The sequence below is a fragment of the Aromatoleum petrolei genome, from assembly GCF_017894385.1.
In the GTDB taxonomy this organism is placed as follows: Bacteria; Pseudomonadota; Gammaproteobacteria; order Burkholderiales; family Rhodocyclaceae; genus Aromatoleum; species Aromatoleum petrolei.
The window spans coordinates 684,164-799,506 of sequence record NZ_CP059560.1 but is presented as its reverse complement, the minus strand read 5'-3'; the positions used below and the strand labels follow the sequence as shown (position 1 = coordinate 799,506).

The 115,343-nt window shown below is 64.1% G+C and carries 102 protein-coding genes and 1 pseudogene (2 of these 103 running past the window's edge); 68 read left to right on the top strand and 35 right to left on the bottom strand.

Annotation, left to right across the window (positions count from 1 at the left end; translation table 11 throughout):
- The 8 genes from mobH to ToN1_RS03610 all read left to right on the top strand — a co-directional run.
- Positions 1-646, top strand: partial view of a MobH family relaxase gene (gene mobH, locus ToN1_RS03645; protein ID WP_169204638.1) — the 3' end only. It extends 1,499 nt beyond the left edge of the window; 646 of the gene's 2,145 nt are visible here — the last part of the coding sequence; the start codon falls outside the window, past its left edge; the stop codon is at positions 644-646.
- 250 nt (positions 647-896) lie between these two features.
- Entirely contained in the window at positions 897-1,802 is a 906-nt protein-coding gene (locus ToN1_RS03640; protein WP_169204637.1) for a ParA family protein, read from the top strand.
- Positions 1,777-3,237 carry a hypothetical protein gene (locus ToN1_RS03635; protein WP_244860957.1) on the top strand — a complete coding sequence of 487 codons (1,461 nt, stop codon included), beginning with the start codon at positions 1,777-1,779 and terminating at the stop codon, positions 3,235-3,237. The genes ToN1_RS03640 and ToN1_RS03635 overlap by 26 nt, the downstream gene beginning before the upstream one ends.
- A gap of 10 nt (positions 3,238-3,247) precedes the next feature.
- Positions 3,248-3,841: an STY4526/YPO1902 family pathogenicity island replication protein gene (locus ToN1_RS03630; protein WP_169204636.1), complete on the top strand. Its 594-nt coding sequence runs from the start codon at positions 3,248-3,250 to the stop codon at positions 3,839-3,841.
- Between the two features lie 107 nt (positions 3,842-3,948).
- Positions 3,949-4,347, top strand: coding sequence for a hypothetical protein (locus ToN1_RS03625; RefSeq protein WP_169204635.1), 399 nt, complete (start codon positions 3,949-3,951; stop codon positions 4,345-4,347).
- A complete protein-coding gene (locus ToN1_RS03620; RefSeq protein ID WP_169204634.1) occupies positions 4,325-5,503 on the top strand; it encodes a PFL_4669 family integrating conjugative element protein in 1,179 nt (392 codons plus the stop codon). The genes ToN1_RS03625 and ToN1_RS03620 overlap by 23 nt, the downstream gene beginning before the upstream one ends.
- On the top strand, positions 5,484-5,966 hold the full coding sequence (locus tag ToN1_RS03615) for a hypothetical protein (protein ID WP_210148010.1): 483 nt from the start codon (positions 5,484-5,486) through the stop codon (positions 5,964-5,966). Before ToN1_RS03620 ends, ToN1_RS03615 begins: the two co-directional genes overlap by 20 nt.
- Before the next feature lie 68 nt (positions 5,967-6,034).
- Positions 6,035-6,451 carry a single-stranded DNA-binding protein gene (locus tag ToN1_RS03610; protein ID WP_169120249.1) on the top strand — a complete coding sequence of 139 codons (417 nt, stop codon included), beginning with the start codon at positions 6,035-6,037 and terminating at the stop codon, positions 6,449-6,451.
- Positions 6,452-6,692: 241 nt separating this feature from the next.
- Here the strand turns inward: ToN1_RS03610 and ToN1_RS03605 are convergent, their stop codons facing one another.
- The 4 genes and pseudogenes from ToN1_RS03605 to ToN1_RS03590 form a co-directional block, all read right to left on the bottom strand.
- Entirely contained in the window at positions 6,693-7,229 is a 537-nt protein-coding gene (locus ToN1_RS03605) for an ankyrin repeat domain-containing protein (protein WP_169204632.1), read from the bottom strand.
- Positions 7,230-7,523: 294 nt separating this feature from the next.
- Positions 7,524-8,033 (bottom strand): DUF72 domain-containing protein, encoded by a 510-nt coding sequence (locus tag ToN1_RS03600; RefSeq protein WP_169204631.1) that lies wholly within the window; start codon positions 8,031-8,033, stop codon positions 7,524-7,526.
- 64 nt (positions 8,034-8,097) lie between these two features.
- Positions 8,098-8,220 (bottom strand): annotated as a pseudogene (locus ToN1_RS25025) (DUF72 domain-containing protein); the annotation flags it as partial.
- A 64-nt stretch (positions 8,221-8,284) separates the two neighbouring features.
- Positions 8,285-9,526 carry an SDR family NAD(P)-dependent oxidoreductase gene (locus tag ToN1_RS03590; protein WP_210148009.1) on the bottom strand — a complete coding sequence of 414 codons (1,242 nt, stop codon included), beginning with the start codon at positions 9,524-9,526 and terminating at the stop codon, positions 8,285-8,287.
- Between ToN1_RS03590 and ToN1_RS03585 the strand changes: the two genes are divergently transcribed.
- From ToN1_RS03585 to ToN1_RS03530, 12 genes are all read left to right on the top strand, one after another.
- Positions 9,480-10,613: a spirocyclase AveC family protein gene (locus ToN1_RS03585; RefSeq protein WP_210148008.1), complete on the top strand. Its 1,134-nt coding sequence runs from the start codon at positions 9,480-9,482 to the stop codon at positions 10,611-10,613. The two genes, ToN1_RS03590 and ToN1_RS03585, sit on opposite strands and share 47 nt — an antisense overlap.
- A 153-nt stretch (positions 10,614-10,766) precedes the next feature.
- Complete coding sequence (locus ToN1_RS03580) at positions 10,767-11,222, top strand: MaoC family dehydratase (RefSeq protein ID WP_169204629.1); 456 nt, start codon at positions 10,767-10,769, stop codon at positions 11,220-11,222.
- Positions 11,219-12,118: an HpcH/HpaI aldolase/citrate lyase family protein gene (locus ToN1_RS03575; protein ID WP_169204628.1), complete on the top strand. Its 900-nt coding sequence runs from the start codon at positions 11,219-11,221 to the stop codon at positions 12,116-12,118. The genes ToN1_RS03580 and ToN1_RS03575 overlap by 4 nt, the downstream gene beginning before the upstream one ends.
- 42 nt (positions 12,119-12,160) lie before the next feature.
- The gene (locus tag ToN1_RS03570) at positions 12,161-13,327 is read left to right on the top strand and encodes an acyl-CoA dehydrogenase family protein (RefSeq protein WP_169204627.1); all 1,167 of its coding nucleotides are present in this window, start codon (positions 12,161-12,163) and stop codon (positions 13,325-13,327) included.
- An 86-nt stretch (positions 13,328-13,413) separates the two neighbouring features.
- The gene (locus ToN1_RS03565) at positions 13,414-15,264 is read left to right on the top strand and encodes a DUF1302 domain-containing protein (RefSeq protein WP_169204626.1); all 1,851 of its coding nucleotides are present in this window, start codon (positions 13,414-13,416) and stop codon (positions 15,262-15,264) included.
- A gap of 20 nt (positions 15,265-15,284) precedes the next feature.
- The gene (locus tag ToN1_RS03560) at positions 15,285-16,631 is read left to right on the top strand and encodes a DUF1329 domain-containing protein (RefSeq protein ID WP_169204625.1); all 1,347 of its coding nucleotides are present in this window, start codon (positions 15,285-15,287) and stop codon (positions 16,629-16,631) included.
- A gap of 85 nt (positions 16,632-16,716) precedes the next feature.
- Positions 16,717-17,688, top strand: coding sequence for a WD40/YVTN/BNR-like repeat-containing protein (locus tag ToN1_RS03555; protein ID WP_169204624.1), 972 nt, complete (start codon positions 16,717-16,719; stop codon positions 17,686-17,688).
- Between the two features lie 14 nt (positions 17,689-17,702).
- The gene (locus ToN1_RS03550) at positions 17,703-20,222 is read left to right on the top strand and encodes an efflux RND transporter permease subunit (protein WP_244860956.1); all 2,520 of its coding nucleotides are present in this window, start codon (positions 17,703-17,705) and stop codon (positions 20,220-20,222) included.
- Positions 20,223-20,241: 19 nt separating this feature from the next.
- On the top strand, positions 20,242-22,233 hold the full coding sequence (locus tag ToN1_RS03545; RefSeq protein ID WP_169204623.1) for an acetoacetate--CoA ligase: 1,992 nt from the start codon (positions 20,242-20,244) through the stop codon (positions 22,231-22,233).
- Between the two features lie 83 nt (positions 22,234-22,316).
- Positions 22,317-23,105: an enoyl-CoA hydratase/isomerase family protein gene (locus ToN1_RS03540; protein WP_169204622.1), complete on the top strand. Its 789-nt coding sequence runs from the start codon at positions 22,317-22,319 to the stop codon at positions 23,103-23,105.
- A gap of 39 nt (positions 23,106-23,144) precedes the next feature.
- Complete coding sequence (locus ToN1_RS03535; protein ID WP_169204621.1) at positions 23,145-24,713, top strand: long-chain-fatty-acid--CoA ligase; 1,569 nt, start codon at positions 23,145-23,147, stop codon at positions 24,711-24,713.
- A gap of 21 nt (positions 24,714-24,734) precedes the next feature.
- A complete protein-coding gene (locus tag ToN1_RS03530) occupies positions 24,735-25,445 on the top strand; it encodes a molybdopterin-dependent oxidoreductase (protein WP_169204620.1) in 711 nt (236 codons plus the stop codon).
- A 113-nt stretch (positions 25,446-25,558) separates the two neighbouring features.
- Here the strand turns inward: ToN1_RS03530 and ToN1_RS03525 are convergent, their stop codons facing one another.
- Positions 25,559-26,995, bottom strand: coding sequence for an aldehyde dehydrogenase (locus ToN1_RS03525; RefSeq protein WP_169204619.1), 1,437 nt, complete (start codon positions 26,993-26,995; stop codon positions 25,559-25,561).
- Positions 26,996-27,392: 397 nt separating this feature from the next.
- Between ToN1_RS03525 and ToN1_RS03520 the strand changes: the two genes are divergently transcribed.
- The 9 genes from ToN1_RS03520 (at position 27,393) to ToN1_RS03480 (ending at position 40,780) form a co-directional block, all read left to right on the top strand.
- Positions 27,393-28,082 carry a TetR/AcrR family transcriptional regulator gene (locus tag ToN1_RS03520; protein WP_169204618.1) on the top strand — a complete coding sequence of 230 codons (690 nt, stop codon included), beginning with the start codon at positions 27,393-27,395 and terminating at the stop codon, positions 28,080-28,082.
- Positions 28,083-28,160: 78 nt separating this feature from the next.
- The gene (locus ToN1_RS03515) at positions 28,161-30,917 is read left to right on the top strand and encodes a PEP/pyruvate-binding domain-containing protein (RefSeq protein ID WP_169204617.1); all 2,757 of its coding nucleotides are present in this window, start codon (positions 28,161-28,163) and stop codon (positions 30,915-30,917) included.
- A 226-nt stretch (positions 30,918-31,143) separates the two neighbouring features.
- A complete protein-coding gene (locus ToN1_RS03510) occupies positions 31,144-32,862 on the top strand; it encodes a DUF1302 domain-containing protein (RefSeq protein WP_169204616.1) in 1,719 nt (572 codons plus the stop codon).
- Positions 32,863-32,882: 20 nt separating this feature from the next.
- Positions 32,883-34,292 carry a DUF1329 domain-containing protein gene (locus tag ToN1_RS03505; protein ID WP_169204615.1) on the top strand — a complete coding sequence of 470 codons (1,410 nt, stop codon included), beginning with the start codon at positions 32,883-32,885 and terminating at the stop codon, positions 34,290-34,292.
- A 186-nt stretch (positions 34,293-34,478) separates the two neighbouring features.
- Positions 34,479-35,513, top strand: a complete 1,035-nt coding sequence (locus ToN1_RS03500) for a WD40/YVTN/BNR-like repeat-containing protein (protein WP_210148007.1) — start codon at positions 34,479-34,481, stop codon at positions 35,511-35,513.
- A gap of 36 nt (positions 35,514-35,549) precedes the next feature.
- Complete coding sequence (locus ToN1_RS03495) at positions 35,550-38,099, top strand: efflux RND transporter permease subunit (RefSeq protein ID WP_169204613.1); 2,550 nt, start codon at positions 35,550-35,552, stop codon at positions 38,097-38,099.
- An 8-nt stretch (positions 38,100-38,107) separates the two neighbouring features.
- The gene (locus ToN1_RS03490; RefSeq protein WP_169204612.1) at positions 38,108-38,341 is read left to right on the top strand and encodes a hypothetical protein; all 234 of its coding nucleotides are present in this window, start codon (positions 38,108-38,110) and stop codon (positions 38,339-38,341) included.
- A gap of 201 nt (positions 38,342-38,542) precedes the next feature.
- Positions 38,543-39,622: a 2Fe-2S iron-sulfur cluster-binding protein gene (locus tag ToN1_RS03485; protein WP_169204611.1), complete on the top strand. Its 1,080-nt coding sequence runs from the start codon at positions 38,543-38,545 to the stop codon at positions 39,620-39,622.
- A gap of 30 nt (positions 39,623-39,652) precedes the next feature.
- Positions 39,653-40,780, top strand: coding sequence for an NAD(P)-dependent alcohol dehydrogenase (locus tag ToN1_RS03480; protein WP_169204610.1), 1,128 nt, complete (start codon positions 39,653-39,655; stop codon positions 40,778-40,780).
- A gap of 82 nt (positions 40,781-40,862) precedes the next feature.
- On the opposite strand, the gene ToN1_RS03475 is transcribed toward ToN1_RS03480, so the two are convergent.
- The 11 genes from ToN1_RS03475 to ToN1_RS03425 all read right to left on the bottom strand — a co-directional run bounded on the left by ToN1_RS03475 (position 40,863) and on the right by ToN1_RS03425 (position 51,178).
- The gene (locus ToN1_RS03475; protein ID WP_244860955.1) at positions 40,863-41,066 is read right to left on the bottom strand and encodes a cytochrome C oxidase subunit IV family protein; all 204 of its coding nucleotides are present in this window, start codon (positions 41,064-41,066) and stop codon (positions 40,863-40,865) included.
- Positions 41,067-41,137: 71 nt separating this feature from the next.
- Entirely contained in the window at positions 41,138-41,761 is a 624-nt protein-coding gene (locus ToN1_RS03470) for a cytochrome c oxidase subunit 3 (RefSeq protein WP_169204608.1), read from the bottom strand.
- A gap of 22 nt (positions 41,762-41,783) precedes the next feature.
- The gene (locus ToN1_RS03465) at positions 41,784-42,551 is read right to left on the bottom strand and encodes a hypothetical protein (RefSeq protein ID WP_169204607.1); all 768 of its coding nucleotides are present in this window, start codon (positions 42,549-42,551) and stop codon (positions 41,784-41,786) included.
- A gap of 129 nt (positions 42,552-42,680) precedes the next feature.
- Complete coding sequence (locus tag ToN1_RS03460) at positions 42,681-43,190, bottom strand: MarR family winged helix-turn-helix transcriptional regulator (protein WP_169204606.1); 510 nt, start codon at positions 43,188-43,190, stop codon at positions 42,681-42,683.
- 81 nt (positions 43,191-43,271) lie between these two features.
- A complete protein-coding gene (locus ToN1_RS03455; protein WP_169204605.1) occupies positions 43,272-43,532 on the bottom strand; it encodes a cytochrome C oxidase subunit IV family protein in 261 nt (86 codons plus the stop codon).
- Positions 43,529-44,110 (bottom strand): cytochrome c oxidase subunit 3, encoded by a 582-nt coding sequence (locus tag ToN1_RS03450; protein ID WP_169204604.1) that lies wholly within the window; start codon positions 44,108-44,110, stop codon positions 43,529-43,531. Before ToN1_RS03450 ends, ToN1_RS03455 begins: the two co-directional genes overlap by 4 nt.
- Positions 44,103-44,927: a hypothetical protein gene (locus ToN1_RS03445; RefSeq protein ID WP_169204603.1), complete on the bottom strand. Its 825-nt coding sequence runs from the start codon at positions 44,925-44,927 to the stop codon at positions 44,103-44,105. The genes ToN1_RS03450 and ToN1_RS03445 overlap by 8 nt, the downstream gene beginning before the upstream one ends.
- A 191-nt stretch (positions 44,928-45,118) precedes the next feature.
- Positions 45,119-45,802, bottom strand: a complete 684-nt coding sequence (locus ToN1_RS03440) for a hypothetical protein (protein WP_169204602.1) — start codon at positions 45,800-45,802, stop codon at positions 45,119-45,121.
- 134 nt (positions 45,803-45,936) lie between these two features.
- Positions 45,937-46,464: a MarR family winged helix-turn-helix transcriptional regulator gene (locus ToN1_RS03435; protein ID WP_169204601.1), complete on the bottom strand. Its 528-nt coding sequence runs from the start codon at positions 46,462-46,464 to the stop codon at positions 45,937-45,939.
- Between the two features lie 71 nt (positions 46,465-46,535).
- The gene (locus tag ToN1_RS03430) at positions 46,536-48,425 is read right to left on the bottom strand and encodes a putative bifunctional diguanylate cyclase/phosphodiesterase (RefSeq protein WP_169204600.1); all 1,890 of its coding nucleotides are present in this window, start codon (positions 48,423-48,425) and stop codon (positions 46,536-46,538) included.
- Between the two features lie 47 nt (positions 48,426-48,472).
- On the bottom strand, positions 48,473-51,178 hold the full coding sequence (locus ToN1_RS03425) for a winged helix-turn-helix domain-containing protein (protein ID WP_169204599.1): 2,706 nt from the start codon (positions 51,176-51,178) through the stop codon (positions 48,473-48,475).
- Between the two features lie 275 nt (positions 51,179-51,453).
- Between ToN1_RS03425 and ToN1_RS03420 the strand changes: the two genes are divergently transcribed.
- The 5 genes from ToN1_RS03420 to ToN1_RS03400 are packed head-to-tail and all read left to right on the top strand — an operon-like array spanning position 51,454 to position 57,941.
- Positions 51,454-52,077 carry a DOMON domain-containing protein gene (locus tag ToN1_RS03420; protein WP_169204598.1) on the top strand — a complete coding sequence of 208 codons (624 nt, stop codon included), beginning with the start codon at positions 51,454-51,456 and terminating at the stop codon, positions 52,075-52,077.
- Between the two features lie 11 nt (positions 52,078-52,088).
- On the top strand, positions 52,089-53,201 hold the full coding sequence (locus ToN1_RS03415; protein ID WP_244860954.1) for a 4Fe-4S dicluster domain-containing protein: 1,113 nt from the start codon (positions 52,089-52,091) through the stop codon (positions 53,199-53,201).
- On the top strand, positions 53,198-56,098 hold the full coding sequence (locus ToN1_RS03410) for a molybdopterin-dependent oxidoreductase (RefSeq protein WP_169204597.1): 2,901 nt from the start codon (positions 53,198-53,200) through the stop codon (positions 56,096-56,098). Before ToN1_RS03415 ends, ToN1_RS03410 begins: the two co-directional genes overlap by 4 nt.
- On the top strand, positions 56,095-56,634 hold the full coding sequence (locus tag ToN1_RS03405) for a molecular chaperone TorD family protein (RefSeq protein ID WP_169204596.1): 540 nt from the start codon (positions 56,095-56,097) through the stop codon (positions 56,632-56,634). Before ToN1_RS03410 ends, ToN1_RS03405 begins: the two co-directional genes overlap by 4 nt.
- Complete coding sequence (locus tag ToN1_RS03400) at positions 56,631-57,941, top strand: protoporphyrinogen/coproporphyrinogen oxidase (RefSeq protein WP_169204595.1); 1,311 nt, start codon at positions 56,631-56,633, stop codon at positions 57,939-57,941. The genes ToN1_RS03405 and ToN1_RS03400 overlap by 4 nt, the downstream gene beginning before the upstream one ends.
- Here the strand turns inward: ToN1_RS03400 and ToN1_RS03395 are convergent.
- On the bottom strand, positions 57,895-58,377 hold the full coding sequence (locus ToN1_RS03395) for a DUF3658 domain-containing protein (protein WP_210148005.1): 483 nt from the start codon (positions 58,375-58,377) through the stop codon (positions 57,895-57,897). The two genes, ToN1_RS03400 and ToN1_RS03395, sit on opposite strands and share 47 nt — an antisense overlap.
- Positions 58,378-58,477: 100 nt before the next feature.
- Here ToN1_RS03395 and ToN1_RS03390 point away from each other — a divergent pair, with 100 nt between their 5' ends.
- From ToN1_RS03390 to ToN1_RS03335, 12 genes are all read left to right on the top strand, one after another.
- Positions 58,478-58,909: a DUF29 domain-containing protein gene (locus ToN1_RS03390; RefSeq protein WP_169204593.1), complete on the top strand. Its 432-nt coding sequence runs from the start codon at positions 58,478-58,480 to the stop codon at positions 58,907-58,909.
- Positions 58,910-59,133: 224 nt separating this feature from the next.
- A complete protein-coding gene (locus ToN1_RS03385) occupies positions 59,134-59,949 on the top strand; it encodes a CbbQ/NirQ/NorQ/GpvN family protein (protein ID WP_169204592.1) in 816 nt (271 codons plus the stop codon).
- A 13-nt stretch (positions 59,950-59,962) separates the two neighbouring features.
- Complete coding sequence (locus tag ToN1_RS03380) at positions 59,963-61,690, top strand: nitric oxide reductase activation protein NorD (protein ID WP_169204591.1); 1,728 nt, start codon at positions 59,963-59,965, stop codon at positions 61,688-61,690.
- A gap of 35 nt (positions 61,691-61,725) precedes the next feature.
- Complete coding sequence (locus tag ToN1_RS03375; protein ID WP_169204590.1) at positions 61,726-62,604, top strand: alpha/beta fold hydrolase; 879 nt, start codon at positions 61,726-61,728, stop codon at positions 62,602-62,604.
- Between the two features lie 134 nt (positions 62,605-62,738).
- A complete protein-coding gene (locus ToN1_RS03370; RefSeq protein WP_169204589.1) occupies positions 62,739-63,914 on the top strand; it encodes an acyl-CoA dehydrogenase family protein in 1,176 nt (391 codons plus the stop codon).
- An 84-nt stretch (positions 63,915-63,998) separates the two neighbouring features.
- Positions 63,999-65,114, top strand: coding sequence for an alkane 1-monooxygenase (locus ToN1_RS03365; RefSeq protein ID WP_169204588.1), 1,116 nt, complete (start codon positions 63,999-64,001; stop codon positions 65,112-65,114).
- Between the two features lie 59 nt (positions 65,115-65,173).
- A complete protein-coding gene (locus ToN1_RS03360; RefSeq protein ID WP_169204587.1) occupies positions 65,174-66,064 on the top strand; it encodes an SDR family oxidoreductase in 891 nt (296 codons plus the stop codon).
- 49 nt (positions 66,065-66,113) lie between these two features.
- Positions 66,114-66,881: an SDR family oxidoreductase gene (locus ToN1_RS03355; protein WP_169204586.1), complete on the top strand. Its 768-nt coding sequence runs from the start codon at positions 66,114-66,116 to the stop codon at positions 66,879-66,881.
- A 31-nt stretch (positions 66,882-66,912) separates the two neighbouring features.
- The gene (locus tag ToN1_RS03350; RefSeq protein WP_169204585.1) at positions 66,913-67,707 is read left to right on the top strand and encodes an enoyl-CoA hydratase-related protein; all 795 of its coding nucleotides are present in this window, start codon (positions 66,913-66,915) and stop codon (positions 67,705-67,707) included.
- Positions 67,708-67,726: 19 nt separating this feature from the next.
- Complete coding sequence (locus ToN1_RS03345; RefSeq protein ID WP_169204584.1) at positions 67,727-69,331, top strand: enoyl-CoA hydratase-related protein; 1,605 nt, start codon at positions 67,727-67,729, stop codon at positions 69,329-69,331.
- 11 nt (positions 69,332-69,342) lie between these two features.
- A complete protein-coding gene (locus tag ToN1_RS03340; protein ID WP_169204583.1) occupies positions 69,343-69,768 on the top strand; it encodes an FAS1-like dehydratase domain-containing protein in 426 nt (141 codons plus the stop codon).
- 1 nt (position 69,769) lies between these two features.
- Positions 69,770-70,180 (top strand): MaoC/PaaZ C-terminal domain-containing protein, encoded by a 411-nt coding sequence (locus ToN1_RS03335; protein ID WP_169204582.1) that lies wholly within the window; start codon positions 69,770-69,772, stop codon positions 70,178-70,180.
- A 50-nt stretch (positions 70,181-70,230) separates the two neighbouring features.
- Here ToN1_RS03335 and ToN1_RS03330 read toward each other — a convergent pair whose 3' ends face one another.
- Positions 70,231-71,964 carry a GGDEF domain-containing protein gene (locus ToN1_RS03330; protein ID WP_244860953.1) on the bottom strand — a complete coding sequence of 578 codons (1,734 nt, stop codon included), beginning with the start codon at positions 71,962-71,964 and terminating at the stop codon, positions 70,231-70,233.
- 208 nt (positions 71,965-72,172) lie between these two features.
- Positions 72,173-73,090 (bottom strand): SDR family NAD(P)-dependent oxidoreductase, encoded by a 918-nt coding sequence (locus tag ToN1_RS03325; protein WP_169204581.1) that lies wholly within the window; start codon positions 73,088-73,090, stop codon positions 72,173-72,175.
- A 100-nt stretch (positions 73,091-73,190) separates the two neighbouring features.
- Here ToN1_RS03325 and ToN1_RS03320 point away from each other — a divergent pair, with 100 nt between their 5' ends.
- The 5 genes from ToN1_RS03320 to ToN1_RS03300 all read left to right on the top strand — a co-directional run bounded on the left by ToN1_RS03320 (position 73,191) and on the right by ToN1_RS03300 (position 79,799).
- On the top strand, positions 73,191-74,291 hold the full coding sequence (locus ToN1_RS03320; protein ID WP_169204580.1) for an oxidoreductase: 1,101 nt from the start codon (positions 73,191-73,193) through the stop codon (positions 74,289-74,291).
- A gap of 26 nt (positions 74,292-74,317) precedes the next feature.
- Positions 74,318-75,469: an acyl-CoA dehydrogenase family protein gene (locus tag ToN1_RS03315; protein WP_169204579.1), complete on the top strand. Its 1,152-nt coding sequence runs from the start codon at positions 74,318-74,320 to the stop codon at positions 75,467-75,469.
- 36 nt (positions 75,470-75,505) lie between these two features.
- Positions 75,506-76,375 carry an SDR family oxidoreductase gene (locus ToN1_RS03310; RefSeq protein WP_169204578.1) on the top strand — a complete coding sequence of 290 codons (870 nt, stop codon included), beginning with the start codon at positions 75,506-75,508 and terminating at the stop codon, positions 76,373-76,375.
- 28 nt (positions 76,376-76,403) lie between these two features.
- Positions 76,404-76,874, top strand: a complete 471-nt coding sequence (locus tag ToN1_RS03305; protein WP_244860952.1) for a MaoC family dehydratase — start codon at positions 76,404-76,406, stop codon at positions 76,872-76,874.
- Between the two features lie 183 nt (positions 76,875-77,057).
- Positions 77,058-79,799: a winged helix-turn-helix domain-containing protein gene (locus ToN1_RS03300; protein ID WP_169204576.1), complete on the top strand. Its 2,742-nt coding sequence runs from the start codon at positions 77,058-77,060 to the stop codon at positions 79,797-79,799.
- A 121-nt stretch (positions 79,800-79,920) separates the two neighbouring features.
- Here the strand turns inward: ToN1_RS03300 and ToN1_RS03295 are convergent, their stop codons facing one another.
- From ToN1_RS03295 to ToN1_RS03285, 3 genes are read right to left on the bottom strand one after another with little or no spacing between them, the layout of a single operon-like run.
- Entirely contained in the window at positions 79,921-80,988 is a 1,068-nt protein-coding gene (locus ToN1_RS03295; protein ID WP_169204575.1) for an Rv3169 family protein, read from the bottom strand.
- A gap of 42 nt (positions 80,989-81,030) precedes the next feature.
- Positions 81,031-82,389 (bottom strand): DUF1329 domain-containing protein, encoded by a 1,359-nt coding sequence (locus ToN1_RS03290; protein WP_169204574.1) that lies wholly within the window; start codon positions 82,387-82,389, stop codon positions 81,031-81,033.
- Positions 82,390-82,405: 16 nt separating this feature from the next.
- Positions 82,406-84,268: a DUF1302 domain-containing protein gene (locus ToN1_RS03285; protein WP_169204573.1), complete on the bottom strand. Its 1,863-nt coding sequence runs from the start codon at positions 84,266-84,268 to the stop codon at positions 82,406-82,408.
- A 421-nt stretch (positions 84,269-84,689) separates the two neighbouring features.
- On the opposite strand from ToN1_RS03285, the gene ToN1_RS03280 reads away from it, so the two are divergent.
- The 4 genes from ToN1_RS03280 (at position 84,690) to ToN1_RS03265 (ending at position 88,326) form a co-directional block, all read left to right on the top strand.
- Positions 84,690-85,886 (top strand): phosphotransferase family protein, encoded by a 1,197-nt coding sequence (locus ToN1_RS03280; protein WP_169204572.1) that lies wholly within the window; start codon positions 84,690-84,692, stop codon positions 85,884-85,886.
- A complete protein-coding gene (locus ToN1_RS03275; RefSeq protein ID WP_169204571.1) occupies positions 85,887-86,435 on the top strand; it encodes a hypothetical protein in 549 nt (182 codons plus the stop codon). It begins immediately after the preceding gene.
- Between the two features lie 159 nt (positions 86,436-86,594).
- Positions 86,595-87,794 (top strand): phosphotransferase family protein, encoded by a 1,200-nt coding sequence (locus ToN1_RS03270; protein WP_169204570.1) that lies wholly within the window; start codon positions 86,595-86,597, stop codon positions 87,792-87,794.
- A gap of 1 nt (position 87,795) precedes the next feature.
- Positions 87,796-88,326: a hypothetical protein gene (locus ToN1_RS03265; protein WP_169204569.1), complete on the top strand. Its 531-nt coding sequence runs from the start codon at positions 87,796-87,798 to the stop codon at positions 88,324-88,326.
- Positions 88,327-88,422: 96 nt separating this feature from the next.
- Here the strand turns inward: ToN1_RS03265 and ToN1_RS03260 are convergent, their stop codons facing one another.
- From ToN1_RS03260 to ToN1_RS03240, 5 genes are all read right to left on the bottom strand, one after another.
- Positions 88,423-89,367, bottom strand: coding sequence for an electron transfer flavoprotein subunit alpha/FixB family protein (locus ToN1_RS03260; protein ID WP_169204568.1), 945 nt, complete (start codon positions 89,365-89,367; stop codon positions 88,423-88,425).
- A 1-nt stretch (position 89,368) separates the two neighbouring features.
- Entirely contained in the window at positions 89,369-90,118 is a 750-nt protein-coding gene (locus ToN1_RS03255; protein ID WP_169204567.1) for an electron transfer flavoprotein subunit beta/FixA family protein, read from the bottom strand.
- A gap of 40 nt (positions 90,119-90,158) precedes the next feature.
- Positions 90,159-91,343 (bottom strand): acetyl-CoA C-acyltransferase family protein, encoded by a 1,185-nt coding sequence (locus ToN1_RS03250; RefSeq protein WP_169204566.1) that lies wholly within the window; start codon positions 91,341-91,343, stop codon positions 90,159-90,161.
- 100 nt (positions 91,344-91,443) lie between these two features.
- Positions 91,444-92,187 carry a tyrosine-protein phosphatase gene (locus tag ToN1_RS03245; RefSeq protein WP_169204565.1) on the bottom strand — a complete coding sequence of 248 codons (744 nt, stop codon included), beginning with the start codon at positions 92,185-92,187 and terminating at the stop codon, positions 91,444-91,446.
- Between the two features lie 31 nt (positions 92,188-92,218).
- A complete protein-coding gene (locus ToN1_RS03240) occupies positions 92,219-92,797 on the bottom strand; it encodes a MarR family winged helix-turn-helix transcriptional regulator (RefSeq protein WP_169204564.1) in 579 nt (192 codons plus the stop codon).
- 332 nt (positions 92,798-93,129) lie between these two features.
- On the opposite strand from ToN1_RS03240, the gene ToN1_RS03235 reads away from it, so the two are divergent.
- Genes ToN1_RS03235 through ToN1_RS03220 form a run of 4 tightly spaced genes read left to right on the top strand, consistent with a single transcriptional unit; the run spans position 93,130 to position 98,080 of the window.
- Positions 93,130-94,116, top strand: a complete 987-nt coding sequence (locus ToN1_RS03235) for a DUF7064 domain-containing protein (RefSeq protein WP_169204563.1) — start codon at positions 93,130-93,132, stop codon at positions 94,114-94,116.
- Positions 94,117-94,128: 12 nt separating this feature from the next.
- Positions 94,129-95,607, top strand: a complete 1,479-nt coding sequence (locus tag ToN1_RS03230) for a 3-oxoacyl-[acyl-carrier-protein] synthase III C-terminal domain-containing protein (RefSeq protein WP_169204562.1) — start codon at positions 94,129-94,131, stop codon at positions 95,605-95,607.
- Positions 95,608-95,609: 2 nt separating this feature from the next.
- Positions 95,610-96,812 (top strand): acetyl-CoA acetyltransferase, encoded by a 1,203-nt coding sequence (locus tag ToN1_RS03225; RefSeq protein ID WP_169204561.1) that lies wholly within the window; start codon positions 95,610-95,612, stop codon positions 96,810-96,812.
- 32 nt (positions 96,813-96,844) lie between these two features.
- Positions 96,845-98,080, top strand: a complete 1,236-nt coding sequence (locus ToN1_RS03220; RefSeq protein WP_169204560.1) for an acetyl-CoA hydrolase/transferase family protein — start codon at positions 96,845-96,847, stop codon at positions 98,078-98,080.
- Positions 98,081-98,432: 352 nt separating this feature from the next.
- On the opposite strand, the gene ToN1_RS03215 is transcribed toward ToN1_RS03220, so the two are convergent.
- The 7 genes from ToN1_RS03215 to ToN1_RS03185 form a co-directional block, all read right to left on the bottom strand.
- On the bottom strand, positions 98,433-98,612 hold the full coding sequence (locus ToN1_RS03215) for a hypothetical protein (RefSeq protein ID WP_169204559.1): 180 nt from the start codon (positions 98,610-98,612) through the stop codon (positions 98,433-98,435).
- A gap of 63 nt (positions 98,613-98,675) precedes the next feature.
- On the bottom strand, positions 98,676-99,152 hold the full coding sequence (locus ToN1_RS03210; protein WP_169204558.1) for an H-NS histone family protein: 477 nt from the start codon (positions 99,150-99,152) through the stop codon (positions 98,676-98,678).
- Positions 99,153-99,341: 189 nt separating this feature from the next.
- The gene (locus ToN1_RS03205) at positions 99,342-99,548 is read right to left on the bottom strand and encodes a hypothetical protein (protein ID WP_169204557.1); all 207 of its coding nucleotides are present in this window, start codon (positions 99,546-99,548) and stop codon (positions 99,342-99,344) included.
- Between the two features lie 403 nt (positions 99,549-99,951).
- Positions 99,952-100,590 carry a GTP cyclohydrolase II gene (gene ribA / locus ToN1_RS03200; RefSeq protein ID WP_169204556.1) on the bottom strand — a complete coding sequence of 213 codons (639 nt, stop codon included), beginning with the start codon at positions 100,588-100,590 and terminating at the stop codon, positions 99,952-99,954.
- Between the two features lie 179 nt (positions 100,591-100,769).
- On the bottom strand, positions 100,770-102,716 hold the full coding sequence (locus tag ToN1_RS03195) for a putative bifunctional diguanylate cyclase/phosphodiesterase (RefSeq protein ID WP_169204555.1): 1,947 nt from the start codon (positions 102,714-102,716) through the stop codon (positions 100,770-100,772).
- 14 nt (positions 102,717-102,730) lie between these two features.
- Positions 102,731-103,123 (bottom strand): VOC family protein, encoded by a 393-nt coding sequence (locus ToN1_RS03190; protein WP_169204554.1) that lies wholly within the window; start codon positions 103,121-103,123, stop codon positions 102,731-102,733.
- A gap of 35 nt (positions 103,124-103,158) precedes the next feature.
- The gene (locus ToN1_RS03185) at positions 103,159-104,790 is read right to left on the bottom strand and encodes an ATP-dependent acyl-CoA ligase (protein ID WP_169204553.1); all 1,632 of its coding nucleotides are present in this window, start codon (positions 104,788-104,790) and stop codon (positions 103,159-103,161) included.
- Positions 104,791-104,978: 188 nt separating this feature from the next.
- Between ToN1_RS03185 and ToN1_RS03180 the strand changes: the two genes are divergently transcribed.
- Both ToN1_RS03180 and ToN1_RS03175 read left to right on the top strand, forming a co-directional pair.
- Positions 104,979-105,668 carry a TetR/AcrR family transcriptional regulator gene (locus ToN1_RS03180; protein ID WP_050416206.1) on the top strand — a complete coding sequence of 230 codons (690 nt, stop codon included), beginning with the start codon at positions 104,979-104,981 and terminating at the stop codon, positions 105,666-105,668.
- Positions 105,669-105,881: 213 nt separating this feature from the next.
- Positions 105,882-107,438 carry a phytoene desaturase family protein gene (locus tag ToN1_RS03175; protein WP_244860951.1) on the top strand — a complete coding sequence of 519 codons (1,557 nt, stop codon included), beginning with the start codon at positions 105,882-105,884 and terminating at the stop codon, positions 107,436-107,438.
- A 33-nt stretch (positions 107,439-107,471) separates the two neighbouring features.
- On the opposite strand, the gene ToN1_RS03170 is transcribed toward ToN1_RS03175, so the two are convergent.
- Positions 107,472-108,191 (bottom strand): TetR/AcrR family transcriptional regulator, encoded by a 720-nt coding sequence (locus ToN1_RS03170; RefSeq protein ID WP_169204552.1) that lies wholly within the window; start codon positions 108,189-108,191, stop codon positions 107,472-107,474.
- 194 nt (positions 108,192-108,385) lie between these two features.
- On the opposite strand from ToN1_RS03170, the gene ToN1_RS03165 reads away from it, so the two are divergent.
- The 7 genes from ToN1_RS03165 to ToN1_RS03135 all read left to right on the top strand — a co-directional run.
- On the top strand, positions 108,386-109,660 hold the full coding sequence (locus ToN1_RS03165; RefSeq protein WP_169204551.1) for a cytochrome P450: 1,275 nt from the start codon (positions 108,386-108,388) through the stop codon (positions 109,658-109,660).
- A gap of 65 nt (positions 109,661-109,725) precedes the next feature.
- Positions 109,726-110,757, top strand: coding sequence for a hypothetical protein (locus ToN1_RS03160; RefSeq protein ID WP_169204550.1), 1,032 nt, complete (start codon positions 109,726-109,728; stop codon positions 110,755-110,757).
- A 38-nt stretch (positions 110,758-110,795) separates the two neighbouring features.
- The gene (locus ToN1_RS03155; RefSeq protein WP_096447438.1) at positions 110,796-111,152 is read left to right on the top strand and encodes a hypothetical protein; all 357 of its coding nucleotides are present in this window, start codon (positions 110,796-110,798) and stop codon (positions 111,150-111,152) included.
- Between the two features lie 316 nt (positions 111,153-111,468).
- Positions 111,469-111,978 carry a carboxymuconolactone decarboxylase family protein gene (locus tag ToN1_RS03150; protein WP_050416200.1) on the top strand — a complete coding sequence of 170 codons (510 nt, stop codon included), beginning with the start codon at positions 111,469-111,471 and terminating at the stop codon, positions 111,976-111,978.
- 4 nt (positions 111,979-111,982) lie between these two features.
- Positions 111,983-114,214 (top strand): CoA transferase, encoded by a 2,232-nt coding sequence (locus ToN1_RS03145; protein WP_169204549.1) that lies wholly within the window; start codon positions 111,983-111,985, stop codon positions 114,212-114,214.
- Positions 114,215-114,240: 26 nt separating this feature from the next.
- Positions 114,241-114,978, top strand: coding sequence for an SDR family NAD(P)-dependent oxidoreductase (locus tag ToN1_RS03140; protein WP_096447434.1), 738 nt, complete (start codon positions 114,241-114,243; stop codon positions 114,976-114,978).
- A 12-nt stretch (positions 114,979-114,990) separates the two neighbouring features.
- On the top strand, positions 114,991-115,343 hold the 5' end (the start) of the coding sequence (locus ToN1_RS03135; protein WP_169204548.1) for an acyl-CoA dehydrogenase family protein. Its footprint extends 922 nt past the window's final position; the window shows 353 of its 1,275 coding nt (coding positions 1-353); its start codon is at positions 114,991-114,993; the stop codon falls past the right edge of the window.

The window sequence follows — 115,343 nt, the reverse complement described above, 5'->3', positions numbered from 1 at the left end:
CGAAGCCAAGGGGCACGAGGTGCCAGCCGCGACCGCGAATCTCGGCCGAAACGACGAATTCCTCTCCGATGACGACTCGGTGACATCCGCGGGCACGGTATCCGGGAAGCCCCACCGCCGGCCGCCCTCAGCCACGCGACCCGTTACTCCGTTCGCATCCCTGCCAAAGTCGGATACCGACGACGCCAAGTCCATTCACGAGACGCCCAGCGACGCAGCCGTTCGCTTCATGGTGTGGCTGCAACAGGGGATCGCTGATGGATCCATCCCCTACAACGAAGCCGGCGCGCCGGTCCATTTCGTGCCAGAAGGGATGGCTCTCGTCTCCCCGCGGACATTCCGCGACTTCGCGGCGCTCTACGGTGACGACGGCAACGGGATCGATCCTGATGCGAGCCCGTCGGAGAAACTGGGTATCGGCATCCAGCGGCAAGTCATCAAGGCGCGCTGGCACCTCGTCGGGCCCGGAAACTCGAACGTTCATCACTTCGGTGTTGTGGGCCGCGGCGGACAACGCGTAGGAAAACTCGCTGCCGTCGTGATCAAGCACCCTGAGCGCTGGGTCAATCCTGTCCCGCCCTCGAATCCGAACATTGTGTCCTTTGTCGATCCCAAGTCGTCCGAGGAATCCGGTGCATCCTCGTGATCCGCTTGCTCGCGGTTGCCGGACCTGCTCAACCCGGGATCCGGTCCCCATGCCAGTTGCGTGTTTCGGGATGTATCGGCGTTGACAAGCCGAGAATGATGTTCAATTCTGTTTAGGAATACGCTCCATTCCATCCGGGACGCCCTCGTCGCTTCATGCGCGTGTGCCGCAGCTTCACCTCGCCGGCACCCATGCTTTCCCTTCGCTTTCGTCCCCTGCTCGCCGCCGCTGCTTGACCGGAGGAGGTCGGATGATCGTCTACAGCACCGTATCGACTAAAGGAGGCGTTGGGAAGTCTACCCTGACCGCTAACCTCGGCGCGCTGCTTGCTGACATCGGCATGCGTGTCCTGCTGATCGATGCCGATGTGCAGCCGAGCCTCAGTCGCTATTACCCCATTGCCAAGAGGGCGCGGCACGGACTGACGCAGATGATCAAGCAGGGCGCGCTCACCGACGATTGCATTTCGACGATCGACTTCGCGCTCGCGCCCATGCCACTGCGTCGCCAGCCGCGGCTCAACCCGAATGGCTGCCTGGACATCGTCATCTCCGATGCGCCGCAAGGGACGCTCCAGGACTGGCTGGCGCCGCGCATGGACAGCGCGCTGCGCATCAAGCTCGCCTTGCGCAGTCCGCTGCTGCATGAGCACTACGATGTCGTGCTCATCGACACCCAGGGCGCGGTGGGGCACCTTCAGGATGCCGCAGTTCTGGCAGCCGATGTGCTCCTTTCGCCGATCTCGCCCGATATTCTCTCGGCGCGCGAGTTTCTGTCGGGGACCGAGGAATTGCTGAACCGCGTCGAAACGGCTGCTGCGTTCGGCATCTCCGTGCCGCAAATGTTGGCGATGATCTACCGTCACGAAAACACTCGCGATGCACGTGAGATCGGCAAGGCCATTCGCGAGAGCTATCAGCAACTCAAGTGCAAGGTCGTGCTCCTGAAAACGGTCATACCGCACGCTGTTGCATACCGCAATGCAGCTACGGCCCAGGTCCCGGTCCACTGGGTCGATCCGGTCAAGGCGTGCCCTGCAATGCATGCGCTCCTGTGGGAGCTCATTCCGAGCCTCGACGGTGTCCACGCCGGTGTGCCGTCAGAAGTCCCCTGCGAGGTTGGCGGTGACCATGACGCCCAGAACGCGATTGCCTGACTCCATCTCCGTCAAGGAACTGGCCCAGCACATGGAAAAGCGAGGAAAGCTCCTGCCGCCCGCGTCCAATGCCACGACCGGGGAGCGTCGCGCGCTGCTCGTTCAACACAGCCTGGCCGTCAAGGGGACGACCAACGCCGCGGCCGACCTTCAGCCGGGCGAGGACGTGGACGGCTGGACGCTCGTGCGGTGCATGGACATCGATTGCTACGATCGCAACCCGCGCGTGCGAACCAACAAGCGGTATGCCGATATCCGTGCCTCCATCGAAGCCCGGGGTGGCCTGAAGGATGCACTGAGCGTGACCCGCAGGCCGGGTGCCAACCGATACATGTGCTATTTCGGCGGCAATACCCGCCTGCAGATCATGCAGGAGCTATGGCTTGAGACGCACGATTCGCGCTACGAGTGGATTCGCGTCGTGGTGCACCCTTGGGCGGGCGAGGCCGATGTCATCTCGGCCCACTTGGCCGAGAACGAGAATCGCGCCGAAACCCTGTTCTGGGAAAAGGCCCGCGGCACCGCACTGCTCAAGAGCGAGCTCGAATCCGAGCTTCAGCGACCGCTGAGTCTGCGCGAATTGTCCGAGCATGCCCAGCGCTGCGGCCTGAAGCTCCATAGCGTTACCGCATCCAACTACCTCTTCGCGATCGACTACCTGGCCCCGATCGGGCTGCACCTCACACACGAGAGCACCGCCGCCATTCGCGCCCGGTTCGGGTGCCTCGAAAAACTCGCCGAGGCACTCAATCTGGATCCCCTGGTGCGCAAGACCGCATTCGAGGAACTCGTCGCCGACATTGCCACGGAGATCAACGCGTTCCGGGAAACGGACGATCCGCCGCGACTCGGGAAGGACGACGTGGAGATGATCCTCTCCCGCATGACCTCGCAGTTTGCGACGCTCGCAAAGTGCACGCCTGCGGCCGCGGAGCGCGCCGCTCTTGCGGTTGCCGGTGCCGAGAGGCAGCTGCCTCATTCGGAGATCCGCCGTCTCCTGTGCGAGCCGCCGCCATGCGAAACGGCGTCCGATGCGACAGACGCAATGGAGCGCGCGGCGCCAGCGGTCTCGCCGCCGACGAGAAAGGGCAGGGACGCGAGGGCCGGGGTACGCTTTTCGAAGCGGGTCGGCGACTTCGTCAGTGTGTTCCGGTTGTCCGACTGCGTCCGCCTGGACCCCAGCCAACCACGAGGATTCTGCGTCGAGCCCTTGCCCGCGCTCCGCGGCGGCAGCGAAGAGGTCGGGCGCGTCGGGCGCGCGGCCGCTCACCGGCTCCTGGCGCAACTGTCAATCTCCGCCGACGGGAGTGGCTCCGAGGCCGACCCCATGGTGGCCTTGCTGCGCGATCCGTCCTCCTGGGCGGCAACACGATCCCTCCTCGACGCGTATCACCGTGCGTGCGCGGAGAAGCCCCCCAGCGCCGAGGAGAAGTAGGAGGAGCAAGATGATCCCGATAAGAAGCGAGCAGCTGCGGTACGCCCTGCTGTCGCATCTCATTCACCTGCTTGACACCGGAGAGCTGCAGACGCTGCTTGAGGCCGGGCTCAGCCCCGACTTGCTGGATACCCTGCGTAGCGCATCCGCCCGCGACCTCGCATCCATAGCCGGCATGCCTCAGCTCGACGTCTGCATCCATTTCGATCCCGCAACGCTCGAGGCCGCCTATCGACGGCACTGCGCGATCGCCGAGATGCGGCGGCTGATGGAATATCACGTGATGCACGGCGCGCAGCCGCCGCTCCTGGTTCACCTCTTCAAAATGACCCTCACGGAGATTCAGCAGCAACGCGCGCTGCTTTGTCCCGGTCCGCCGCCGCGCGGCCGGCCGGCCCTTCCCGATCCGAGCGTACGTGAAGCGGTCCATAACGCCTGGTCGCGAATTCGATGCACGCATCCGCCACAGCGTCAGTTCGTGGAACTGCATCGCGCATTCCCGGACCATTCGATCGCAACGCTGTGGCATGTCGTGCATGAGTTCGACTCGGATGTCGAGGGCATCGATCTTCTGGATTCATCCAATCCAACGTTAAAGCTGTAAGCGCTGGATTCATCCAACCCAACAGCAACGCCACCGCCGCTGGATTCCTCCGACCCAGTGCAACGCCGACTTCGTTTGGATTCCTTTAACCCAGCCGTGCTTCACCGATGTCCGGACATTCCCTCTCCGAGTCGCAGATTACCCTCGAGGTTCTTATTCGCCTGAACGGTGACTACGCCGCCACCGCAGTCCTCCTTGCCCTGCTGTGGCGGGCCGCGGACCACGCGTCCGTGCGCATCTCCAGCCGCACACTGGCCGGGTACACCCTGCTGGGGCATCAGGTTGTCCAGCGCGCCTTGCTGCGCCTGGAAAAGCAGGGCTTGATCCGCAGTCGCAAGGTCCGTCGCACCACTGGCGCGTACGCCGTCGACATGGCGGCGCTGCGGCAGCTCTTGAGCAGCCCGCTTCCCGAATGCGACTTCCTACCCGGCTTCACACCCATTCCGGCGCTGGCCCAACTGCAACCCGTCGAGGCGCCCGCGGATGACCTCACCGACGCCACCTAGAGGACGACAAATGCCATCCCATCCGATCGCCCCACCGCTCCCGCACTCGTCCCCTGCGCCTGACGACGACCTGCCCGGGCTCCTCGATCCCGTCTTCCCAGGCGGCACCCCCATCCCCTTCGAGACCGACGATCGGTCCCCGTTTCCCGATCGCTACAGCATTTCCAGGGAGCGCGAGAAGCTTGCCGATCTGATTGAGGCGGACGACCCCGATCCCCACGATCCGCGCTGGGCGCGCTACGAGCTTTATCTTCAACGCTGCGACAAGCTCAAGCAGATGGAGGCTGAATACCGGGTCACCGCGGGCGCCGATGCCACGGTCGAACCCGCGGTCGCGACCCAACTGCGCGATCTCGGCTCGCTCGTCGACGATGGTGTGGATACGATGACCCTCCACACGAAAGAGGGCTTTCGGATGTTCATGGGCCGCCGCCGCGACCCCGCGGGGCACTACAATGCCATTCCCGGCGGCAAACGGGTCGCATCGAGCCTCAAAGCCCTGTGGGCGCTCACGCGCAACAACAACCCTTACGCGGACTGGGCGCTCCTGCGCGCCGATCACCGCATCCCGGAGCTCAGGCGGGCACTCGACCGCCAGGCGACCCTGCTCAGCGCCGAACTCAAAAAGCGGGCCGACAAGGGACTGGGCTTCGGCATCCTCAAGTCGCGCGAGCCGAAGGTCCTGGAACTCGGATTCCGCAGCCCCTACGGCTATGTCATCGCCGAGCTGATCGTGGAGTTCGACTACTACGTCCGGGTGGTCAAGACCCTCGGGCGCAAGTCCCTGTTCTCAGACAAGGAGGCGCATGACGCCATCCGCCAGTTCACCCGGCCGATCCGTGCCGCTTTCGAGGAGTTCATCCGGTTCGAGAACTGGCTCACCAAGCCGGACCTGCTGCCGCTCAGCCGCGCCGACTTCCTGCCCGGCGCCGACGCCAATGCCGGCAAGCGTGTCGCAGCGGTCACCGGGATCTTCGGGGCTGTGCCAGCCGGCATCTACGCAGGCCACCAGATCTCGCGCCATTCCCAGCGCCGCATTTCGATCTCCGACACCGAGAAGGCCATGCTCGAGCGCGTGGCTGCCGACATCGCCGCCATCGATTCGGAACGTGGCGCAGCCGGCGATGAGACAACCGATGATGGGCTGGTCGATTGAGGCGCTGGTGAGGGCGATGGCGCAACCGGATCCGCCGGGTGCTGCCGATGTCGTCGACCCGCGCTGCGGCAGTACGCCTTGTCAACAGGATGCTGACGCAAAGGCCTTTACGGGTAGGGGCGGAGCCCCAGCCGACGTGCGGCAGGCGCAGGCCCGTGTTGACAAGATTCACCACCAACAGGAGGACTTGTCGCGGCTCACACGCCGGGTGCGGGGGCGGAGCTTCTATCTGTCGGTGCATCGGCGCAAGGCCACCGGTCAATTTCACCTGCGCTGGCGTGCGGCAGGCGCCGGGCCCCGCGCCGGCCACATCCCCTGGGGCGCAATCCACGCCCATTTCGCTCAACTCCCCGGGGCGCTGCGCGAGTGGTATGAGCGCGCCCACCGGCGCGCCATCGAGCTCAACCGGCGAGAAATCGAGGCGCGCCTCGCGCTGAAGCATGCCCGGCAGCACGATCCGTAGTCTTCCGCACGGCGGCGGCACCGGCGTCGGCCACCGTCGTGTTCTACCTCGACGCCCAGGAGTACAACATGCCGAACGTATTTCGCGGGAAAGGCAATCTCGGCGATACGCCCATTCTCAAGCACGTCCCCATCAACGGGGTCGATGAGGTCGTCGCCGAGATGCGTGTGTTCTTCGACGACTACGCCTACGACCAGGCCAACGGCGAGTATCAGCAGGTCGGCGGATTCTGGATGAGCGTGTCGCTGTGGGGCCAGCGCGGCGAGGACGCCGCGCGCGTGCTGCGGCGAGGTGCGCGCGTCCAGGTCGAAGGCGTCCTCAAGCAGTTCATGTACTCTCCGGAGGGCGCCCCCGATAAGGTGCCGGGCTTTCAGGTGACCGCTGACGACGTTACGCTGTGCCTGGGCCGGGTTGAGCGCGCCGACTACAAGCCCAAACGCGAGCTCGCGGGCTCCACGAGCGAGGCGGCTGCCGACGCCACTTAAACGATTGCCACTGTCTCATCCCGTTCTCGCTGAGGTCGGCCAGTCACTACCGACTTACACAAGCGAACGAATCGCGAATCCCGCAGAAGCCCCCCACAAAGCCCCGTTACATTGGCCAGGACCTCTTGTGCTGCCGCCCCAATCTCCACCGTCGACTTGACTCTGAACGGCAAGTTTTCGGCATTGCGCAAAGCCTTCCGTAATGCCGACCTCCCGACCGTCGCGCCCGCCGTTGGCGCCCCTACTCTTGGGCCCCCGCGGCGATCAGCAATGCTGTGATTTCACGTCGCTCGCAGTTCCGGGCCATCTGCAGCGGGGTGATGCCATTTTCATTGGGCGAGTTGACGTCGACTCCGCCTGCGATGAGCCGCTTCACCAGCTCGCAGTTATCCGAGAAGATTGCCCGAGCCATGGCCTCAGACTGCTCGCTCGATGCGGGGGGCTTGCCCTCAGCAGCTATGGCCTGCGGCGCGCACTCATCCAATATCAACGAAGGCACGCGTGGTGAGGACCGCGTATTGCGCTCGATCTGCACCTGACACAGCGCCGTCTGCGCCTCGAGACGGAGCTGAAATGACTTTCCACGCCCGAGTACGTATCCGAACAGTGCACCGATGCCAAATCCGACAGCAGTTGCGGTCTGGTTGCCGACGCTGAAATACGCCCCCGCGGCTCCGAGCACGCCCACACCGGCCACGTACTGGAACACGATGACGGCGGCCCGCTCGTATAGGGCGTCCGCATAGGCTTGGATAATCCTCTCATCGTACTGTGCCACCTTGCATCCCCGTCGCTCTCTTAAAGATGACAGCAGTCTATACGCAATGGCCGGCGCATTTGAGTGCCGCGCGCTGTGGCCGATGCTCGGCAAAGCTGGTCCGTGGACGTGGAAGTTCGGAGGGGCGCCAGAGCACCCTCACTTTTGTCCCTCGCCGTCGAGCGAGTTGGTCCTTGGTGCAGCTTGGGGTGGTGGTCGCGGCGTACGGATTAGCGTCACCGATCGGTAGTGCCGCGTTGGACGACTCACTGGTCGCCGCTGCCGAAGGCGATCCATCCCGCTATCAGGGCTCCGTCATAGCCCCAGGATCATCTGCCGGAATTGGGCCGCGTTCCGTTGCGCATAGTCACCGAAGTTGTTGTTGAAAACGGCATGGACGGACTTGGCCTTCCGTGCCAGCTGTCGGACCTTCTCAGCCAACCCCGTGAGCTCCGCAGCCGCATAGAGGTAGTTGAACCGTTCCCCGGACGAGCTCAGTCCCTTCTTGTCCCAGGTGTCGGTGTTCCTCCCATGAAACCGGACAATCGCTACGTGTGGGCACGTCACCTCCCACAGTGCGGGGACACTGCTGGCGAAACCTTGGGGCTCATCGACGACGACGTGTGCCAACCGGTGTTCGCGTTCAAACGCCATCACCTGGGCCGCCCGATCACCGTCAAACCATGTCCGGTTCCGGAACTCCACCGCCAGTTGCAATCCCCGGAGCCGTTCGGCGCATTCCAGGATGTGATCGAAAGCCGCCCTGGAGGGCACGAACCAGGGCGGGAACTGGAATAGCACCACCCCGAGCTTTTTGGGCAGCACGTAACGGCTCCATGGCCATTGCAAACCGAGTCCATAACTCATCCTTGAGCTCGGGCGGTACGTCCTTGTAATACACGTTTCCTTTCTGCACTGGTCCCAGGGCATCTCGGATGTCCTTCGGCAATGCCTGCGGATCGGTCTGGTGTTGCGTGAAAAGGCGAAACGCCTTTACGTCAAAGGTGAAGTCGGGAGGTGTTCTCTCTGCCCACTTCTGTTGATCTTTCGCAGGCCAAAGCTTCCGCCAATGCGTTTCACCAGATGTCGTCTGCTACGCGAACCATTTCAACTGGCGTCGTGAGCAAGTGACGAGGACAGCTCGCGCAGGGCCTCCGTCGGGCGAGCAAGGTCTTGGCCTTCGCCTCGAAGGTCAGTACGGCGTCGGCCCCGGCGGCAAAGCGGGCTGGTGGTTCTGCAAGTCCGGTCAGATGGATCAACGCGTCGGCCAGCTTGGCAGGGGCGCCGCCTTGCTTGCCTTCATGCTGCTCTAGGCGGCGACAGTTTCCCGCGTGCGCTCGGCGTAGTCGGCGATAGCAGGCTGCGCGTAGGTGGTCGAGCCGGTGCTGAGCAGTTCTGAACGGAAGAATCCGGGCTCGACCAGTAATCGTACGGGTGCCGAACGGTGCGACCTCCGGCGCCAGTGACTCCATCCAGCCCTCGATGCCGAATTTCGCGGCGGCATACGCCGTGCAGAACATGCCGCCGGAGATACCTGCGGTCGAAGAAATCGTGAGCAGCAGGCCTGACCGTTGCCGACGCATCACCGGCAACACTGCGCGACGGACGTTCATCGGTCCAAATAGCAGCGTTTCGATCTGCTGGCGGACCTGATCGGAGCTGAGTTCCTCGAAAAAGCCGGCGAAGAAATTGCCGGCGTTGTTGGCCAGGACATCAATCCGGCCGAGTTTTCCGACCGCGGCCTCGACCGCAGCGACGGCGTCCTCCGGACGGGTGACGTCGAGCTTGATGGCAAGCAGCTGGTCGTGGTTGCCGACTGCAGCAATGACCTTCGCGGGATCGCGTCCGGTGGCGACCGCCGCGTGGCCGGCGGCCGGGGCGGCTTTGGCGATGTTGACGCGGCCGGCGCCAGTGATGAACCAAACTTTCGTGTCAGTCATGAGTTTCCCTTTCGATGAGATTGCGAACTGAAGCTGCTTGCCGTGGATCAAACCGTTCGAGCGAAGAACGGCGCCAGCTTGCTCATCGCGATGTCCACGCCCTTGCCGTCGTACAGGTCCATATGCGTCGCGGATGTCAGCAGGACAGTTCCCGACGTCGAGCATTTCGGTGCTGAAGTTGGTCCTGTGCCCAACTTTAGTCAGGTGTAACACCGCACGGTCTTCATCAAGATCCTCCGCAGGGATTCCCGACAAAACATCAATGAAAGGGGATTCCCGCGGACGCTGCGAGGCTGGTTTCGCAGCAATTGGAACTGGATGGGGACACCAGATGGACGCAAGCATCACCGTTTCGCGAAGCCGCGCGGCTTCGGACATCAGCGGCACCGACGGCACGGCCGTCGTGCGGGCGTGGGCGATAGTCGGCGCGGGCTTTATCAGCTTCATGCTGTACGTGGTTTACCACTGGGTGACTGCGCCGTACTTCGGCCCAACCGTGCTCCCGCCGGGGGTCGAAGTGCCACTCCAGTTCAAGATCGGTACGCGCGCGGTCGAAATCGGCATGTCGCTGGTGTGGATCTACTTCATCTACACGCAACTGGTGAAGCCGATCCGGCAGACCGGGCAGCCGAACACCTTGGGCTTGCTCGGGATCGGGTTCTTTTTCGCGATCTTCTGGGATCCGTCGATGAACTGGATCCAGCAGGGCTGCGTATATAACCCGTACGCCTTCAACATGGGCTTTCTGTCCGGAGAGATTCCCGGCTGGATGAGTCCGCGTGGAAATCTGCTGCCGGAGCCCCTGATCGCGTGGTCGGGCGGATATCCCGGCTTTCTGATCTGGGGCTGCCTGTTCGGCCTCGCTGCGATGCGTTGGGCGAAGTCGCGTTTCCCCGCGATCACCAACCTGCGACTGGGCATTGTCGGTGTGCTGGCCGTGATGGTCTTCGACATGGTCCTCGAAATGGCGCTGATCCGGTTCACCGGCATCTACGCCTATCCCGGCTCCATCCGTGCGCTTAGCATTTTCGCGGGCCACTGGTACCAGTTCCCGATTTACGAAGCGATTTTCTTCGGTGGGTGGTGGGGGCTGTGCGCGGTGCTGCTGTACTTCAAGGACGACAAGGGCTTGACCTGGGTCGAACGCGGCGTCGAGAAGATGGAATTCTGCAAGCGCTCGAATTTCCGCAAGGGCATGGTGCGCGCGGTCGCGGTGATCGGCTTCTGCCAGACGGTCGAGCTGTTCATCTATGTGCTGCCGATGCCGCTGCTGACGGCCAACGCCGATCCCTTTCCGGACGACACGCCTGCCTTCTTTACGGTCGGCACCGGGATGTGCGGGCCCGGCACCGGGCTCGCCTGCCCGCGGCCGGACCTGCCGATCCAGCGGCGCAACGATCTCGACAAGTTCTCGGGCGCACCGCAGATCTCGCACGAGCAGGGCGCAGCCGTCGCCGCCCGATAAGCGAGTGCAGGTCCGCCTGCTTTCGGTGGACCTGCACTCACCGTTCGATCCTGATTCTCATCGACACCGCGCAAAAGAGTTGCAAATACTTAAACCATATCGTATGGTAACGTACAGTACGTTAGAAAAAAGTATCAGGATTCGGAGACAAAGATGGCTGGCTTGTATTTCGACGAGTTTCGGGTGGATCAGGTGTTCCGGCACGAGATCCGCCGCACGGTGACCGAAGCGGACAACGTCTGGTTCTGCGCGGCCACGTACAACCCGGCGCAGATCCATATCGACGCAGACTACTGCGCAAAAACCGAGTTTGGCCGTCCCCTGATGAACAGCATCTTCACGCTGGGACTGGTGATCGGCCTCTCCGTGCAGGACACGACGCTGGGAACGACGGTAGCGAACCTTGGCATGACTGACGTGAAGTTCCCGGCGCCGGTCTTCGCCGGCGACACGCTCAACTCGGTGACCACAGTACTGAATGTGCGGGAGAGCGCGTCACGGCCGACGCAGGGCATCGTCACCTTCCGGCACGACGGCTACAACCAGCGCGGCGAGTTGGTGGCGACCTGCCTGCGCCAGGCGCTGATGCACAAGAGGCCGGTGCAATGAAGATGCGCTCGCTGCTGTTCGTGCCTGCTGACAACGAGAAGAAGCTCGACAAGGCGCGCGGCTCGACGGCCGACGTGCTGATCCTCGATCTCGAGGATTCCGTGGCCGCAACGCGCAAGGTCACTGCACGCGAAATGGCGTCGCGCTACCTCGGCGAGACGCGGGGGGCGCGAACCTGGCAGGCCTTCGTCCGCATCAATCCCCTGAGCGAACCTGGCGCGCTGTTCGACTTGGCGTCGGTGGTCGACGAGGGGCTCGACGGTGTCGTGTTGCCCAAGGCGAACGGCATCGAGGACGTCGTGCGGCTGGCTTACTGCCTCGATGTGCTCGAAGCCCGCTGCGGCATCCCGGTCGGCCGCACGCGCATCCTGACGGTCGCGACGGAAACCGCTGCGGCGATGCTGAACATGGGCGGCTACGCGCAATCGCATGCGCGTCTCGCGGGAATCACCTGGGGCGCGGAGGATCTTTCCGCCGCCCTCGGCGCGAGCACGAACCGCGAAGCGGATGGTGCCCTGTCGCATGCGTATGTGTTGGCCCGTTCGATGTGCCTGATCGCCGCGGCCGCCGCGCGGGTGTCTCCGATCGACACGCTGCACGCCGATTTTCGCGATGCGGCGGGGCTGGAAGCGGCCTGCGCCGAATCCCGTCGCAGGGGCTTTACCGGCCGCATCGCGATCCATCCCGACCAGGTGGACGTCATCAACCGTTGCTACTCGCCGAGCGAAGAAGACCTCGCTCTGGCCCGCGCGGTGATCGCCGCCTTCGCAGCGCAACCGGATGCCGGAACGGTCGGGATCGACGGCCGCATGTACGACCGCCCGCATCTCGTGCAGGCGCACAAGACACTCGCCAACGCCGGGCCGGCGACGACGGCCGGCAGCCCGGCGCAGTAGATCGCCAACCCCCCCCACGGGCAGAACACCAGGAACCGAAACATGGACTTCTCGACAAATCCCGATCACCAGGCCATCCGCGAAGGCGTCGCCGCAGTTGCCCGCCAGTTCGGCGACGACTACTGGCTGGCGCGCGACGAAGACGGCGAGTTCCCGCGCGAGTTCCACCGCGCGATGGCCGAGGCCGGCTGGCTCGGCATCACGATGCCGACCGAATACGGCGGCGCCGGGCTGGGTGTGACCGAGGCGGCGATCATGATGCATGAGGTCGCCTCGCACGGTGGCGGCATGAGCGCGACCTCGACGGTGCACATCAACCTGTTCGGGCCGCACCCCATCGTCGTGTTTGGCACGCCGGAGCAAAAGACGCGCTGGATTCCGCGCCTGATCAGCGGCGAGGACCAGTGCTGCTTCGGCTTCACGGAACCGGATGCCGGCCTCAACACGACGGCGATCAAGACCTTCGCCGAGAAGGTGGACGGCGGCTACATCGTGCGCGGCCAGAAGGTGTGGACCTCCACTGCGCAGGTGGCCAACAAGATCATGCTGCTGACGCGCACGACGAAGCTGGAGGACTGCAAGCGTCCGACCGACGGCATCACGATCTTCTACACCGATCTCGACCGCAGCAAGATCGAAGTGCAGCGCATTGCGAAGATGGGACGCAAGGCCGTCGATTCCAACGCCATCTTCATCGACGAACTCTTCGTTCCCGACAGCGACCGCATCGGCGAGGAAGGGAAGGGTTTCAGCTACGTGCTGCATAGCCTCAACCCGGAACGGATCCTGATCGCGGTCGAAGCAATCGGCATCGGCCAGGACGCACTGCGCCGTGCGACCCAGTACGCCAAGGAACGCGTCGTCTTCGGCCGTCCGATCGGCCAGAACCAGGGCATCCAGCATCCGCTCGCCGAACGCTGGATGGCGCTTGAGGCGGCGTGGCTGATGGCGATGAAGGCGGCCTGGCTGTACGACAGCGAGAAAAGCTGCGGGGCCGAGGCCAACACCGCCAAATTCCTCGGCGCGCGCGCCGGCTATGACGCGGCACTGCAGTCCGTGCTGACGCTGGGCGGCTTCGGCTACGCCAAGGAGTACCACGTGGAACGCCTGCTGCGCGAGGTGACCGTGACGCGGATCGCGCCGATCACCGAGCAGCTGATCCTGTGCTTCATCGGCGAGAAGGTCCTGGATTTGCCCAAATCGTATTGATGAATGCCGGCCGCGCCTCGGAGGGGCCGGCCCCGGGTTGTGATGTGGCGGGTGATTCGACAAATACAAAGGAAGGAGACAACCACATGAAGAGCAGGACGGCATTTGTACTGAAGCCTTGCGTCGCCACGGCGATCGCGATGGCCTTCTCCAGCGGTGCCAACGCGCTCGATTTCGAGTTCGCGGATGGCTGGAAGGGCAACTGGAGCTCCTCCTTGTCGCTGGGCACCAGCATCCGGGCCCGCAATCCGGATTCGGCGCTTTACGGTCAGGGTAACGGGGCGCTCGTCGGCCGCACTGACGGCACCGGCAACAACACCATCGACGAAGGCAACCTCAACTACAAGCGCGGTGATGCGTTCTCGACGCAGCTGAAGCTCCTCACCGAGGTGGAGATCAAGAAAGGGACGATGGGCGCGTTCGTGCGCGGCAAGGCGTGGCACGACTTCACGCTGAACGACCAGAACGTCCACCTCGGTAACCAGCCCAACGGCTACAACGGCTATGACTTCGCGACGAACCGGATCACGAAGAAGAAGCCGCTGTCGGACGATGGCTTCGAGCGCCTGAACAAGTTCAGCGGTGTCTACCTGCTCGACGCCTACGCGTATGACAGCTTCGACATTGCCGGCAACCCGCTGCAACTGCGTGTGGGCAACCAGGTCATCAACTGGGGTGAGAGCCTGTTCATCCAGGGCGTCAACCAGATCAACCCGATCGACGTCCCGTCCTTCCGCAAGCCGGGCGTGCAGGTGAAGGAAGTGTTCCTGCCGGTCCCGATCGTGCAGGCCAACCAGACGCTTGGCGACATCGGCAGCGTCGAGGTCTTCTACCAATGGAAGTGGCGCAACACACCTATCGAGGCAGGCTGCGGCAACTACTGGGGAGTGGCCGGCGGGTCGATCGGCGCCAGTCCCAATAATTGCTTCAATGCGGTCAGCATTGCCGGATCGAGCCCGTTCGGTTTGAACTCCGGCTTCTTCGTCAATACCGTCGAAGGCAATGAGCCGAGCGACAGCGGCCAGTTCGGCGTCGCGTTCCGTACCTACGCGGATGCGCTGGATGCCGAGATCGGCGCCTATGCGATGAAGATCCACTCGCGTACCCCGGTGATCTCGCTGCAGTTCGGCGACTTCTCGTCGCGCGGCTCGGCCGTGCCCTTCGCGTCGAAGTGGGAATACCCCGAAGACATAAAGATCTACGGCCTGAGTTATGCGACGAACGTGAAGGGTTGGTCGGTGGGCGCCGAGGTGAGCCACAGCCGCGACGTGCCGGCGCAGATCGATGGCAACGACTTGTTGCTGTCGGGGCTCGGTGCGACCGGTTTCATCGTTCCCGGCACCCCCGTTCCGTTCGGTCCTTACGGTCAATCGGCACTCGCAGCCCAGGCCGGCAACGGCTACCTGGTCGGCTATACGCGTACGAACAAGACCCAGCTGCAGCTCAACACGATCAAGGTCGGCAACGGCATCCTCGGCGCCGAGCAATACCTCTTCGTCGGCGAGGTGGGTTTCCAGTGGAACGATCTCGACGGTTCGCTGCGCTATAACCGGCCCTTCATCTTCGGGCCGGGGCCTGCGGCCAGCTACGGCGCACCCTGCGCCGCTCTGAATATCTCCAAGGAAGGCTGTGGTGACGACGGTTACGTGACCGACTTCGCCTGGGGATATCGCCTGAAGATGGAGCTGACCTACAACAACATCTACAACAGCGGCATCACCTTCCAGCCCAGTGTGTTCTGGTCGCACGACGTCGACGGATGGTCGGTCGACAGCCAGTTCTCGGAAGGACGCCAGGTGCTCGGCCTCGGTGCGCGATTCTCGTACGCGAAGAAATACAACCTCGAACTGAACGCGGTCCGCTACAACCGCGATGCCAAGTTCGACCCGCTGCGCGATCGCGACTTCTACTCGGCCACCGTGAGCATGAGTTTCTAAGAAACCAAGGAGACATGGAAATGATCAAGACCGCTGTACGCACGATCGCCTGCGCGATGATGGTTGCGTCGGTGCCAATGGCATCGGCCGAGATGGCCTCGAACGAGCTCGAACGGCTCGGCAAGGATCTGACCCCGAATGGTGCTGAGATGGCCGGCAACGCCGACGGCTCGATTCCTGCATGGACCGGCGGCCTGACGAAGCCGCCCGCGGGCTGGGATCCGAAGCAGGGCTACGTCGATCCGTTCAAGGATGAGAAGCCGCTCTTCACGATCACTGCGCAGAACGCCGATCAGTACAAGGACAAGCTGTCGCCGGGTCTGATCGCGATGCTCAAGAAATTCCCGAACCAGAGCCTGCCGGTCTACAAGACCCATCGCACCTTTGCGCATCCGCCGGCCGTCTATGCGGAAACGAAAGCCAAGGCGGCCAAGGCCAAGGTGAATGGCATCGCCATCGAGAACTACGACGTGCCCGGCACGCCCTTCCCGGTCCCGAAGAACGGCATCGAGGCGATGTACAACCAGACCACCAAGTACTTCGGCGGCTACAAGGCCTGCCGCGACTGGCTGCCGGTGAGGGGCTCGGGGGACTACTATAAGGTCGGCTTCTGCGAGCACATGGTGCAGGGGCAGAACATGGAGCCGTCCCAGGGTGGCAACGCGTTCTCTTTCTTCGGGGGCTACGATGCCCCGGCCACACTGGTCGGCACCATCTATCTCGTTCGCGATCCGCTCGATTACACCGAAGGCGAACGCCAGGCGTGGATCTACAACGCCGGCCAGCGTCGCGTTCGTCGCGCACCCGACCTCGCCTACGACAACATCGACGACGGCACCGAGGGCATGCGCACCACCGATGACTACTGGGGCTTCCACGGCGCGCTGGACCGCTACGAGTGGAAACTGGTGGGCAAGAAGGAGATGTTCATCCCCTACAACGCCTACAAGCAGATGGACCCCAAGCTCAAGTACGCGGACATGGTGGACAAGGGCGGCCTCAAGTCCGACCTGATGCGCTACGAGTTGCACCGCGTATGGGTGGTCGAGGCGACCTTGAAGCAGGGCATGTCCCACGTGCTCTCCAAGCGCACGTTCTATCTCGACGAGGACAGCCACACCATCGCGCTGGCCGAAGGCTATGACGGCCGCGGCAACCTGTGGCGGGTCTATACCTATCCGCTCGTGCAGGCCTACGACGCGGGCGTGATGTTCCAGACCAACTTCGTGACGCTGGATCTGACCAACGGCAACTACATGGTCACGGCGCTGCAGAACGAGCGCTCGCAGCCGGCCTACGAATGGAACATCAAGGGCGTCGCGCAGGACTTCGCTACCGACGCCATCCGCCGCCGCGGGGTGCGCTAAGACCTCCAGGCACCCTTGCTGCCCGCGCCGGAGAGTCGGCGCGGGCAGTGCGGATCATCTCAAATTCAGCACAGTGGCGGTTCCCATGAAGCGCATTCTCTATCGGGCGGGCCTCATCGCATTTGCGGGCGCCTGTTTCGTGCATCTCGCGTCGGCGGCGCCAGCCATGGTCGCCAAGCCCGACCCCATCCGAGCGCAGCACACGGCCTTGTTCGACGTCGTGCGCTTCAACGGCGGCTTCGTCGCGGTCGGGGAGCGTGGCGTGGTGATGCACAGCGACGACGGCGGCAAGAGCTGGCAGGGCGTGCAGACGCCGACCAGTCGCACGCTGGTGTCGGTGGTGGTGATCGACAAGGAGCGTGCGGTGGCGGTGGGCCACGGCGCCAGCATCGTGCGCACCACCGACGGCGGCCGGAGCTGGAAGGCGGTCGAGGCCGACGAGGCGGGTTCCGACTCGATCCTCGGCATCACTCTGCTCGGTGACGGGCGGCTGGTGGCCTACGGCGCTTATGGGATGTACCTCGAGAGCGCCGACCAGGGTCTCACCTGGACGCGGCGCAAGGTCGTCGGCGACGACTTCGAATGGCACATCTCGCACGTCACCGAGGTCGGTCCGCGGCTGTACCTGGTCGGCGAGGCCGGCACGATCGCGGTGTCGCCAGATCGCGGCGAAACATGGACGAAGCTCGACGCGCAGTACAAGGGCTCGTTCTTCGGGCTGCTCGGCCTGAAGGACGGCGCGCTGCTCGCGTATGGCATGCGCGGCAACGTGTTCCGCTCCGATGACCACGGCGCGAGCTGGACCCAGGTGCCGCTCGCCTCGAAGAGCGCGCTCAATGGCGGCACGGTCGCCGAAGACGGGCGCGTCGTGTTGGTCGGCAACAACGGCCTGATCGCGGTCAGCCGCGACAACGGTCGCAGCTTCGAAATCAGCGGTTCGCCGGAGGGCACGCCGATCGCGAAGGCAGCGTACGCCGCCGACGGCGCGCTGGTCTATGTCGGCTATCTCGCTACCGGCCGGCTCGCGCCCGCGTCCGGCGCGGCGTCCGCCAAATAGTCCCAGGAGGCATCGTGCACAAGAACAGCGATCACGACAGCGTGATCAGGCAATCGACGGACGTGGAGTCCGTGGTCCACGGCGAGTTTCGTTCCGAAGAATTCTCGCAAGGCTTCATTGGCCGCATCGCGTACGCGACCTTCCGCTGGCGCCTGCCGCTGCTCGTCGTCGGCATCCTGCTGACGCTGGTGCTCGGGTTTTCGGCGACCAGCCTGCGCGTGAGCTCCGGCTTCGCCAAGATGATCCCCGCGAACCACGAGTACATGAAGACCTTCGAGGACTACAAGGCGGACTTTGGTGGCGCGGACAAGGTGCTGGTCGCGATCAAGGTGCGAGAGGGCGACATCTACCGCAAGGAGGTCATCGACGTCGTGCGCGGGGTCACCGAGGAGCTTTTCTACCTCAAGGGGGTCGATCGCAGCTCCCTGACCTCGCTGGTGACGCCCAACGTGCGCTACAACGAGGTCGTCGAGGAGGGTTTCAAGAGCGGCAATCTCGTCCCGGCCGATTTCTCGGGGACGACCGAGGAATTCGCCAAGGTTCGGCAGAACATTCTCAAGTCAGACTGGATCGGCCGCATCGTCGCCGCCGACATGACGGCGACGATGGTCGTCGCGACGCTGCAGTCCGCCGATCCCGATACGGGCAAGGAACTCGACCTGCGCGAAGTCGGCGCGAAGCTCGAGGAGATCCGCGGCAAGTACGAGAACGACGCGGTCACGGTGCATATCATCGGCTTCGCGAAGGCCACTGCGGACATCGCCGAAGGCGCGTCGAGCGTGCTGCTGTTCTTCGTCGTCGCCTTCTTCATCACCGGCGTGCTGCTGTTCTGGTATTCGGGTTCGCTGATGCTGACGGCGTGGGCATTGGTTGCGGCCCTGATCCCGGTGATCTGGTTGCTCGGCATCCTGCCGCTGCTCGGCATGGGCCTCGACCCGATGTCGATCCTCGTGCCCTTCCTGATCTTCGCCATCGGCGTCTCGCACGCGGTGCAGATGACCAACGCGTGGAAGCTGGAAACGCTGCGCGGTCACGACGGCGTGACCGCTTCGCGCAACTGCTTCCTGAAGCTCTTCATCCCCGGCGCGACCGCGCTGCTGGCGAACGCGCTGGGCTTCATGGTGATCGCGGTGGTGGACATCCAGATCGTGCGCGAGCTCGCCTACACGTCGACGATCGGCGTCACGGTGATGATCCTCACCAACAAGCTGCTGCTCCCGATCCTGCTGTCCTACATGCGCTTTTCGGCGAAGACGGCGAGCCGGCTGAGCGGCCACGAGACCGCCGGCTACGCGATGTGGGAACGGCTAGGCGTGCTAGCGACGCCGCGCGGGGCGGTGCTGCCGATCGTCGTTGCGCTGGCGCTGACCGGGGTCGGCGTGTGGAAGCTCGGCGATCTCAAGATCGGCGACCTCGGCACGGGCGTCCCCGAGCTGCGCGCCGACTCGCGCTACAACCGCGACGTCGACATGATTACCGGCAACTTCGCGATCGGCGTCGACCTGCTGCAGGTGATCGCCGAGGCCGATGGCGGTGACTCGCCCTGCGTGCAGCGCGAGGTGCAGGAGAAGGTCGAGAAGTTCGACTTCGCGATGCGCCAGACCGAGGGGGTCGCGGCGGTGCGCAGCCTGTCCTCGTTCATCGGCGCCGTGACGCAGGACTTCGCCGAGGGCTGGTACCGCTGGCGCATGCTGCCCGAGACGGTGCCGCAGATCGCACAGGGTATCGGCATGGCGACGCGGCTCGGCAACGAGTACCGCAACTCGAAATGCACTGCGATGCCGATCTCGATCTACACGACCGACCATCAGGCGACGACGATCAACCACATCGTCGAGCGCATCAAGGCCTTCAAGGCTGAGAACGACACCGACACGCTGCGCTTCCGCCTCGCCTCGGGCAACGTCGGCGTGATGGCGGCAACCAACGAGGTGGTCGAGCGCTCGGACAAGTGGGTGAACTTCACGTTGTTCAGCGCCGTGGCGCTGCTGTGCCTGGTCACGTTCCGCTCGCTGCGCATCACGCTGTGCATCATCGTGCCGCTGGCGCTGGTGACGCTGCTGTGCAACGCGACGATGGCGGCGCTGGGCATCGGCGTGAAGGTGAACACGCTGCCGGTGATCGCGATCGCGGTCGGTGTTGGCGTCGACTACGGCATCTACCTCTTCGAACGCATCAAGCACGAGATGCAGGAGCGCGGCGCCAGCCTGCGCGATGCCTTCGTGCAGTCGCTCAAGGACCGTGGTACCGCGTCGGTGTTCACCGCCGTGACGATGACGGTGTCGGTGCTGACGTGGGCGCTCTCGACGCTCAAGTTCCAGGCCGACATGGGCATCCTGCTCGCGTTCATGTTCATGGTGAATCTCTTCGGCGCGATCCTGCTGCTGCCGGCGATCGCCGCCTTCGTCATGGGTGGCGAGAAGCGTTCCGCAACGGCAACCAGACCTACCGAGCGCGAAGCCGATCCCACGCCTGACATCCGGGCACCGCGGACCGCCGGCATCACGCCCCATGTTCGGGCCACCGAAGCCTGACGAGATCGGAGATCAACTCATGCCTTTGAAATCCCCCGTCGATGTCCAGGGTGCCGCGTGGGTTCCTGAAGCGGGACGTATCGCGACGAGCAACATGAACCGCTTCTGCCAGGCCATGGAAGCGCGCTGGGGCCGGCGTTTCGACGACTACGATGCGCTGCACGCGTGGTCGGTGGAACATCTCGACGAATTCTGGAACGGCCTGTGGGACTTTGCGGGCATCGTCGCGCAGTCGAAGGGCGAGCGGGTGCTGGAGCAGGGCGCGACGATGGAGTCCGTGCGCTGGTTTCCCGACGCGCGCCTCAATTTCGCGGAGAACCTGTTGCGATTCCGGGGCGACGCGGATGCGTTGGTGTTCTGGGGTGAAGACAAGGTCAAACGACGTCTGTCGCGGGACGAACTGTATGCGGCTGTCGCGCGTGTCGCGGCGGCGCTCCGCGCACGCGGCGTCAAGACAGGCGACCGCGTGGCGGCCTACATGCCGAATTCACCCGACACCATCATCGCGATGCTGGCCGCGGCGAGCATCGGCGCGATCTTCAGTTCGGCATCGCCCGATTTCGGCCCGCAGGGCATCGTCGACCGCTTCGGTCAGATCGAACCGGTCGTGCTGTTTGCGACCGACGGTTATCACTACAACGGCAAGTCGCACAGCTGCCTCGGCAAGCTGCGGGAGATCGCCGAGCAGTTGCCAACCGTGCATACCGTGGTGATCTGCCCCTACCTGGACCTGGCCGATCCGACGGCCGGTATCCGCGCGGCGGTCACGCTCGACGAGCTGACCGCGGAATACGCGACGGCGAGCGATATCCGCTTCGAGCAGCTGCCCTTCGATCATCCCCTTTACATCGTGTTCTCGTCCGGCACGACCGGGGTGCCCAAGTGCATCGTGCATCGCGCGGGCGGTGCGCTGACCCTTCACCTGAAGGAACACCAGCTGCACGGCAACCTCTGCGACGGCAGCCGCCTGTTCTACTTCGCGACCTGCAGCTGGGTGATGTGGAACTGGCTCGCTTCGGGGCTGGCTTCCGGCGCTGCACTGATGCTCTACGACGGGAGCCCCTTTGCCGCGGACAACCACATCCTGTTCGACTACATGCAGGCCGAGCGATTCACGCATTTCGGCACCTCGGCCAAGTTCATCGAGGCGTGCGCGAAACTCGGCCTCGAACCCGGTCGCACACATGAGACAGGCTCGGTCGAAGTGCTGTACTCGACTGGCAGCCCGCTCATGGTGGAGGGCTACGACTACATCTACCGCGCCTTCAAGCGCGACGTGCATGTCGCGTCGATCTCGGGCGGCACCGATCTTCTCGGCGCCTTCGTCGGTGGCAATCCGGTGCTGCCGGTGTGGGTGGGCGAGATCCAGTGCAAGCAGCTGGGCATGGCGGTCGACGTGTTCGACGAGGAGGGCCGACCGGTCACGGAACGCAAGGGCGAGCTTGTGTGCACGCGCCCGTTCACGACCCAGCCGCTGTATTTCTGGGCCGATCCCGAGGGACGCAAGTATCACGAAGCTTACTTCGGACGATTCCCCGGGGTGTGGTGTCACGGCGACTTCTGCGAGGAGACGGCGCACGGCGGTTTCATCGTCCACGGTCGCTCGGACGCGACGCTGAACCCCGGCGGGGTGCGCATCGGCACCGCGGAAATTTACCGCCAAGTGGAGCAGCTCGAGGAAGTCATGGAGTCCGCGGTCATCGGGCAGAACTGGCCGCCGGAGAAGCAGGGCGACGTACGGGTCGTGCTGTTCGTGCGCCTGCGCGAGGGCATCGCGCTCGACGAGACGCTCGCGGACCGCATTCGCCGCCAGATCCGCGACAACACCACTCCGCGCCACGTGCCCGCCCGAGTCGTGCAGGTGCCCGACATTCCCCGCACGAAGAGCGGAAAGATCGTCGAGCTCGCAATCCGGCAGGTTGTGCACGGCGAGCCGGTGAAGAACACCGGGGCCCTCGCGAATCCCGAAGCGCTCGAGCATTTCCGCGAGCGCGCCGAATTGCAGTCTTGAGTCTCCCGGCCCATTCGGGCGGGATCGAAGAAGAAGCGCACCGCCCCTTCGCGCTGGAGCGCTGTGCGAACAAGGAGACAGGAATGAGCTACAAGACAATAGACCTCGATCTGCGGGACGGCATTGCCCGACTCGCTCTGAACCAAGGCGAGGCGGGCAATCCATTCAACGAGGCCTTCTGCAACGAATGGCTCGAGGTTGCCAATGAACTGGCCGGGCGCAAGGACCTGCGCGTGATCCTCCTCACCGCGCGCGGCAAGTACTTCAGCGTGGGCGGCGACGTGCGAATGTTCGTCGAAAACCTGGACGAATTGCCCCAGCGGATCCGAAAATGGACCGGCGCCTTGCACATGGGCATCGCCCGTCTCGCACGGCTCGATGCACCGATGATCGCGTCCGTACACGGGATTGCGATGGGCGGCGCGGTCGCGCTGATCAGCGCCTGCGACCTCGTCTATGCCGGCCGCTCGGCGAAGTTCGGTGCGGCGTATCCGAGTATCGGCTACTGCTGCGATGCGGGCGCCTCGCGCGCGCTGGCCACCCGCATGGGCGTCGCGCGTGCGCGCCGCTTCCTGCTGTGTGGCGAGACGCTTACGGCCGAGCAGGCGGCCGCCACCGGCATGGTGGACTTCGTGATCGACGACGCTGAGTTGAACGACACGGCCACAGAGGCCGCCGAGCGCATCGCTGCGGGCCCGACGCGCGCCTTCGGCGAGATCCGCCGCCTGTTCGCGACCGCGCTGAGCCAGCCCTTCGAAGCGCAACTCGAAGACGAGGCCCAGGCGCTTTCGCGTGTGGCGGCAGGCGCAGATGCCCGCGAGGGCATCCTCGCCTTTGTCGAAAAGCGCAAACCCGTATTCCGCGGCGAGTGAGCCGACGATCCCCGCTACAACTTTGACGAGGTGCCTTGAATGTGGCTCTACGCTGACATTGCCTCCCTCGGGGACATTCCCCGCTACCATGGACGGACCGCAGGCGAGCGCGTCGCATTGATGAATGCGCGACGCCGCGAAACCTTCCGCGAACTGGACCATGCGTCCAGTCGCATCGCCAACCTCTTCATCGACGCCGGGCTGGGTCGGGGCGAGGTGGTCGGCTTCTACGGCAAGAACTCGATCGAGTATTTCGAAGCGATGTTCGGCGCCAGCAAGGCCGGTTGCGCGTTGCTGCCGCTGAACTGGCGTCTGTCCGCGCTCGAATTGAAGGCCGTCATCGAGGATGCCGGGCCGCCACTGATCCTCGTGGATCGCGAGTTCGTTCCGCTGCTCGAAAGGGTGCGCGAGACCTGCGGCGTGCGCTTCGGGATCGTGGAGTTCGACTCCACCTCCGATGGCGACAGTCCGCTGAAGTCCCGCATGAGCGCCAGTAGCGACGTCGACCCACGCGTCGCGGTCCGTCCGGAGGACACCGCGCTGCTGCTCTACACGTCGGGCACGACGGGCCAGCCGAAGGGCGTCGAACTCACGCATGGGGGCATCAATTTCATGCGCCTGTGCGAACACCTCGAGCCGGCGTTCCGCTGGAAGGACGACGACGTGATGATGTTCGTGATGCCGAACTTCCATCTCGTTGGCACGGGCCTGTCCCTGCAAGGTTTATACAACGGTATCCCGCTCACGATCCTCGGCGGACTCGACATACCCGCACTGCTCGCGACCCTGGAGCGCGACAAGCCGACCATCTGCTGCCTCGTACCGACTGCGATCCAGATGATCATTGACCATCCTGACGCCGCGAAGACCGATCTCTCCGCGCTGCGCCTGGTCATGTACGCCGGGTCGCCGATCACCGCGCCGCTGCTGAAGCGCGCAATGAGCACGATGCGCTGCGACTTCATGCAGTTCTACGGTGCGACCGAAACCTGCGGCGCAGTCACCCTGCTGCGGCCCGATCAGCACGATCTGGAAGACGAGCGCAAGCTGAAGTCCTGCGGCACGCCCGTACCGCTCGTGGAGGTGCGGATTCTAAGCGCAGCGGGCGACGAGCTTCCCGACGGCGAGATCGGCGAGTTCGCCGTACGCTCGCCGGCGATGTTCAAGGGATACCTGAACAAACCCACTCAAACTGACTCCGTACTATCGGGGGGCTGGTATCGCACCGGAGATGCGGGCTATCGTGACTCCGACGGCATGCTGTACCTGGTAGACCGCACCAAGGACATGATCATCTCGGGCGGTGAAAACGTCTATTCGACCGAAGTCGAGCAGGCCCTGAGCAAGCATCCGGCCGTCTCGCAGGTCGCAGTGATCGGGCTCCCGGACGAACGATGGGGTGAGCGCGTAACCGCGATCGTGGTACCGACCGAGGAGAGGTCCCCGAGCGCAGAGGAACTGATCGCCCACTGCCGCGAGATGATTGCCGCCTACAAGGCGCCGAAACAGATCATTTTTGCAGCGAGCCTGCCCATGACGCCGACGGGGAAGATCCTCAAGACTGCGCTGCGCAAGCAGTTCGGTGAACTCGCGGCGACCACCGTTTGAAATCCGGGCTGACGGACAGAGATGAACAAACCGCTTCCACCCGGGCAGTTCGAATATCCGAGCTTCGACCGCTTCGGCCTCGGCCTGTTTGCCAAGCGCTTGCCGCATTCGCCCGACCTGAAGTCACTCAAGATTGCGGGGGACGTGCGCCGTGAAATGATCGTCGGTCGGGAGTTGACCACGCTACAGCGGGTGGAGCAGGTTTCGGATTTTCATTGCGTCACGACATGGTCATATCGCGGGCTGCGCTGGAGCGGGGTGCGTTTCAGCGAGTTCTATCGGGACGTCGTGCAGCGCTGTGCGGAACCCTTGGACGGGGCCGATTTCGTTGTCTTTCGCGGTCAGGACGGCTACGCGGTGAGCATGCAGCTCAAGGATTTGATGGCCGACGAAGTCCTGCTCGCCGATGAACTGGATGGCGAGCCGATCGGTATCGCTCACGGTGCCCCGTGGCGACTCGTCGCACCCGCGCATTACGGCTACAAGAACGCCAAGCACATCTCGGCGATCGAGTTCTGGCGAAACAGCCGCAACTATCGCTTTCCGTTTCCCTACCCCAACCTGATGGACCATCCGCGCGGCCGCGTTGCGCTCGAGGAGCGTGCGCGGTATTTGCCTAACTGGATGGTCCGCCTGGTGTACAAGGCGCTCGCCCCAGGTGCGCGGCGGAAAATGCGCGCGGCATTGGCTCGCCAGCGGGAAGCGGCTCCCGCCGCCGACGCCCGGAGGTAATCGCCCGGGCAGGAGGCTCTCACGGGTCGGACCGGCCAACTCGGGCCACCCGTACTGAGCGGGTGGGCCGAGCTGGGCAGCGAATGTTAATGCGCGCTTCCGATCGAACTCCGTTAGCCGAGCTGGTAGATCGACTTGTACCGTTGATATCCGGACACCGACTCCGGCCCGAGTTCGCGTCCCAGCCCGCTCGCCTTGATGCCGCCAAAGGGGGCGTTGAGGTCGGGCATGTAGCCGTTGATGCCCAGCGTGCCGGTCTCGATACGGCGAGCGAGCTCAGCGGCGTGGGCGCGGTCGGTCGACCAGATCGTGCCGCCCAGGCCGTATTCCGATTCATTGGCGATGCGTACTGCCTCGTCCTCGCCGTTGTAGCGGATGATAGCCAGCACGGGGCCGAAGATCTCCTCGCGAGCGATCGTCGCATTGTTGTCGACGTCTGCGAAGACGGTGGGCTGCACGAACCAGCCGCGCTCGTGGTCCGGTTTGCCGCCGCCTGCGACAAGACGTGCCTCGCCCTTGCCCTTCTCGATGTAACCCTGTACCCGATCGCGATGGATCGCGGAGGCCATCGGGCCAATGTGAGTGGTCCGTTCCAGCGGGTCGCCGACGACGAGCGCGGACACTGCCCCGGCGACCGCATCGACGACTTCGTCGTAGCGGCTCGCAGGCGCCAGGATGCGCGTGCATGAGAAGCAGGCCTGGCCGTTGTTGAGGATGGAGGCGGTTGGCAGGCCCTGGACGAGCGCGCCAAGGTCGGCGTCCTCCAGCACGATGGCAGCGGACTTGCCGCCTAGTTCCAGCGTCACCGGGCGCAGCAGACGCCCGCATTCCTGGGCGATGATGCGGCCGGCTGCGGTGGAGCCCGTGAAGGCCACCTTGTCGACGCCGGGGTGCGAAACGAGATACGCGCCCAGTTCGCGCCCCCCCGGTACCCAGTTGATCACGCCTGCGGGCAACTGTGCCTCCTCGGCGGCGTCGGCGAGGATGTAGCTGTCGAGCACGGTGCCGGGGGAGGGTTTCAGTACGATGCTGCAGCCCGCGGCCAGGGCCGGGCCGATCTTCATCATCGATAGTGCGACAGGGAAGTTCCACGGCACGATCGCGCCGACGACGCCGACCGGCTCACGGCGCACGAGGGACGTGAAACCCATGGGGGAGGGCCGGCTTTCCTCGACGACCATGTCCTTCGCCAGCGTGGCGTAGTACCGCAGCATCGCGACGACGAACCCGCTTTCGAGCTGGTCGGCGACGTTGATCGGCATGCCGTTCTGGATGCTCACCGAGCGCGCGAGCTCGGCGCCGCGTTTCTCGATGGCGTCGGCGAAACGCAGCATCGCCGCAGCGCGCTCCGCTGCGCGAAGCCCGCCCCACGACGGCGCTTTCAGCGCGCGACGCGCCGCGGCGACGGCGTGATCAATGTCGGCTTCGCTGCCGTCGGGGACGCTTCCGATGATTTCCTCGGTGGTGGCATTCATCACGTCGATGCGTGCCGACGACGCGGGCTTCTGCCACTCGCCGTCGATGAAGAAGGACTGCCTGTTGCCATTCATGACTCGATGTCTCCTTTTATCGATCAGGTGGGGTTATCACGGCCGGGTGGAAGCCGAAACCGTGCAGTGCATGCGGTAGCCTGAAATACGATACGCCAACATACGAAATGTGCAAGCAGGAATCCGGGCTGCGCTTTTTCGAGCGGGGTTTCCCTTGAAATCCGAGGGCTGAGACTGTGTCGCCGTCGGAAATCGCAGGTGACAGGAGGGAAGTTCCAGGCGAACACCGGAGCGCTGGATCGGGGAAAAATAAGGCAGCTGCAGTAAAAAAATTCGTGCGACGCACAAAAAACCTTGAGGTTTTGCCTATCAGAAACTAGAAATAAGGCAGTTGACTTAAATAATCCAAAAGAAGAGACTTCGATCCATGCTTAAAAATAGTATTCAAGCAGACGAGATGAACGAGACAACGGACGCGATTGACGCTGTGGAGCTGCAGCAGCCCCTCGGAAAGAGCGAGCGCACCCGGATCGCCCTCATCGTTGCTGCGGAAAGGCTGTTCGGCGACTTCGGAATCGACGCTGTCGGCCTGCGCGCCATCAGCGAGGCCGCGCAGCAGAAGAACAACAACGCCGTGCAATACCACTTCGGCAGCAAGCTGGGCCTGTTGTCCGCGATCTTCGAGCTACGCGAAGGGCAGCTTCAGCACCAGCGCCAGGAGATGCTCGAGCTGGCGGAAGTGCAGGGGCGCCTGGGTGACCTGCGGTGGCTGCTACGGATCTGTTTCGAGCCCAATTTCCGGCTGTACCGCGATCAGCGCGACATCAGCTACATCAAGCTGCACGCGGCGTACCTGACGACGCACCGCCCAAAGGGCGTGCAACACCCGGTGGATTACGACTCGCCGAACACGGTTGCCTTCCGGCGCGCCATCCGGCTGCTGGGCCAGCGCCTCGAGTTTCTCGGCCGCCGGCGATTCTGGTTGCGGCTCGAGAGCGTCGGTTCGATGTTCCTCAATGCCTTGATCCAGCACTCGGGCCGCAAGGAGGAAGCGAATCTGCCGATCGATGAGTTGTTCGAGGACTGCCTCGAGATGATGGCCGCGGCGCTGTCTGCGCCGCCCGGGCAGCACGTGGGCGACAACTGACACAAGGAGCAAGGGCAGGACCACTTTACGCAAGCACCCCCTTTCCACATCGAAAGGGAGATACAGGAGACGAGACAGATGGACAATAAATCAACAACGCATTACACGATCGCGTTCGGTGCGCCGGAAGGCACCGATCTGAACCTGGTGGGGGGAAAGGGGGCCAACCTGGGTCGGCTCACACAGGGCGGTTTCGACGTGCCGCCGGGATTCGTGGTGTCGACGGCAGCCTACGCGGCGCACATCGAAAGCCTGAAGGAACGCATCGCGAGCGCGCTGTCGGCGATCGACTACGGTGACGCCAACGCGCTGGAAGAGTCCGTTCAGCGCATCCGCAGCTGGATCGTCGAGGTGGACATGCCGTCGACGATCGCCGAGCAGATCCTCGCGGGCTATGCGGCGATGGGCGACCGCATTTTCGTGGCGGTGCGGTCGTCGGGAACGGCCGAGGACCTCGAGGGCGCCTCGTTCGCCGGTCTGCACGACACGTACCTGGACATCCGCGGCCGCGAATGCCTGATCGACGCCGTGAAGCGCTGCTGGGCAAGCCTGTGGACAGCGCGCGCGGTGTCCTATCGCAAGACGCAGGGATTCAACCAGTTCCCCTCGATCGCGGTGGTCGTGCAGACCATGGTGGAGTCGGAGGTGTCGGGCGTGATGTTCACTGGCAATCCGATCAACACCGCCACCGACCAGATCCTGATCAACGCGAGCTGGGGACTGGGCGAAGCGATTGTCTCCGGCATCGTCACGCCGGACGAATACATCGTGCGTCACAAGACGCTCAAGGTGCTGGAGCGCACGCTCGGCACCAAGCTGGTGATGACGGTCCGCAACCCGGAGACGGGCGTCGGTACGGTCGAAAAATCGGTGAGCGAGGCACAGTCGAAGGCCTTCACCTTCGATGACGAGCACGTCGCGCGGCTCGCCGATCTGGGGCGCCGCATCCAGCGCGCGTACGACGATTTTCCGCAGGACATCGAGTGGGCGTATGCCGCCGGCAAATTCTTTGTGCTGCAGGCGCGCCCGGTCACGGGGGTGGAGTTCTCGTGGGATGCGGACGTCACCGAGAGCGTGCAAGGCAACGATGACGCGACGCCGCACGACACGATCTGGTCGCGCACCTTCCCCGAAGAAATGTGGACGGGCGCCATCTCGCCGCTGATGTTCTCCTGGCGCTGCTGGGGCCTCAATCAGTGCCACAGCCTGGGCGTGCATGCCTTCGGCTACCCTGAACTGGATTACACGTCGGGGCGCCTGTGGATCTATCACAAGGGCGTTTCCTACTACAACTGCAGGAACGATCTCGAACTGATCAAGGCGGCCGTCCCGCCCCAGCTGCGGAAGACGATGCTGCACAAGATCCCGAAGGACTGGCACGAGGAGGCGCTCAAGGCGTCCTTCGACTGGGACCGCTACATCGAGATGTTCCTCAAGGTGGAAGCGAACCGGCCGGACATGGGATACAACTGGTGGAAGGCGATCCGCGACGACTTCATCGACAACAAGGAATACCGCGAAGCGACCCGCCCGCGTTCGCGCAGCGAATTCGCCGCGATGTCGGACGGTGAGCTCAAGCGTCATATCGCGGACGTCATGCGGCTGGAGATTTCCTCGTACGATCCGCCGTGGAACGGACTGCTGTGGTACATGCGCGAGTCCCTCGGCTGGGTCGCCTGGATCGTCGAGAACTGGTACGACGGCGGCCGCCCGACCGTTTTCATGGATCTCGTCACCGGCACCCGCAACCCGACCATCACCTCCGAGGACAACTTCGCGGTGTGGGAGCTGGCGGACACGATCCATCGCTCGCCCGAGCTGAAGTCGCTCCTCGCCAAGTACCCCGATGCGCGTTTCTTCGATTATCTCGACCAGTGCATCGACGGCCCCGCCTTCCGCGCAAAGTATGCCGAGCACGTGCGGCTGCGCGGCCACCGCGGGCATCCGGATCGCGATATCTACTTCGATCGCCGTGCGGACGACCCGATGGTCGACCTGCGCATCATTCCGGCGCTGATGGGGACGCCCGACCCGCGCATTCAGGAGCATCGCATGCGCGAGCGGCTGGAAGAGACGATCCGGCACGTGCACGACAACCTGCGCGCGCAGCCGGCGCTGGGCGTCTTCAAGGCGAAGTTGTTCAAGTTCCTGATCGATTTCTCGCATCACAGCCTCGAGTACCGCGACAACGAGCGCGAGGTGATGGACTGGTCCACGTACGACATCAAGCTCGGCTTCGAGGAGGTCGGACGGCGCTGCGTCGAGCGGGGGCTGCTCGCCGAAATGCGCGAGTGTTATTTCCTGACGATGGAAGAGCTGTACGGAGTGCTGGAGGGTACGGCGAACATGAAGCTGTGCCGCGCCAAGATCGACGCACGGCGGAAGAACTTCGACAAGATCGACACCAAGGCGGTGCATCCGGCTTCCTACATACAGTTTGGCCGGGCCGCGCCGATCGACCAGCCCGAGATCTCCGGTGACGGGGTGCTGCGCGGCAAGACGACCAGTGTCGGAAAGGTCACCGGCACGGCGCGCGTCGTTCATGAACTGTCCCAGATCGGCCGCGTGAAGCAGGGTGACATCCTGATCGTGCATGCGACCGACCCGGGCTGGACCTCGGTCTTCATGTTGATCAAGGGCATCGTGCTCGAGACCGGTGGCCTCATCAGCCATGGCGCGCTGCTGGCCCGCGAGTACGGCCTGCCCGGGGTGCAGATCGAGGGCGCTCTTCAGCTCGTTCCCGATGGCGCAACGATCACCCTCGACGGCGACAACGGTGTGGTCATCATCCACGACGAGAACGAAGAGCCGGAAGAGGTAAGGCAGGCGGCCTGAGGAAAGGTGACGCGAATCCCCGGCCGGGAAGGGGCCGGGGCCCTAGGGGCGTCAAATTTTTTTAATGAAACGGTATGGTAGAGGACCATATGCGGCAGGACGTTAGCATCATGACCTAGGCTCGCACAGCTAGGCCTCTGGTGACCATGGAAAGATCAAAACGAGGGGGCGCCGGTACCCGCGCGAAGGGAATCGGCGCTTACCAAGAACGAGACGGAGACACACCATGAGAATGAGCAGTTCCCGCGACAGCAACCGCGGCCGGCGTCTGACGGGGGTCGCCGCCGTCATATCCGCGATGTTCGCAACGGCTTCGGCGCACGCCTTCACGTTCGATACGCCACCCGAGTGGACCGTCAATCTGGACAACTCCATCCAATACACGGTCGGTACGCGGATGCAGAGCCGCGACGACAAGCTCGGCAATCACCCGTTCTATGCAGAAGCGGACTACAAGTTCGACAAGGGAGATCTGGTCACCAATCGCATCCAGGACCTGATCGAATTCCAGGCCGTCTACAAGGACCGGATGGGCTTTCGCCTGTCGGGATCGGTGTGGAAGGATTTCGCCTATGACGACGAGGTCAAGACGAACCCGAATCCGGCCTTTTCGACCTTCTTGTCGTATCCCAGCGGGCACTACTCCAATTACACCAAGCGCTATCACATGGAGGGCGGAGAGTTGCTCGACGCCTTCGTGTTCGCGAACACCGAGGTGGGCGACAAGCCCGTCTACCTGAAAGCGGGGCGCCTGACGCAATTCTGGGGCAACGCCTTCTTCTTCGGCTTCTCGAACATTGCGTATTCGCAGTCACCGGTCGATTACATCAAGGGCTTCTCGCAGCCGGGCTCCGAAGTGAAGGAGCTATTCCTGCCGCGCGCGCAGATCCTCGCGCAGACCGAGCTGTCGCCGGAATTGTCGATCGCCGGTCAGTACTTCCTCGAGTTTGCCGGGAACCGCTATCCCGAAGGCGGCACTTTCCTCGGGCCGTTCGATATTCTGTATCGCGGCCCGAAGAGCGGCGGTGCCCTGGCTGGCGCGCTGGGCGGCCCGGTTTCGGCTGGCCACGACGACACGCCGGGCCACAACAACCAGAACTTCGGCGTGAAGGTCGCCTGGTCGCCGGAATGGGCGGGGGGCGATCTGGGCTTTTATTACCGGCAGCTCGACGAGGTCCATCCCTGGGCGCTCGCCGATGTCGGCGCGAGCGGGGGCGGAAGGCTGCACCTGTCCTACGCGCAGAAGGTGAAGCTGTTCGGCGTCAGCTACGAGCGCAGCTTCGGCCTGCTGAGCACCGGTTTCGAGGCCTCGTACCGCAAGGACACGGCCCTCAACAGCTCGCTCACCAACGGGATTCCGGGCGTGCCGACGACCGAAGGGGCGACCGGCGATGTCGTCAACGTGATCGCCAACGCCTTCGTCCAGCTCGGCACGACGCCCTTCTACGATTCCGGCGTCCTGATCGCGGAACTGAGCTATACGCACCTCGCGAAGGTCACGGGCAACAAGTCGATGTTCAACGGTGTCGGCTACGGGGCCTGCCGCGACAGCGTGAATCCGGCGTTGCGCGGGGACAAGTGGGACGGCTGTGCGACGAAGGACGCGCTCGGTTTCGCGGTGCTGTTCGAGCCGCAATGGCTGCAGGTATTCCCAAGCGTCGATTTGAGCATGCCCATTTCGTATACCCGAGGGGTGCACGGCAATCCGGCCTATGCCGCCGGCTCCTTCTATGCGGAGGACGCCGAGATCTACTCAGTCGGCGTCAAGGCGACCTACAAGAGCAAGCACTCGATTGCGCTGCAATACAACGGCTACAAATGGAAGACCGGTGACTCCGTCAACATTCCGGGGCTCGGCGAATCCTATGCCGGCTTCGGTGGTAACGGCGCCGTTGGTCTGAACGACAAGGGCTGGTTGCAGCTCACCCTCAAGACGTCGTTCTGAATCACCTAGGAGGAGACATCATGATCAGGACAAAAGACATCATCCGCACGCTGGTTGTCGGCGGCGCCTGCGTCATTGGCGCATCATCGACGATCGCTGCGGTCACGGCCGATGAAGCAAAGCAACTGGGCTCCACGTTGACGGAATTCGGTGCGGAGAAGGCGGGAAACAAGGACAACTCCATCCCGGCGTACACGGGGGGCCTGGAAAAGGTGCCCGGCTATGATTCCAAGACCATGGCGCAGTACGTGGATCCGTACAAGGACGAAAAGCCACTGTACTCGGTCGATGCGAAGAACATGGCGAAGTACGAAGCCGAGCTGACCGAGGGCGCGAAGGCGCTGATGAAGCAATACCCGAGCTTCCGTATCGACGTGTATCCCAGCCACCGCAGCTTCCGTTATCCGGCGTGGGTGCTGCAGAACACAGTTAAGAACGCGACCACGGCCAAATTGACGGGCGAAGTCGAGGGCGATGCGCTATCCGGTGCAGCCGAAGGCGGTTTGCCGCATGCCGGTATTCCGTTCCCGATACCGAAAACGGGCTACGAGGTGCTGTGGAACCAGACCGCGCGATATGCGGCAGCCGTCAGTCATAACGTCGGCGGGGGCTTCCTGCTCGATAGCGCGGGCAACATGACGACGCTGCCGTCGGCAAGCGAGTATTTCCTTCACCCCTGGTATGACAAGAACGGCAAGCTGCGCAGCCAGACCTTCGACGCCCTGTTCGGCTTCTCGGCCACGCTGACCTCGCCGCCCTCGTCGGCCGGCATCGTGTTCCTGAACTATTACACGCCAAATGCAGCGGACGGGGGGCAGAAAGTGTGGTTCTACACGCCCGGCCAGCGCCGCGTGCGTCTTGCCCCGGAGTTCAGTTACGACGTGCCGATCGCGAGTTATGGTGGCGTGACCGTGTGGGACGACATCTACGGTTATCTCGGGCGCATGGATCGTTTCAACTTCAAGATCGTCGGCAAGAAGGAGATGCTCATTCCCTACAACGCGTTCGGACCGACGAACACGCTCGAGGTGAAGGACATCCTGGGGTCGAAGCACATTAATCCGTCGGCCGTGCGCTGGGAAAAGCACCGCGTGTGGGTTGTGGATGGCCTTCGCAAGGAAGGTGCCCGTCACGCCTACAGCCGGCGCACCTTCTATCTGGACGAGGACTGCTGGTGCATCGTCGCGTCGGAAGCCTACGACAACGGTGGAGCGCTGTGGCGCGTGAGCCACTACTACGGCTTCCCGACCTACGACACGGGCGGCTTCAATACCGAGACGTGGAGCACGAACGACCTCATCAAGGGGAACTACTTCATCCTCAATACGGGCCACAAGGAACCGGGCAACTCGATCCGCAGCTATGACACTGCGGAGGGCCTGCCGGTCAGGTTGACTCCCCAGGCCGTCGCCGCAGGCGGCGTCCGGTAAGAGTGCAGCCCGCGGCCGGCGATCAGCCGGCCGCCTTGGTCTGGGTCCAGCGCACCCGAATTCTGTTCGGAACGCTTCAGGATTGATTCCACCACGATTGAGGACTTCGCCATGGCAGGCAATTCGTCCCTTCCACGCCCGCGTACACTTTTCAGATCGGCGGTTTGCGCCGGAAGTCTTTGTGCCTTGCTGCTTTCATTACCCGCGTTCTCCGCGCCGACCTTCCGCGACCCCCTCGACACGCCCGCCGAGATGCGCACGAACCCGGCAAAGCGCCCGCTGATGGCGGTCGCCGTGGCCGGTGAACGCGTGGTGGCGGTCGGCCCGCGCGGTCTCGTTGTCGTGTCCGACGACCAGGGCAAGACCTGGACGCAGGCGAAAGTGCCCGTCCAGAGCGACCTGCTCTCCGTGCATTTTCCGACTCCAAAGCTGGGGTGGGCCGTCGGCCACGAAGGCGTCGTGCTGCATAGCGCGGATGGCGGAGCAACCTGGATCAAGCAGCTCGATGGGCGCAGCGCGCCGGATACCTTCAAGGCTCATTACGCGAAGATGGCGCCGAACCCGCAAGTGCAAGCGGCCGCGGCGCAGCTCGACCTGAATTACCGCGCCGGTCCGGCGCTACCCTGGCTGGACGTCTGGTTCGAGGACGCGAACATCGGCTATGCGGTTGGCTCCTTCGGCATGCTGATGGCGACGCGTGACGGCGGGAAAACCTGGGAGCCCTGGCTGGAGCGCGTCGACAACGGCGAATACCTGAATCTCAACGCAATCCGTAGCGTCGGCGGCGACCTGTACATCGTCGGCGAGCGTGGGCGGATCTATCGGTTTGACCGGTCGGCGGGGCGTTTCGCAGCGATTGAGACCGGCTATAACGGCAGCTTTTTCGGCATTGCGGGAGAAGGGCGCGCCTTGATCGCCTTCGGCTTGCGCGGGGTCGTCTATGGCAGCGACGACCGCGGGGACACCTGGCGGGCATTGCGCGTGTCGAGCGAACAGACGATCGCCGCCGGCACGGCGGTCAACGGTGCCTTCGTGCTCGGCAATGTCGCGGGGCAACTCCTGCGCGGCGACTGGTCCGCGCAAGCACCGGTCCTCGCAAACCTCGATCAGCCCATGCGAATGACCGGAATGGCGTCCCTCGCCGACGGCAGCCTCGTGTTGACCGGACTGGAAGGGGTTCGTATCAGCGCTGGCAACGGAGCCGCCGCGAGCGGCAAGTGACCGAAGCGCCCTTAGCGCTACCAACAGAGAATTCCCATGTCCATCACTACCGACAAACTGGAAGTCATGCCGGTCATATCCCGGCCCGAGGACTTCGATGCTCGCTCCGGAGGCCTGCTCGAGCGGATCATCTTCAACAACCGGATGATCCTTGTCATCGCCTGCGCGTTGCTCACTGTGCTCTTGGGCCTGCAGGCGTCGAAGCTGGAGATCAATGCCAGCTTCGAGAAGATGATGCCGGTCTCGCATCCCTTCATTCAGAACTACCTTCAGAACACCGCCTCCCTCCGAGGCCTGGGCAATTCCGTCCGCATCGTGGTCGAGAATGCCAACGGCGACATCTACGACGCCGACTACCTCGCGGCGCTGCGCGACATCAACGACCGCGTCTTTCTTGTTCCCGGCGTCGATCGATCGTTCATGAAGTCTTTGTGGATGCCGGTCGTGCGTTGGACGGAGATCACCGCCGAGGGCTACAAGGGCGGGGCGGTGATGCCCGACACTTACGACGGTTCGCCGGCCAGTATCGAGGCGTTGCGCGACAACGTGCGCCGGGCGGGCATCGTCGGCTCGCTGGTCGCGAACGACGAGCGTTCCAGCATGCTGTTCGTGCCCTTGCTCAGCCACGACGCCATGAGCGGCAAGGCGCTCGACTACCGCGCCTTCCGCGATGCGGTCGATTCGATCCGCACCGAATACGCTGCCAAGGGCGTCAACATCTACATCATCGGCTTCGCCCAACTGGTCGGAGATCTGATCCACGGCCTGATCGAAGTCTTCACCTACTTCCTCTATGCCGCCGTGATCTGCACGGGCCTGATCCTGGCCTATACCCGCTGTCTGCGCAGCACCGCCCTCGTCGTCACCTGCTCGCTGGTGGCGGTCGCCTGGCAGCTCGGCCTGATGCGGCTTTTCGGCCTCGTGCTCGACCCGTATTCGGTGCTCGTGCCCTTCCTGATCTTCGCGATCGGCGTCTCGCACGGTGCGCAGAAGATGAACGGGATCACGCAGGACATCGGTCGGGGCACGCATCGCTACGTCGCCGCCCGCTACACCTTCCGCCGGCTCTTCCTGGCCGGGCTTACGGCGCTGCTCGCCGATGCCGTGGGCTTCGGCGTACTGTCCGTCATCGACATCCCTGTCATTCGCGACCTGGCCGTTGCCGCGAGCACGGGCGTCGCGGTGCTGATCTTCACCAACCTGATCCTGCTTCCCGTGCTGCTTTCGTACACCGGCGTCAGCCTCGCAGCGGCTGCGCGTTCCCTGCGCGAGGACGAGGAGGACCACCCTCTGGCACGCTGGCTGGCGCGTTTCACGAAGCGGCCGTGGGCGCTCGCCGTGATCGTATTTTCCGTTGTTGCGACCGTCGCGGCACTCGTGGTGGCGCAGGATCTGAAGATCGGAGACCTCGATCCCGGTGCGCCGGAGCTGCGGCCCGACTCCACCTACAACCGCGATAACGCCTTCATCACGGCGCACTACCAGCTCTCCAGTGACCAGTTCGCGGTCGTCGTCACGACGCCCGAGCAGGGACTGGTGACTTACGAAACGCTGCTGGAAATGGACCGCCTCGAGGAAATCCTGCGCGATCTGCCTGGCGTGCAGACGACCGTGTCGGCGGCGAGCCTCGCGCGGAACTACACCGCCGCTGGCTTCGAGGGATCGCCGAAGTGGATCACGCTGAACCGCGACAGCTACGTCGTGGCCGACGCGCTCAACTATGTTTATGACGGCAATCCGGAGATGTTCAACGATAGCCGGTCAGTTGCACCGATTATCGCCTTTCTCGCTGACCATAAGGCGGAGACGCTGGATCGAGTCGTCAAGACGGTCGAAGCCTTCGCGGCCGAGCACAACACGAATGAACGGAAGTTCCTGTTGGCTGCAGGGAACTCGGGCATCGAAGCGGCGACGAACATCGTCGTCAGCGATGCCAACCGGAAGATGTTGTTCTACGTCTATGCGGCGGTGATTGCACTGTGTTTCATCACCTTCCGCAGCTGGCGCGCAGTGGTCGTTGCCGTAGTCCCCCTGGTTGTCACCTCGCTGCTGTGCGAGGCGCTGATGGTGACGTTGGGAATAGGCGTCAAGGTCGCGACCCTCCCGGTCACGGCGCTGGGGGTTGGCATCGGCGTGGATTATTCCCTGTACCTGCTGGCGGTGCAGCTGGCCGCGCAGCGCGAGGGTTTGTCGCTCACCGAAGCCTATTGCAAGGCACTGGTCTTCACAGGCAAGGTCGTCGCGCTTATCGGTATCACGCTGGCGGCGGCGGTCGTGCCGTGGGCGTGGTCTCCAATCAAGTTCCAGGCCGATATGGGACTGCTGCTGGCCTTCATGTTCGTATGGAACATGCTCGGCGCCCTGATCGTCATTCCCTGCTTGGCTGCTTTCCTCTTGAAGGACGAAACTGTGCGCCGCAAGGGCTCCCAAAGTGCGCAGTTATCACGCGAAGCCTCATCGACAAATTCGGTTGTCCCCGCCCCGAGCGAAAACGTGCTGAAGGCGGCAGGTTCCGCCAGTCGGCCGCCAGTCGAATTCGTTCGCCCCACGTCCGTCGCAGCCGCTGCAGGCGGCGCGAAGGAGTGATCGGAGCGGTGGGACGCGAGCCGGCGATGGACTCGCGAGAGTTCATCGCCTTCGTCGCCGCGTGCCTCGTCGTCGGCGCTACGGCGACGGACATGATGCTCCCGGCTTTGGGCGCGGTGGGCGCAGAGCTGTCGCACGGGGATTTCACGGCGGGCCAGTCGGCAATCGTTGCGTTCCTCCTGGGCATGGGGCTGCCGCAGCTGCTCTTCGGCTCGCTCACCGTGCCTCCGGTTCAGCGCTGAACCCAACTTTCGGCAGGTGGATTGGAGAACGCGGGTGACGACAATCTAAGCGTCGGTGCAGCGTCAAGTGGGCTCGACGCGTGTATTTCAACAACGAAAGCGTGGGTGCGGCCGCAAGACATAGAACGCGCCGGAGCAACCGCGAATAAAAGGGTTCCCCCGGCCCGCCGGCCGGCTTCCCTACCCAAAGAGAGGCAGGCGATGGTGAGTTTTCTGAAAAAACTGTTCAAAGCGAAATCGGTTCCGACCGTCGAGGTGCAACCCTTCGGCGCGAGTTTCGAAGTGCCGGCCGGCCAGACCGTGCTCGAAAGCGCGCTCGAACATTCCGTTCCCTTCCCCCACAACTGCACGGTAGGCACCTGCGGCGCGTGCAAGTGCCGGCTCGTGGAGGGGAAGGTCAAGGCGATCACCGATTTCGGCTACGTCCTATCGCAGCAGGAGCTCGATGCCGGCTACATCCTCGCCTGCCAGGCCGTGCCACAGGACGAACGCATCGTCGTGCAGGTGCAGGCGGGTATCGAGGACGCGCCGCCTTCAGAACGCTATCTGGGGACGATCATCGCCACCGAAAGCCTCACCCACGACATCCTGAGGGTGACGGTCGAAGTCGATCGGCCGCTGCGTTTCGTCGCCGGCCAGTATGCGAACCTGAAGACCGCCGCGCTGACGCTGCCGCGTTGCTACTCGTTCGCGGACGCCCCGGAGCGCGAGGGCAACCGCAGGCCGTCCTTCATGATCCGCAAGGTGCCCGGTGGTGCGTTCACGGAAGCCCTGTTCGCGGGCTCCTTGAACGGCGCTGCGGTTTCAGTGGAGGGGCCGCTTGGCGATTTCCATCTGCGCACCGGCAGCGGACCGATGATCTGCATCGCCGGCGGCAGCGGGCTTGCACCGTTGCTCAGCATTCTCGAGGACGCACGCAAGAAGCGCGTCACCCGTCGCTGCGTGCTGCTCTTCGGCGCGCGCACCCAGGCCGATCTCTACGCCCTCGACCAGATTCGCGCCATCGCTGGCGGTTGGCGCGGCGGCTTCGAGTTCGTGCCGGTGCTCTCCAACGAGCCCGCCGGCAGCGACTGGGAAGGTCGGCGCGGCATGGTCACCGAATACATCGACGCCGCGCTCGCGGGCGAGGCCGACCGCGGCGCCGAGCTCTACATGTGCGGCCCGCCCGTGATGATCGACCGCGCGATCGAGGTCGCCTGCAATCTCGGCGTCGACCTCGAGGCGATTCACTACGACAAGTTCACCGATATGAGCACCACCGCCCGCGCTGTGGCGGCTTGAATATCCAAACCAGACAGGAGACGAAACACCATGGGAAGCATCCAGGATTCGCTGTTCATTACCGCACGGGCGGCCGTGCTGCGCACGGTCGGAGGGCCGCTCCAGATCGAGGACGTCCGCATCAGCCCGCCGAAAGGCGATGAAGTGCTGGTGCGCATGGTCGGCGTCGGCGTGTGCCACACCGACGTCGTCTGCCGCGACGGCTTCCCGGTGCCGCTGCCGATCGTGCTCGGTCATGAAGGCTCCGGCATCGTCGAAGCGGTCGGCGAGCTGGTCACCAAGGTCAAGCCGGGCCAGCGCGTGGTGCTGTCCTTCAATTCCTGCGGCCACTGCTCCAGCTGCGGCGAGGATCACCCCGCGACCTGCCACCAGATGCTGCCGCTCAACTTCGGCGCCGCGCAGCGCGTGGACGGCGGCTGCGTCACCGATGCCACGGGCGAAGCGGTGCATAGCCTGTTCTTCGGCCAATCCTCATTCGGCACCTTCGCACTGGCGCGGGAAGTGAATACCGTGCCGGTGGGCGACGGCGTGCCGCTCGAAATCCTCGGCCCGCTCGGCTGCGGCATCCAGACCGGCGCGGGTGCGGCGATCAATTCGCTGGCGCTCAAGCCCGGCCAGTCGCTCGCGATCTTCGGCGGCGGCAGTGTCGGCCTCAGCGCACTGCTCGGGGCGCTTGCCGTCGGCGCCGGCCCGGTGGTCGTGATCGAACCCAACGTGCGGCGCCGTGCGCTGGCGCTGGACCTCGGCGCGAGCCACGTGTTCGACCCCTTCAACACCGAAGACCTCGTCGCGAGCATCAAGGCCGCGACCGGCGGTGGCGTGACCCACTCGCTCGATTCGACCGGTCTCCCGCCGGTTATCGCGAAGGCCATCGACTGCACTTTGCCGGGTGGAACGGTGGGCCTGCTCGGTGTGCCTGCGCCCGACGCGGCGGTGCCGGTGACGCTGCTCGACCTGCTCGTGAAGAGCGTCACGCTGCGCCCGATCACCGAGGGCGACGCCAACCCGCAGGAGTTCATCCCGCGCATGGTACAGCTCTACCGCGACGGCAAGTTTCCGTTCGATAAGCTGATCACGACCTACCGCTTCGAGAACATCAACGACGCGTTCAAGGCCACCGAGACGGGCGAGGCGATCAAGCCGGTATTGGTGTTCTGATGCACGAAGACCATGCGTGATAGAGGGCGGGCATCTGTCAGGATGCCCGCCCTCATATTCTGCGATCGACAGTCTGGCGATTTCAGGCGCTGGTGCCGCCCACGGCCCATAAAGCGACGACCACCGCGGCACAAAGCCAGATCCACACTTCAAAGGCGACACGCCACCCTCGGGGCGCGCCTTTCAGTTCCATGAAGTAGAGCAGCACCGCGCGGCCTTTCAGGGCAGCGACGAGCATCACGGCCACCGCGGTCCAGCGACCGGCGACGCTGTGGTGTTCGATCAACCAGCCACTCGTAACCGTCGCTACCACGAGAAACATCCAGACGCGGACTGCCGTCGCGGGAGTTACGTGAGTCATTGCGCCCCCAGCAGGTAGAGCATCGGAAAGATGACGATCCATAGCAGGTCGACCATATGCCAGTACAGGGCACCCGATTCGATCCAGCCGAAGAACGGCCCGTTGACGGACTCGCGGGACGCCTTGAACCACAGGACGGCCAGCACGACCATGCCCCCGATGAAGTGCAGGAAATGCACGCCGGTGAGCACGTAATAGAACATGAAGAAGTCGTTCGTGAGCATGCTGAGGCCGTGCGCCAGCTTGTCGCTGTACTCGATCAGCTTGTTGACGCCGAAGCCTGCGCCGACGACGAAGGACGTCAGCAGCCAGTTCCGCGTCGCCTTGGTGCGTCCCTCACGGGCGGCATGGACGGCGAGGACGACGAACAGGCCGCTGGTGACGAGGATGAGCGTGTTGAGCAGCCCCAAATGAACGTCGAGCGCTGCGGCGGAACGATTGAAGAGTTCAAATTGCCCCAGCCGCTCGACCATGAAGCCGACGAACAGCATGCCGAAGACCATGACGTCGGCGAAGATGAAGGTCAGGATGCTGGGGACTTGTGCGCAGGAACTACCCGGGAGGTCCGCGGACTCCCGGGTTTCCCGTGCAGCCGTCGCTACGGAAGCGAGATCATTCATGGCGGTCGCGTCGATCTGCGAATCAGGCCGCAGCCAATTTTGTCACGCGGCCGTGGTCGAGCTCGGCCGCGCGCTCCTGCTCCAGTCGCGGGATGGCCTTGAAGACGTAGTACGTGGTGATGACGATGTAGGCGAACCATACGATGAACTCGACCCAGAAGTTCAGCCAGCCCTGGCGCGCGAACAGTCCGCTCTTGAAGAACGGCATCAGCAATTCGAACAGGAAGCTCAGGCCGGCCCAGATCGAATACCAGCACGCCCAGCGCGGCAGGAGGGGCTGGTTGCGCTTGTCCGTCAGGCCGCCGACGCCCAGCGCAACCATCGGAATTGTCGTGATCGCGTAGAACATGTCGATCAGCAACCAGCCCTGGTCGTACAGCATTTGTAGCGTCACGGGCTCAAGCACGTCAGGCCGGTATGCGGCGGTCAGCCAGAAGACGGAGGAGGTCACGAGCGGCACGACGGTAAGGCCGCCGCCCCACATCTGCAGCGTCGACATCATGTTGTTCTCGTTCCGGTTCATCCACTCCATCACCCTGGTGATGGACAGGGTCCAGGGGAGGTAGAGGACGCCAAAGAGCATGGCGCCTGCCATGCCGGCGCGCACTTCGTTGTAGTTGGTGCGGAAATGGTGCGCCAGTTGGTCGGCGGTGTAATCGGCCGGGATCGGCGGAATGTTGTAGCCGAGTACCCCCCAGCAGACGATGAAGGCGGCGAGAAACACCGGCCCGGTGGCGGCGCATAGGCGCCAGTATTTGAAGTAGGCGGCGTTGCTCAGCGTCGGACTCATGAACTGTCTCCTTGTAGGTCCCGGCTAGTTAGTTGATACACCGTATGAAAGCATATCAAATGCACTAGGATTGTGAAAATTTTGAACGGATTTGTCAACGGGATCTAGCACGCGATGCGCAGGAAAGAGTCAGTAGCGGCGGCCCAACAGGGACGGCGGGCCGAACGCCCGGCCGAGAAACCTGATGCCCGCGCGCAGTTCGTCGTCGGAGAGATGAGGGAGGAGCACGGCGAAGTACGCGAGTCCCGCGTCGATCATCGTGTTGAAGTAGGTGCGGCCTTCGTCGGTCAGCGCGACCACCTTTTCCCGGCCGGACTCGGGATTCGTCTTCTGCTCGATCAGCGACAGGGGAGGGCTGGACAACTCGTACAGGAGTTGCGAGACATGCGAATTGCGGGTTTCGAACCAGTCGCTCAGCGTCTGTTCGATCAGCTTGCGACGGATCCAGCCATGCGGGCCGACCTCGGATTCGATCAACCAGATGATGGCCGCCTGCTGTCGCGACAGCCGCCCTTGGCACATCCGGCGTTCAAGTTCCATCCCGATCCGGTAGTGGATCGGATAGAAAAAGCCGAGCAGATCGGTCAGCGTCTCCCGGCTCGCGGCGGTGTCGCGTGCGTTGGTCGGGGTTGTAGACATGGGGACTGGAATCTCGGGTCTCGGGGAAGACTGTCGATTATGCCTTGCCGGACGGATAGGGGCAGGTGGGATCTCGCTCATTCAGGCCAGCCAATAGAATCCCGCGATCATTCCGACGCAGCCGACGATCCATCCCTCGTAGAGGCGGCGCAGATAGCGCGGCGCGGTCTTGAGCTCCATGAAGTGCAGGAACACCAGCCGCCCCTTGACGAGGGCGATCAGCATCACGCACAGGACGGTCCATTGGCCCAGGCCGCGATGCTCTGCGAGCCACCAGCTTAGGGCTGTGACTAGCAACAGCGAAAGCCAGACCCAAGTGACGGTGTGTGCCTGCGTCTTCATGCCGATGCCCCTAGCAGCAGATAGAGCAGTGGGAAGAGAACGAGCCAGAGGAGATCGACCATGTGCCAGTAGAGGCCGCCCGATTCGACGGTGCCCAGGAAGTGGTCGTCCAGCTCCCTGTTTGCCGCGCTGACCCACAGCCACAGCAGGACCCCAACCCCGACGAGGAAGTGGAGGAAGTGGATGCCGGTGAGAGCGTAGTAAAACATGAAGAAGTCGTTCGTCAGCAGCGTGATGCCGTGCGAGATTTTCTGGTGGTACTCGACCACCTTGGTGACCGCGAAGCCGCTGCCGACGATCAGCGCGAGGAGCAGGCGTCGGCGCAGCAGGGTGCGGTCGCCCGCCCGCGCCGCCGACAGCGCGAGCGCGACGAGCCAGCCGCTGGTGATGAGGATGAGGGTGTTGAGCAGGCCGAGGCCGGCGTCGAGCTTCACCGCGCTCTCGTTGAAGAGCGCAACCTGCTTGCCGCGTTCGTGCATGAAGACCGCAAAGAACAGGGTGAAGGTCAGGATGTCGGCGGTGACGAAGGTCCAGATCGCCGGCGCCTGCGCTTCACCCCGCTCGGCGTAGTCAGGCATGGGAGAGGAGTCCCGTCCGGCCCTGAGCGGCTTCAAGCGGCGGGATGCCGGCTCTGGCTTCCGTCTCCAATCGCGTCACCGCCTTGAAGAGGTACCCGGTGACGAAGATCATGTAGAAGAAGTAGATCGAGTACTCGATCCAGAAGTTGACGAGGCCGTTTCGCGCGAAGACCCCTTCCTTGAAGAAGGGCATCAGGTCTTCCCCGATGAACATGAAGCCGCCCCAGATGGAGTACCAGCACAGCCATTTCGGGACCAGCGGCTTCATGCGTTTGTCGCCGAGGAAGATGACGCCCATCGCGATCATCTGCATCGTCGTGACCGAGTAGCAGACGCTGATCGTCAGCCAGCTCATGTCGTACATCAGCTGGACGATGCTCGGGTCGATCGTGTCGGCGCGGTAGCTGCCGGCCAGGATGAAGACGCAGCACATCAGGACCGGGATGACCGTCAGGCCGGCGCCCCAGAGCTGGAGCGTGGACAGGATCTTGTTGTTGCCCTCGAAGGTCTCCATGACCTTCGTGATGCCCAGCCCCCAGATCATGTAGGTCGGCGCAAAGGTCATCGCGCCGACCATGCCGAGCCGCATCTGGGCGGCATTGGCCTGGAAATGGGCTGCCATTTCCTGCGCGGTCATCATGGCCGGCAGCGGCGGCACGCAATAGCCGAGCAGGCCCCAGAAGCCGAAATAGGCGAGCAGGAAGATCGGGCCGCAGGCGAGACAGAAGCGCCAGTACTTGAAGGAATCGTTTGCTGCGATCGCCGCTTGGGCCGATGCGGCCGCGCGGGCGGCAACGCGTGAATCCGGGCTGTTCATGGGGGAGTCTCCTGGTCGTTATGGTGGCTTCCCTGCATCCTGTGGCAGGGGCTGCGACGCGACGGGACACCGAAAACCTCGCGGCCCGCTGCCGGACCCATGTCACAACGTCGGTTAGATTGCTACAGTATCGTATGTAACAATACGTGTAAAGCACGTCGCACGCGCCCGCCTTGCTTGCCGGCTCGCGCTCAGGTTCGTGCGAGATAGCCGGTGGCATTCGACGGCACCGGAACCGTCATGCGCCGGCGGACATCCTTGATCATGTACACCGAAATCACGCCGCACCACACCACCCAGGCCGCCCACGGAACGTAAAAACTCAGCATCCCGTCCCAGGCGAACGGCCCGCTCTTCAGATACTCGGTGAGGCTCGCCGGAGCGAAGCTCAGGCCGCACCAGATGGTGAGAAAGCAGGCCCAGCGCGGGAACAGCGGGGCCTCCCGTTTGTCGGCCAGCCCGACGATGGCCATCGCGAGCATCTGCATGGTGGTCAGCACCCATTGCAATTCGAAGCTGAGCCAGCCGAAATCGGTCAGCATCTGCATGAGCTCGGGGTTCCGTTCCAGCCGGAACGTGGCGATCGCGAAGCACAGGATACCGAAGCTCACGACGAAGACCGTGAGCGCACCGCCGATCAGCTGCAGGTAGGTCATCGTGCGGGAGTGATGCTCGAGGCGGCTCATCTGCGTGCTGATCTGCGCGCTCCACGGCAGGTAGAGGCCCATGACGACGAGGCTCACGACCCAGCCGAGACGCATGTCGCCGAGGTTGTCCGTGATCCGCGTGGCGATTCCCGCCGCATCCAGCGCGGGTGAGGGCGGGGTGGGCAGGATGTGGCCGAAGATGCCGAAGAACACGACCAGGCCCAGCACAAACGCTGGCCCGCACCACGCGCTGAGCAACTCGAGCTGAGCAACTCGAGCTGAGCAACTCGAGCTGAAGGCTCGTCTTCTCGTCCATTGCTGTTGTCTCCAGGGGTATGTCGATCGCGTCGACGGTTGATTGTTCAGGCGACCGCGCGGATCTCGCCGGCGTCCTTGTCCAGCGAAACGATGAGCTTGCGCAGCAGCTTGCCGAGCAGCGCGAACTCTTCGGCGGTGAGGTCGGAGAAGGCGCGGTCGATCGGGCCGGCGATGCGCGGCACCGTGTCGCGAACCTTCTCGCGCCCCTCGGCGGTGATGGTGATGACATGGCGGCGGGCATCGCGTGGCGCCACCGTTCGCGCCACCCAGCCGTCCTCCTCGAGCTCTTCGAGAATGCGCGTCATGTTTCCGCGGCTTGTGCCAACCATGTCGCTCAGCTCGCTCGGTGACGCAGATCCCGTCTGGCTCGCGACGAGGAGACAGAGGACGTGGAAGGAATGCTCGGAAAGATCCAGCGCGCGAAAGACCGGCTCGAAGAAATCGCTCAGTCCCGAGCCGCTGATCCGCAGAAGCCGCACCATCACCGTGCCGTCCATCGGCATGCCCGGCAGTGCGGCGGCCATCCGGGGGGTGCTGGAGGCGACCTTCGAGAGTCGTTGTTGTCCGTTCATGATTTTTTAGTAGTTTAGCGATGAACGGTATATAAGCCGATCGTATGCATTAATCCAAGAGCAAGAAGGACTCAGTGCAAGCTGGACTCGTAATGGACCTGCCAGTTCCTGAACTGCTCGGCGGGCATCGGCCGGGCCATGTAGAAGCCTTGGGCCGTATCGCAGCCGAGTGCGACCAGATGATTCCAGGCCGATTCGGTTTCGACGCCTTCGGCGACGACTTCGAGATCCAGCCGGTGGCCCAGTTCAATGGTCGACTGGACGATGGCGGCGGAGATCGCGCTGTCGGGCATAGCCATCACGAAGGACTGGTCGATCTTGATCGCATCCACGGGCAGCTTGTGGAGGTAGCTGAGGCTCGAATAGCCGATGCCGAAGTCGTCGATGAAGAGTTCGACGCCCAGCGCCTTGATGCGCCGGATGGCGTCGAGTGCGCCGACGGGGTCTTCCATCAGCGCGCTCTCGGTGAGTTCGAACTGGATCCAGTCGGGCCGGGTGCCCCAGGTCGAGAACAGGTTCTTGAGCTTGTCGATCAAGGCCGGATCGCGCAGATCGCGGGCCGATAGGTTGACCGAGAGCGGTTGGTCGATGCCCATGTCGTGCCAGGCATAGATCTGCTGGAAGGCCGCTTCGAGAACGTGGTAGGTCAGCGGCGTGATTAGGCCCGAGGTTTCGGCGATCTTGACGAATTCCTCGGCGGGAATCATGCCGTGCGCGGGATGTTGCCAGCGGACGAGGCCTTCGGCGCCGCGGATGCGCCGGGTCGCGAGATCGATCTTGGGCTGGCAATAGAGCATCAGGGCCTTCTGTTCGATGGCGCGGCGCAGATCGATCATCAGGGCGAGGCGGTTCGTGCGCTGTTGTTCGAGCTCGGGCGTGAATACCGCTGAATCGCTCCCGCGGCGTTTCGCCTCGAACATCGCCATGCGCGCGCGGCGGATCAGCGAGTCGGGGTCGGTGCCGTGTCCTGGGAAGGCGGCGATGCCCGCGCACAGGCCGACGCTGATGCTCAGTCCGCCGACTTCGACCGGGCTGCTGAACGCCCGGATGAGGTCTTGTGCCGTGCGCATCGCCTGGGAAACGTCCATGTCGGGATAGAGCAATGCGAACTCGGCGTCGCCGACGCAGGCCACGAACCGGTCTTCGCGCTGGTGATCTTCCAGCTGACGGGCGAAGGAGCAGGTCAGCAGGTCCGCCTGCTGGTAACCGAGCGTGTCGCTGATCTCGTGGAAATGCATCGCGCTCAAGAGCAGGACGGCCAGAGGGCGATGCTTCTGCCTACCATCCACGATCGCGGATTGAAGCCGGGAGCGGAACATCGTCCGGTTCGGAAGCCCCGTGAGTGAATCGTAAAGGGCCATCCGCGCGATGCGCTCTTCGGCCTCATGGCGTTTGATGCGGCTGCGGAGGTTGGCGATGCCGTAGGCGAGATCGTCGGCCAGTTCGCCGAGCAGCCTGACTTCGGCTTCATCGAAGGCGTCGGGGGACGAATCGGCGATGAGCAGCGCGCCCACGACTTCGCCGTCGATGGGCAGCGGGAAGGCCGACAGCGAGCTGTAGTCGAGTCGAATCGCGACCTCACGCCACGGGGCATGACCGGGATCGGTGAGCAGGCTGCGTCCGATGCAGGGCTCTCCGCTGCGGACGGCGATCGCCGGTGCGTGCTGTCCGAGCTCCACATCGGCCCAGGTGAGCTGGAGATGGTCGAAGAAATCCCTCTCCTCCGGTATGTCGCGCTGGATGGCGTAGGCCATGATCGGAAGGGATTTCTGCTCGTCGTGCTGCGCGTACGCCACGTAGGCGAGGCGGTAGCCGCCTTCATTGACGATGACCCGGCACATCCCAAGGAGAAGGTCCTGCTCCTGCGACGCGCGCAGCAAGGTGCGGTTCCCGGCGCTCAGGGTCTTGAGCGCCTGGTTCACGCGCGACAATTCGCTTTCGGTGCCGCCGCCCGGATCCATGTTCCTCTACCGCAGCCTTGGTAAAGGAAGTATAGGCGCCGCGCGTTTCAGCGGTTGAGCAGCCCCGCGCGCTTGGCCTTGAAGATCGCGGCTGACCGGTTGCGGACCCGCAGCTTCATGAACAGGTTGTGCAGGTGCCACTTCACTGTGCCGACCGTGAGGCCGAGACGGTCGGCGATTTCCTGGTTCGACAGGCCGCTGTCGAGGAAGCCCAGCAGTTCGACCTCGCGGCTCGTCGGTGCATCGAGTTCCAGGCTGTCGGCAGGTGTCACGGCTGGCGGGGGGGCGGTGCGGTCGGTCTGCGCTGCGGCGTCCAGCCGCTGGCGCAGGTCGGCGAAGAATGCGAATTCCTTCTCGTTGACGAGCGGCCAGTTCTTCTTCGGGTCGGCCGTGATGACCGGCCGGATCACGTCGGCGTGTTCGATGAAAGGTTGGCACAGTCGGCGCGGCGCTGCGATGCCGATCGCGCGCAGCAGGGTCTTGGAGGCTTGGGCGGCGTGACCGGTCGCGGCCTCGATCTGCAGGCGGGTCAGCAGCAGGTGCACCTGCCAGGTTGCGCAGGTCGACTTCAGCGCAGATTGCAGTTCGGTATCGGTGGCCGCGAGCGCGGTCGGAAAATCGCGCTGCGCGATCAGCCACGCGATCCGCGCGGCGAGCAGGGCGCGGCGGGTGCTCGCGAGCTGGCTGGCAGGCAGCGCGGGCGGACGCGGCCCCAGCAGGTCTTCCATGTCCTGCCGGCGTACCCAGTCGGTCGCCGCCTCGGTGAGCCCGAGGCGCACCAGGCGTACCAGCACGGCACATTGCAGCAACAACTGCAGGCGCGGCGGGAAGCTCGTCGCGACGGCGTCGAGGTGGCGCGGCGCGAAGACCGATTCTTGGCTGCCGTCCCATAGGCGCACCGCGACTTCGAGCCCGACCTTGCACGTTTCGATGAAGCCGTGGTGCTTGGCCTGGCTGAGGCCGTTCAGCACCCGCTCGCGCGCTTCCTCGACGTCGCCCCGTTCAAGAGCGATCCGGGCGGCCATCATGTCCATCGTGGACACCATCGCGGCCTCGGGCCCGAGCACCTTGCGGGCGCGGACGACGGCCTCATCCAGCGTGTTGTGGACGAAGGCGAGATCGCCTTCCTCGATGTCGATCAGTGCATCGAGGCAGGATATCCATGCGAGGCCATACTCGCTTCCCGAGCGGCTCATCGAGTTGCGTGCCAGCATGATGCCGCGGCGGGCGGCCGGGAAGTCGAGGTCGGCAACTGCCGAGGTGCCGACCACACACGCGACGCCCGAGCTTTCGAAGGGATCGAGGCCGTCGTCGCTTTCGAGCCAGCGTTCGCCGCGCATCCGCGCTTCGGGGACGCGGTCGAGCGAGAACAGGATGATCGCAAGCAGGGCCTGCTTGCGTCCCGGCATGCGGTCGGCAAGCGGGTCGTCGCCGTTCGTGCCGAGCCGCATCCCGGCCAGCACGCGGTAGGCCTTCTCGTACTGGCGCGACATGAGCATCGCCCAGACGTACCAGTACTGCGCTTCGTCGGCGGGGAAGGGTTCGATCGGGAGCAGGCGTTCGTAGCAGCTGATGTAGAAGAGGTGCTGGCCCTGGTCGCGCACGACAGTTTGCGCGCGGGTGGCGAGGAGCTCACTCGCCTGCGTGCCGTCATGAATCGTCAGCGCCAGTTCGAACGCGTCGTAGTACTCGCCGTGCTTGCGGCACCATTCCAGCGCCCGTGCCAGCAGCGCGTGGCGTTGCGCTTCGCTTCGCGTCGAGCGGGCTTCGCGGCGTAGGTAGTCGCTGAACAGGCCGTGGAAGCGGAACCAGCCGCGGCGGTTGGTCGCCGGAAAGATCATCAGGTTGAGGCGGATCAACTCGGCGAGGATGTCCGGCGCGTTGGGCTTGCCGGTTGTGAAGCTGCACAGGTCGGCATTGAAGGCTTCGAGCTCGGCGATGTCGAGCAGGAATTCGGCGATCGCCGGGTCAATTGCGCCCAGCACGCGGCGGGAGAGGGTGTCCGTGAGGCTCGCGTCGAGCGTGGCCGCGTCGGCGCTGATCGCGGCGGGGTTTACCCGCGAGGCCATTGCGACGTGCATCAGGCGCACCGCCGCCGGCCAGCCTTCGGTCTGATCATGGATGACGTTGGCCTGCTCCGGCGACAGAGGGAGCGGATTGGCGCCGGACGTTTCGAACAGCTTGCGGATTTCCTCGCTGCCGAGGCTGAGGTCCGCGGGGCCGAGTTCGCGTAGTCCGTCTTCGAGGCGGATGCGATGGAAGCTGTCGAGCGGCAGTTCGATCGACGTGAGCACGATGCGCAGCCGCGTCTGGCGCAGGAGCAGGCGCTCGATCAGGTTGCCGAGTTCGCAGTCGCGGACGGCATCGAAGCCGTCGATCAGCAGGACGACCTCGTCGTGGAGCTGTTCGGCGGCGTGCAGGATGGCGTCGATGCGCGCGTCGGTCTCGATCGTCGGCCCGCCGTAGAACATCAGGCCGGCGCCTTCGCTGTTGCAGCCGAGGACCTTCTCGAGGTGCATCAAGGCTGAGCCGAAATCGGAACGGCCTTCGTCCAGTGTGTGCACATGGCTGTTGTAGCCGGCATCGCGCAGCGAGCGGGCGACCGCCGAGACGAACACGGTCTTTCCGTAGCCACGCGGGGCGACGACGAGGAGCAGTTTCGGCAGCGCGTCGAGGCGCGAAAAGTGCCGGATGGCCTGCGTACAGACGGGCTTGAAATGGGGCTCGCTGATCGCCTGCAAGGCGTGATTCAAAGAATGTCTCCTCGTTAGCACGGGGTGGTGTCCATCTGCGGGAAGGTCTTGCAGCAAGGCCCGCAGGGATCTTTGCAACGATTTTACGCGCTCCGTCCCCGGCGAAGAAGGACAGCTGTTTTGTTGACATAGGTCAACGTTCTGTCGAATTGCCAGGGGATAGGGGCCGACCCCTAACTCCGGGTAGGGGATCGCCTGCCGCGCAGATTCAACACTCCGCTTCACGAGGCGGCCGATGCATGCCGCCGGTTTCACACAAGAACAGGAGACAGAAATTGCGAACCCAACGCGTGAAGAATGTTGCGCCGCTGCTCGACCCGGCTGATCCGGGCTGGCGCACGGTGCCGGTCGAGCAGGTGTCGATGATGCCGACGCCGCTCGCCATGCAGCCGACCCCTTACATCCGCAACTCGTGGGAAGGGCGTGAGTACGGGCGGGTCACAGATCTCGCTGTCGCCAGCGTGCATGACGGTCGGCAATGGGCACTGCGGGCGAGCTGGCGCGGCGTGAGCCCGGCGGGCAAGGATTTCCCGGACGCGCTCGCGATCGCGTTGCCGGTGCGCGGCAAGCCGGTGCTGGCGCTGATGGGCGCGGCCGACGCCCCGATTCATTTCCTGCGCTGGCAGGCCAACAAGTCGGTTGTCGCGTCGCAGATCGCGATGGGCATCGGCTCCTCGGCGCGCGGGCCGGCGATCACCTGTTCCGCGCAGGCCCGCGCCGAGGGTGACCGCTGGCAGGTGGTGATCGCGCGTCCGCTCGGCGGTGCCGGTGACCTCGCGCCGCTCGTGGCCGGCCGCAAGACCGGCATCGGTTTCGCCGTCTGGATGGGCGGCAACGACGAGCGCGGCGGCATCAAGGCGTTCTCGATCGACTGGGCCGAACTGGCCCTCGACGCGTGAAGGAGAGCGGGATGAGCAAGCGACAAGTGGCCATGGTCATGGACCTCAACAAGTGCATCGGTTGCCAGACCTGCACCGTGGCCTGCAAGACCTTGTGGACACGCCGGGAAGGCATGGAGCACATGCTGTGGAACACCGTGAACACCCAGCCCGGCGCCGGCACGCCGCACGGCTTCGAGAGCATGGGCGGCGGTTTTCGCGACGGTGTGGCGCAACCCGGCCAACGCCCGAGCGTCGAGGACTTCGGCAAGGCCTGGAACTTCAATCATGAGGAGGTCTTCTTCGGCGGCAAGGGCGAGATCTCGCTCGCAGCGGACGGCGGCAAGCACGGCAAGGGGCCGAACTGGGACGAAGACCAGGGCGGCGGCGAATTCCCCAACAGCCACTATTTCTACCTGCCGCGCATCTGCAACCACTGCACGCATCCGGCCTGCCTCGAAGCCTGCCCGCGCAAGGCGATCAGCAAACGCGAGGACAACGGCATCGTCCTGATCGACGAGGACCGCTGCAAGGGCTACCGCTTCTGCCAGGAAGCCTGCCCCTACAAGAAGATCTATTACAACGAGGTCGAAGAGGTGTCGCAGAAGTGCATCTTCTGCTTCCCGCGCATCGACGAGGGCGTGACCACCGCCTGTTCGCGCCAGTGCCCGGGGCGGGTGCGCTTCGTCGGCTACCTCGACGACCCCGAAGGCCCGATCTGGAAGTTCGTGACGAAGCACAAGGTCGCGCTGCCGCTGCACGCCGAGTACGGCACCCAGCCCAACGTGTTCTACGTGCCGCCGCTGTCGCCGCCGAAGATCGACGACGAGGGCAATCCGACCGACGAGCCGCGCATCCCGACCGAATATCTGGTGTCGCTCTTCGGCAATGGCGTGCATGACGCGCTCAAGACCCTCGAACGCGAGCGTGAGCGCAACAAGCGCGGAGAGAAGTCCGAGCTGATGGATCTTCTGATCGCGCGCAAGTGGCTGGACATGTTCGGTCCCTTCCAGAAGCACCCGCGCGACGCCGCCCGCAACCGGCCGATTCCGCAGAACCAACAGAAACCACGCGCGCCGCAGCAGCAGGTTTCCGAGATCCGTTTCTACACCAAGGAAGAGTTCAAGAAGGGAGGCCGCGCATGAGCGCCGGGATCGATCGCCGTGGTTTCCTCAAGAGCGCCGCGGCCCTGATGGGCAGCCTGTCGATGCCCAACTTCGTCGTGCAGGCGGCGACGCCGCAGAGCGGCGGGCTGCCGGCCGTGCCGCTCTACTCCTCGTGGAAGGACGTCTATCGGAGCCAGTGGACCTGGGACAAGGTCGTGCGCAGCACGCACCACCTCAACTGCTGGTTCCAGGCGCATTGCTCGTGGGACGTCTACGTCAAGGACGGCATTGTCTATCGCGAAGAGCAGGCCGGCGAGTACGAGCAGGTCAATCCCGAGCTGCCCGACTACAACCCGCGCGGCTGCCAGAAGGGCGGCTGCTTCTCCGAGCGCATGTACGACCCCTCCCGCATCACGCATCCGCTGCGCCGCGTCGGGCCGCGCGGTAGCGGCAAGTGGGAGCGCGTGAGCTGGGAAGAGGCGCTCAACGACATCGCCGACACCTATCTCGACGTGACCCTCGACGAGGGCACCGACCGGACGATTTGGGACCTCGGGCCCGGCATCGACCTCGGCGTGTCGATGGCGGCGCAGGGCCGCTTCAGCATGCTGACGCAGTCGATCGGCCTCGACATGGACGGCGAGATCGGCGACTCGCGGCGTGGCACGCTGGAGACCTTCGGCAAGATCGTCTTCGAGCGCTCGGCCGACGACTACTTCTATTCCGACCTGATCCTGTTCTGGGGCGGCAACCCGGTCTACACGCAGATCCCGCAGGCGCACTTCTTCACCGAGGCGCGCTACCGCGGCGCGAAGATCATCTCGATCGCGCCGGACTACAACCCTTCGGCGACGAAATCGGACCTGTGGATTCCGATCAAGCCGGGGACGGATGCCGCGCTCGCGCTGGCGATCTGCCACGAGATCGTCGCGGGCGGCCATGTGAAGGAAGCCTTCGTCAAGGAACAGACCGACCTGCCGCTGTTGGTGCGCAGCGACACTATGCGTTTCCTGAAGCAGGCGGACGTGCAGGAGGGCGGACGCGAGAACCACCACATGCTGTGGGATGCCGTAAGCGACAGCCTGCAGACGGCGCCTTTCCGTTCGCTCGCGCTGGAAGCGCTGAATCCGGCGCTCGACGTGCGGAAGACGGTGACCCTGAAGGACGGGCAGAAGGTCGAGGTGCGCAGCGTCTTCTCGCTGCTGCGCGACCGCCTCGCGGACTACACGCCCGAAGCGGCGTCGAAGCTATGCGGCGTGAATCCGAAGCTGATCCGCCGCCTCGCGCGCGAGATCGTCAGTGCGGACAAGGTCTCGAACATCGCGCAGACGAGCCTGTGCAAGTACTTCCACGGCAATCTCGCGGAACGCTCGATGGCGCTGATCTTTGCGCTCACCGGCAATATCGGCCGGCGCGGGGCGGGCTTCTCCGGTTTCCCGCTGCTGACGCCCGACGGCGGTGACAAGTTCGCGATCCCGCCCTCGCTGCAGGAGGCGGCACAGACCTTCGGCAAGCTCGAACCGCTGATCCAGCAGCGGCTCGAAGCCGGCGACACGCAGGAGATGATCGTCACCGACCTCGGCCGGATGATGTTTGCACCGGGCAACAAGCTGCTGCGGCTGCCGGTATGGACTTCCGGCACGCTGTTCTGGTCGGTGCACGGCGGCATCGGCGAGCTGTCAAAGCGCGCAGACGAGTGGGGGCTGGGCAACAAGCGTCCGCTCGGCGAGTACCTCGAAGAGTCGCTCGCGAAGCAGTGGCAGCCGCTCAACCCGCCGCCGGATCGTCCGCCGCGCATCATGATCTCGCTGTGCAGCAACACGTTGCGTCGTGCCCGCGGCAGCGAGAAGCTGCTCGAAGTGCTGTGGCCGAAGCTGAAGAAGATCGTCGTCATGGACTGGCGCATCAACTCCACCGCGCGCCACGCCGACTACGTGCTGCCGGTCGCGCCCTGGTACGAGCGCACCTCGCTGAAGTGGGTCACGCCGCTATCGCCCTACCTGACGATCACCGACCAGGCGACGAAGCCGCTGGGAGAATCGAAGAGCGACTGGAGCATCATCGTCGCGCTGTCCGAGGCGATCCAGAAGCGCGCCCGCGCACGCGGCATCAAGTCGGTGCAGAGCCCGCAGGGGCTGGAGGTGAAGCTCGACACCTTGTACGACGACCTGACGATGAACGGTCAGTTCAAGGAAGGCGACGACGACAAGGTCGCGCGCACGATCTACGACCTCGGCGGCACGCACAAGAAGCTGTCGTGGGACGAGATCAAGCAGAAGGGCTTCGCGCGCTTCGAGAAGCTCCCCGAGGAGCCGAGCTCGATCGGCAACATGTGCGAGTTCCCCGCGAACGACAGCATCGTGCCGCTCACCTTCCACGTGCGCGACAAGGTGCCATACCCGACGTCGAGCCGGCGCATCCAGTTCTTCGTCGACCACCCGTTCTACGAGGAGCTCGACGAACTGCTGCCGCGCTTCAAGGCGCCACCGATGATGGGCGGCAACTACCCGCTGATGATGACCGGCGGCAAGACGCGCTGGAGTATCCATTCGACGTGGCGCGACAGCCGCATCATGCTGCGCCTCGAGGCACGGCCCGAGCCCTACATGCTGGTGTCGATCGCCGATGCGACCAAGCGCGGCATCGTGGATGGCGACTGGATCCGCGTCTGGAACGACGTCGGCAGCTTCAAGTGCAAGGCCAAGGTGTCGCCGAGCCTGCGCCCGGGGCAGACGCTGATGTACCACGCCTGGGAGCGATACCAGTTCCTCGCCGGCGGGGACATGAACAGCGTGTCGCCGACGCCGCTGAACCCGGTGGAACTCGCGGGCGGGCATCCGCACCTTACAGCCGGGGTGTTGCAAGGGCAGAACTCGGTGTTCGACCGCGACACGCGGATCGAGATCGAGCGCATCGCCGAAGGAGTGCCGGCATGAACGCGCGCGACGGATTCTCCGACTTGTCGTGCAGCGCGCTCGGCCGCAGCGCGATGTACGCGGCGCTATCGCGCGCGTTCACCTACGAAGGCGCGGGCAGCGGGCCGGTAGCGATCGCCGGCAGCGACTTCAACGCGGCCTTCGATCCGTCCGTCAGCGAGGATGCCTGCGCCTTGCGCGAAGGCGCCTACGCCGGCGGCGACCAGACCGCGTTGTTCGAAGAGCTGATGCGCTTCTATGGCTTCTTCGGCCTCGCGCGTGGCGAGCACGCCCAGATGCCCGACCACCTCTGCGTCGAACTCGAATTCATGCACTTCCTGACGCTGCAGCAGGAGCGCTCGGCCGGACAGACCGAAGCGCTCGAATCCCTGCTGCGCGCGCAGCACGACTTCCTGTCGCGCCACCTGCTGCGCCTCGTGCGCGGTGTGCGCGCAGCGATGAAGAACGCATCGCCCGCCTGCACGGAGCTGGTCGAGATGACAGAAGCCTTCGTCAGCGAAGACCTACAAGAACTATCCAGGAGACAGACCCCATGAAGACCATCGTCATCGGCGGCGGCCCCGCCGGTTGTGCGGCCGCGTACACGCTGAGCAAGCAGGGCCACGACGTGCTTCTGTTCGAGGCCTCGGACCAGGTCGGCGGCCGCACCAAGCAACTGCGCCGCGACGGCTTCAACCTCGCGACCGGTGCGCTCTTCCTGATGGGCGGCATCTACCCGCGCACCTCCGCACTGCTCGCCGAGATGGGGCACGACCGCGACATCGTGCCGTGGGGCGGGGCATCCGAACTGCAGGACAAGGACGACTCGCGCTATCCGGTGAGCTTCGTGTCCTTGCTGAGCTATCTTCGCATTCCCGTGCTGAGCCTCGGTGACAAGCTGAAGGTCGCGATGGCCGGGCTCAGGCTCCACCTCCGCCCGGGCGCGAGCAATCCCTTCGACGGTGCGGAACTCGCGGCCTTCGACAAGGGCGAGGATCTGGAGACCTGGTCGCGCAAAAACCTCGGCGAGCGCGCCTACGAGTACATCGTGCGGCCGATCATGGACTTCCTCTACGCGGTGCCGGCGAGCTGGCTGTCGACGCCATTCCCGCACGCGATCATCCAGCAGGCGCACAAGATGAAACTGTCGGTGCCGCCGGGCGGCGTCGGGCAGGTGAGCGAGTGGTTCGTCCAGGCCGCGAAGCGCGCCGAGGTGCGCCTCTCCACGCCGGTCGAGCGCGTCGAGCGCAGCAGCCAGGGATACCGCGTGTTCGCGAACGGCGAGGCGCACGACGCGGACGGCTTGGTCGTCGCCACCGAGGCCTTCGTCGCGGCGAAGCTCCTCGAGCCGTATATCGACGCTGACGCGCGGAGCAGGCTGACGGAGGCCCCGTACACCGACTACGCCCACGTCGCGATCGGCTACGCGAAAAGCCCCTGGCCGAACTACCCGACCGACATCGTGCTGCCGGTCGGTGTCGGCGGGACGCGCAACATCGGCGCCATCGTGCTGCACAGCCGTCGCCATCCGGGCTCGGTGCCGAAGGGCGGCGAACTCGTCGGCGTTTATTTCAACACCCCGCCGCTCGCGCACATGAGCGACGAGGACATCAAGCGCGAAGCGCTCGAAGCGGCGATCAAGGCCTTCGGCGCAGCGCCCGATCCGACCTTCGTGCATCTCTTCCGCTACGACCGTGGGCTGACCATTGCCGGGCCGGGACACTACAGCAAGCTCGACGCCGTGCACAAGGCCATGCCGCCGCGGGTGTGCCTCGCGGGGGACTATTTCTCGCAGGCGGGGGTGGAGGCAGCGGTGTTCAGTGGTGAGCGGGCGGCGCAGATGCTGGATCGGGCGATGCATTGATTTCGATGCGGGCCGGCCTCGCCGTCGATCCAAAGGTGAGCCGAAGGCGATTCGGCTCACCGGCATTCAAAGCAGTGTCCCTTGCGCGCCGCCCGGCGTCGTCAGCCTGACCTCGGCGTCGGTGAGCGATCCGGCAGTCCCACATCGCCAAGCCGATCGCCTGCCCGGCGGGTTGCCACTCGTCGTCGTACTGCGCGAGCAGCAGCCCGTCGTAGTAGTCGTCGCCGTGGTGGCTGACGCGGCCGTCGGCCCAGCGCCGCACGCCCGAGGCGATGGCCGCATTGCGCTGCCATTCCTGCGCGAGGCGCGTGATCTCCGCAGCGTCGAGTACCCGCGTCCGGCCCAGCAGTTCGCCGAACTCGCCCGGTTCGAACTGACTGACGGCACGCCGGCCGCGCGCATCCGCTCCGGGCACGACGGCTTCTTCAAACCCCATCCCAGCGCAATGCCGGTTTCGCGCTGCCGGGATCATTTGCAGATTGTGACGTCTAAGCGGGACCGAGTACGGCAAGTCCAAAATTTACGGAGACCCGATCATGTCTGCTTACGATGACGACTTCGCGGCCTGGGCGGCCGAGCAGGCGCAGATGCTGCGAAACGGACAGCTGGCGCAACTCGACACCGGGCACATCGCCGAAGAGCTCGAGTCCTTGGCCCGCAGAGAGCGACGTGCGCTGGCGACCTGCATGTCCGGCCTGCTTGCACAGCTCCTCGCGGGACAGTATCAGCCCGAGCGCCAGACCGCGGTGTGGCATGCCACGATCCGCGCCGAGCGCAGGGAGATTCGGCAATTGCTGGAAGAGTCGCCCAGTCTGACGGAAAACCTGTCGGCGCCACGCTGGCGGGACATGGTGTGGAGCAGCGCCTTCGCCGAGGTGGTCGAAGAGACCGGCCTGGACGGACTTCCGGCAACCTGCCCGTGGTCGCTGGTGGAGGAGGTGCTCGCTGAGGAGTGGCTACCGAGTTGATCCAGTGCATCGCCCACCTCATCGGCCCGGCTGTTCGTCGCGGAAAGCTGACTAATGCGCTTCTTCCTCGGATAGCCGCTGTTGAGCCCGCCGATTGCCCTGGTCCCGGTCCTGGTCGGCGAAATCCAGCTTGGCTTACTTGTCCTAACTATCGGTAGGGGGCCAAACCCGCTGCCGGGACTACCTTCTCCGTCACACAAAGAAGTCAACGATGGAGACAGGCGATGCAGGTGGCTTTCAGCGCCGATGAGCGGCGAGTGGCGGAGCAGCCGTATTACCTCGCGAGCGGGGACGAGGTCGAGGTGTTCCAGGCGGCACACCGGCAGCGCTTGCCGCTGATGCTGAAGGGGCCGACGGGCTGCGGCAAGACGCGGCTGGTCGAACACATGGCGGCGCGGCTGGGGCTGCAGCTGATCACCATCGCCTGCCACGAAGACATCACGGCCGCGGATCTCGTCGGCCGTTACCTGCTGCATGGCGGCGAAACGGTGTGGGTCGACGGGCCGCTGACGCGTGCGGTGCGGCGCGGGGCGATCTGCTATCTGGACGAGGTGGTCGAAGCGCGCGCCGACACGACCGTCGTGATCCATCCGCTGGCGGATCATCGCCGCGAGCTGAACCTCGAGCGGTTGAACGAAACACTGCATGCACCCGACGACTTCATGCTCGTCGTGTCGTACAACCCCGGCTACCAGAGCGTGCTGAAGGACCTGAAGCAGTCGACGCGGCAGCGCATGGTCGGCATCGAGCTGGGTTATCCGGTGGCCGAGCGCGAGTTGCGGATTCTGGTGCGGGAAAGCGGTATCGACGAGGCACGGGCGATGGAGCTGGTGAAGCTCGCGCACGCGATCCGCAAGCTCGATGCGAGCATGCTCCCGGACGTGTGTTCGACGCGCACGCTCGTAAGCACTGCACGCCTGATGTGCGAGGGCCTGTCCGCGCGAGCGGCGGCGATGGCAGCGATGCTGTTGCCGCTGTGCGACGACGCGGAGGTTGTTCGCGGGCTGCGCGAGGTGGTCAATACCTATCTGCCGCAGTAGGCAGGCGATGGCGATGACTACCGCCCCGATCGATACCCATCCGTTGCGCATGCTGGCTGCCGCCGTGGCCGGCTCGCCTGTCGCAATCAGCTACCTGACCGAGCCAGGCGCGCCCGCGTGGACCGATGGCGAGCGCATTTTCCTGTCGGCCGAACGCCAGGCGGGCGAGGGCGGGCGTGAGTTGCTCGTGCAGTGTGCCTTGCTCGCCGGGGACGCGCTGAAAGGCGTCGGCTTGCGGTCTCTGGTCGGAAGCATCGAGCAGCGCCAGCGCTTTCTCTTACTGGAAGTGGAGCGTTGCTGCGCGCGGATTTCCGAACGGCTGCCGCGTGCATTTCTGGATGCGCTTGCCCCCTATGGCACGAACCTGCGCCCGCAGGATTCCGGCGAATCGCTGCGCATGGCGCGTAGTCGAGTCCGTCTGCCACGCCCGCCCGAGTGGTACGGCACGCTGCAGCCGTGGGCGGTGTTACGCCGGACAGTGCGCGGCGGTGGCCGCAGCATGGATGCGCGCAAGCTGGAGCAGCTTGAGTCGCGGATCGGCGCACTCGAGGAGAACGAAGAGGACGGCGACGACGACGCGCTGGTGCGCAATCCGTTCTGGAAGCTGTTGTCCTCGCCGCTCGGCAAGGATGGCTTCTTCGCTCGCTTCATGCGCGAGATCTTCGACATGCAGTCCTCGCCGGACAAGGCCGCGGCCGACTCGGGTATCGAAGGCTCGTCGGAGATGGTCAGCGGGCGGGCATCGCGCCACGCCCTGGATGTGACGAAGGCGCTGCGTTCGGGGCTTGCCGTGGCCATTCCGAGCGGACTGCTGGCGCCGGAGGGCGGGGCGCACAGCTACCCGGAATGGGATAGCGGGAAGGGGCGCTATCGGCCGGGCTGGGCGAGCGTCGAGGAAGTGGCGCCGGCAGCCGAGGAGCCGTTTTTCGATGCATCACTGCTCGACGGCAGCGCCGATATGGCGCTGCTGCGCGCATTGGCCGGCCTGTGCCTGGGGTTTCGTCGCCACTCGGGCCAGATGGCCGGGGACGATCTCGTGCTCGATCGCCTGATCCGCCTCGCTGTCGATCTGCGCACCGGCCATTCGGGCGACGACCGAATCTATTCGGCGAGCCTGCGCACGCGCCGCGATCTCGGCGTGATGATCCTCCTCGATGCGTCCAGTTCGACGCTCGAAGGCAGCAGGGGCGACCGCGTCATCGACCGCCAGGTGCGGGCGGCGTGGAAGCTCTGCCAGACCTTCGACCGCCTGGGCGACCGCGTCGCGATGTACGGTTTCCACTCCTGGGGACGGACGCTGGTCCGCTTCCAGCACCTGAAGGCCTTCGACGAGCGCTTCGGCGCAGACACACGCAATCGCATGCACCGGCTGTCGGTCGCGGGCTACACGCGCAGCGGCGCGGCGATCCGGCACGCGACGGAACTCCTCGACGCGCATTCCGGCACCCCCTTCAAGCTGCTGCTCCTGATTTCCGACGGCTACCCCTACGACGACCAGTACGAAGGCGAATACGCCGACCTCGACACGCGCAAGGCCCTCGAAGAGGCCCGCGCCCGCGGCGTTGCCTGCCTGTGCCTGAGCCTTGGCAGCGATGCCGAGGCCGCACGGCTGGAGCGTGCGTGGGGATCGGCCAATTACCTCGCGATCGGCAACGCCACCGAGATGGCGACACGGCTGCGGGGCGCGGTGGAACGCGCGCTCAGCACCGCCGCGCGTCGATCGCACGCGACCGCGGCATGAACACCCCCAAAACCCAGCAGAGAGAGAACAACACAATGAAACACGAACTGAAACGCGGCGCGATCAGCGCCAACGGACTGGAGTTCCACTATCTGGAGCAGGGCGAGGGGCCGCTCGCGCTCCTGCTGCATGGCTTTCCCGACAGCGCGGCGACCTGGCGCCACGTGATGCCGGTGCTCGCCGACAAGGGCTATCGCGCAGTCGCTCCCTATATGCGCGGCTATGCGCCGACGACGGCGCCCGACATGTCCGCACTGGACGCCGTGGGTTTCTTTGTCGCGCTCGGTGCCGATGCGAACGCACTCCACACCGCACTCGGCGGCAACGGCGATGCGATCGTGATCGGCCACGACTGGGGCGCGGTCGCGACCTACTCGGCGGCGCTGCAGGGGCCATCGCTGTGGAAACGCTGCGTGACGATGGCCGTTCCACCGCTGCAGGTGCTCGCGCGCCGGCATTCGACGTACGCCCAACTGAAGCGGTCGTTCTACATGTGGTTCTTCCAGATGGCCGCCGCGAACGAGGTCGTCGCCGCCGACGATTTCGCCTTCATCCGTGAGCTGTGGGCCGACTGGTCGCCGGGCTACGACGCGCGCGAGGACGTCGCCGAAGTCGCCCGCTGCCTGGGCGGCAAGGCCAACCTGCAGGCGGCCCTCGGCTACTACCGTGCCTTCTTCGATCCCGCGACCTTCTCTTTCGCCTATGGCGACGGTGCCGGGACGCTCACGCAGCCGCTTCTGTATCTGCATGGCGCGCGCGACGGCTGCATCGGCCTCGAAGAGGCTGCGATGACCGAGGCGCTCGCTTATGTCGGCCCGGGCTCGCAAGCGTTGATGGTGCCGGCGACGGGGCACTTCCTGCACCTGGAAAGTCCTGAATTCGTCAGTAAGCAGATCATCGAGTTTATTGGTTAGCCGACACGGTGCGCGAGCCGCCTGCGGTTTGTCCCGGGTTTAAACGTAAAAATAGTACGTTATAGAATTATCTTGATGCGTTCAAAATCGTACGCTACCATACGTAAAACTCAACGGACGAGACGGAGCACACCATGATCAAGCGCAGCCTGTTCAGTGAAGAGCACGAGATGTTTCGAGACACGGTGCGCAAGTTCATCGATCGGGAAATTCGCCCCTACCACGCGCAGTGGGAAAAGGATGGCATCGTGTCGCGTGAGGTGTGGCGCAAGGCCGGTGCCGCCGGGTTGCTGTGCTGCACGGTCGATGAGCAGTACGGCGGCCTCGGGCTGGAGTACCTCTTCGACGTGATCGTGTTCGAAGAGATCGCCAAGTGCGGCTACACCGGCCCGGGCTTCCTGATCCACTGCGACCTTGTCGCCACCTACATCAAGTCCTTCGGCACCGACGCACAGAAGCGCCAGTGGCTGCCGCGCATGGTGAGCGGCGAGGCGATCGGCGCGTTGGGCATGACCGAGCCGCACGCGGGCTCCGACCTCAAGAACATCCGCACGCGGGCGGTGCGCGACGGCGACGACTACGTCATCAACGGCCAGAAGGTGTTCATCTCCAATGGCCAGATGTGCGACGTGATCGTGCTCGCCGCGAAGACCGACCGCGACGCGGGCGCCAAGGGCATCACGCTGTTCCTCGTCGATACCAGCCTGCCCGGATTCAAGCGCGGCAAGAACCTGGAGAAGCTCGGCCTCAAGGCGCAGGACACGTCCGAGCTCTTCTTCGAAGACCTGCGCGTGCCGGCGAGCGCGATCCTCGGCGAGGAAGGGCAGGGCTTCGCGATCATGATGACCAAGCTCGCGCAGGAGCGGCTGGCGCAGGCGATCCGTTCGGCGGCGGTGGCGGAGGAGGTGATCGGTTACACGGTCGACTACACCGCCAATCGCGAGGCCTTCGGCAAGACCATCGGCGACTTCCAGAACACCCAGTTCAAGCTCGCCGAACTGCATACCGAGGCGGTCATCGGGCGCGTCTTCACCGATCGCTGCATCGAATTGTTCATGCGCGGTGAGCTCGATGCGCTCGACGCGGCGATGGCCAAGATGTGGCTGTCGAACCTGCACTGCAAAGTGGTCGACGAGTGCCTGCAGCTCTTTGGCGGCTGGGGCTACATGTGGGAATACCCGATCGCGCGCGCCTACGCCGACGCACGCATCGTAAAAATCGCCGGGGGCTCCATAGAAATCATGAAGTACCTGATCGGGCGAAACCTGTTTGCCGAGAAGAAGCCGCGCGAGCTCAGCAACGCCTCGTAGCGGCTCGTCGGCGAACAGCCAGGCGCAACCCCAGAGAGAGACCGGTAACGGCACCCAAAGCCGGACCGGATTGGAGACAAGAAGATGGATTACCTCAAGTATTTCGTGCCCGTACTGATGCAACTGGCAACGCTCGCGGGCCTGCTGGCCGGAGGGCATTGGGTGTGGGTCGGTATTGCCACCTTTCCGCTGCTCGCCCTCGTCGACAGCATCCTGCCCGCAGACTATTCGCCGCGGCAGATCAAGAGCCGCGCGCTGTCACTGATCCCGGTCTGGATCTGCACCATTCTCGGCCCCACGCTGTACCTCGCCCTCGCGTGGATCGTCCTGAACGGCCAACTCGACGGCGCGCAGACGATCGGCGCCTTGCTCAGCGTGGCCTGGCTGTCGGTGTTGCCCGTGATCCCGGCGACGCACGAGCTCTACCACCAGCGTGGCGCAATCTCGCGCTTCGCCGGGCGCTACGCGCAGGTCTGCTACCTGGACTGCACGCGCGACATCGGCCACGTCGTCACGCATCACATCCATGTCGCCACGGTGAAGGACAGCGACACGGCGCCGCGCGGCATGTCGCTTTACGGCTTCGCGCCGCGTTCCGTGCTCGAGACGACGCTCGATTGCCAGCGCACCGAGAGCGACGCGCTGCAGAAACGCGGCTATGGACGCTGGTCGATCCGCCATCGGCTGTGGAAGGCGATCCTCGCACAGCTCGTGTTCCAGTCGCTCATTTACTCCATCGGTGGCTGGGAGGCGAATCTCGTGTCGCTCGGAGCGATGATCGTCGCGCGCTTCTGGATCGAGACCTTCAACTACTTCCAGCACTACGGGCAAGTGCGGGCGGTCGGCACTCCGATCGAGCGGCGTCACGTGTGGAACCACCTCAGGCCGCTGTCGCGAATCATGACCTTCGAGATCACCAACCATGCGGATCACCACCTGAACTCCTACGCACCGTATTACGCGCTGGTGCCCGACCGGATGGCCATCCCTATGCCGAGCGTGTTCGTGTGCTTCCTCGCCGCGCTGGTTCCGCCGCTGTGGTTCAACTCGATCATCAAGCCCGCGCTGGAACGCTGGGACCGCGACTTCGCCTCCCCCGAGGAGCAGAAGCTCGCGATGGCGCAGAACGAGCGCGCCGGCTGGCCGAACTGGCTGGAGTCGCGCGGTAATGCACAAAAGGCTGCGCCGAATCACGCCTGAACTATGCGTAGCGAATGACAACCCCGTGGCGTCCGCCGGATGCCGGGCAAGGAGACCATATGCTGTTCGATAAACAATGTCTTGCTGGCAAGCGCGTGCTGATCACCGGTGGCGGCACCGGCATCGGCAAGGGGCTGGCGCGGCATCTCGCGGCGCACGGAGCGGAAGTCCACATCTGGGGGCGACGTGCCCAGGTTCTCGAAGATGCGGCGGCCGAGATCAACGCCGAAGTCGACGCGCAGCGCGTGCATTGGCAGGCGGTCGATATCCGCAAGGCCGAGGCGGTCGACGCCGCGGTCGGGGAGATCTGGGAGAAGTACGGCCCGCTTACCGGCCTGATCAACAACGCCGCGGCGAACTTCATCGCGCCGACCAAGGACCTGAGTCCGCGCGGCTTCGAGGCGATCACCTCCACGGTGATGAACGGCGCCTTCTTCACGACGCACGCCGTCGGCCGCCGCTGGATCGCGAACGGACTGAAGGGCTCCATCGTGTCGACGCTGGTGACCTGGATCTGGACCGGCTCGCCCTTCGTCGTGCCCTCGGCGATGGCGAAGGCCGCGGTGAACGCGATGACGATGTCGCTGGCGGTCGAATGGGCGAAGTACGGCATTCGCGTGAATGCGGTCGCGCCGGGGCCGTTCCCGACCGATTACGCCTGGAAGATGCTCAACCCGACCGACGACAGCTCGGTGGGCGCAACGCAGGCCGACGAGGTGCCGGCCGGACGCTTCGGCGAGATTTCGGAGCTGGGCAATCTCGTGCTGCTGCTGCAATCGGACGGCTGCGACTACATCACGGGCGAGACGATCGCGATCGACGGCGCCCACCACCTTGCGGCTCCGTCCACCTTCGCCGGGCTGAACAAGCTCTCGGACGAGCAGTGGGCCCACATCAAGGAACAGGCCAAGGCTGCGAGCGAGCAAAGCAAGGCTCAGCGCACAGTGTGATTCGAACCGATCCCAATTGAATTGACTAACCGCTTCAAAGGAGACAGTTGTGCGAGGACTCAAGGACAAGGTCGCGCTGGTGACGGGCGCGGCGAGCGGCATCGGGCTGGCAATCGCCAAGCGTCTGGCCGAGGAGGGGATGGCCGTGGGCGTCCTGGATCTGAACGGCCAGGCCGCGCACGCCGCAGTCGAGGAGATCCGGGCGGCTGGCGGCAAGGCCGACTTCGAGGTGTGCGACATCACCGACTACGCGAAGGTCACGGAAGCCGTCGCGGCAATTGAATCGCGCCTGGGGCCGACCTGGGCGCTGGTGAATAACGCCGGCTGGGATACCCCGACCGCCTTCCTTAAGACCACGCCGGACTTCTGGCGCAAGGTCGTCGACATCAACTACCTCGGGCCGATCCACATGACCCACGCCGTGGTGTCCGGCATGGCCCAGCGCGGCGGCGGGCGCGTGATCTTCATCGCGTCGGATGCCGGCCGGGTCGGTTCGTCCGGCGAAGTGGTTTATTCCGGCTGCAAGGGCGCGACGATCTCGTTCGCCAAGGCACTCGCCCGCGAAGTGGCGCGCAACAACGTGCTGCTCAACTGCGTCTGCCCGGGGCCGACCAACACCCCAGCGATGGATGCCTTCGTCGGCACCGGCGAACAGGGCGAGAAGATCCGCAACGCGATGGTCCGCGGCGTGCCGCTCGGCCGCATCGGTGAGCCGGACGACTACCCGGGCCTCGTCGCCTTCCTCGCGAGCGACGACGCTTCGTTCATGACCGGCCAGACCGTGAGCATCTCCGGTGGCCTGACGATGCACGGCTGATTTTCCTTTCACATCCAGCGGACAAGAAACCATGAGCACGCAATTCAAGGACATCATTTACGAAGTGGGCGCGAATGCGGTGTACATCACCATCAATCGCCCCGAAGTCTTCAACGCCTTCCGCACGCAGACGGTGGAAGAGCTGATCCAGGCTTTCCGCATGGCCGACGAAGAGAAGTCGGTCAACGCCGTGATCTTCGGTGGCGCCGGCGACAAGGCTTTCTGCACCGGTGGCGACCAGAAGGTGCACCTCTCCGAGGACGGCTTGTACGGCCCGCGCGGCATGGTCGGCCTGCCGATCGAGGAATTGCAGAGCGCGATCCGCGACTGCCGCAAGGTCGTGATCGCCCGCGTGCAGGGCTTCGCGATCGGTGGCGGCAACGTGTTCGCGACGATCTGCGACCTGACGCTCGCGTCGGAGAAGGCACAGTTCGGCCAAGTCGGGCCGAAGGTCGGCTCCGTCGACCCCGGCTTCGGCACCGCCTACCTCTCTCGCATGCTGGGCGAGAAGAAGGCGCGTGAAGTCTGGTTCCTGTGCCGCCGCTACAAGGCGCAGGAAGCGCTCGAGATGGGTCTCGTCAACAAGGTCGTGCCGCACGACGAACTCGATGCGGAATGCGAGGCCTGGGCTGCCGAGATCAACCAGCTGAGCCCCACCGCCATCGCGATCGCCAAGCGTTCGTTCAACGCCGACAGCGAGAACATCCGTGGCATCAGCTTCATGGGGGTGGCCGCGGTGAAGGGCTATTACCAGAGCGAAGAGTCGAAGGAAGGCGTGCGCGCGTTCAACGAGAAGCGCAAGCCCGAGTTCAAGAAGTACCTTTAACCGAGAATCCGGGCGCGCAATGGATCAGAACATCAGGATCGAACTGGATCGCGACGGCGTTTTGCTGGCATGCATCGATATGCCGGGCCGCTCGATGAACGTCTTCTCCCTGGACATGATGGATTCGCTCGAGCGACTCGTCATGCACGTGGAGGAGAGTTCGCAGGTGCGGGCGGTGGTGCTGACCTCCGGCAAGCCGGCGTTCATCGCGGGAGCCGATCTCGCGATGATCAGCAACGTGTTCGACAAGCGCGCCCGGTCGGATTCCCATGCGCAGCTGGTGGAGCTATGCGGACGACTCGGCCGCATCTTCCGCCGGCTGGAGAAAAGCCCGAAGCCGTGGATTGCGGCGGTGAATGGGCTGGCACTCGGGGGCGGGCTGGAGGTAAGCCTCGCATGCAACGGCAGGGTCGTCGCGGACGCGCCGAACGTGCTGCTCGGCCTGCCTGAGATCAAGCTGGGCCTCCTTCCCGGAGCCGGCGGAACGCAGCGGCTGCCGCGGCTGGTCGGTGCGCAGCTGGGCCTGCGCATGCTGCTCGACGGCAACCCGCTCTCGCCTGCAGCGGCGCTCGAATGCGGTCTCGTCGACGAGATCGTCCCGCCCGTGGAACTGATTGCGGCGGCGAGGAGTCGCGCGCTGCACTCGCTCGACCGCGCGACGCCGCCCTGGGATCGCGCGGACGCGCATTTCGACGACGAAGGACTCGTCTTCGATGCCCCCGGCGCGCTCCAGCGCATCGCCGACGCGTTCGGCGTGCCGGACGAAACCCTCGCGAAATATCCGGCCTACGCTGCAATCATGAATTGTGTGGTCGAGGGCTGGGCCATGCCGATGGACGCTGCGCTCGCGAACGAGATGGATATCTTCGTGAACCTGATCCGCAACCCGGTCGCGGGTCACATGGTGCGCGCGCTGTTCCTCAACCGGCAGCGTTCGCTGAAGGCGGAGCCGGTCTCGATCGACCCGCGCAAGGCGCAGGTGGCCGTGATCGGCGAGGGCAGTGAAGCGGTCGCGAAGATGCTCGCGGCGGGCAGGGCGCGAATCGTTGCGCCCGAAGCGCTGTCGCCCGGCGATGTTGCCGTGTGCACGGGGGATGCCATTGTCAGCCGCGAATCATCGGTACGGTGGTTGACGGAGGACGCGACCACGCTCGGCGGGGCGGCCGCGGGAATCTGGCTGTCCCCGAAGACCGAATACGGCCGCGCCGTCGAAGTCGTGCTCGCCGCGGACGACGCGGGCGCGCGCGACGCCGGCCTCGCGGCAACCCGCTGGCTGCGTGCGGATGCGATCCTCGAAACGCGTGGCGATGCCTCCGTGCTGCTGCAGTTGTCGCTCAGCGTGACTGTCGCGCGGGAAGCGGGATGCAGCGAGGACGAACAGCTACTGGCGATCTCGCTGACAGCGATCCGCGCTTGGCAGGCGGGTGCGATTGCGGATACGCAGCTCGCGGACTCGGCTGCCGTCGTCGCGGGAGTCGCGCCGGCCTGGACTGGCGGACCGTTCGCCTATGCCGCGCAGCAGGGGCTCGAGGTGCTGCGCCGCCGCGCCGCGGGCGCGTCAGGAGCCTCGATATTCGCGTGGCCGGAGGGTGTCGAGTCGCTGTTTGCGGCGATTGCAGCCTGAGGAGGACGAACGTGGCGATCGACCGAAAGTTTCTCGGCTTCGCGCTGCCTCCGTTCAAGGTGACGGCAACGCCTGAGCGCATCGCGCGTTTCGCCGACGCCATCGGCGAGCGCAATCCGCTCTATCGCGAGCGCATCGCACCGCCGACCTTCCTGAAGGTGTTGGAAGGCGATGACAACAGTTCGCGGCGAATCCTCGACGCGCTGGCTGTGCCGCTGCCGCGGGTGCTGCACGCCGAACAACAGTTCGACTACCTTGCACCGGTGCGCGCCGGCGACGAGCTCGTGGTCGAGCGCCGCGTTACCGACCTGTACGACAAGAAAGGCGGTGAGATGGAGTTCATCGTGATCGAGACGAGTTTCACCGGCCCCTCGGGAATGCTGGCCGCCCGCTCGCGCCAGATCGTGCTTGTTCGTAACGCTGCCCGGAGCCATTGAGATGGCGATCGACCTGCTCAATGTTGCAGTCGGCGCGGTGCTCGCCGCCCGCGACTGTCCCGCGCGCGTCAAGGATGAGCTCGCGCAATACGCCCACGCCTCCGGCGACATGAACCCGCTGCACCTCGATGAAGCCTTCGCCCGCAAGGCCGGTTTCGACAATCTCGTTGTGCACGGCATGCTCAACATGGCCCTTCTCGGCCGCCTGCTCACCGATCACTTCGAAACCGACGCGATTCGCGGCTTCTCGACCCGGTTCGAAGGCGTGCTACAGGTCGGCGAGCCAACCCGGGTGTCGATGACACTTGTGGACCGGACGGGCGAACATGCCGAAATCGGACTCGAGATGCTGACCCACGAAGGTCGGCGAATCGTCAGCGGCCGTGCGAAAGTCCGAATCAGGATCTCGTGAATCCCGTGATCCCTGGCCGGCGACGATTCCTGCCATGTAAGGGGCGACGCCTATCCTCTTTTCGCCCGGTACATGTCGGCGTCCGCGTGACATAGCAGGGCGTCCGGGTCACGTCCGTCCTTGGGGAAGAAGCTGGCGCCGATGCTGACGGAGACGGTCGCGGATTGTGTGCCCAGCTCATACGGTTCGCCCACGATCTGGCAGATCTTGTCGGCGATCGCCTGGGCGTGGCGTTCCAGGGTCGGTCCTTCGAGGAGCACGACGAATTCGTCGCCCCCCAGTCGCGCGACCGTGTCTTCTTCCCGCACGGCGTGGGACAGGCGCCTGGCCGCTTCGACGAGCAGGGCGTCGCCGGCGGCATGCCCCATCGTGTCATTGACCTCCTTGAAACGATCCAGATCCAGGAACAGCAGCGCAAAGGTCTCGTGCTTGCGTTGCGCGCGGACAATGGCCTGTTGCAGTCGGTTGTGCAGCAGACTGCGGTTGGGCAGTCCGGTCAGCGCGTCGTGATCCGCCGCGTGCGCCAGTTCTTCCTCCCTTTGCAGCGCCTCGGTCACGTCGCGCAGGATCGACACGGCGCCCACGACCTTCCGGTGGCGGTCGTACAGAGGTGTTGCCAGCTCTTCGATGACGCGCCTGTCTCCGCCGTTGAGCACCATGACCGTCTGTTTCGTGATGTGGCAAGCCCTGTTCAGCGTGTCTTCCATGCCGGTGCTGGTCCGTTCGTGCAATTCGCGGTCGAAGCTCTCGAACACCTCGCTTGCGGGACGGCCTCGCGCGCTGTCGGAAGAGTAGCCGCAGATTCCTTCGGCGACAGAATTCAGGTACTCGATGCGGCCGTCGGCGTCGATCAGCGCGACGCCCTCACCGATGGAGCTCAGGACCGTCAGCAGCCGATCCTTCTCCAGTAGCAGGGCTTGCTCGGCACGGTCGCGCCGTCTGTTCTCCTCTTCCAGTTCGCGTTTGTCGAAGCGCAGGATCAACGAGGTCCGAACCGAGCGATTGAAACTCAATGCCGTAATCAGCATTCCGATGAGGAAGATCGAGGTCATGATGCCCATGACCGCGTGCAGTGTCGTACCGAGCATGAGGTAGCGAAACGCCAGGGGCAGCAGCGTCGGGAGCAGGAACGCCAGGCAGGCCTCCATCCTGAATGCCAGGACGGTAATGCTGCCGGCGGACATGCCGGCGAGGACGAAGGCGACGAATACCTCGTGGGCGGCCGACGAGCTCGGGATCATGACAAAAGCCGTCGCCCCCCAGACGCAGCCGGCGAGGGCGGTTCCGGCCACGTATGCGGAATTCCATCGGCGCGCTGCGTCGGGAGCAGTGCGGGCGCGGACGTAGCGCCGCACCAGCCAGGTGCGCAGTGCCGTCACCGACACCAGCGCCCCATACCAGGCGAGCAAGGGGGAAAAGGCGACATGAGAGCCCTGAACGAATGCCAGGATCGCACCATTGACGAGCGTGATGGCATACGCCTGCGGCGCGTTCCTGTAGAGCAAGGCAACCAGTTCAGCGTCTAGCTGAACGGAATACTTGCGCTCGACGTCGCCATGTTCCATGAACGTCCCGGATGACCGCGCCCCGTGGGCGACGTTTGCAAGTACCGGACCCCAAAAATACATCGAGCACGACGATCGATTCGTGCGGACGGCGTCCCGATCCCATATAAATACAATGTAGGCCACAATCGAAAGACTTTCGTTGAGATCGACGAACCGACACGACCTGCGGTAGTTGAGTCCGGACGAATGGGCGTGGAAGGGCTTGCCGCCGGCCATCCGGTCGTGGTGTTACAGAACCTCCGCCTTGATCGGGCACCCCGGTGGCATCATGCGGTGGCAGTGGGCTACGACCTGCGGCGCCACGAGGTGGTGCTGCGCTCCGGACGGAACACGGGATCGAAAAAAGGCCCGCTCAATGAGCGGGCCGAAACTCCGATCCGAGGAGGAGAGAGGGATCAAATCGGAGAGGAGGAAAACCTCGCAGCTAGACCGGGTCCCAGGTAAAGACGTCACCCGAGCGGTGCAGCGGATAGAAGTCGTTCTCGAACATCGGGAACACGCGCTCGATGACCGACTCCGGCGTCCAGCCGTCCGAAGTGTGGGCGGTGCGGATCGGACGTGACTGGGAGAAGAGATAGATCTCGTTGTTGCGCACGCCGAAGATCTGGCCCGTCACTCCGGCGGCGGCGTCGCTCGACAGCGCGGTGACGAAGGGGGCGATCCTTTCCGGGATCAGCTTCATCAGTCCTTCGACGCGTTTCTTCTGCTCCTCGGTCTCCGCGGGGATGGTGTTCACCATGCGCGTCCACGCCCAAGGGGCGACGGCGTTCGAGCGCACATTGAAGCGCTGCATGTCCATCGCGATGCTCTTCGACAGGGCCGCGACGCCGAGCTTGGCCGCGGCGTAGTTGGCCTGGCCGAAGTTGCCGATGAGGCCGGAACTCGACGTGATGTGCACGTAGTTGCCGCCATTCTGCGCCTTGAAGTGCGGTGCGGCGGCGCGGCTGACGTAGAAGGGGCCGTTCAGGTTCACGTTGATGACGGCCTCGAATTCCTCGCGCGTCATCTTGTGGAAGATCGTGTCGCGCAGGATGCCGGCGTTGTTGATGACGATGTCGATGCGGCCGAACGCGTCGATCGCGGTCTGCACCATTGCGTGCGCTTCGTCCCAATCAGCGACCGAATGCGTGTCGGCGACCGCGTGGCCGCCCGCAGCGCGGATCTCTTCCACGACCTGTTGTGCCGGCCCGAGGTCCGCCCCTTCGCCGGTCGTCGAGGCCCCGATGTCGTTGACCACCACGCGCGCGCCGGCGGCGGCCAGATCCAGCGCGATTCCGCGCCCCACGCCGCGCCCCGAGCCGGTGACGAGGGCGACTTTGCCCTCCAGCAATTTTCCGTTCATTTCGCCTCTTCCCATGTGATTTCGGTTGCGTCTTTAGACATATGATATGGTATCGTACAGATAACGCAAGCCCCCCTCAATATCGGGATTCGGAGGTCGGATGAGTGCCTTGTTTTCGCCGTTCGAGATCGGAAAGCTGCAGTTCGACAACCGCATCTTCGTGGCGCCGATGTGCCAGTACAGCGCGAGCGGAGGTGTCCCGGGCAGTTGGCACATGCAGCACTACGGCGCGCTGGCGATCGGCGGCGCGGCCGCAATGACGATCGAGGCGACCGCGGCGAGCGCCGAGGGGCGCATTACCGACGGATGCCTGGGACTCCATAACGACCAGCAGGAGTACGGGCTGACCGGACTGGTGCAGCACATACGCCGGCTCTCGCCGATCCGCGTCGGAATCCAGCTCACGCATGCAGGCAGAAAGGGCTCATGCCACGCACCGTGGCATGGCGGCGGCGGCCTTGGCGAGGGCGGTTGGCCGCTGGTCGCGCCGTCGGCGATCGCGTTCGGACAGGGCAGGGCGGTGCCGAAGGCGATGGAGGAATCCGACTTCGAACGCATCGCGCAGGCCTTTGTCGCGAGTGCTCGGCGCGCGCTGCGCATCGGCGTGGACTACCTCGAACTGCACCTCGCGCATGGCTACCTGCTGAGCAGCTTCCTTTCGCCGCTCTCGAACCGGCGCGATGACGCCTACGGCCGAGATCTTGCCGGGCGGATGCGCTTTCCGCTCGAAGTCGTGTCGCGCGTGCGGGCGGAATGGCCGGCGGGGCGGCCGCTGGGCGTGCGGATCAACAGCCACGATTGGCTGGACGGTGGGCTGTCGTTCGACGACACCCTGCGCGTCTGCGCGGCACTCAAGGATGCGGGCGTCGATTTCATCTGCGTGTCGGCCGGGGCAATCGCCGAGGGCGTGCGGATTCCCGCCGAGCCCGGCTACCTGCTCGATTACGCCGCGCGGGTACGCAAGGCGACCGGTCTTCCGATACGCGCCGTCGGCCTGATTCATCAACCCCGGCTCGCCGAGCATGCCGTCGCGAGCGGACAGTCGGACTGCGTCGCGGTCGGCCGGGCGATGTTGTTCGATCCGCGCTGGGCGCTGAAGGCGGCGATGTCGCTCGGCGTCGAACCGGCCTTTCCGCGCCAGTACGGCCTGGGCAGCCCGCGCAGCTGGACCGGCGCCGCGGCGGCACTCCCGGGTTACTGATGCCGGCCATCGAACAAGGAGAAAGCATGATTCCGAATAATGACCAGCAGGCGCTGCGCGAGACCGTCCGTCGCTTCGCGCGCGAATGCCTGCTGCCGGGCTATCAGAAGCGCGAAGCCGAGGGGCGGCTCGACCGCGCGTTGATGCGCGAGATGGGGCAGATGGGCCTGCTCGCCGCGGATGTGCCCGAGCGGCTCGGCGGCATGGGGCTGGACGGGGTCACAACCGGCATGATCTGCGAAGAGCTTGCCTACGGTGACTTCAATATGGCCGGGCTGTCGGTCGAAATGAGCCTGCTCGCTGCGATCATGACCCGCAGCGCGCCGGCCCCTATCGTCGACGAATGGGTGCCGCGGATGACGCGCGGCGAGGCGATCGTCGCGATCTGCGTGACCGAGCCGCGGGGCGGGTCGGATGCGTCGAGCCTGCAGATGCGCGCCCGCCGCGACGGCGACGACTTCGTCCTGAACGGCGAAAAGACCTCGATCTCCTTCGCCGACAGCGCCGACGCCTTCCTCGTGTTCGCCCGTACCGGCACGCCTGACTCGGGCGCGCGCGGCATCACCGCCTTCTTCGTCCCGGGCGACGCGTCGGGCATCCAGCGCACGCGCTTCACGGACGTCGGTTGCCGCATCCAGGGGCGCGGCTCGGTGTTCTTCGACGACGTGCGGGTGCCGGCCGCAAACATCCTCGCCGCCGAGGGCAAGGGCTTCACCGAGGTGATGGTCGGCTTCGACTACAGCCGTGCACTGATCGCGCTGCAATGCATCGGCGCGGCGCAGGCCTCGCTCGACGAAGCCTGGGCCTACACGCGCGAACGCCAGGCCTTCGGCCGGCCGATCGCGCAGTTCCAGGGCGTCACCTTCCCGCTGGTGGACGGCGAATCGACGATCGCCGCGGTGCGTCAGCTTGCCTATCACGCCCTCGCCTTGCGCGATGCCGGCCTGCCGCATACGGCGGAGGCGGCGATGGTCAAGTGGATGGGGCCGAAGACGGCGGTCGATGTGATCCATCAGTGCCTACTGACCTTCGGCCACTACGGCTACTCGCTCGACACGCCGCATCAGCAGCGCATGCGCGACGTGACGGGCTTGGAGATCGGCGACGGCACGGCGGGCGTGATGAAACTGATCATCGCGCGCGAGCGCGTCGGTCGCGAAGCAGTGCAATACCTATAAAGGCGCACACGCCGCACGGAGACAAGGAAACCCCGCATGAGCTACCAATCCGTTTTCCACCCTGACCTGTTCGCGGGTCAGACCATCCTCGTCACCGGCGGCGGCAGCGGCATCGGGCGCTGCACCGCGCACGAGCTCGCCGCGCTGGGTGCGACTGTCGCCATCGTCGGCCGCGACGTCGCCAAGCTCGACCGTGTCCGCGACGAAATCCTCGGTGATGGCGGCAAGGTCAGCATCCACGCCTGCGACATCCGCGACGAGGCCCAGGTAGGCCAGACCATCGACGCGGTGCTTGCCGCGCACGGGCGCCTCGACGGGCTCGTCAACAACGCCGGCGGGCAGTGGATGGCGCCGATGAAGACGATCAGCACCAACGGTTTCGAGGCGGTCGTGCGCAACAACCTCACCGGCGGCTTCATCTTCATGCGCGAAGCCTATACGCGCTGGATGGAGCAGCACGGCGGCGCGATCGTGAACATCATTGCCGACATCTGGAACGGCTGGCCGAATTTCTCCCATTCGGCGGCGGCCCGCGGCGGCATGTTCACGCTGACCGAATCGGCCGCGTGCGAATGGGCCGAGGCGGGCGTGCGCGTCAATACCGTGGCGCCGGGCGGCATCGCCTCCAGCGGCTTCGACCACTATTCTCCCGAAGCGCGCCGGGAACTGCGCAAGTATGCCTCCAAGGTACCGCTCAAGCGCTTCGGCACCGAGTCCGAAGTGTCGGCGGCGATCGTCTTCCTGCTGTCGCCGGCCGCGGCCTTCATTACCGGCAGCTGCATCCGCGTGGATGGCGGCACGCCCAACGCACGCCAGACCTGGCCGCTCGGCGAGAGCTCGCGCAACCGTCCCTTCCAGGGCTTCCATCGCGCCGTCCCTCCGCTGATGCTGAGCGAAGAGGATTGAAGCGATGCAGGCCAAAACCGTCCCGTGGATGGAACGCTATTTCGAGGACTACACCGTCGGCGAGGTCGTGGAGTTCGGCGACTATCCGGTGACCGAGGAGGAGATTGTCTCCTTCGCCAAGGCGTACGATCCCCAGTCCTTCCACACCGATCCTGAAGCGGCGAAAGGCTCGCACTTCGGCGGACTGGTCGGTAGCGGATGGATGACGGGAGCGATCGTGATGCGTCTGTATTGCGATCACTTCATCCCGCGGAATTCTGCAATGGGTTCACCGGGAATCGACAAAGTTCGCTGGCTCCTCCCGGTGCGTCCCGGTGACCGGTTGCGCGCACGCGCAACGATCCTTGCGGCGGCCCGTTCCCGCAGCAAACCGAACCGCGGCGTCGTCACAATCCTCCAGGAGGCGGTCAACCAGCGGGGAGAAACGGTAATGTCCTACGAGGGAAAGGCGATGTTCAAGTGTCGCGAGCATGACCCCCTGACCGTGACGCGAGACTGATTTTTCCTCTCCATCCCACATTCTGCCGATTCGGGATCGGACACAGATCGAGTTCGGCACATTCGCCGCGGGCGGTGGCCGGTGCTATCGTTCGTGTACTATATGATATGGATAAGCGCCGCGTGGGCAGAAGCCTGTCTTGGGGGACTGAACCCCGGAATCAGTGGCGCTTCGAAGCCGGCAATGCTGATCAGGACAAAATTCACACCACCGCGACCGACCCGGCCCCCCGTTCGTCGCGAGAAGGCGCTCGGCCTGCTTTCGTCGGGCTTGAGCCGTGCGCTCACCCTTGTCCGAGCGCCCGCGGGGTTTGGCAAGACCAGCTTGCTGACAGCGTGGCGCGAACAAATGCTCGAACGCAACATCTTCGTCGCCTGGCTTACCCTCGATCAGGATGACAACGACGAAACGCGTTTCATCGAATATCTGACGACTGCCCTTGCCGAGGCATTGGGGTCGCGAGCGGACGATACTCCCGAGTTTGCCAACGCGGGAAGGATCGTTTCGGTGCGCGTGCACCTGACGTCGATCATCAATGCGCTCGACAAGATCGAACGTGAAGTGGCGCTGATCGTCGACGACTACGAGAAGATCACCGACCCGAAGGTCCACGAGCTGTTTGCTTTCCTGCTCCGCCACATTCCGTCAAACCTGCATATCTTTGTGGCAACCCGCAGCGACCTGCCGATTCCCCTGACTTCGCTCCGCGCGAGTGACCAATTGGTGGAGGTCAATATTGAAACGCTGCGATTCGGGGTGGCCGACACGCAAGCCTTTCTCGCCGGTTCGATGTCGCCTTCATTGTCGGCCGACGAAGTCCGGGCCATTCACGATGCCACCGAAGGTTGGGTTGTCGGGTTGCAGCTGGCGACCCTGGCGATGACGGGGTGTCCGAACGTCCGCGATCTCATCTCCGGTTTTTCGCGACATTCGCGAGTCGTGAGCGACTACCTGGCCGAGAACGTGCTGACACAGATCCCTGGAGCGACGCTTGAATTCATGATCCGTACGTCGATACTAGATCGGCTCAACGGTTCACTCTGCGAGGCGCTGACGGGCGTCGGTGATGCGGCCGGGAAGCTCGAGTGGTTGGTCAGGCACAACATGTTCCTGCAGCCTCTCGATGAAGAGTGGCAGTGGTTTTGCTATCACGGATTGTTTGCGGACTTTCTCCGCTCGCAATTGAGGCACCGTTTCCCGCAGGAGTGCGAGCGTCTGCATTTGCGTGCGGCACAGTGGTTTTCGGAACAGGGCCTGTGGGCGGAGGCCGTGCGCCACGCAATGGATGCCAACCGGAGCGACCTCGCGGCGGAATGGCTGGAGCGTTGCGCCCTCGGCGAACTGCGCAGCGGTAGGGTGCGCAATTTGCTCAGCTGGATCCAGAAACTGCCGCAAGAAGCGTTGACGCAGCATTTCAGTATCCGAATTGCGCAGATCTGGGCATTGATCCTCACGGTACAGCCTCAGCAGGCCCGAGCGCTGCTCGATGAAGTCCAGACGCAGCTGAATGAAGCTCCGCCACCGGACGCCGACGAGTTGCGATGCACGTTGCGCGCGCAATGCGTCTCAATCATGAGCATGGGGGATCGAATCGGGGCGGCACTCGAGCTCGGAAAGAAGGTGTGGATCGAGCGGTTTCCCCGGGGCGTGGAACCGGGACGAGGTTTCGATTGGACGGACGAGGCCTTTCTCAATGCTATGCTTCATCTCTATCGCAAGAGCGGCGACCTCGATGCGGCGCGACGGGTTGAAGCCTTTTATCGTCCCCGCCAGGAGGAGGTACAGAACCTCCTGATGATGAGTTATCGGACGGGACTCATTGCGGCGCTGGAGATACGGGAGAACCAGATCCGCGTTGCGGCGCGGCGGTTGGAAGCGGCGCTGAGATTGAGCGAGACGCATGCCGGGCGCCGTTCGGCGACGGCAACTTTTCTGGCGGCCTTGCTCGCGGGCGTCTATTACGATTGGAATCTGTTCGAATCGGTGGAGGGCTTGCTCGCCAATCGATGTGACGTGATCGACGACGTCTGTTTTGTCGAGCCGACACAAACGGCTTATGTATCGCTGGCGCGAATCCGCATGGCGACCGGACAGCTGGATGCTGCGCGCGCAATTCTTGATCATATCGAGATGCTCGCCGAGCGTCGTGAGTGGCTCGGATTGGCGGCCGCCAGCATGGGCGAACGAATTCGTCTGGAGTTGCTGGAGGACCAGGACTCGGCAGCGGAACGGTCTTTGACGAGGCTGGAGGCGATGCAGTTGCAGATGGCACATGTCGACCCGGACCGGGTGGACGTAATGCTCATGAGTGCATCGGCGCGTTCTCGCCTTTTGTTGCATCGGCATTGTTTTGCCGAGGCGGAAACGCTGCTCAACGATGTGCTTGCGCGAATTGCAGAGCCCGGTGCAGCTGCCACGTCGTATGAGATAGCGGAAATCCGCACGCTGTTGGCGATTGCGCATCATTACTCGGGAAATCCCATAGCCGCACAACAGTGTCTGTCGCAGGTGCTCATGCTCACCGCCCCCGAGGGATTGATCCGTCCGCTTGCCGACGAGGGACTACGCATCGTGCCGATCCTTCAGGCCTGCATCAGGGCGGACGCAGAGGCTTCGCCTCGTACCGCGTATTACGAGCGCCTATTCGTTGCCTTGGACGTCGAGTCCTCATGCGCAGAATCTGTCACCGCCGGACTTGGGTGTCTGGACGACACGCAGGACCCCAATTCGCTGAGCCGGCGCGAATCGATCATCCTCGAATTGCTGTCGCGCAATCTCTCCAACAAGCAGATCGCCAAGGAGCTTTTCATTACCCCCGAAACCGTGAAGTGGCACCTGAAGAATATCTATCGCAAGATGGGAGTTTCGGATCGGCAGAGCGCTTCAAGGTTGGGACTGCACGCTCATCACACCGATGATAGATGACCTTGCGGCGCGGGCCGGGGTCAAGAAAGGGGCTCGGAGCGAAGGGGCTCCGAGCCCCAAGAAAAGGGACTCGCGAGGAGACTCGCATTGAGTCCCTTTGATGGTGCTCCAACTACGCCCTTCAACTGCCGAACGGGATTTCGAAGATTCCGTAGCCTCGTTCGCCGTCGCAAGTCACTTCCACGACGTGTTCCTGTATCCCTTTCGACACCGGATTGAGTCTCGAGTCTGAAGGCATCCAGCGTTCACCGGTGACTTTCAGCGGCCCCTGTCTCATGCCGTGAATGATGCCGTTGAAGCCACCGTAGTTGCCGCCACGCAAATGAAGGGAGGTGGCAAGCCGGCGCATATTCACCTTCAGTATTCGTCCCGATGTCAGGTGGACTTCGACGGCGGCATTCACGAAATGCTCGCCTTCGGTGAATTCCACGTGGCGCACGACCTTTTCGACCTTTTCCTGGAGCCCTCCGGCTTGCTCACTCCAGCGGATCAGGCCTTCAAAGAAGCGCGGCGTACCGTCGGTTTCGTGCGTGAGGAAGTACCAGAGGTAGAAGGACTCAAGTTGGACGCACACCCAGTTGTAGCGCGAACCCCAGTTGGCCTGCTTGAACCACTCCGACGTATCTTCGATCACCGCAACGCCGGGTCTTACACCCCAGGAGCGGTCGCGAATGGCCCAATGCCGGTCCTGGCTGAGTTGGATTCTCTGGCCGTCAATCTCGGCCCAACCCTCGACGCGGCCGACGTGGCCGAAGTGTGTCCAGTCCCATACGCGGCGGCCTTCGACCGAGGATACGAGGCGCAGGGGCTCCAGCGGTTGGAAATTCGCGATGTAGTCGAAGTCGTAACGGACACCGTATTCGTTTTCATCGAGCCGAAAGCGCCAGCGCTTCATTGGCTCGAGAATTTCGGCGTGGATCGGGCCGATGTCCATTTGATCGCGATTCCCATTCACCAGCTCCCGTGAAGCGCGAACATTGACCTGGAAATCCGGCGTGCAGATCAGGCTGAAACCATCCATGACCTGCATGTTGGGATAGACGCCGAGCCCCTGGGCAATGGACAGTGAGCCGTCCACCGCCTGCAGATTGAAATAGAAGCGGTCGAACCAGCGCTTGTCGTCATTGACGACATGTTCGAGCGTGCCGTAATTCTGATGAATCAGCGCATCGTCAAGACGTGTGGGCATGAGTTCATTTCCCTTTGATCTGAAAATGCCATTCGAATGGCATCATTGCTGCATGCCCCGACGACGCAATGCGTCGGACTTGAAATCGTCGACTTTCCCTTTCACATTGAAGGTGATGGAGGGCTGCTTGATTTCGTTGTCGATCTGACCGACGAAAAGATTTCCATTGGTCAGATCGTGCACCATGTAGGGGCGCTGGTGCATGACGGGCACATCGTATAGCTGCGTCAGGGGCAGAGAATACGATCGCCACAAGGTGCCGCGGCTGTCGTAAGCGTCAGCGGCAGCGATCAGCCAGCTATCCTCGTCGAGATAGAACGTGCGTTTTGCGTAGTTGTGCGACATGCCTTTTTTGAGATTGGCCTCGACGACCCACACCCGGTGCAGTTCGTAGCGAATCAGATCGGGCTTGATGAAGCCCTTGTCGAGCATGTCGGCGTACTTCAGTTTCGGGTCAATCAGCTTGTAGGCGTTGTATGGGATGTACATTTCCTTCTTGCCGACGAGCTGCCATTCATAACGCTCCATGCTCCCATTGAAGCCAAACCAGTCGTCGGTGATCCGCATGCCTTCGGTTCCGTCATCGACGTTGTCGAACGCTACGTTCGGAGCACGACGAACGCGACGCTGTCCGGAGTTGTAGATCCACGCCGCGCGCTCGCTTTTCGTATAATCGAATGGCTCATGCACCAGGTACATCGTACCGACGAGGGTCGTTGGAGCGCTGTAGTATCCGAAGTAGTAGTACATCTGACCCGGGGCGGGATCATCCATGTTGGATGCCTGGATCTGGTCTTCGCAATATCCGACCTTGTAATAATCGCCGTTGGGCCGAACCGGCAGCCAGTTTGTGCAGAAGTGGAAACCGCCGTACCAGCGAAGCAAATGGTTGTACATCACCTCCACGCCGGTCTTGGGGATCGGGAAGCCGATCCCCGGCGCAGAGTAGTCCTGCAGGCCGCCGGCTTTATCAACCGTGACCTTGGTCGCCTGCTCTTTGACGTGTGCGTAGACTTCCTTGGGATTGGCGAACGTGCGATGGGTCGGATAGATCGGCATCCGGAAGTTCGGATACTTCTTGAACATCTCGATCATGCCGGCCGTGAGCTTGTCCTTGTATTGCTCATAGTTCTGAGCAGTAATGGTGAACAATGGCTTTTCGGCGGCAAACGGATCGATATAGCCATTTTCCGGCTTGAAACCGGCAGGCGGCTTGGTAAGGCCGCCGTCCCAAGCTGGAATGGTGCCGTCCTTGTTGCCTGCTTTTTCAGCGCCCATCGGCGTCAGGTCCTTGCCGAGCCGGTCGGCTTCTTCGGCGGAAATGGCAGCCAGCGCAGCGTGGCTCGCCGAAAGAATTGCAATTGTGCCAATCGCCGTGAATGCATTTCTCAAGACTTTCATCTCTTGTCTCCCCTGATTAGAAATTCGCGGTCAATGTGGCGGACATGTAGTCGCGGTCGCGAAGCGGATCGAACGTGGCACCGTTGATGAAACGGTTGTAGCTGACATCCAGCGCGTACTGTTTCTGGAAGCTGAACTTCACGCCAAGGCCGAGCGTGCGGCGATCCTCCAGGAACTGGCCATCGACGGAATAGCCTTTGACGTCGTGGGACCAGAAGACCCGGGGCAACACGTCGAAGCCGCTGCCAAATGCATTGTTGTAGGTGAGTTGGCCGAGGAGGCGGTACCCCCAGGCGGACTTCGTCACGTAGCCCTTGTTCTTGCTGCATCCGTCCGGGCTGATATTCAGCGTCCCGCACGTGCTGCCGCCATAGGCGGCGTCCGGCCCCGGTCCGAAGATGAACGGACGGTTGAAACGACGATTTCCGTCGAGTTCGAGATCGTTCCATTGGTAGCCGACCTCGCCAATGGCGAGCCATTGATCGGCACCGAGGAATCTGTTGCCAGCCTGCAATGCATTGAGCTGAATCTGGTTCTTGTTTGTCTTCACGCCTCCGTGAAGAGCGCCATGTCCGGTGCCGGCTCCGTTGGCTGCAGCTTCCGCGGCGAGCGGTCCGAGGCCGAAGGAGCCGAAGAACATGTCGTTCCCGTCGAGCTGTGCCCGAACCCCTCGCGTCTGGCTCACTTCGGCACTGACCGACCAATCCAGGATATTGGTGGCTGCGCTCGCGCCGAATACCTTGAGGTCCTCCGGATATTCCCAGAATGCTGCTACCGGGGAGGTTGAAGCAGGGTGTCCCGGAAAGGTCCCGGGATTGGCGTAGGCGAGTGAAAATACCGGAGTGCGTGCGTGAATGTTCATCGCGTAAATGCCGAATTCGGTATCCAGTTTCGGCACGGCAAATCGGTATGCGACGCCAAACTGGCCCGAGTTTTTGGCATTCTCGCCATCCAGCGTCGGAATGTAGTTGCCGCTGGCCACTGCCTGAGGCGTGGAGCCGAGATGATTCAGCGCACTGGCATTCCAGCATGCACCGGGATCCTTCGCAATATTGCCTTGGGCAACGGACCAATAGTTTCCGCAGCCCGCCTCGATTGGCGACGGTTCCCACTTGAGTTGGTAGAAGGCTTCGAGTGAACCGAAGTCGCCCAGACTCTGGTTGGCCGAGAGCATCCAGATCGGCATGAAGACTTCTTTCAGTTCGGCACCGGGGCGGCGGAGCGCAGGAACGTCAATGGGACTGAGCTGATTCACGCCCTGTATGAAGACGCTCTCGCCCCAATTAAGAACGTGCCTGCCGCCGCGAACCTGAAGATCGTTGCCATCCAGACCCTTGAATGAGTCGTACACGTAGGCGTCGAGGAGGGCTACGCCGGAGTATTTCAGCAGAGGGTCGAAGCCCCTGTCGGAAAGTGGCTTCCGCGAGGTGAGCGAGTCGGTCTGTGCGTTGTACCCGTTGTATCCGTTCGGCTGGTTGCCGAATCGCACATCCTGATCCTTGAGCGTGTAGTCATACCACGCCTTGGCGCGAATCAAGCCGCCCGCCGTACCCTTCCTGAACGACAGTTCGCTCAAGATCTTGAAGGGAGTGGAGAAGGCGTCGTTCCTTCCGTAGTTCAAGTTTCCTTCATCGATCGTGTTATTGCCGGAGCCGTCGGTCAGGCCGATCAGTCTTCCATTTCCTTGGCCATAGAGCTTCGGGTCGCGGTTTTCGGTTCGAATGCTCGTCCCGAGTGAAATGGTGGTCAGCCACTTTCCTTGCCAGCCGTCCCCGAACTCGAAATCCGTAACCGCCAGAGCTCCCCCCGAAAAGCACGCCGCCAGTAACGCGGCGAGTACTTTGGGTGTTATCGCCGGAGCGATTGGTCTTGTTTTCACTGTCTCCTCCTTTTCGTCTGCCTTCGTTGCATTGCGAGGGGCTCGAGCTCATCCAGGGATGGGCGTCGGAACACATCAATGCCCGCAAATAGTACGTTATAGGATGGAATGGACAGCCTTCGCGAAGGGGGGGAATCGGGGGGGGTATGCGGGCTGTTTGGAACAGTTCTGTTCCCCCCCTGCAAACCACCTCTATATCCCCCGTCCGAGCGTGACAGCACGGTAGTTGGCGGCGTTAGTATAGGTTCAAGGCTGGAGTTGGCACTTCCCTGGGGAGCCTTGCATCCGGTCCGATACGACCCGGCCGAGCTGCCGGCAATCCTTTGGGGCGGCATCGCCCGCCGGGCTAATTATGCAGATGAAGGACTGCAGCATACGAAATACGTCGGCTGCAAGATAACGACCAAGGAGACAACCACCGATGCTGATCGTGGACAAGAACAATCCGCCGCCTGACTGGATCGAGGGCTTGCGCCGGAGATTTCCCGTCGAGCGGGAAATGGATCGCGTGCTGACGCGAAAGCTCCATCGCAGGAGTGGACCGGCCTATAGCCCGGTTTCCCTGGAGGTGTTGTGCGATGGCATGAAATCTTTGCTGCGGACCCAATTGACCGACGCATTTGAGGTCCGGGACGCAAAATGGCTGGCCGGGGGGGCGTCCAAACTCCAGGTTTCAATCAAACTGGACTGGCGTCATCCCGAGCTCGGGCGGACGACAACCCCGATGGTGATTCGCATGGAACCCGCCGAGTCGATCGTCGAAACTAGCCGCCTGCGCGAGTTTCAGATCATCAAGGCGGTCAAGGACGTCTTGCCCGTGCCGCCGGTCTATTGGGTCGACGACGCGGCCAAGCACTTCCCGTATCCGACCATCGTTTATGGGTTCGCCGAAGGTGTTGCAAAACCGACCGGGACATTCAGCAACGTGACTGGCCTCGGCATCAATTACGGACCCGAATTGCGCAAGGTGCTCGGAGAGCAGTATGTGGAGCACTTGGCTCGACTGCACACTTGGGATTGGACGAAGGCCGACCTGAGTTCCCTGGATGTTCCAGGGCCCGGTACCCATGCGGTCGAATTGCAATTGAATTGGTGGGAGCGCGTTTGGGAGGAAGACAGCAATCGCGATATTCCTCTCATGCGCGTCGCAGCCGCATGGCTCCGGGAGAACATGCCGGCAACCGAGAGACTTTCTCTCGTACACGGCGACTACCGCGCCGGTAATTTTCTCTTTACTGAAGGCGACCAGCGCATTTCAAGCTGGTTGGATTGGGAATTGGGACATTTGGGCGATTTTCACGAGGACCTCGCCTACACGACGCTCCCCTACCTTGCACATATGTCGGAGGACGGCACCCAAGAGCTGGCCAGCGGCATGATGCCCGCCGCGGAGATGTATGAACGCTTCGAGCGGGTATCCGGACTTGCCGTGAAACCCAAGGTCATCGACTACTACCATGTCTTTCATGCCTATCGCTCCGTGGTGATCGTGATCGGATCCGGATATCGCGCCGCCCGGAACGGCAAAACGCACCAGGATTTGCTGCTCAATTGGCTCATGGGCATGGGCTACACGATTCTGGGTCACCTGCGTCGCAAACTTGAGGAGATCGCCTGAATGGACATTCGCCCCGAAACCCAGATCCAGAGCGTGATCAAGGCGATGATCGACGTTGTGCTGCCGGCCGTCGATGCGGAGAACAAGATGGCTCAGGAGCAGGCACGACTTATTGTCGGAACGCTGCAACTTGTGGCCAAGCGACTGCCGCTGGCATTCCTTTACGACTGCGACGAACTCGATCGCTACGTGAAACACGCTGAAGACCTGATCACCGAGACCGAAGACCACATAGACGGCACGCTCCGGACCGAACTGACGAGCTTGGCAGCCCTCGGTCGCAACTTGCTTGACCGTGCGGGTACGGCACCGACGGAGATCGAGGCGGCGATCTTCGAGTTGCGAACGGCCATTGGCCTGCTGATCCAGGATGCGAACCGTTCTGCACCGGCCGGCGTCAAGGAGGCCGTACGCAAGAGCGTGCTCGAGATGTCGAAGCTCGAACTGGAGCGCGAACTGGCACTTGTAGCCGATATGGGCTTCGAAACGGATCCGGCAAAACGTCCGGAGCCTATTGAGCAGCAGTTGCGCCAGCGTCGCGGCCGGTAGCGCAGCCTACAACATAAGGTGCGCAAGAAGACAATATGGTATAATACGACGAGGTCTGAATGTTGGCCCGCTTCCGTTGTTCCACGCAGCACGGACTCGCGAAGAGGCGGGTTTAGGCCGCAGTCGATTCACGATTATTAGAAACAGGAGACATGGAGCATGCTGACAATCGACAAGAATCGTCCGACCGAAGCATGGATCGCGGAGTTGCGTTCGCGCTATCCGTGCGAGACGGAAATCGACCGCATCCTGGTGCGGAAACTGAGGCAACGCAGCGGGCCGGGTTACGAGCCGGTGCCGCTTGACACGCTGGTCACCGGCCTCGAAGGGTTGTTGCGGGCGAACGGGGTCCAGGACTTCTCGATCCGGAGTCCGCGCTGGCTGTCGGGCGGGGCGTCGAAGCTGCAGATGGCGTTCGAGCTGGAATGGCTGCGGCCGGGCGTCGGCTTCGAGAAGACGGCGATGGTGCTGCGCATGGAGCCGGCGGAATCGATCGTCGAGACGAGCCGGCTGCGCGAGTTCCAGCTGATCAAGTCCTTCGAGGGCGTCGTCCCCGTGCCGCCGGTGTTCTGGTGCGATCCGGACGGGAAATATCTGCCCTATCCGGCGCTGGTCTACGGCTTCGCGCCCGGCGTGCCCAAGCCCTCGGAAGCGGTGAGCGGTGTAACCGGGTTGGGCACCTGCATGCCGCGCGAGGTGCGCGAGCATCTGGCGCCGCAATTCGCCGAAATCCTCGGCCGCATCCATCGCCACCCCTTCTCGCGCGAGGCGCTGTCGGCCTTCGACGTCCCGAAGGAAGGTACGACCGAATGCGCCGAGTGGGGCGTCAATTGGTGGGAGCGCGTGTGGCAGGAGGATTCGGACGAGAACGTCCCGATGTTGAGCGTCGCCGCGGCGTGGATGCGGCGCAACCTGCCCGTGCTCGACTTCGCGTCGGTGGTGCATTCCGACTACCGCACCGGCAACTTCCTTTATACCGAACACGATAACCAGATCTCGGCGCTGCTCGACTGGGAGCTCGGCCGCATCGGCGACCGGCACCAGGACATCGCATGGACGACGAGTCGCGCCTTCTCCTCGCTCGCCGAGGACGGCAAGACGCTGCTGGTCTGCGGCCTGATGCCAGAGGCGGAGTTCTACGAGCGCTATGAAAAGGCGTCGGGGCTCTCCATCAATCCGAAGACGGTGCATTGGTACAAGGTCTACAACGCGTATTCGATCAGCGTGCTGATCCTGGGCACGGGCTACCGCATCGCGCGGAACGGGAAGACGCACCAGGACATCTTGGTGGCCTGGCTGATGGGCATCGGTTACATGATCGTGGATGAGATGCGCACGCTGATCGAGGAGGGATGCTGACATGCAAATGCGCCCGGAAGTACAGATTGCCGCGATGATCAAGGCAATGAAGGACGTGGTGATTCCCGCCGTAGCCGGCAGCAACAAACTCGCCGAGGAGCAGGCGAAGCTGGTGGTCGCCATGTTGAGCCTGATGGCGCACCAGCTGCCGCTCCAGTTCCGCTTCGACCGCGACGAACTCGCACGCCTCGTGCAGGCGAGCGCTGCGCTGAAGGAAGTCCAGCCGAAGGAGCCTCCCGCCCGCGCCGCGACTGGTGCGCTGATCGAGCGGACCGCTGAGGCGGAGCAGGTGTTGGAACAGTGCCGCCGCGACCCCGACGACCTGCGGCGTTCGGTGCACGCAATGCGCGCCGCGATCTGCGACGTGGTGGAGGCATTCGCCCAGAGCGGGGCGGACGGGCAAGAGAAGGTGGAGAGTATCGTGCTCGCGATGTCAGCCGAGCAACTGCTACGCGATCGCTCGCTGGTGAAGCTGCAGGGCTGGGAGCCGGATCCGGCAGCAGTGCCGGATATCGAAAAGCTGATCGGCTGAAAAAAGAACCTCGGCAGGGAATGGGAGAGAGGGAGGATCTGCCCTGCCGAGGGATCGTGAAGAAAATTGTCGGGGGCACGACCTCCCCCGATTCCATCAACCGAGTTTGGAAACGAGTTCCGGCACCAGCGTGAAGAGATCTCCCACGACGCCGTAATCGGCGATCTGGAAAATCGGCGCTTCCGGATCCTTGTTGATCGCGACGATCACCTTCGAGTCCTTCATCCCTGCAAGGTGCTGGATCGCACCCGAGATGCCAACCGCGATATAGAGCTGCGGCGCGACGATCTTGCCCGTTTGGCCGACCTGGAAGTCGTTCGGCGCGAACCCGGCATCGACGGCCGCACGGCTCGCCCCGAGGGCCGCGCCGAGGGCGTCGGCGAGCGGTTCCAGGACAGAGGTGTAGTGCTCCTTGCTGCCCAAACCGCGCCCACCTGAAACGATCACCTTGGCGCCGGCGAGCTCAGGACGTGCACTGGTCGCGAGTTCGCGTCGGAGGCAGCGGGTGCGCGCGAAGCCGACCGGCACGGCGATTGGCGTGATCGGCGCGCTGCCGCCGTTCGATGCGCTTTCGAAGGCGGTCGAACGCACGCTGATCACCTTGACGGGATCGTCGCTCGACACGGTGGCGAGTGCATTGCCTGCGTAGATCGGGCGCACGAAGGTGTTCGACGACTCGACCGCTACCACGTCGGAAACTTGGGCGACGTCGAGCAGGGCTGCGACGCGCGGCAGGAAGTTCTTTCCGAATGCGGTGGCGGGCGCGAGGACGTGGCTGTAGCTGTCTGCCTCATGGGCAACGAGTCCGACGACGAGCTTGGCAAGGTCTTCCGCGAGCAGCGCGTCGAGGTGCGGCGCGTCGGCGAGCATTACGCCCGTTACGCCCCGGATGGCCGAGGTCGCTTCGGCCGCGCCCATGCAGCCGCTTCCGGCAACGAGCACGTGGATGTCCGCACCAAGCTGCGCGGCGGCCGTGATCGTGTTGAGCGTCGCGCCCTTGAGGCTGCGATTGTCGTGTTCGGCAATGACGAGAATGGCCATGTCAGATCACCTTTGCCTGGTTCTTGAGTTTGGACACCAGCGTCGCCATGTCAGGGAGAATTTCACCGGCTTGGCGGGTCGCCGGCTCGACGACTTTCAGTGTCTTCAGACGCGGCGCGACATCGACGCCGAGATCGACCGGGGAGAGCGTGTCGAGCGGTTTTTTCTTCGCCTTCATGATGTTGGGCAGCGTCGCGTAGCGCGGCTCGTTCAGGCGCAGGTCGGTCGTGATGACCGCCGGCAGTTCCAGCGACAGCGTCTCGAGGCCTCCGTCGACCTCGCGCGTCACCATCACGGCGCCGCCTTCAAGCTTGACCTTCGACGCGAAGGTGGCCTGACCGCAGTCGAGCAGTGCGGCGAGCATCTGGCCGGTCTGGTTCGAATCGTCGTCGATCGCCTGCTTGCCGCAGATCACGAGCGAGGGCTGTTCGCGATCGCACAGGGCTTTCAGGATCTTTGCGACGGCGAGCGGCTGCAACTCGACGTCAGTGCTTACATGCACCGCGCGATCCGCGCCGAGCGCAAGGGCCGCGCGTAGTGTCTCCTGGCAGGCCGAGACGCCGCATGAAACCGCGACGACCTCCGTGACGCTGCCTGCTTCCTTGAGGCGGACCGCTTCCTCCACGGCGATTTCGTCGAAGGGATTCATCGCCATCTTCACGTTGTCGAGATCGACGCCGCTGCCGTCAGCCTTGACGCGCACCTTGATGTTGTAATCGATCACCCGCTTGACCGGGACCAGGACTTTCATGGGCTTTCACTCCTCGTGTGGGGTAGGGGGCAGAGGGAGTTCACAGACGTTCGTAGATGGCCGCGATGCCCTGGCCGCCACCGATGCACATCGTCACCAGGGCGTAGCGTCCTCCCGTTCGCTGCAGCTCGTAGAGGGCTTTCGTCGTGATGATCGCGCCGGTCGCGCCGACAGGATGGCCGAGCGAGATGCCCGACCCGTTGGGGTTCACCTTCGCGGGATCGAAACCGAGCTCCTGAGCGACTGCGCAGGCCTGAGCGGCAAAGGCTTCATTCGATTCGATGACGTCGATGTCGGCGATCGTCAGGCCGGCCCTTTCCAGCGCCTTGCGCGACGCGGGGACCGGACCGATGCCCATGTACAGCGGATCGACGCCGGCGTGCGCGTAGCTCACCAGGCGGGCGAGCGGCTTCAGACCGAGGCGTTCGGCGGCACGCGCTTCGGCGAGCACCACCGCTGCCGCGCCGTCGTTGATGCCCGAGGCATTGCCGGCAGTGACGAGACCATCCCGCTTGAAGACCGGCTTCATCGCCGCGAGCTGTTCGATCGTGACATTGGCGCGGACGTGCTCGTCGGTATCGAAGACGACCGTGCCCTTGCGGCTCGCGATCTCGACGGAGACGATCTGGCTCGCGAAGCGGCCTTCGGCGATGGCGCGCGCAGCCCGCTGCTGGCTTTGGAGCGCTAGCTCGTCCTGCATGTCGCGGGTGATGCCGTAGCGTTCGGCGACGTTCTCCGCCGTGATGCCCATATGCACGCGCTCCCACGGGTCGTGCAGGATGCCGGTCATGTAGTCCACGACGTCGGTATTTCCCATCCGTGCGCCCCAGCGCATGGATGGGATCATCATGATTCCGCGGCTCATCGATTCGGCGCCGCCGCCGATTGCGATGTCGGTGTCGCCCATCGCGATCGCCTGCGCCGCTGACACGATCGCCTGCAGGCCGGAACCGCACAGGCGATTCACGTTGAACGCAGGGGTCTCCTTCGGCAGCCCGGAATCGATGGCCGCGACACGGCTGAGGTAGGCGTCGGCGGGTTCGGTCGGGATCACATTGCCCATGACCACATGCCCGATCCGGTCGGGCTCGACGCCGCTGCGCTCGATCGCCGCCCGGACGGCTCTGGTCGCCAGGCTCCGCATCGGGACGTCCTTGAGGCTGCCTCCAAAAGTGCCGATCGCCGTGCGAGCGGCGCCGACCAGGAGGATGTCGCGTGTAGTCATGGGATCTCCATACGGTTCTATATAAAATCGTATGGTAGCGAACGAAAACGAGAAGCGCAACCCGGCAGTGGCGCGTCGAAATTCGAACCGGTTAGGGTGTCTAGGCCAGCAACAGATCCCGCAAGCGGCTGATCGCGCGCGCGTTAAGGCCGAGGGCTTCGCGGAGGAAGTCTTGCTCGCTCGCCCAATGCTCGTCGATGGCGGCAAACGACGCCTGCAGATAGTCCGCGCGCACCTTCATCAAGGCGGACAGTGCAGATTCGGGAACGCCCTCAGGGACCATGAAGCGCAGATCGCGGGGCGCCACGTTCGACAGCAGGTAGTCCGCGACGATGTCTTCGCGGGATACTCCCAGCGCCATCAGGATCATGGCGATGCCGAAGCCTGTGCGGTCCTTGCCGCTGGTGCAGTGAATCAGTGCCGGAAGCGCGTCCGGCGCGAGAAGGGCCTCGAACATGCGCGCATAGTCGCTCGCGTGGTCGAGCGGAAAGCAGCGGTAATAACCGGCGAGGGCGGAATGCACTGCCATTTCGTCGCTGTGCGGCCCGAGCGAAGGGATGAGCTCGTGTGCGCCGCGGGGAAGAAAGCCGATCGCGTGCTGGCGGATCTGCGTTCCGGGGGGCAGGCGGTTGGGTTTGCGGATGCGTTCCGATTCATGCCGCAAGTCGCACACGGTGTGCAGCCCCAGCGCATCGAGCCGAGCGAAATCGTCCTCCGTCAATTCGGCGAGTGAATCCGAGCGGAAGAGCAGGCCGCGGCGAATGACGCCCCTATGCGCCGTGCCGATGTCACCGAGATCGCGACAATTGGTGGCACCTTCGAGGGCGATGATTCGCGGATTCACTGCATGACGCTCCACTGCAGCAATCGTTCGATCACTCGCCGTCGATTTCAATGTCCGCGGATTCGCCTGAGCCCAGTGTGAGCAGCGACTCCTTGATCGACGAAAGCATCCGAATCAGTTCGCTGCGATCGTTATCGGTGAGGCTCGCAAGTATCTGCTCGTTGAAGTCGCTCTCGATCTTCACGAGTTTTTCCAGCAGCTGATGCGAACTCCGCGACAGGAAGACCCGTTTCATGCGGCGGTCGGTCGCGTCGGGACGGCGTTCGATGAAGCCGGTCGCTTCGAGGCGGTCGAGCAGCGAGCCGAGGCTGGCCTTGCCAACGTCGAGCATCGACGCCAATTGGGTCTGGGCCATGCCGTCGTGGCGCGACAGGTGGGCGAGTACCCACCACTGGGCGCGCGTGATGCCGAGCGGCTTCATCAACTGGTCGAAGACCGTGCGGCGCATCCGCGACACGTCGTGAATCAGATAGCCCAGCCTGATGTCACGTCGCTGCGCGGCAGTATCGACACCCTTGGCTTTCGGGGCCTGCTCAATCGCGTTTGCAGCCGCGTTCGAACTTCCTTTGGCGGCCCTGGCGGTCGCGGGACCGGATTCCTTTGCTCGCATTTCTTGCCTTCCTGTTGGTGACGCGGCAGGCCGCATGCCTGCATGGATAGCGGTTCGGTGCATATTGTACGACTAAATACGGGTTTATTCATAGCCGTTTATGCTAGTCGGCGCCGCGATGACACCGCATCCCGTGCTTGAGGATAATCCCCGGGTACGTAGCTGGTGTTGCTGGAAAATATGAGCATCCGATGGGCTCCTGGTTTCGGCAGTCGGAAGAGCATTCGGACGCCCTTCGGAGAAGAAGGAGACAAAACGCTTGACAATAATCGTACGCAACAGGACGATATGGCTAGGTGAGATATTCCCACGCGACCACAAGAGGAGCGAATATGAACGAACAGGAGCGGCCGCGCGCCGATCGGCGCATTTCCCTGGACCCGGTCCATGACTCGCGACATCGACTGCGGGCCGATGCGCTGGCTCGGGAGTCGCTGGTCTTCATGCTGCAACTGCCGGAAAGCGGGCTCGCCGCGTTCGTGTACACGTGGGTCAATGGACTCGGGAAGGCAGGCTCGGCTTTCGTCGTCTACGGACCTGAGGTCGGTGAAACGGTCACGGACTTGATCGATGGCGTGCCCGTGAGTGACGAGCAAGGATTCGAGGACTGGCAGGTCGGCAAGGTCAGTGTGCGTCATGGCAAACCGTTCGAAAGCGCCCAAGTCATCGTCGCGCCGGGTGGTCGGGCATCGCTCGACTACCGCTTCGAGGCGGTCCATCCGGCGTACAACTACGGCAGCCACCGTGATGGCTGCCCCGGGTGGGTCGCCGACGACCGCATCGAGCAGAGTGGTCGTGTCACCGGTGTGCTGACCCTCGATGGCCGCGAAATTCCCTTCGATACGATGGGACACCGCGATCATTCCTGGGGTACCCGTGACTGGTATTTCTCGCAGCATTGGAAGTGGCTAGAAGCGCAGTCCGGACCGGATCTGGTGGTGCACTTCTGGGAGGTCGAGGCGCTCGGTCGGAAGGTGTTGCGCGGCTACGTCCTGCGCGACGGCGAGATGGCGGAGGTCAACGGCGTCGACATGAGCTTCGAGCACGACGCGCGGCTTGCGCATACCGCGGTGTTCGCCGATGTGCGCGACGAGCTCGGGCGCAGCACGCGGGTCGAGGGGCGCACCTTCGCGCTCTACCCCTTCGTGGTGAGTCCGCAGGTCATGCTGAACGAAGGCTCGATGAGCGTGACGATCGACGGCAAGCCGGGCGTTGGCCATGTCGAGATGTGCTGGCCGAGCGCCTATCTGGAGCACGTTTGCACCCGCGACATTTCGGCGGGTTCCCCTGTCATCCGTGGTCTGCCCTCGGCAGGCTAGAGGCATTTCATAATGAATACGAACAACGGCGCGAATATCGGCGCCGCGACCGATCGCGGCATTCTTGCAGTCGGCGCCTACCTGCCGCGGCTTCGTCTGGACCGCAAGTCGGTCGCGGCGGGCCACCGCTGGATGGCACCGGGCTTGCGCGGCCTCGCCCAGGGCGTGCGCAGCATGGCGAACTGGGACGAAGACGCCATCACGATGGCCGTGGAGGCCGGACGGCGGGCACTCGCCGCCGCCCAGGCACCCGCGCCGGAGATGTTGACGCTCGCGTCGACGACGCTTCCGTTCGCCGATCGGCTCAATGCCGCCGTCGTCGCGTCCGCACTGTCATTGCCGAAGGCGCTCGCGGCCAGCGATTGTGGCGGGAGCCTGCGTGCGGGCAGCAGTGCGCTGATCCGTGCGCTGCAGGGGTCCGGTGGACAGCAACTGCTGATCGCCTCCGAACGGCGCATTCCGCGTCCGGCGAGCACCGCCGAACTGATGGTGGGCGACGGCGCCGCGGCGCTGCTGGTGGGGGAGGGCGAGCCGATCGCGCGTCTGCTCGGCTCGGCCAGCCTGACTGCCGACTTCGTCGACCATTTCCGCGAGTCGGGCCGTGACGGGGATTACGGCTGGGAAGAGCGCTGGGTGCGGGACGAGGGCTTGTCGAAGCTCGTGCCGCCGGTCGTGAAGCAGGCGCTGCAGGCGGCCGGCGTCGACGCAAACCGCATCGACCACTTTGTGATGCCGGAGAAGCTGCGCAAGGTCGGGCCAATGGTCGCGAAAAAGGTCGGCGTGCGGCCGGAGACCATCGTCGATCCGCTTTTCGACCGTTGCGGCGATACCGGGGCCGCGCATCCGCTGTTGATGCTGGCGCGCACCCTTGCCAAAGCCGGGCCAGGACAGACGATCCTCGTCGTGCAGTTTGGCAGCGGCTGCGATGCGCTGGTGCTCGAGACGACGGACAGGGCCACCGGGTCAGATACCGAGCCCGCGTGGCTCGACGAAGGCCAGGTCGAGACGAACTATCTCAAGTACCTGTCCTTCACCGGCCAAATCGAGCTCGAGTGGGGCATGCGCGCCGAGATGGACAACAAGACGGCGCTGTCGGCGGCGTGGCGCGCCGAGGAAACGGTCCACGGCTTCAGCGGCGGGCGCTGCGGCGAGTGCGGTACGGTGCAGTTCCCGGCCAGCCGGATCTGCGTGAATCCGGATTGCGGCGCGGTCGACACGCAGCAGCCTTACCGCCTGGCCGACGAGCCGGCGAAGATCCGCAGCTTCACCTGCGACTGGCTGTCATACAAGCCGTGTCCGCCGTTCATGTTCGGTCACGTCGAGTTCGCCAATGCCGCACGCGTGCTGATGGAGTTCGCCGATTGCGATCCGGCCGATCTCGCGGTCGGCGTACCCCTCGACATGGTGTTCCGGATCAAGGAAGTCGATCCGATGCGCGGATTCCGGCGCTATTTCTGGAAAGCGAAGCCGCAACTCAAGGCGGGAGAATAAGAATGGCAAATGGAATTCGTGATCGCGTTGCGATCGTCGGAATGGGCTGCTCGCGTTTCGGCGAGCGCTGGTCGGACAACGCCGAGGACCTGATGCTGGAGGCCCTCTCCGAGGCGCTGACGGATGCCGGCATCGAAAGGAACAAGATCGAGGCGGCGTGGCTCGGCGTGTGCCTCGAAGAGAACAACGTCGGCAAGACGGCCGGCCCGCTTGCCCAGGGGCTGCGGCTGCCCTACATCGCCGTGACGCGCGTCGAGAACGCGTGCGCGACGGGCACCGAGGCGCTGCGCGGCGCCGTCTATGCGGTGGCCTCCGGCGCCTACGACATCGCGCTCGCACTCGGCGTCGAAAAGCTCAAGGACACCGGCTACGGTGGGCTGCCGGTGCGCACCCGTGGTGTAGTCGCCGACTTGTGGCTGCCGAACGCTTCCGCGCCCGGCGCCTTCGCACAATTGGCTTCGGCCTACCAGGCGAAGTACGGCGTGTCCTACGACGACCTCAAGCAGGCGATGGCGCACGTGTCGGTTAAAAGCCACGACAACGCGGCGCTCAATCCCAAGGCGCACTTGCGCAACAAGATCACGATCGATGACGTGCTCAAGGCGCCCACCGTGGCGGAGCCGCTGGGCTTGTACGATTGCAGCGGCGTAAGCGATGGGGCGGCCTGCGCGATCGTCACCACGCCGGAGATCGCCCGCGAGCTGGGCAAGCGCGACATCGTGACCGTCAAGTCGCTGCAGCTCGCGGTGTCGAACGGCGAGGAGGCGCAGTTCAGTAATTGGGATGGCGCCTCCGTGCGCACCGCCGAAGTCGCGGCGGCGAAAGCTTACCGCGAGGCCGGCATCGCCGATCCGCGCGAAGCGCTCGACCTGATCGAAGTGCACGACTGCTTTTCGATCACCGAGCTGGTGCTGATGGAAAACCTCGGCCTGAGCGACCCGGGCCGCGCGCCCTTCGACATCCTCGAGGGCCGCTACGACCGCAACGGCAAGATCCCCTGCCAGGTGGACGGCGGCTTGAAGTGCTTCGGACACCCGATCGGCGCGTCGGGCCTGCGCATGGTCTACGAGGTGTATCAGCAGATCCTCGGTCGTGCCGGCGAACGCCAGCTCCCCAAGGCCGACATCGGCCTGACGCAGAACCTGGGTGGGCATCCGCACCAGAACGTGTGCGCGATTTCCATCATCGGGCGTCTGGGCGCATGAACGGGAGCGGGGCAGGGCCGACGCGCCTGTCGATGGCCGAGGTCGTCGCCTCGCTCGAACCCGGCATGACCGTCTTCCTCGGCGGGCTGTCGGGCGAATCACTCGTTCTGCGTGACGCTTTGCGTGCTGCGCCGGACAAGGCCGCCGGAGTGCGCTTCGTCGGCGTCTTCTTCAATGGCATCAACGAGAGCGCTTACGCGACGCTGCACCCGCAGGCCCAACAGCGCGCCTACTTCATGCTGCCGGCCTTTCGGCCGGATTCCCTCGACGGGCGGATCGAACTGCTGCCGGTCGACTACCTCGGCGCCTGGCGCGATCTCGAGCGTCTGCCGATCGACCTTGCTGTCGTCCAGACGAGCGAACCCGATGAGAATGGACGCCTGAGCCTCGGCGTCTGCCACGACTTTGCGCCTGCTGCCTGGACGCATGCCCGACGCCGGATCGCCCACATCAATCCGACGATGCCGCGCACTCGCGGGAGCGTTTCGCTGTCGCTCGGAGACTGCGATGCCGTGGTCGAGGCGGAAGGCGATCTGGTGACTTATAGGGAAGAACCGCCCAATGCGCCGCTCAGGCAGCTCGCAGGTCACGTCTCGGGGGGCGTTCGCGATGGCGACACGATACAGCTCGGGATCGGCAGGATGGTCGGAGCGGTCCTCGAAGCGCTCGGCGACCACCGCAAGCTTCGACTCCACGCCGGCATGGGAACTCCGGCGCTAGTTCCGCTTATCAATCGAGGTGTGATTCAGGGGCCCGGCGCCGCGAATGTCGGAGTCGCTCTCGGGGATGCCGCCTTCTATCGGCGCGTCGCGACGGATGAAACCTTCCTGTTTGCACCGGTCAGCGAGACCCACGATGTTCGCCGCATTGCCGCCATCGACAACTTCGTCGCGATCAATGCTGCGCTGGAAGTAGATCTGTTCGGCCAAATCAATTGCGACACGCTCGGGGGACAACTCGTTGCCGGTGTCGGTGGCATGCCGGCCTTCGCGAGCGGGGCTCAATTGTCGCGTGGTGGACGGGCGGTCTTTGCGCTGCTCTCAAGTGCGTCGCGAGGGGCCGTGTCGCGCATCGTGCCGCGGCTCGACGCGTCGGCACTCGTTGGTGCTCCGCGCCATATGGCCGATGTCGTGATTACCGAGCACGGTAGTGCGGACTTGCGCGGCGCATCGCTGACCGAGCGGGCAGAGCGCCTGATTGCCATTGCCGCTCCGGATCATCGCGAAGCACTGGCGGAGGCGTGGGGACTGCTCCGGAAGTCGCTGTGACTTCAGCCATTTGAGGCCTCTAACAGTCCTCCCCGCCTGACACTCTTCGGGCCGGCGGGTTTCGCCGTGCGTGTCGGAACTCCCAGGCGGTGTGGGCTGCACGCCGCGCCACACGCGGCGCCGGGCCTCCCGCACGTCCGGCCGCACCTGGGCCTGCCCCCGATCGGGATGGGCTGTTCATGACCGTAGCGCTTGTAATGCCAGGCGAGCCCGGAACGAAGCTGTTTGAGGTTGGCATCCGTCTGACGAGGATCTTTCCGAGCTCGCGGCCGTAGCGGTCCGTCTCGGCGGTCTCCACCGTGACGGTCTGGCCGAACACGATTCGACCGAGGTGCTGGCGTGAGACCTGGCCTTACGGCTGTGACTCTTCGGGCGCGTCGATTCCCGACAGACGAGTCTTTTGCTGAGCGGCGAAGGTGTCGAGCACGGTCACGGTGTCGCCGTCGGCAATCTCGACTGCCTTGGCGGCATCGGTCCTGGCGAAGCGCCGGGCGGTGAAGCCGCGAGTACAGTGAGCCTTGCGGCGACCCAATGGCGCGTTGCTCAAGACAGGCGGGAAATCGCGACGCTTTTCCCAGGACGAGGGGGCCAGCAATTATTCGACAGCATTGACGGGCGCGGCGGGGGCAGCGTCGGGCACAGCCGCGGGTGTGCTTGCTGCTGCGACCGCCCCTGGCAGACTGGCCTGGCGTTGCTGCTTCTTCGCGAATTTTTCCGCAGCGATGGCGAGCGCATCGAGCGCGCCGCCGTTCGCAAGCCACGCGTCGACCCACTGTGGCTTGCGTCCGCGCCCAGACCAAGCGAGATCGCTTTTCGACGGATGCCGATATTTCGGCGGCAGTGCGGGCTTAGGCGCTCGCGTGACCTTCGCGACGGGCGCCTCGCGCCGCGCGGCGGTCGCCCCATCGCCCAGAACCTCATTGAGCGTGAGTCCATGCTCCCGCGCGAGTTTCTCGAGCTTCCTGAGCGTCGCGGCCTTGACCGCCGACTCCTGCTTGACGATCTCATTGGCGACTCGGGCGCTGAGCTGTTTGAGTTGGGGCAGGGAGTAGCTGGCGAGATTCGAGATCATGGCTACCGTCATCATGATGAAGGATTGAAAATGAGCCGTGAATGATGCCAGCGATTCATGCGGTCCGGTGGAGGAGTCTGCTTCAACCCCGCATCCGGATGTCCGGCGCGATTGCCGGGCCGCGGCGCCCGCCGGTGGGCGTGGGACCCCGCTTTCAGTAGGACCGACCTTTGACGCCCCGTGCGGGCGTCAACCCGTGGCGTTGGCGACGACCGGGGCGGGGCGATCGGACGCGGCGTCCGCGGGTCGCGGGGTCGACGCCACCATGGCGGGCATCGGCATCGAATAGTCACAATCCGGACAGATGCGATAGGTGTAGGCGCCGTTGGTCGCATACTCGCAGCGGTCGCTGCGAATCGGGGTGTGGCAGTACGGGCAGGTCCGAGTCGTAGGCATGGCGGCGCTCCGCGGCTGTAAGTTTATACAGTCATGCGCCAATGGCAAGCCTGACGGAATCGGCGACCCATGGCTATGACTTTGGACGCACTACGTCTCCGGTTCGGCCTCCGACGACCCGCGACGGCCGGTCTGCGGAGCGCGCTCCGGATAGGCCCTGAGTCGTAGAGGAGGGCGGACACCCATCACCGTCCCTCGCAGACGTCATGGCGGCCGGGGACAGCCCGCGGCGAAATTCCTTTCTTGATGTCCGCCAAAGCGGTGCTATACCAACAAAATGTCAGGGGATATTGCTGCCCACATCGCATAGTCGATATGGGCAGGCGACACCTGCACGCCGGACGCGGGCAGGGGCATTTCTTGGCCTTTGGGCAGTAATGTCCAGAGCTCACATGCGCCCCGGTCAAGCCTCCGGCCAGGGGAACAGATGGCCGAGCCGCTCCGCCTTCGTGCGCAGGTAGCCGGCGTTGTGGGGGTTCGGCTCGATGATGTGGGGGACGCGCTCGGCGACCGCAATGTCGTAGCGCTCCAGCGCGTGCACCTTGCGGGGATTGTTCGTCATCAGCTTCAGCGTCGCGATGCCTAGGCTGCGCAGCATCGCCGCCGCGACCGAGTAGTCGCGGCTATCCGCAGGGAAGCCGAGATGTTCGTTGGCCTCGACGGTATCGGCGCCCTGGTCCTGCAGCGCGTACGCGCGGATCTTGTTCAGCAGCCCGATCCCGCGGCCTTCCTGGCGCAGGTACAGCAGCACGCCGCGGCCTTCGGTGGCGATTGCGGCGAGCGCCGCTTCGAGCTGCGGGCCGCAGTCGCAGCGCTGGCTGAACAACGCGTCGCCAGTCAGGCATTCGGAATGGACGCGGGTGAGCACCGGCGCCCCGTCTGCCACCGCGCCGAGCGTCAGGGCAACGTGCTCGCGTCCGCTGGCGACTTCTTCGAAACCGTGGAGTTCGAAGGTCGCCCACGGTGTCGGCAAGTGACACGCGGCGACGAGGAGGATCTCGCTACCGGACGTTTTGTCCGTTTCGTTGAGCTTGTTCTGCATGCTAATTCTCTGTTGGCTCCGCGCTGCCCGGCCGGACGTCGCGTTACCGCCGGACGTGCGGACGGTATCGGGAAAAGCACCCAGGATCGGCGATTGACGGTCGGTGCAATCGAAGTGGTTGAGATCAATGTGAGTCTTGGCCGGGTATCGCGCAATGGGTGAAAACGCCCCGCGCGGGCTCAGTGCGCGAGTGAAGCCGGGCTCGACCAGGGCGAAGCTGCCCGCCACGCCCCGAACTGGTCGGCCGCCATGGGATGGCTCACAAAATGGCCCTGCGCGATATCACATCCCAGTTCCGTCACGCGTCGCAATGCATCCTGGCTTTCCACGCCCTCTGCCACAACTTCGAAGCCCAGCTTGTGGGCCATCTGGGCGGCCGAGCTGACGATGGTCGCGCAATCCTCGTTCTGTACCAGCGGGATGACAAACGACTGATCGATCTTGGTGGCATCGACCGGCAGGCGGTGCAGATAACCCAGGCTCGAATAGCCGGCACCGAAGTCGTCGATGGCAAGTTGAAAACCCAGCCGCTTCAGGGAATGAAGGGTCTCGACCGCGGCCGAGGCGTCCACCATCAGCGCGCTCTCCGTCAGCTCCAGCTGAATCCAGCCTGGCTTGGCTCCCCAGGTCTCGACCAAGCCCTTGAGCTTGTCGAGCAGCGTCGGGTCGCGCAGATCGTGCGCCGAGAGATTCACCGACAGCGGCAGTTCGATTCCTGCCATGTGCCACGCGTAGCGCTCGCGGAACGTCGCTTCGAGGACCCAGTGAGTGACGGGGGTGATCATTCCCGCCTGTTCCGCGAGCGTGATGAACTCGAACGTCGGGACCTGGCCGAGCAGTGGATGCTTCCACCGAACAAGTGCCTCGGCGCCACAGATCGCTGCCGAAGCCAGGTGCAGCTTGGGCTGAAGCTGGAGTGCGAGTTGGTGCCTCTCGATCGCGTGGCGCAGCTCCCCCATCAACGCCAGCCTGCGCGAGGCTTCCTGATCGAGCGCCGGTGCAAAGACCGCGTAGTCCCGACCGGCCTGCATCGCATCGCGCATCGCCACGCGAGCGCGTCGTAGTAATACCTCCGCGTCCGCCCCATGGCCGGGAAACAGGGCCAGACCGGTGTGAGTGTGTACATCGAACGCTAACCCCTCGACGTCAATCGAGGTGTGCAACAACTTTGAAAGCTGCTGTGCCGTCGCGGAGGAGCGAGCCGAATCGGCATTCGGTAACAGCAGCGCGAATTCGCCTTCGCCTACGCGGGCGACTGTTTCGGCAAGCTCGGCCTCGATCAGTCGGCGAGCGAATGTCTGGATGAGCCGATCGCCTTGAGCGTAGCCCAGGGTGTCATTGACTTCCTGCAGATGGTCGAGGCTCACGATCATGAGCGCGAGCGGCTGGTTCTGCGCGACCGCGGTGGCAAGAACGGACTCGAACCGCTCGCATAAGCTCGCCCGATTGGGCAGACCGGTCAGCGCATCGCAGTAGGCCATGCGGTGAATGGTGGCTTCAGCCTCCTGGCGGCGAAGCCGCGAGCGAAGGTTGCTGATGCCGTAAGCGAGATCGTCGGCCAACTCCGCGAGCAGTTTCACCTCCGCCTCGTCGAAGGCGTCCGGGTCCGAGGCCGCAATCCCCAGCGTGCCGATCACCTCACCGTCGACGTGCAGCGGAAAGGCGCTGGCGGATTCGTAGCGAAAGCGAAGCGCCTCCGCGCGCCACGGCGCGTGATCGGGGTCGGTCAGCAGGTGGCGCACGATGCACGGTTTGCCCGTGCGGATTGAAGTACCGGTCACGCTGTGACCGAACTCGTTGTCGGCCCAGCTCGCATACAGGTTTCGAAGCGTCTCCTCCTCCTGCTCATAGTGGTCGTCGAAACCGAACGCCGCGAGGGAGACGGACTTTCGCTCATCGTGCTGGACGTAGCCGACGTAGCTCATGCGGTAGCCGCCTTGCTCAACGATGACGCGGCACATCGCATTCACCAGTTCGCCTTCATCGCCGGCCCGCAACAGCGTCCTGTTGCCCGCGCTGAGCGTCTTAAGAGCGCGGTTGACGCGAAGTAGTTCCTTCTCGTTGTCGGCTATCGTCGCCGAAGCGTTGGGTCGTGTGATTTGAGCATTGGCTGGCGTACTCATCATTCAGTATAGACAGCCTATCCCTCTTCTTCAGATTTGCGGCAGGAGGCCACGAGTTTGTTTCCGTCGAGGTCGCGTATGTATGCGGCGTAGGCATGCGGCGCGAAAGGTCGGGGGCCGGGGGCGCCTTCGCAGGTACCCCCGAGTTCAAGCGCGCGCCGATGGAACTCGCGCACGGCAGCACGGTTCGGGGCTGCGAGGCCGATGGTCATGCCGTTACCCGTAGTGGCAGGTTCTCCGTTACGCGGGTAGAGGATCATGAACTGCGGTGCCTCGATACCCCAGCCGCAGGCCTTGCCTTCGACCTCAAGCAGGCACTTGAACTGCAGCGGGTCGAGAACCTGGTCGTAGAAGGTCTTCGCGCGCGCGATGTCGCGCGTCCCGAGCGTGACGTGGGTAAAGATGCTCATGGTGTCTTCCTCTCCGTTTTTCTGCCTTATGGGGATCAGCGTTTGCTGACCGTGATGTCGGTCTCTTCCAGATCCCAGGTCGTTGGCGTCTTGCCCTCTTCGCGGAGCTGGTACTTCAGCACCCGGCCCTGCGGGTTCTTGGGCATCGAGCTGCGGAATTCGATATAGCGGGGGAGGGCGTAATAGGGAACGGAGTCGATTGCCCACTTGAACAATTCTTCGGGCATGAGGGCGCTGCCGGGCTTGAGAATCGCGGTGACCTTGACGTCATCCTCGCCCTTGTCGGAAGGCACGGCGTGGACCGCAACTTCTTCGATGGCTGGATGCGCTGCGAAGGCGGCTTCCATCTCGAAGCTCGAGATGTTTTCGCCGCGCCGGCGCAGGTAGTCCTTCTTGCGGTCCACGAAATAGAAGAAACCTTCTTCGTCGAATTTTCCGATGTCGCCGGTGTGGAACCACATGTTGCGCAACAGCTTCATGGTGTCGGCGGGGCGTCCCCAGTAGCCCATGAACATGATGTCGGGGCGCAGGGGGCGAACGACGATCTCGCCTGGCGTGTTGGCCGGAAGCTCACGATCGAGGTCGTCGACGATGCGCACGTCGAAGTCGGGGATGCGCTTCCCGGAGGAGCCCGGCGCTGCGTACTCGCCGCCGGGTAGCGAGGTAATGACGCTCGCTTCGGTGAGGCCGTAGCCATTGCCGCCCACCTGCTTGGCGCCGAAGCGTTCGCGCCAGATCCTCTTCGATTCCTCGGTGAAGGGATTGCCGCGCACGGTGTGGATCTGTCCGACGCAACGTTTCATCGACTCGTTGTCCGGCGCCTGAGCGAGCAGTCCGCCCATGCTGCCGAGGATCGACGCGATGGTGGCGCCGCTGCGCTCGACTTCGGGCCAGAAATTGGATACCGAGAAGCGCTGCACGATCGCGACCCGGGCGCCGACCATGATGTTCGAGAGGATGCCGACACACAGCGCGTTCATGTGGAAGAGCGGCAGCGGGGTGATGGTGATGTCATTCTCGGTTGCCGGTCCCGCGCGCAGCTGGAGGCGGGCGAGATTGCACATGTAGTTGTAGCTCAGCATGCAGCCCTTGGACGGCCCGGTGGTGCCCGACGTATAGACGATGCAGGCGAGGTCCCAGGGATTCGGCTTCGTCTCGATCGCGTCGTCGCGCCGGCCCCGGTGTTCGTCCAGCGGCGCGATGCGGGCGCGGCACTCCGGGACCTTGGTGAGGTGGGCGCGGTGAAGGATCAGCTGCATTTCCGGCAATCCGTCCGCCACCTGCGCGATGCGTTCGACGTAATCCGCCTCGCAGATCACGATTGCAGCCTGCGAGTCCGCGATCTGATGGCGGAGGAACTCGCCCCGCAGCGCAGTGTTGACAGGAACACTCACGGCACACAGTTTGTTGATGGCGAGCCAGGCCACGACTGCATCGATGTTGTTGTCGAGCATGCTCAGGACCGTCTGCCCGGCCTGGACGCCCAATGCTGCGAGCGAGTGGGCGAGGCGCGTCGAAAGCTGGTCGACCTGGCCGTAAGTGTAAAACTCGCCGCCGAAGTCGAGCAGCACCCGCTCGGGGTGCTTTGCAACTGCCCGGTCGAGTGCCGCGATGACCGTATCCTGTGGGCCGACCGACCAGCTTTCCTGATTGCCCATGCCTGCCATGTAATGTCTCCTGTCCCGATTCGCCGTGTTGGGGTGATGTGCAGCTTTCCTTGTGATGGTAAAACATAAACACAAACAGAAAAACTGTCAAATATAAGGAGGCGGAGTGATCATTTTGATGGGGGCTCGGATGTTCATGCGGTTGGGGCACGCTACAATCACCGTCGGTGAATTCTCGGGGAGCGGAGATGGCGGAAGCAGTCGAGGCGGGAAAGGCAAAGGTGAAGAAGCCTCGCGCGACCGCCTCTGCGAAGGAGGGCGCCGAGCCCGCGCCGGTCAAGGCCGTGAAGGCAGTTCGCCGGAACAGGCGGTCCGAAAGCACGATCCTGGGCATTTTCGACGCTACCGAAGCGGTGGTTCTCGAGTCCGGAGCAGACCGGGTAAATATCCTCGACGTTTGTGAGACCGCAGGCATCTCGCGTGGGACGTTCTACAGGTATTTTTCGTCGCAGGACGATCTCCTGGACGCGTTTTCACGTCATCGGCGCGATCGTTTCCATGCCGCGCTGATCGAGGCGACTGCTCCGTATACCGATCCGGACGAACGTTTCGACGCCGTATTGCGATTCGTCGATGATTACCTCGAGCGCGGCAATGCACGACGGCTGCTCGTGGTCGCGCCGGAGTACGCAATGCGCTGGCTGCAGCGCATCTTCCCCGACTCGGTGATCCGGTTCCAGGACGTGCTTGGGCCGGTCTTCGATGCGTGGGAGTCGCGTGCGGGAATCAAAATCGACCGCGAGCTCACCTGCGAACTGCTGGTCCGATACATCCTCAGTGAGATTCTCGTCCCCGCCGGCCCTGAGCGCCGAAGCCTGCCGCGCCGCCTCGAGCGGATGTTCGCCATGCTGATGCAGGGCCGCGTTTCCCGCCGCTGAACACGCCGCGTCCGCCCGCCGCTGCGGACGAGCGAGGGTGCGGCATCCGTCCGTCTTCCACTGCGCTTTGACTCCGCGTCAAACCGCTCCGCCGTGTCCGGCCGGGGCGCTGTGCTTCAATCGGTTGGTTCGTCGAATCGGACGCATTTCACCAACAAGCGCATCCGGCACACCCCGGAGGGAGACAGAATGAGTGGCGCAAACAGTTATGACGTGGCGATCGTCGGTGGCGGGCACAATGGCTTGGCGGCCGCCTGTTATCTGGCCGAGGCAGGCAAACGTGTCGTCGTCATCGAGGCCCGCGAGAAGATCGGCGGCATGGCCTCCAGTGGTTACCTGATTCCGGAGGCGCCCCGGCATCTGATCAACCCCTGCGCGCTTGATCTTATGTCGCTCCGGGTTCATCCCATGATGCCGCAGGAGCTGCAGCTCGAGCGTCATGGGTTTCGTCAGGTCGAAATGTCTCCCGGATATGTGTACGTCCATCCGGATGGCAATTCGCTGGTGTTCTGGCGCGAGCCGGAAAAGACTGCGGCCGAGATCCGGCGCTTCTCGTCCCGAGACGCGGAGGAGTTCCTGGCACTGATGAAGCTCGTGGATGCCTTCATCGACATGGCCATTCCGATGATGCGTGTCGACCCCGCGCAGCGCAACCTGGGCGCGAAATGGCAGGCCCTGAAGGCGGTCCTCAGGAACCGCCATCTGAAACCGGAAATCATGGCGCTCATCGGCAGTCCGGCGTACACGTCGATCATGGAGCGCTTCGAGCATCCGGTCGTACAGTCGGCGCTGTGCTGCCTGCTTGGCGCGGCCGGACCCATCGCGAACGACGCGACGGGGATCTACTTCGCGCTGTTGGGCTTCATCCATCGCTTCGGGCTGGGTCGCGCCGTGGGGGGGACCCAGGCGTTGTCGGATGCGCTGGCAGCCCGGTTGCGCGAGCTGGGTGGGGAGATCCTGGTTTCTGCGCCGGTGGCGGAGATCATTGCCGGCGATGGTCGGGCGAAGGGGGTGCGACTCAAGGACGGACGTGTACTGTCGGCGAAAGCCGTGGTGGCGTCGATCCACCCGAAGATGGCGCTGGAAATGGTTACGCCCGGGGCGCTCGATCGGCGCACGCTAACTCGCGTAGCACTTGCGCCGGCCAACGGCCACGGGGCATCGCCACTGAAGGTCGATGTCGCGCTCAGTAGCCAGGTGAATTACCGCCGCATTGAAGCCCTGCGGGCCGACGGGCTGAGTCTGCGCAAGAGCGTGCTCCTGATCGGCACCTCCGATGCCGTGCTCGACAACTTCCGCTGCGCCGCGAGCGGCGAGGTGTCGAAGCTGCCCTACATGTGGATCACGGTGCCGACCGCTGTCGATCCTGGGCAGGCGCCAGAGGGGCAGGACGTGGCCTACCTCTATCCCGTTGCGACGCCGGTCGAGCCGCGCGAAGGATGGGATGCCATCAGGGACCGGGTAGGGCAGACGGTCATCGACCAGGCCGCCGAATACATGCTGGGTCTCAAGGAATTCGAGATCGGTCGTCGGGTCGAGGCCGCGCCGGACCTGGAGAAACGGCTCAATGTGCATCGCGGCTGCGTGGTGCATGTGGATACGAGCACCACGCGTTCCGCGATGATGAGGCCGGCGGCGGGATTGGGTGGGGACAGCCTGCCGGTTGCAGGACTCTTCCTCGGAGGCGCGGGCATCCACCCGGGTGGTGGGGTCAACGGCTTGCCGGGACGGATCGCCGCCAGTCGGGTGAAGCGTTTCCTCGCACGCTGATGTGGCGCGCGTCGCGCAAGGTGGCCGTAGCTGTCAGGCCGCTTCGGGCGGCGTCTTCGGCGGGGCGTCGGGCCGCATGAGCGGATGTTGGTCGCTGCGCTCGCGCTCGACGGCAGCCAGCACGAAGGCGACCGCGAAGCGTCGCCATGTGTCCGCGTCGTCGGCGTTCGCCACGTCCAGGCCGCACAGGGTGACGACGGTGTAGCGGCTGACGAAGGCGCTGGTGGTCACCTGCGCGGCTGCGGCGAGGAACAGGTCCGGGTCGACGTTCGCACGAAAATCGCCACTTTGGGCCCCGCGCGCGAGCACGCTGCGCATCTTGCGCTTGAGCTCGGGAGCTAGGTCGACAAAGCTGTTGCGCGGCGTGGCATGGCTCTCGTGGTAGCGGATCCCTTCCTGTGCGAGCGCGCTCAGCATGGGGTCGCAATAGGGCCGGATCATGTGGTTGAGGAGTGCCCGCAGCGCGTCACGCGGCGCCAGGTGATCCAGTTCTACCGCGACGAGTTCGCCCATGGTCGTCGCGGACGAGTCTTCCAGCACGCAGGCGAAGAGTTCCTCCTTGCTCCGGAAGTAGTGATAAACGAGCTGTTTTGTGACGCCGGCGGCATGGGCGATATCGTCGATGCGGGCGTCCGCCAGTCCCTTGGCGGCGAATTCCCGTCGCGCCGCAGCGCTGATGCGGCGCAAGGTCTCCCTCTTATCGGGTGCCGCGCGTTCGGTCGACTTGCTCGGGTTTCGGGAAGAGCTGGGCATGTTGGAAGATTTCGTTTCCGCTTGTTGTCCGCGAAGCTTAGCGCAGTTGACTCGAGGTCAAACGACAGTCGCTGCCGAATCGGCCACCGCTTCGATTTGATGGTTAGGATGTGGACGCTTTTGCAAAAAATGCGCATGTGTCTGGCGGTTGTTTCTCGATAACCGCAGCAACGGGCGCCACACAGGAGACAACCGTGAGCACCGATATCCTCAACCTCGACCTCGAAACCGCATACACGGCCGTATCGGAAACCTACAAGGGCAAAGGCGACATTCACGCCGCGTGCCGGGAGATGCGCGGCAAGTCCCCGATCTACGTCGGGGACTTCATCAAGCAGTTCGGCGTGCCGACGAACGCCGGCCTCAAACAGGGCACTCGGCCCACGTTCGCGCTGTTCGGCTACAAGGACGTGATGAACGTGCTGCGTGATGCCGACACTTACACCAACGGATTCATTGCCGAGGGACTGGGGGCATTCTTCGATGGCCTGATCATTCTCGCGATGGACGGCGAGCAACACCGGCGCGTGCGGGCCTTGCTGCAACCGGCCTTCATGCCGGATACGGTCAACAAGTGGCGGGGCCAGATCGACCACGTGATCCGCAAGGACTTCCTCGAGCCGATGGTGTCGCAGAGGAAGGCGGATCTGATGGACTTCGGCTTGTACTTCCCGATCCGTGAAATGTACGCGCTGATGGGTTTCCCGACGGACGACACCGAGAAGTACAAGAAGTACGCGGCATGGACCCTGGCGATGGTCGGAGGCAACCAGGTCGACCCCGAGAAGATCGATGAGGCGCGCCGCAATGCCGGGGTTGCGGTCAAACTGCTCTATGACGCCATTCAGGAGGTGGTGGTCAAGCGCCGCGCCGAGGGCTCCCACGGCGACGACATCATTGGGCGCCTGCTGCGTGCCGAATATGAGGGCGAGAGGCTCGACGACCACCAGGTCATCACCTTTGTGCGCTCGCTGTTGCCGGCGGCGGGCGAGACGACCACGCGCACGTTCAGTTCCGTCATGACCCTGTTGCTGACGACGCCGGGGCTGGTCGATCGCGTCAGGGCCGACCGCTCGCTGGTGCCCAAGCTGATCGACGAAGCCGTCCGCTATGAGCCGGTGGCGACCTTCAAGGTGCGCGAGACGGCCAAGGAGGTGGAACTGCACGGCGTGACGATCCCCAAGGGGTCGTTCGTGCAGTGCATGGTGGTATCGGCGAACCGGGACGAGGAGGTGTTCGAGAACCCGGACCAGTTCGACATCGACCGCAAGCTCAAGCCCTCCTTCGGTTTCGGGTTCGGCCCGCACATGTGCATCGGACAGTTCGTTGCCAAGGTGGAGCTCAATTGCGCGATCAACGCGATCCTCGATCTCTTTCCGAACCTGCGGCTGGACCCGGACAAGCCCGCACCGGTCATCGAAGGTGCCCAGCTGCGCGGCGCGTCCCACGTGCATGTGATCTGGGACTGAACCCGGGCACCGTTCCCGCCCGTCGCGCGCACGGGCGGCTTCCCGACCTCTTCCGGAATTCAACGATGAGAATCTTCCAGACCGTTCCTCAACGGGGCGATTTCGCCTATCAATGCCTGGTCGGACCGCAGAAAGTCAGCGGCGCCAAGCTCGCGGACCTGCGTGATCATTTTGGGCTCAAGCTCACCAAGCACATGCCCTTCGGCAGTGTGCGCGACGAAGAAGGGCACATCTATTCCTTCGTCCGTGCCGTAAATGCGCCTGGCAGCTCCCCCAATCCGACAAAGTTCATCTATCAGTCCACCCGGATTGACGAGCGCCACATTCGGGTCGACAAGGAAAGGATCCTGCCTCGCGCGATGACGATGTTCCCTAAACGCTGGCTGGAAGGAGATACCGCCTGCTGGTCCAGCCTGGACGGCGAACCCGGCGAGCCGTGGCTGATCACCGCGTCGGGTGAGCGCTTCAGCTGGAAGGAGGAGGGGCTTCTCGACATCGGCGGGCCGCTTATCGGCAACGGCATGCAGTGGTACCTGCCCGGCGAGGATTGGGGCACCTTCTACGTGTCGCAACTCTACGACGTGTCCGGCATCTGCGAGGGGCGTCCGGTGAAGGGCGTCATCGCGCTCGACCAGGCGTGGATGGCCGACGGCGGCGCCATTCACTTCCAGAAGGACCTCGTCGTAAACAACAAGATGCACGTCATCTGGTGGTCGTTCGCGACGATCTACAAGGACGGGACCTGGGATGCGGGCTCGTTTATGGTCGGTCACGAGAATCTGGGCTACGCGATCTTCCAGAACCACAAGGGCGAGATCTATTGCACGACGGATATCGAGGGCGAGGTGCGACACAAGGAGGGAAGTTATTTCGCCGAAACTGCCCGTATCGTGGTCGATGGCCGGGAGGAGTGGGAGTTCCTGCCTGATCCGAAAGGCGAAATGATGGACTTTGTCTGCGGATTCCCGATCACCGCGCAACAGGAAGGCCGCTGGAGGCGTGTGGGTGATACGCGCGAGCCGGATCGCTGGATGGCCTGGGGCGAATCGGACCGCCGCAACGGCAGCGCGCGCAATGTGCGCGGCAGCGAACTCTGACGCGCCCAATCAACACGAGACACGAAAAAGGAGCTCCCATGAGCATCGACGCGAAGGCCATCGAGCATTTCCTGCACACACAGCTTGCCCGATGGAACGCCTCCGACAAGGAAGGTTTTCTGGCTGCTTACCGCGAGGTCGCGCCCGGCGGTCTCTCAATCGAATACGTCGGCCGACCGCCCGCTGACGGGTGGCCGGTGCTTGAAGCGATGTGGACCGCGCAGAACGCCAAGATCGACATCGAGGAGGTCGCGATGATCATCAATGGCTGCGAGGCGGCCTGTCACAACCGCAACAGGGTGAAGGGGACCGATGTGACGATCGAAACCATCGAGCTCTATCGCTTCGACGAGGGCGGCAAGCTCCACGTGCGCTACTTCATTCGTCAGCCCTGAACGGGCAGTAACGGCGCGGTCGGGAAAAACCGCGATTGCGAACGTCCTCTCTACATCCTGAGGCAGGTGCGGCGTGTTCTGACACCCGGTCAGATCACGCCGTTCTTGTTTCGGAGGGGATTCAGTCGTATATTTGAACAAAAATGCAAAAACTGAACATATAAATACGAGAGGCTGTGCATCGGTGAGGCCGCTCGACCCCGCGATCGAGCGCTTCATGCAGGGTCGGGTGGCTCGTCGAAGTTCTGCAGCCTTGCCTGAGCGTTCTGACCGACGTCTCGCCGGGCAATCCGTTCATCCCAACCGAGGACCCACCATGGCGAGAATCCAGCCCATTCCCCTCGATGCGTTGCCTGCACCGCTTGCCGACGCAGTGGCGCGGGGGTGCGCCAATCGCATGTTGAGTTCCACCGTTCCGGTGCAGGTCTGGGCACATCGCCCCGAGCTTGCCCAAGCCTGGCTCGCGACCCTGGAAACGATGCACGTGAGTGGGGTGCTCGACGGCCGCCTCCGCGAGCTGGTGCGGCTCAGGATCGCCTCGATCACGACCTGCAAGGCGTGTCAGCTCGCGCGCAAGGACGACGCGGTGAGCGAGGAGGATATCGCCTGCCTGAGCGCGGACGATGCTCGTTTTTCGCCGCACGAGAAGGCGGCGCTGCGATACGCCGAGCTCTTTGCGGCCGACTACATGGCCATCGACGACGCGGTATTCGCCGAGCTCGGCCGCCATTTTTCCACCGCCCAGATCGTCGAGCTGAACATGTTCTGCGCGCTGATGCTAGCGGGTGGGCGCATGACCTATGTGCAGCAGGCGTACGCGGAGTAGGGCGATGCACGAAGGCATCCTCGCCGGTATCCGCGTCGTCGAGATCGCATGCGGCATCCCCGGTCCGGCGGCCGGGTTGCTGCTCTCGGAGGCGGGTGCGGAAGTCATCCGCATCGAAGCGCCGGGCAGCGATGCGGAGCAGGGCACGGCCTTGTTCTCCGTTCTCAACAGGGGAAAGCGTCGGGTCGAGCTCGACCTGGATCGCGATGATGGGCGCGGGCGTCTGCGTGCCTTGCTGGCCGACGCCGACGTGTTGATCCACGACTTCATACCTCGCCGTGCGGCAGCGTTGGGGCTGGCGGACGACGTGCTTGCTGCAGCATGCCCGCAGCTTGTTGTCTCGGCAATCACCGGCTGGCCATCCCGGCATCCACTCGCCGAGGCCTTGCCGCGGGAATCGCTCGTGCTCGCGCGCTTGGGTCTGCTCGACGAGCAGCCTGGTCATCGGCCGGGCCCGATCTTCGTCCGCATGCCATTCGCGAGTTGGCTCGCCGCCTGGTTCTGCGTCATCGGGGTGATGGCGCGTCTGATCGCACGTCGACGCGACGGGCGCGGCGGGGCGGCTCACACCAGCCTCGCCCAGGCCGCGCTCGCACCGATGAGCATGCACTGGTCACGCGCCGAGACTCCGACACCGGTGTTCGCGAAAGGGCTCGACAAGACGACGCCTATTCCGCTGCACCGATGCTTCGACGGGCGCTGGATCCATGTGCACTACTCGCCGGACAAGGCGCCTTGGATGGCAGAGGCGCTCGCAGCGATGGGGCCCGAGGCGGTCGCGGCGGAGAACGCGAAATATCCGCCCAGCCACGTTGCGCCAAACTTCGGCGCGAATAGAGCAATCATTGCCACGCGCCCCGCGCAGGAATGGGTCGAACACTTCTGGCAGCACGACGTGGCCGCACAGGTGGCGGCCCCTTTCGGTGAGATATACCGCGACGAACAGGCGCGTGCCAACGGATTTGTCGTGATGGTGGATGATCCCGTCCTCGGTCGCGTGTTCGAACCCGGGCCGGCGTACACCACCGACCCTCCCCCGCGCCTGCGCGGCGGGTTGCTGCCGCTTGAATCGGACCCGGCTTGGAGCGTCCCGCGCGCGCAAGCATTCGACGGCGTGCCGAAGGGGCAGTCGGGGAGCGCACCCCTCACTGGCCTCAGGGTGCTCGACCTGGGCGCCTACCTTGCGGGGCCCTTCGCGACGCAGCTCCTCGCCGACCTCGGCGCCGAAGTCATCAAGGTGGAACCCCCCGGTGGCGATGCGATGCGCCGTCTGGAACGGATCTTCGCCGGCACGCAGCGTGGCAAGCTCGGTGCGACGCTCAAGCTCGGGGATCCGACCGCACAACCGGCACTCGCGGCGCTGGTGCGCTGGGCCGACGTGGTTCATCACAACGTCCGCCTGCCGGCCGCGCACAAGCTGGGTATCGACTACGAAACGCTGAAGGCGATCAATCCGGCGCTTGTGTATTGCCACATCAGCTCCTACGGTCCGCTGGGACCGCGCAAGGACTGGCCCGGGTTCGACCAGCTGATGCAGGCGGCCTGCGGCTGGGAAGTGGAATGCGGCGGCGAGGGGAGGCCGCCGATGTGGTTGCGCTTCGGCGTCGGGGACTACTTCGCCGCGCTGTCGTCAGTGTTCGCACTCCTGCTCGCGCATTTTCAGCGCCAGATAACGGGCGACGGACAGGCGGTGGCGGCATCGCTCCTCGGCGCGACGCTACTGACCGTGGGCGAGGCCGTGATGCGCGCCGACGGCAGTCTGTCCCCGATCGATCACCTCGACGCGGCGCAGACCGGCGTGTCGCCGGATCACCGTCTGTATCGCTGCGCGGACGGCTGGCTGGCTGTCGCCGCGCTGCGGCCGGAGGAAGCGCGGGCGCTCGCCGCCTTGGCCGGGAACGATCGCGAGGCCTGGTTTGCGGCGTTCAGCCGCGAGACGGCCTGCGAGTGTCTGACCGCGGCGGGGGTGCCTTGCGAGCCCGCGCTCGAAAACCCCGGTCTGAGCTTTCTCGACGACGACGGCTGCCGACGGGCGGGGCTGCACGCCGCCTATCCGCACGCGGTGTATGGGCACCTCGAACAGGTCGGCGCGTACTGGAACTTTTGCGACCTGCCCCTCGCCCTTGACCGGGCACCGCCGGCGCTGGGCGAGCACAGCCACAGGGTGTGGCGATCGGTCGGGCTCGACGAAGGGCAGATTCAAAGCATGGTCGCCGCGGCCGTGACCAATCCCTGACGCATGGACGAAGGAGAAACGAACACGTGAACGAACTGGACTTCAGCGGCAAGACGGTACTCGTGGTGGGAGGATCGAGCGGGATCGGCAACGGCATGGCGCAGGCCTTCCGTCGGCGCGGGGCGAGCGTCCACGTCTGGGGCACGCGACCGACCGCCGCCGATTATGCGGATTCGGCCGACTCGAACCTCGAGGGACTCGCGTATGCGCAAGTGGACGTGGCCGACGCAGATGCGGTGGCGTGCGCGCCGGTGCCGTTCGAGCGGCTCGACGTGCTGATCTGCTCGCAAGGCACGGTGCGCTACAACCGCGAGGAGTTCAAGGTGCCGGCCTTTCGGGAGGTCGTGAACGTGAACCTCGTGAGCCTCATGGCCTGCGGCGACAAGTTCCACGACATGCTCGCCGAGAGCCGCGGATCGATGATCATCGTGAGTTCGGCCGCGGCCTTCCATTCCACGGTCGGCACCCCGGCCTACAACGCTTCCAAGACGGGGGCCTACGGCCTTACCCGCACGCTGGGCGAAGCGTGGGCACGCGACGGCATCCGCGTGAACGGCATCGCCCCCGGGCTCGTCGCGACCAAGCTTACCCGCATCACGACGGATCACCCCAAGCGCCTGGAGGCATCGCTCAAGAATATTCCCCTCGGCCGCCTCGGCACGCCGGAAGAGATGGCCGGTGCGGCGCTCTTTCTCGCTTCGCCGCTGGCGTCCTACATGCTCGGCCAGACCCTGCTGGTCGATGGTGGCCTGCTGCTCGCCTGATGGAGATCGAAGATGGCATGGGATTTTGAGACCGACCCGGAATTCCAGCAGGAACTCGACTGGATCGACCGCTTCGTGCGCGAGGAGGTCGAGCCGCTCGAGCATGTCCTCGGCAGTCCCTGGAATATCCACGATCCGCGCTTCGAGGCGCTGGTCCGCCCACTGCAGCGCGAGGTGAAGGCCAGGAATCTGTGGGCTTGCCACCTCGGACCGGAACTCGGCGGGGCGGGCTATGGCCAGGTCAAGCTGGCGCTGATGAACGAGATCCTCGGTCGCGCGCTGTTCGCGCCCATCGTGTTCGGTGCGCACGCGCCCGACTCGGGAAACTGCGAGATCCTCGCGCACTACGGCACGCCCGAACAGAA

What these genes read in the sequence shown, in the direction of transcription:
- ToN1_RS03640 (WP_169204637.1), top strand. Translation starts at nt 897, where the DNA reads ATGATCGTCTACAGCACCGTATCGACTAAAGGAGGCGTTGGGAAGTCT.
- ToN1_RS03635 (WP_244860957.1), top strand. Translation starts at nt 1,777, where the DNA reads ATGACGCCCAGAACGCGATTGCCTGACTCCATCTCCGTCAAGGAACTG.
- ToN1_RS03630 (WP_169204636.1), top strand. Translation starts at nt 3,248, where the DNA reads ATGATCCCGATAAGAAGCGAGCAGCTGCGGTACGCCCTGCTGTCGCAT.
- ToN1_RS03625 (WP_169204635.1), top strand. Translation starts at nt 3,949, where the DNA reads ATGTCCGGACATTCCCTCTCCGAGTCGCAGATTACCCTCGAGGTTCTT.
- ToN1_RS03620 (WP_169204634.1), top strand. Translation starts at nt 4,325, where the DNA reads ATGACCTCACCGACGCCACCTAGAGGACGACAAATGCCATCCCATCCG.
- ToN1_RS03615 (WP_210148010.1), top strand. Translation starts at nt 5,484, where the DNA reads ATGATGGGCTGGTCGATTGAGGCGCTGGTGAGGGCGATGGCGCAACCG.
- ToN1_RS03610 (WP_169120249.1), top strand. Translation starts at nt 6,035, where the DNA reads ATGCCGAACGTATTTCGCGGGAAAGGCAATCTCGGCGATACGCCCATT.
- ToN1_RS03585 (WP_210148008.1), top strand. Translation starts at nt 9,480, where the DNA reads ATGGACGCAAGCATCACCGTTTCGCGAAGCCGCGCGGCTTCGGACATC.
- ToN1_RS03590 (WP_210148009.1), bottom strand. Translation starts at nt 9,526, where the DNA reads ATGTCCGAAGCCGCGCGGCTTCGCGAAACGGTGATGCTTGCGTCCATC.
- ToN1_RS03580 (WP_169204629.1), top strand. Translation starts at nt 10,767, where the DNA reads ATGGCTGGCTTGTATTTCGACGAGTTTCGGGTGGATCAGGTGTTCCGG.
- ToN1_RS03575 (WP_169204628.1), top strand. Translation starts at nt 11,219, where the DNA reads ATGAAGATGCGCTCGCTGCTGTTCGTGCCTGCTGACAACGAGAAGAAG.
- ToN1_RS03570 (WP_169204627.1), top strand. Translation starts at nt 12,161, where the DNA reads ATGGACTTCTCGACAAATCCCGATCACCAGGCCATCCGCGAAGGCGTC.
- ToN1_RS03565 (WP_169204626.1), top strand. Translation starts at nt 13,414, where the DNA reads ATGAAGAGCAGGACGGCATTTGTACTGAAGCCTTGCGTCGCCACGGCG.
- ToN1_RS03560 (WP_169204625.1), top strand. Translation starts at nt 15,285, where the DNA reads ATGATCAAGACCGCTGTACGCACGATCGCCTGCGCGATGATGGTTGCG.
- ToN1_RS03555 (WP_169204624.1), top strand. Translation starts at nt 16,717, where the DNA reads ATGAAGCGCATTCTCTATCGGGCGGGCCTCATCGCATTTGCGGGCGCC.
- ToN1_RS03545 (WP_169204623.1), top strand. Translation starts at nt 20,242, where the DNA reads ATGCCTTTGAAATCCCCCGTCGATGTCCAGGGTGCCGCGTGGGTTCCT.
- ToN1_RS03540 (WP_169204622.1), top strand. Translation starts at nt 22,317, where the DNA reads ATGAGCTACAAGACAATAGACCTCGATCTGCGGGACGGCATTGCCCGA.
- ToN1_RS03535 (WP_169204621.1), top strand. Translation starts at nt 23,145, where the DNA reads ATGTGGCTCTACGCTGACATTGCCTCCCTCGGGGACATTCCCCGCTAC.
- ToN1_RS03530 (WP_169204620.1), top strand. Translation starts at nt 24,735, where the DNA reads ATGAACAAACCGCTTCCACCCGGGCAGTTCGAATATCCGAGCTTCGAC.
- ToN1_RS03525 (WP_169204619.1), bottom strand. Translation starts at nt 26,995, where the DNA reads ATGAATGGCAACAGGCAGTCCTTCTTCATCGACGGCGAGTGGCAGAAG.
- ToN1_RS03520 (WP_169204618.1), top strand. Translation starts at nt 27,393, where the DNA reads ATGAACGAGACAACGGACGCGATTGACGCTGTGGAGCTGCAGCAGCCC.
- ToN1_RS03515 (WP_169204617.1), top strand. Translation starts at nt 28,161, where the DNA reads ATGGACAATAAATCAACAACGCATTACACGATCGCGTTCGGTGCGCCG.
- ToN1_RS03510 (WP_169204616.1), top strand. Translation starts at nt 31,144, where the DNA reads ATGAGAATGAGCAGTTCCCGCGACAGCAACCGCGGCCGGCGTCTGACG.
- ToN1_RS03505 (WP_169204615.1), top strand. Translation starts at nt 32,883, where the DNA reads ATGATCAGGACAAAAGACATCATCCGCACGCTGGTTGTCGGCGGCGCC.
- ToN1_RS03495 (WP_169204613.1), top strand. Translation starts at nt 35,550, where the DNA reads ATGTCCATCACTACCGACAAACTGGAAGTCATGCCGGTCATATCCCGG.
- ToN1_RS03485 (WP_169204611.1), top strand. Translation starts at nt 38,543, where the DNA reads ATGGTGAGTTTTCTGAAAAAACTGTTCAAAGCGAAATCGGTTCCGACC.
- ToN1_RS03480 (WP_169204610.1), top strand. Translation starts at nt 39,653, where the DNA reads ATGGGAAGCATCCAGGATTCGCTGTTCATTACCGCACGGGCGGCCGTG.
- ToN1_RS03470 (WP_169204608.1), bottom strand. Translation starts at nt 41,761, where the DNA reads ATGAATGATCTCGCTTCCGTAGCGACGGCTGCACGGGAAACCCGGGAG.
- ToN1_RS03465 (WP_169204607.1), bottom strand. Translation starts at nt 42,551, where the DNA reads ATGAGTCCGACGCTGAGCAACGCCGCCTACTTCAAATACTGGCGCCTA.
- ToN1_RS03460 (WP_169204606.1), bottom strand. Translation starts at nt 43,190, where the DNA reads ATGTCTACAACCCCGACCAACGCACGCGACACCGCCGCGAGCCGGGAG.
- ToN1_RS03455 (WP_169204605.1), bottom strand. Translation starts at nt 43,532, where the DNA reads ATGAAGACGCAGGCACACACCGTCACTTGGGTCTGGCTTTCGCTGTTG.
- ToN1_RS03450 (WP_169204604.1), bottom strand. Translation starts at nt 44,110, where the DNA reads ATGCCTGACTACGCCGAGCGGGGTGAAGCGCAGGCGCCGGCGATCTGG.
- ToN1_RS03445 (WP_169204603.1), bottom strand. Translation starts at nt 44,927, where the DNA reads ATGAACAGCCCGGATTCACGCGTTGCCGCCCGCGCGGCCGCATCGGCC.
- ToN1_RS03435 (WP_169204601.1), bottom strand. Translation starts at nt 46,464, where the DNA reads ATGAACGGACAACAACGACTCTCGAAGGTCGCCTCCAGCACCCCCCGG.
- ToN1_RS03430 (WP_169204600.1), bottom strand. Translation starts at nt 48,425, where the DNA reads ATGGATCCGGGCGGCGGCACCGAAAGCGAATTGTCGCGCGTGAACCAG.
- ToN1_RS03415 (WP_244860954.1), top strand. Translation starts at nt 52,089, where the DNA reads ATGAGCAAGCGACAAGTGGCCATGGTCATGGACCTCAACAAGTGCATC.
- ToN1_RS03410 (WP_169204597.1), top strand. Translation starts at nt 53,198, where the DNA reads ATGAGCGCCGGGATCGATCGCCGTGGTTTCCTCAAGAGCGCCGCGGCC.
- ToN1_RS03405 (WP_169204596.1), top strand. Translation starts at nt 56,095, where the DNA reads ATGAACGCGCGCGACGGATTCTCCGACTTGTCGTGCAGCGCGCTCGGC.
- ToN1_RS03400 (WP_169204595.1), top strand. Translation starts at nt 56,631, where the DNA reads ATGAAGACCATCGTCATCGGCGGCGGCCCCGCCGGTTGTGCGGCCGCG.
- ToN1_RS03395 (WP_210148005.1), bottom strand. Translation starts at nt 58,377, where the DNA reads ATGGGGTTTGAAGAAGCCGTCGTGCCCGGAGCGGATGCGCGCGGCCGG.
- ToN1_RS03390 (WP_169204593.1), top strand. Translation starts at nt 58,478, where the DNA reads ATGTCTGCTTACGATGACGACTTCGCGGCCTGGGCGGCCGAGCAGGCG.
- ToN1_RS03385 (WP_169204592.1), top strand. Translation starts at nt 59,134, where the DNA reads ATGCAGGTGGCTTTCAGCGCCGATGAGCGGCGAGTGGCGGAGCAGCCG.
- ToN1_RS03380 (WP_169204591.1), top strand. Translation starts at nt 59,963, where the DNA reads ATGACTACCGCCCCGATCGATACCCATCCGTTGCGCATGCTGGCTGCC.
- ToN1_RS03375 (WP_169204590.1), top strand. Translation starts at nt 61,726, where the DNA reads ATGAAACACGAACTGAAACGCGGCGCGATCAGCGCCAACGGACTGGAG.
- ToN1_RS03370 (WP_169204589.1), top strand. Translation starts at nt 62,739, where the DNA reads ATGATCAAGCGCAGCCTGTTCAGTGAAGAGCACGAGATGTTTCGAGAC.
- ToN1_RS03365 (WP_169204588.1), top strand. Translation starts at nt 63,999, where the DNA reads ATGGATTACCTCAAGTATTTCGTGCCCGTACTGATGCAACTGGCAACG.
- ToN1_RS03360 (WP_169204587.1), top strand. Translation starts at nt 65,174, where the DNA reads ATGCTGTTCGATAAACAATGTCTTGCTGGCAAGCGCGTGCTGATCACC.
- ToN1_RS03350 (WP_169204585.1), top strand. Translation starts at nt 66,913, where the DNA reads ATGAGCACGCAATTCAAGGACATCATTTACGAAGTGGGCGCGAATGCG.
- ToN1_RS03345 (WP_169204584.1), top strand. Translation starts at nt 67,727, where the DNA reads ATGGATCAGAACATCAGGATCGAACTGGATCGCGACGGCGTTTTGCTG.
- ToN1_RS03335 (WP_169204582.1), top strand. Translation starts at nt 69,770, where the DNA reads ATGGCGATCGACCTGCTCAATGTTGCAGTCGGCGCGGTGCTCGCCGCC.
- ToN1_RS03330 (WP_244860953.1), bottom strand. Translation starts at nt 71,964, where the DNA reads ATGGCCGGCGGCAAGCCCTTCCACGCCCATTCGTCCGGACTCAACTAC.
- ToN1_RS03325 (WP_169204581.1), bottom strand. Translation starts at nt 73,090, where the DNA reads ATGAACGGAAAATTGCTGGAGGGCAAAGTCGCCCTCGTCACCGGCTCG.
- ToN1_RS03320 (WP_169204580.1), top strand. Translation starts at nt 73,191, where the DNA reads ATGAGTGCCTTGTTTTCGCCGTTCGAGATCGGAAAGCTGCAGTTCGAC.
- ToN1_RS03315 (WP_169204579.1), top strand. Translation starts at nt 74,318, where the DNA reads ATGATTCCGAATAATGACCAGCAGGCGCTGCGCGAGACCGTCCGTCGC.
- ToN1_RS03310 (WP_169204578.1), top strand. Translation starts at nt 75,506, where the DNA reads ATGAGCTACCAATCCGTTTTCCACCCTGACCTGTTCGCGGGTCAGACC.
- ToN1_RS03305 (WP_244860952.1), top strand. Translation starts at nt 76,404, where the DNA reads ATGGAACGCTATTTCGAGGACTACACCGTCGGCGAGGTCGTGGAGTTC.
- ToN1_RS03300 (WP_169204576.1), top strand. Translation starts at nt 77,058, where the DNA reads ATGCTGATCAGGACAAAATTCACACCACCGCGACCGACCCGGCCCCCC.
- ToN1_RS03295 (WP_169204575.1), bottom strand. Translation starts at nt 80,988, where the DNA reads ATGCCCACACGTCTTGACGATGCGCTGATTCATCAGAATTACGGCACG.
- ToN1_RS03290 (WP_169204574.1), bottom strand. Translation starts at nt 82,389, where the DNA reads ATGAAAGTCTTGAGAAATGCATTCACGGCGATTGGCACAATTGCAATT.
- ToN1_RS03280 (WP_169204572.1), top strand. Translation starts at nt 84,690, where the DNA reads ATGCTGATCGTGGACAAGAACAATCCGCCGCCTGACTGGATCGAGGGC.
- ToN1_RS03275 (WP_169204571.1), top strand. Translation starts at nt 85,887, where the DNA reads ATGGACATTCGCCCCGAAACCCAGATCCAGAGCGTGATCAAGGCGATG.
- ToN1_RS03270 (WP_169204570.1), top strand. Translation starts at nt 86,595, where the DNA reads ATGCTGACAATCGACAAGAATCGTCCGACCGAAGCATGGATCGCGGAG.
- ToN1_RS03265 (WP_169204569.1), top strand. Translation starts at nt 87,796, where the DNA reads ATGCAAATGCGCCCGGAAGTACAGATTGCCGCGATGATCAAGGCAATG.
- ToN1_RS03260 (WP_169204568.1), bottom strand. Translation starts at nt 89,367, where the DNA reads ATGGCCATTCTCGTCATTGCCGAACACGACAATCGCAGCCTCAAGGGC.
- ToN1_RS03255 (WP_169204567.1), bottom strand. Translation starts at nt 90,118, where the DNA reads ATGAAAGTCCTGGTCCCGGTCAAGCGGGTGATCGATTACAACATCAAG.
- ToN1_RS03250 (WP_169204566.1), bottom strand. Translation starts at nt 91,343, where the DNA reads ATGACTACACGCGACATCCTCCTGGTCGGCGCCGCTCGCACGGCGATC.
- ToN1_RS03240 (WP_169204564.1), bottom strand. Translation starts at nt 92,797, where the DNA reads ATGCGAGCAAAGGAATCCGGTCCCGCGACCGCCAGGGCCGCCAAAGGA.
- ToN1_RS03235 (WP_169204563.1), top strand. Translation starts at nt 93,130, where the DNA reads ATGAACGAACAGGAGCGGCCGCGCGCCGATCGGCGCATTTCCCTGGAC.
- ToN1_RS03230 (WP_169204562.1), top strand. Translation starts at nt 94,129, where the DNA reads ATGAATACGAACAACGGCGCGAATATCGGCGCCGCGACCGATCGCGGC.
- ToN1_RS03225 (WP_169204561.1), top strand. Translation starts at nt 95,610, where the DNA reads ATGGCAAATGGAATTCGTGATCGCGTTGCGATCGTCGGAATGGGCTGC.
- ToN1_RS03220 (WP_169204560.1), top strand. Translation starts at nt 96,845, where the DNA reads ATGGCCGAGGTCGTCGCCTCGCTCGAACCCGGCATGACCGTCTTCCTC.
- ToN1_RS03210 (WP_169204558.1), bottom strand. Translation starts at nt 99,152, where the DNA reads ATGATCTCGAATCTCGCCAGCTACTCCCTGCCCCAACTCAAACAGCTC.
- ToN1_RS03205 (WP_169204557.1), bottom strand. Translation starts at nt 99,548, where the DNA reads ATGCCTACGACTCGGACCTGCCCGTACTGCCACACCCCGATTCGCAGC.
- ribA (WP_169204556.1), bottom strand. Translation starts at nt 100,590, where the DNA reads ATGCAGAACAAGCTCAACGAAACGGACAAAACGTCCGGTAGCGAGATC.
- ToN1_RS03195 (WP_169204555.1), bottom strand. Translation starts at nt 102,716, where the DNA reads ATGATGAGTACGCCAGCCAATGCTCAAATCACACGACCCAACGCTTCG.
- ToN1_RS03190 (WP_169204554.1), bottom strand. Translation starts at nt 103,123, where the DNA reads ATGAGCATCTTTACCCACGTCACGCTCGGGACGCGCGACATCGCGCGC.
- ToN1_RS03185 (WP_169204553.1), bottom strand. Translation starts at nt 104,790, where the DNA reads ATGGCAGGCATGGGCAATCAGGAAAGCTGGTCGGTCGGCCCACAGGAT.
- ToN1_RS03180 (WP_050416206.1), top strand. Translation starts at nt 104,979, where the DNA reads ATGGCGGAAGCAGTCGAGGCGGGAAAGGCAAAGGTGAAGAAGCCTCGC.
- ToN1_RS03170 (WP_169204552.1), bottom strand. Translation starts at nt 108,191, where the DNA reads ATGCCCAGCTCTTCCCGAAACCCGAGCAAGTCGACCGAACGCGCGGCA.
- ToN1_RS03160 (WP_169204550.1), top strand. Translation starts at nt 109,726, where the DNA reads ATGAGAATCTTCCAGACCGTTCCTCAACGGGGCGATTTCGCCTATCAA.
- ToN1_RS03155 (WP_096447438.1), top strand. Translation starts at nt 110,796, where the DNA reads ATGAGCATCGACGCGAAGGCCATCGAGCATTTCCTGCACACACAGCTT.
- ToN1_RS03150 (WP_050416200.1), top strand. Translation starts at nt 111,469, where the DNA reads ATGGCGAGAATCCAGCCCATTCCCCTCGATGCGTTGCCTGCACCGCTT.
- ToN1_RS03145 (WP_169204549.1), top strand. Translation starts at nt 111,983, where the DNA reads ATGCACGAAGGCATCCTCGCCGGTATCCGCGTCGTCGAGATCGCATGC.